This is a genomic window from Caballeronia grimmiae, from assembly GCF_022879615.1.
GTDB classification, from domain to species: Bacteria; Pseudomonadota; Gammaproteobacteria; order Burkholderiales; family Burkholderiaceae; genus Caballeronia; species Caballeronia grimmiae.
The window spans coordinates 2,657,399-2,770,565 of the sequence record NZ_CP084271.1 but is presented as its reverse complement, the minus strand read 5'-3'; the positions used below and the strand labels follow the sequence as shown (position 1 = coordinate 2,770,565).

The 113,167-nt window shown below is 64.4% G+C and carries 111 protein-coding genes and 1 riboswitch (2 of these 112 cut by a window edge); of the genes, 54 read left to right on the top strand and 57 right to left on the bottom strand.

All coding sequences use genetic code 11. From position 1 onward, the window contains the following. The 3 genes from LDZ21_RS13275 to LDZ21_RS13265 all read left to right on the top strand — a co-directional run. Positions 1-564, top strand: the 3' portion of a protein-coding gene (locus tag LDZ21_RS13275; RefSeq protein WP_244793677.1) for an ATP-binding protein. Its footprint begins 735 nt before the window's first position; the window shows 564 of its 1,299 coding nt (coding positions 736-1,299); its start codon lies off the left edge, out of view; the stop codon is at positions 562-564. An 80-nt stretch (positions 565-644) separates the two neighbouring features. Continuing rightward, positions 645-1,187 carry a response regulator transcription factor gene (locus LDZ21_RS13270; RefSeq protein WP_035967201.1) on the top strand — a complete coding sequence of 181 codons (543 nt, stop codon included), beginning with the start codon at positions 645-647 and terminating at the stop codon, positions 1,185-1,187. A gap of 372 nt (positions 1,188-1,559) precedes the next feature. Next, entirely contained in the window at positions 1,560-2,861 is a 1,302-nt protein-coding gene (locus tag LDZ21_RS13265; RefSeq protein ID WP_244793676.1) for a solute carrier family 23 protein, read from the top strand. A gap of 45 nt (positions 2,862-2,906) precedes the next feature. Here the strand turns inward: LDZ21_RS13265 and LDZ21_RS13260 are convergent, their stop codons facing one another. Next, positions 2,907-4,574 (bottom strand): Na+/H+ antiporter, encoded by a 1,668-nt coding sequence (locus tag LDZ21_RS13260; protein ID WP_035967196.1) that lies wholly within the window; start codon positions 4,572-4,574, stop codon positions 2,907-2,909. Positions 4,575-4,926: 352 nt separating this feature from the next. Between LDZ21_RS13260 and LDZ21_RS13255 the strand changes: the two genes are divergently transcribed. Then, a complete protein-coding gene (locus LDZ21_RS13255; protein ID WP_035967239.1) occupies positions 4,927-6,240 on the top strand; it encodes an EAL domain-containing protein in 1,314 nt (437 codons plus the stop codon). On the opposite strand, the gene LDZ21_RS13250 is transcribed toward LDZ21_RS13255, so the two are convergent. Beyond that, the gene (locus LDZ21_RS13250) at positions 6,241-9,819 is read right to left on the bottom strand and encodes an indolepyruvate ferredoxin oxidoreductase family protein (RefSeq protein ID WP_244793675.1); all 3,579 of its coding nucleotides are present in this window, start codon (positions 9,817-9,819) and stop codon (positions 6,241-6,243) included. It abuts the gene before it with no gap. Between the two features lie 242 nt (positions 9,820-10,061). Here LDZ21_RS13250 and LDZ21_RS13245 point away from each other — a divergent pair, with 242 nt between their 5' ends. Beyond that, positions 10,062-10,697, top strand: coding sequence for a glutathione S-transferase family protein (locus tag LDZ21_RS13245; RefSeq protein WP_035967194.1), 636 nt, complete (start codon positions 10,062-10,064; stop codon positions 10,695-10,697). On the opposite strand, the gene LDZ21_RS13240 is transcribed toward LDZ21_RS13245, so the two are convergent. The 8 genes from LDZ21_RS13240 to LDZ21_RS31160 all read right to left on the bottom strand — a co-directional run bounded on the left by LDZ21_RS13240 (position 10,694) and on the right by LDZ21_RS31160 (position 17,114). After that, positions 10,694-10,939 carry a hypothetical protein gene (locus LDZ21_RS13240; RefSeq protein WP_035967193.1) on the bottom strand — a complete coding sequence of 82 codons (246 nt, stop codon included), beginning with the start codon at positions 10,937-10,939 and terminating at the stop codon, positions 10,694-10,696. The genes LDZ21_RS13245 and LDZ21_RS13240 overlap by 4 nt on opposite strands. Positions 10,940-10,984: 45 nt before the next feature. Then, on the bottom strand, positions 10,985-11,206 hold the full coding sequence (locus LDZ21_RS13235; RefSeq protein ID WP_035967191.1) for a hypothetical protein: 222 nt from the start codon (positions 11,204-11,206) through the stop codon (positions 10,985-10,987). 84 nt (positions 11,207-11,290) lie between these two features. Then, positions 11,291-12,205 (bottom strand): carbohydrate kinase family protein, encoded by a 915-nt coding sequence (locus LDZ21_RS13230; RefSeq protein ID WP_244793674.1) that lies wholly within the window; start codon positions 12,203-12,205, stop codon positions 11,291-11,293. 5 nt (positions 12,206-12,210) lie between these two features. Further along, positions 12,211-13,470, bottom strand: coding sequence for an AGE family epimerase/isomerase (locus LDZ21_RS13225; RefSeq protein ID WP_244793673.1), 1,260 nt, complete (start codon positions 13,468-13,470; stop codon positions 12,211-12,213). Next, positions 13,467-14,486, bottom strand: coding sequence for a LacI family DNA-binding transcriptional regulator (locus LDZ21_RS13220; protein WP_244793672.1), 1,020 nt, complete (start codon positions 14,484-14,486; stop codon positions 13,467-13,469). Before LDZ21_RS13220 ends, LDZ21_RS13225 begins: the two co-directional genes overlap by 4 nt. Before the next feature lie 197 nt (positions 14,487-14,683). Then, positions 14,684-15,487, bottom strand: coding sequence for a PIG-L deacetylase family protein (locus LDZ21_RS13215; protein WP_244793671.1), 804 nt, complete (start codon positions 15,485-15,487; stop codon positions 14,684-14,686). Positions 15,488-15,953: 466 nt separating this feature from the next. Continuing rightward, entirely contained in the window at positions 15,954-16,973 is a 1,020-nt protein-coding gene (locus tag LDZ21_RS13210; RefSeq protein WP_035967182.1) for a bile acid:sodium symporter family protein, read from the bottom strand. Positions 16,974-16,982: 9 nt separating this feature from the next. Further along, a complete protein-coding gene (locus LDZ21_RS31160; RefSeq protein ID WP_280519410.1) occupies positions 16,983-17,114 on the bottom strand; it encodes a hypothetical protein in 132 nt (43 codons plus the stop codon). A gap of 350 nt (positions 17,115-17,464) precedes the next feature. On the opposite strand from LDZ21_RS31160, the gene LDZ21_RS13205 reads away from it, so the two are divergent. Continuing rightward, positions 17,465-17,833 (top strand): hypothetical protein, encoded by a 369-nt coding sequence (locus LDZ21_RS13205; RefSeq protein WP_035967181.1) that lies wholly within the window; start codon positions 17,465-17,467, stop codon positions 17,831-17,833. Positions 17,834-18,341: 508 nt separating this feature from the next. Then, positions 18,342-19,448, top strand: coding sequence for a porin (locus tag LDZ21_RS13200; RefSeq protein WP_035967179.1), 1,107 nt, complete (start codon positions 18,342-18,344; stop codon positions 19,446-19,448). A 69-nt stretch (positions 19,449-19,517) separates the two neighbouring features. On the opposite strand, the gene LDZ21_RS13195 is transcribed toward LDZ21_RS13200, so the two are convergent. Further along, positions 19,518-20,480, bottom strand: a complete 963-nt coding sequence (locus tag LDZ21_RS13195; RefSeq protein ID WP_244793670.1) for an NAD(P)H-dependent flavin oxidoreductase — start codon at positions 20,478-20,480, stop codon at positions 19,518-19,520. A gap of 224 nt (positions 20,481-20,704) precedes the next feature. Here LDZ21_RS13195 and LDZ21_RS13190 point away from each other — a divergent pair, with 224 nt between their 5' ends. Next, complete coding sequence (locus LDZ21_RS13190) at positions 20,705-21,601, top strand: alpha/beta fold hydrolase (protein ID WP_244793669.1); 897 nt, start codon at positions 20,705-20,707, stop codon at positions 21,599-21,601. A 174-nt stretch (positions 21,602-21,775) separates the two neighbouring features. Here the strand turns inward: LDZ21_RS13190 and LDZ21_RS13185 are convergent, their stop codons facing one another. From LDZ21_RS13185 to LDZ21_RS13160, 6 genes are read right to left on the bottom strand one after another with little or no spacing between them, the layout of a single operon-like run. Beyond that, positions 21,776-22,687, bottom strand: coding sequence for an MBL fold metallo-hydrolase (locus tag LDZ21_RS13185; RefSeq protein ID WP_244793668.1), 912 nt, complete (start codon positions 22,685-22,687; stop codon positions 21,776-21,778). Continuing rightward, the gene (locus LDZ21_RS13180; protein ID WP_244794853.1) at positions 22,684-23,229 is read right to left on the bottom strand and encodes a DUF1289 domain-containing protein; all 546 of its coding nucleotides are present in this window, start codon (positions 23,227-23,229) and stop codon (positions 22,684-22,686) included. Before LDZ21_RS13180 ends, LDZ21_RS13185 begins: the two co-directional genes overlap by 4 nt. A 35-nt stretch (positions 23,230-23,264) precedes the next feature. Then, positions 23,265-23,777, bottom strand: coding sequence for a YbaK/EbsC family protein (locus LDZ21_RS13175; protein WP_244793667.1), 513 nt, complete (start codon positions 23,775-23,777; stop codon positions 23,265-23,267). A 13-nt stretch (positions 23,778-23,790) separates the two neighbouring features. Beyond that, on the bottom strand, positions 23,791-24,711 hold the full coding sequence (locus LDZ21_RS13170) for a hydroxymethylglutaryl-CoA lyase (protein WP_035967168.1): 921 nt from the start codon (positions 24,709-24,711) through the stop codon (positions 23,791-23,793). A gap of 32 nt (positions 24,712-24,743) precedes the next feature. Next, positions 24,744-25,685, bottom strand: a complete 942-nt coding sequence (locus LDZ21_RS13165; protein ID WP_244793666.1) for a 2-hydroxyacid dehydrogenase — start codon at positions 25,683-25,685, stop codon at positions 24,744-24,746. Between the two features lie 5 nt (positions 25,686-25,690). After that, the gene (locus LDZ21_RS13160) at positions 25,691-26,173 is read right to left on the bottom strand and encodes a VOC family protein (RefSeq protein ID WP_244793665.1); all 483 of its coding nucleotides are present in this window, start codon (positions 26,171-26,173) and stop codon (positions 25,691-25,693) included. Between the two features lie 149 nt (positions 26,174-26,322). On the opposite strand from LDZ21_RS13160, the gene LDZ21_RS13155 reads away from it, so the two are divergent. Together LDZ21_RS13155 and LDZ21_RS13150 are read left to right on the top strand one after the other, a co-directional pair. After that, positions 26,323-26,925: an RBBP9/YdeN family alpha/beta hydrolase gene (locus LDZ21_RS13155; RefSeq protein WP_244793664.1), complete on the top strand. Its 603-nt coding sequence runs from the start codon at positions 26,323-26,325 to the stop codon at positions 26,923-26,925. Between the two features lie 88 nt (positions 26,926-27,013). Continuing rightward, entirely contained in the window at positions 27,014-28,021 is a 1,008-nt protein-coding gene (locus LDZ21_RS13150) for a sulfate ABC transporter substrate-binding protein (RefSeq protein ID WP_404980486.1), read from the top strand. 41 nt (positions 28,022-28,062) lie between these two features. Here LDZ21_RS13150 and bioB read toward each other — a convergent pair whose 3' ends face one another. From bioB to LDZ21_RS13090, 12 genes are all read right to left on the bottom strand, one after another. Then, positions 28,063-29,070 carry a biotin synthase BioB gene (gene bioB, locus LDZ21_RS13145; protein ID WP_244793663.1) on the bottom strand — a complete coding sequence of 336 codons (1,008 nt, stop codon included), beginning with the start codon at positions 29,068-29,070 and terminating at the stop codon, positions 28,063-28,065. Positions 29,071-29,076: 6 nt separating this feature from the next. Beyond that, on the bottom strand, positions 29,077-29,778 hold the full coding sequence (gene bioD / locus LDZ21_RS13140; protein ID WP_244793662.1) for a dethiobiotin synthase: 702 nt from the start codon (positions 29,776-29,778) through the stop codon (positions 29,077-29,079). Beyond that, a complete protein-coding gene (gene bioF / locus LDZ21_RS13135; RefSeq protein WP_244793661.1) occupies positions 29,775-30,965 on the bottom strand; it encodes an 8-amino-7-oxononanoate synthase in 1,191 nt (396 codons plus the stop codon). Before bioF ends, bioD begins: the two co-directional genes overlap by 4 nt. Continuing rightward, complete coding sequence (locus LDZ21_RS13130; protein WP_244793660.1) at positions 30,962-32,266, bottom strand: adenosylmethionine--8-amino-7-oxononanoate transaminase; 1,305 nt, start codon at positions 32,264-32,266, stop codon at positions 30,962-30,964. The genes bioF and LDZ21_RS13130 overlap by 4 nt, the downstream gene beginning before the upstream one ends. A gap of 293 nt (positions 32,267-32,559) precedes the next feature. Then, complete coding sequence (locus tag LDZ21_RS13125) at positions 32,560-33,804, bottom strand: dienelactone hydrolase family protein (RefSeq protein ID WP_244793659.1); 1,245 nt, start codon at positions 33,802-33,804, stop codon at positions 32,560-32,562. 338 nt (positions 33,805-34,142) lie between these two features. Continuing rightward, positions 34,143-34,562, bottom strand: a complete 420-nt coding sequence (locus LDZ21_RS13120; protein WP_244793658.1) for a YchJ family protein — start codon at positions 34,560-34,562, stop codon at positions 34,143-34,145. Continuing rightward, the gene (locus LDZ21_RS13115) at positions 34,559-35,167 is read right to left on the bottom strand and encodes a glutathione S-transferase family protein (protein ID WP_244793657.1); all 609 of its coding nucleotides are present in this window, start codon (positions 35,165-35,167) and stop codon (positions 34,559-34,561) included. Before LDZ21_RS13115 ends, LDZ21_RS13120 begins: the two co-directional genes overlap by 4 nt. 25 nt (positions 35,168-35,192) lie before the next feature. After that, positions 35,193-35,870, bottom strand: a complete 678-nt coding sequence (locus tag LDZ21_RS13110) for an SDR family oxidoreductase (protein ID WP_244793656.1) — start codon at positions 35,868-35,870, stop codon at positions 35,193-35,195. A gap of 19 nt (positions 35,871-35,889) precedes the next feature. After that, positions 35,890-37,083 carry an acetyl-CoA C-acetyltransferase gene (locus LDZ21_RS13105; protein ID WP_244793655.1) on the bottom strand — a complete coding sequence of 398 codons (1,194 nt, stop codon included), beginning with the start codon at positions 37,081-37,083 and terminating at the stop codon, positions 35,890-35,892. Then, positions 37,076-37,852, bottom strand: coding sequence for a carbonate dehydratase (gene can / locus LDZ21_RS13100; RefSeq protein WP_035967145.1), 777 nt, complete (start codon positions 37,850-37,852; stop codon positions 37,076-37,078). Before can ends, LDZ21_RS13105 begins: the two co-directional genes overlap by 8 nt. Before the next feature lie 48 nt (positions 37,853-37,900). Beyond that, on the bottom strand, positions 37,901-39,694 hold the full coding sequence (gene aceK / locus LDZ21_RS13095) for a bifunctional isocitrate dehydrogenase kinase/phosphatase (RefSeq protein WP_244793654.1): 1,794 nt from the start codon (positions 39,692-39,694) through the stop codon (positions 37,901-37,903). Positions 39,695-39,705: 11 nt separating this feature from the next. Then, complete coding sequence (locus tag LDZ21_RS13090; RefSeq protein ID WP_035967142.1) at positions 39,706-40,128, bottom strand: MerR family transcriptional regulator; 423 nt, start codon at positions 40,126-40,128, stop codon at positions 39,706-39,708. 105 nt (positions 40,129-40,233) lie between these two features. Here LDZ21_RS13090 and LDZ21_RS13085 point away from each other — a divergent pair, with 105 nt between their 5' ends. After that, complete coding sequence (locus tag LDZ21_RS13085; RefSeq protein ID WP_244793653.1) at positions 40,234-41,307, top strand: MBL fold metallo-hydrolase; 1,074 nt, start codon at positions 40,234-40,236, stop codon at positions 41,305-41,307. Between the two features lie 6 nt (positions 41,308-41,313). Here the strand turns inward: LDZ21_RS13085 and LDZ21_RS13080 are convergent, their stop codons facing one another. Beyond that, positions 41,314-42,921, bottom strand: coding sequence for an ABC transporter substrate-binding protein (locus tag LDZ21_RS13080; protein WP_404980487.1), 1,608 nt, complete (start codon positions 42,919-42,921; stop codon positions 41,314-41,316). A gap of 196 nt (positions 42,922-43,117) precedes the next feature. Continuing rightward, a riboswitch (yybP-ykoY riboswitch) is annotated at positions 43,118-43,291 on the top strand. Between the two features lie 104 nt (positions 43,292-43,395). Here LDZ21_RS13080 and LDZ21_RS13075 point away from each other — a divergent pair. Then, positions 43,396-44,406, top strand: a complete 1,011-nt coding sequence (locus LDZ21_RS13075) for a sodium:calcium antiporter (RefSeq protein ID WP_244793652.1) — start codon at positions 43,396-43,398, stop codon at positions 44,404-44,406. A gap of 115 nt (positions 44,407-44,521) precedes the next feature. Here LDZ21_RS13075 and fliT read toward each other — a convergent pair whose 3' ends face one another. The 5 genes from fliT to LDZ21_RS13050 all read right to left on the bottom strand — a co-directional run bounded on the left by fliT (position 44,522) and on the right by LDZ21_RS13050 (position 50,755). Continuing rightward, positions 44,522-44,821 carry a flagellar protein FliT gene (gene fliT / locus LDZ21_RS13070; protein ID WP_244793651.1) on the bottom strand — a complete coding sequence of 100 codons (300 nt, stop codon included), beginning with the start codon at positions 44,819-44,821 and terminating at the stop codon, positions 44,522-44,524. A 22-nt stretch (positions 44,822-44,843) separates the two neighbouring features. Next, positions 44,844-46,295 (bottom strand): flagellar filament capping protein FliD, encoded by a 1,452-nt coding sequence (gene fliD, locus LDZ21_RS13065; protein WP_244793650.1) that lies wholly within the window; start codon positions 46,293-46,295, stop codon positions 44,844-44,846. Between the two features lie 150 nt (positions 46,296-46,445). Further along, complete coding sequence (locus LDZ21_RS13060) at positions 46,446-47,270, bottom strand: flagellin domain-containing protein (protein WP_035967137.1); 825 nt, start codon at positions 47,268-47,270, stop codon at positions 46,446-46,448. Between the two features lie 224 nt (positions 47,271-47,494). Continuing rightward, complete coding sequence (locus tag LDZ21_RS13055; RefSeq protein WP_244793649.1) at positions 47,495-49,909, bottom strand: HAD family hydrolase; 2,415 nt, start codon at positions 49,907-49,909, stop codon at positions 47,495-47,497. Between the two features lie 48 nt (positions 49,910-49,957). Beyond that, complete coding sequence (locus tag LDZ21_RS13050; protein ID WP_244793648.1) at positions 49,958-50,755, bottom strand: class I SAM-dependent methyltransferase; 798 nt, start codon at positions 50,753-50,755, stop codon at positions 49,958-49,960. Between the two features lie 207 nt (positions 50,756-50,962). On the opposite strand from LDZ21_RS13050, the gene LDZ21_RS13045 reads away from it, so the two are divergent. Together LDZ21_RS13045 and rpsU are read left to right on the top strand one after the other, a co-directional pair. Then, positions 50,963-51,913, top strand: a complete 951-nt coding sequence (locus LDZ21_RS13045; RefSeq protein WP_244793647.1) for an aldo/keto reductase — start codon at positions 50,963-50,965, stop codon at positions 51,911-51,913. A gap of 356 nt (positions 51,914-52,269) precedes the next feature. After that, on the top strand, positions 52,270-52,482 hold the full coding sequence (rpsU, locus tag LDZ21_RS13040; RefSeq protein ID WP_035942296.1) for a 30S ribosomal protein S21: 213 nt from the start codon (positions 52,270-52,272) through the stop codon (positions 52,480-52,482). 117 nt (positions 52,483-52,599) lie between these two features. Here rpsU and LDZ21_RS13035 read toward each other — a convergent pair whose 3' ends face one another. The 3 genes from LDZ21_RS13035 to LDZ21_RS13025 all read right to left on the bottom strand — a co-directional run bounded on the left by LDZ21_RS13035 (position 52,600) and on the right by LDZ21_RS13025 (position 54,457). Continuing rightward, on the bottom strand, positions 52,600-52,959 hold the full coding sequence (locus tag LDZ21_RS13035) for a hypothetical protein (protein ID WP_244793646.1): 360 nt from the start codon (positions 52,957-52,959) through the stop codon (positions 52,600-52,602). 33 nt (positions 52,960-52,992) lie between these two features. Further along, positions 52,993-53,418 (bottom strand): hypothetical protein, encoded by a 426-nt coding sequence (locus tag LDZ21_RS13030; RefSeq protein ID WP_035967127.1) that lies wholly within the window; start codon positions 53,416-53,418, stop codon positions 52,993-52,995. 433 nt (positions 53,419-53,851) lie between these two features. Continuing rightward, entirely contained in the window at positions 53,852-54,457 is a 606-nt protein-coding gene (locus tag LDZ21_RS13025; RefSeq protein WP_244793645.1) for a DNA-3-methyladenine glycosylase I, read from the bottom strand. Positions 54,458-54,565: 108 nt separating this feature from the next. On the opposite strand from LDZ21_RS13025, the gene LDZ21_RS13020 reads away from it, so the two are divergent. Continuing rightward, on the top strand, positions 54,566-55,498 hold the full coding sequence (locus tag LDZ21_RS13020; protein WP_244793644.1) for a glucosamine kinase nucleotide-binding domain-containing protein: 933 nt from the start codon (positions 54,566-54,568) through the stop codon (positions 55,496-55,498). 27 nt (positions 55,499-55,525) lie between these two features. Then, entirely contained in the window at positions 55,526-56,353 is an 828-nt protein-coding gene (locus LDZ21_RS13015; RefSeq protein ID WP_244793643.1) for a Cof-type HAD-IIB family hydrolase, read from the top strand. 51 nt (positions 56,354-56,404) lie between these two features. On the opposite strand, the gene LDZ21_RS13010 is transcribed toward LDZ21_RS13015, so the two are convergent. The 3 genes from LDZ21_RS13010 to LDZ21_RS13000 form a co-directional block, all read right to left on the bottom strand. Further along, a complete protein-coding gene (locus tag LDZ21_RS13010; RefSeq protein ID WP_244793642.1) occupies positions 56,405-56,698 on the bottom strand; it encodes a hypothetical protein in 294 nt (97 codons plus the stop codon). 308 nt (positions 56,699-57,006) lie between these two features. Next, a complete protein-coding gene (aqpZ, locus tag LDZ21_RS13005) occupies positions 57,007-57,735 on the bottom strand; it encodes an aquaporin Z (RefSeq protein WP_244793641.1) in 729 nt (242 codons plus the stop codon). 210 nt (positions 57,736-57,945) lie between these two features. Further along, complete coding sequence (locus tag LDZ21_RS13000; protein WP_244793640.1) at positions 57,946-59,010, bottom strand: glycosyltransferase family 4 protein; 1,065 nt, start codon at positions 59,008-59,010, stop codon at positions 57,946-57,948. A 676-nt stretch (positions 59,011-59,686) separates the two neighbouring features. Between LDZ21_RS13000 and flhD the strand changes: the two genes are divergently transcribed. The 14 genes from flhD to LDZ21_RS12930 all read left to right on the top strand — a co-directional run bounded on the left by flhD (position 59,687) and on the right by LDZ21_RS12930 (position 73,457). Beyond that, positions 59,687-59,992 carry a flagellar transcriptional regulator FlhD gene (flhD, locus tag LDZ21_RS12995; protein WP_244793639.1) on the top strand — a complete coding sequence of 102 codons (306 nt, stop codon included), beginning with the start codon at positions 59,687-59,689 and terminating at the stop codon, positions 59,990-59,992. Positions 59,993-60,174: 182 nt separating this feature from the next. After that, positions 60,175-61,035 carry a flagellar motor stator protein MotA gene (motA, locus tag LDZ21_RS12990; protein ID WP_035967229.1) on the top strand — a complete coding sequence of 287 codons (861 nt, stop codon included), beginning with the start codon at positions 60,175-60,177 and terminating at the stop codon, positions 61,033-61,035. 4 nt (positions 61,036-61,039) lie between these two features. Continuing rightward, positions 61,040-61,996, top strand: a complete 957-nt coding sequence (gene motB / locus LDZ21_RS12985; RefSeq protein ID WP_244793638.1) for a flagellar motor protein MotB — start codon at positions 61,040-61,042, stop codon at positions 61,994-61,996. Positions 61,997-62,072: 76 nt separating this feature from the next. Next, entirely contained in the window at positions 62,073-62,459 is a 387-nt protein-coding gene (locus LDZ21_RS12980; RefSeq protein ID WP_035967116.1) for a response regulator, read from the top strand. A gap of 57 nt (positions 62,460-62,516) precedes the next feature. Then, a complete protein-coding gene (cheA, locus tag LDZ21_RS12975) occupies positions 62,517-64,763 on the top strand; it encodes a chemotaxis protein CheA (protein WP_244793637.1) in 2,247 nt (748 codons plus the stop codon). 26 nt (positions 64,764-64,789) lie between these two features. Further along, positions 64,790-65,305: a chemotaxis protein CheW gene (cheW, locus tag LDZ21_RS12970; RefSeq protein WP_035967113.1), complete on the top strand. Its 516-nt coding sequence runs from the start codon at positions 64,790-64,792 to the stop codon at positions 65,303-65,305. 39 nt (positions 65,306-65,344) lie between these two features. Continuing rightward, complete coding sequence (locus LDZ21_RS12965) at positions 65,345-67,234, top strand: methyl-accepting chemotaxis protein (protein ID WP_244793636.1); 1,890 nt, start codon at positions 65,345-65,347, stop codon at positions 67,232-67,234. Between the two features lie 117 nt (positions 67,235-67,351). Further along, complete coding sequence (locus LDZ21_RS12960) at positions 67,352-68,287, top strand: CheR family methyltransferase (protein ID WP_152562643.1); 936 nt, start codon at positions 67,352-67,354, stop codon at positions 68,285-68,287. Then, positions 68,284-69,072 carry a chemoreceptor glutamine deamidase CheD gene (gene cheD / locus LDZ21_RS12955; RefSeq protein ID WP_244793635.1) on the top strand — a complete coding sequence of 263 codons (789 nt, stop codon included), beginning with the start codon at positions 68,284-68,286 and terminating at the stop codon, positions 69,070-69,072. Before LDZ21_RS12960 ends, cheD begins: the two co-directional genes overlap by 4 nt. Continuing rightward, positions 69,069-70,166 carry a protein-glutamate methylesterase/protein-glutamine glutaminase gene (locus LDZ21_RS12950; protein WP_035967105.1) on the top strand — a complete coding sequence of 366 codons (1,098 nt, stop codon included), beginning with the start codon at positions 69,069-69,071 and terminating at the stop codon, positions 70,164-70,166. Before cheD ends, LDZ21_RS12950 begins: the two co-directional genes overlap by 4 nt. Positions 70,167-70,219: 53 nt before the next feature. Next, complete coding sequence (gene cheY, locus LDZ21_RS12945) at positions 70,220-70,615, top strand: chemotaxis response regulator CheY (protein ID WP_035967103.1); 396 nt, start codon at positions 70,220-70,222, stop codon at positions 70,613-70,615. 2 nt (positions 70,616-70,617) lie between these two features. Then, on the top strand, positions 70,618-71,322 hold the full coding sequence (gene cheZ, locus LDZ21_RS12940) for a protein phosphatase CheZ (protein WP_035967101.1): 705 nt from the start codon (positions 70,618-70,620) through the stop codon (positions 71,320-71,322). Positions 71,323-71,642: 320 nt separating this feature from the next. Next, positions 71,643-72,149, top strand: a complete 507-nt coding sequence (locus LDZ21_RS12935) for a DUF2844 domain-containing protein (RefSeq protein WP_404980488.1) — start codon at positions 71,643-71,645, stop codon at positions 72,147-72,149. A 93-nt stretch (positions 72,150-72,242) separates the two neighbouring features. Beyond that, positions 72,243-73,457 (top strand): DUF3443 domain-containing protein, encoded by a 1,215-nt coding sequence (locus tag LDZ21_RS12930; RefSeq protein WP_425306856.1) that lies wholly within the window; start codon positions 72,243-72,245, stop codon positions 73,455-73,457. Positions 73,458-73,559: 102 nt separating this feature from the next. Here the strand turns inward: LDZ21_RS12930 and LDZ21_RS12925 are convergent, their stop codons facing one another. The 4 genes from LDZ21_RS12925 to argS form a co-directional block, all read right to left on the bottom strand. Further along, the gene (locus tag LDZ21_RS12925) at positions 73,560-74,342 is read right to left on the bottom strand and encodes an SDR family oxidoreductase (protein WP_244793633.1); all 783 of its coding nucleotides are present in this window, start codon (positions 74,340-74,342) and stop codon (positions 73,560-73,562) included. Positions 74,343-74,358: 16 nt separating this feature from the next. Beyond that, positions 74,359-75,006: a thiol:disulfide interchange protein DsbA/DsbL gene (locus tag LDZ21_RS12920; protein WP_244793632.1), complete on the bottom strand. Its 648-nt coding sequence runs from the start codon at positions 75,004-75,006 to the stop codon at positions 74,359-74,361. A gap of 167 nt (positions 75,007-75,173) precedes the next feature. Further along, the gene (locus LDZ21_RS12915) at positions 75,174-75,947 is read right to left on the bottom strand and encodes an SPOR domain-containing protein (RefSeq protein WP_244793631.1); all 774 of its coding nucleotides are present in this window, start codon (positions 75,945-75,947) and stop codon (positions 75,174-75,176) included. Between the two features lie 140 nt (positions 75,948-76,087). Beyond that, entirely contained in the window at positions 76,088-77,872 is a 1,785-nt protein-coding gene (gene argS / locus LDZ21_RS12910; RefSeq protein WP_244793630.1) for an arginine--tRNA ligase, read from the bottom strand. A gap of 279 nt (positions 77,873-78,151) precedes the next feature. Between argS and LDZ21_RS12905 the strand changes: the two genes are divergently transcribed. Beyond that, the gene (locus LDZ21_RS12905) at positions 78,152-78,478 is read left to right on the top strand and encodes a DUF1840 domain-containing protein (RefSeq protein ID WP_035967092.1); all 327 of its coding nucleotides are present in this window, start codon (positions 78,152-78,154) and stop codon (positions 78,476-78,478) included. A gap of 86 nt (positions 78,479-78,564) precedes the next feature. Here the strand turns inward: LDZ21_RS12905 and LDZ21_RS12900 are convergent, their stop codons facing one another. The 7 genes from LDZ21_RS12900 to LDZ21_RS12870 form a co-directional block, all read right to left on the bottom strand. Then, entirely contained in the window at positions 78,565-78,768 is a 204-nt protein-coding gene (locus LDZ21_RS12900) for a hypothetical protein (RefSeq protein ID WP_052005886.1), read from the bottom strand. 142 nt (positions 78,769-78,910) lie between these two features. Further along, positions 78,911-81,628 carry a methionine synthase gene (metH, locus tag LDZ21_RS12895; RefSeq protein ID WP_244793629.1) on the bottom strand — a complete coding sequence of 906 codons (2,718 nt, stop codon included), beginning with the start codon at positions 81,626-81,628 and terminating at the stop codon, positions 78,911-78,913. An 18-nt stretch (positions 81,629-81,646) separates the two neighbouring features. After that, entirely contained in the window at positions 81,647-82,723 is a 1,077-nt protein-coding gene (locus tag LDZ21_RS12890; RefSeq protein ID WP_244793628.1) for a homocysteine S-methyltransferase family protein, read from the bottom strand. 231 nt (positions 82,724-82,954) lie between these two features. Further along, complete coding sequence (locus LDZ21_RS12885; RefSeq protein ID WP_035967089.1) at positions 82,955-83,212, bottom strand: BTH_I0359 family protein; 258 nt, start codon at positions 83,210-83,212, stop codon at positions 82,955-82,957. Positions 83,213-83,338: 126 nt separating this feature from the next. Then, entirely contained in the window at positions 83,339-84,127 is a 789-nt protein-coding gene (locus tag LDZ21_RS12880; RefSeq protein ID WP_244793627.1) for an alpha/beta fold hydrolase, read from the bottom strand. Between the two features lie 56 nt (positions 84,128-84,183). After that, complete coding sequence (locus LDZ21_RS12875; protein ID WP_244793626.1) at positions 84,184-85,452, bottom strand: DUF3108 domain-containing protein; 1,269 nt, start codon at positions 85,450-85,452, stop codon at positions 84,184-84,186. A gap of 79 nt (positions 85,453-85,531) precedes the next feature. Beyond that, positions 85,532-86,356 carry an IclR family transcriptional regulator gene (locus tag LDZ21_RS12870; RefSeq protein WP_244793625.1) on the bottom strand — a complete coding sequence of 275 codons (825 nt, stop codon included), beginning with the start codon at positions 86,354-86,356 and terminating at the stop codon, positions 85,532-85,534. Between the two features lie 89 nt (positions 86,357-86,445). Between LDZ21_RS12870 and LDZ21_RS12865 the strand changes: the two genes are divergently transcribed. The 7 genes from LDZ21_RS12865 to rfaE2 all read left to right on the top strand — a co-directional run bounded on the left by LDZ21_RS12865 (position 86,446) and on the right by rfaE2 (position 93,577). Beyond that, a complete protein-coding gene (locus tag LDZ21_RS12865) occupies positions 86,446-87,432 on the top strand; it encodes a fumarylacetoacetate hydrolase family protein (RefSeq protein ID WP_244793624.1) in 987 nt (328 codons plus the stop codon). A 150-nt stretch (positions 87,433-87,582) separates the two neighbouring features. Further along, the gene (locus LDZ21_RS12860; protein WP_244794849.1) at positions 87,583-88,722 is read left to right on the top strand and encodes an ABC transporter substrate-binding protein; all 1,140 of its coding nucleotides are present in this window, start codon (positions 87,583-87,585) and stop codon (positions 88,720-88,722) included. 27 nt (positions 88,723-88,749) lie between these two features. Next, complete coding sequence (locus tag LDZ21_RS12855) at positions 88,750-89,577, top strand: enoyl-CoA hydratase/isomerase family protein (RefSeq protein ID WP_035961885.1); 828 nt, start codon at positions 88,750-88,752, stop codon at positions 89,575-89,577. 46 nt (positions 89,578-89,623) lie between these two features. Then, positions 89,624-90,367, top strand: a complete 744-nt coding sequence (locus LDZ21_RS12850) for a PhaM family polyhydroxyalkanoate granule multifunctional regulatory protein (RefSeq protein WP_244793623.1) — start codon at positions 89,624-89,626, stop codon at positions 90,365-90,367. Positions 90,368-90,603: 236 nt separating this feature from the next. Beyond that, the gene (locus LDZ21_RS12845) at positions 90,604-91,656 is read left to right on the top strand and encodes a MerR family transcriptional regulator (RefSeq protein ID WP_244793622.1); all 1,053 of its coding nucleotides are present in this window, start codon (positions 90,604-90,606) and stop codon (positions 91,654-91,656) included. A 410-nt stretch (positions 91,657-92,066) separates the two neighbouring features. Beyond that, positions 92,067-92,945: a ferritin family protein gene (locus LDZ21_RS12840; protein WP_244793621.1), complete on the top strand. Its 879-nt coding sequence runs from the start codon at positions 92,067-92,069 to the stop codon at positions 92,943-92,945. Positions 92,946-93,094: 149 nt separating this feature from the next. Next, on the top strand, positions 93,095-93,577 hold the full coding sequence (gene rfaE2, locus LDZ21_RS12835; protein WP_244793620.1) for a D-glycero-beta-D-manno-heptose 1-phosphate adenylyltransferase: 483 nt from the start codon (positions 93,095-93,097) through the stop codon (positions 93,575-93,577). A 20-nt stretch (positions 93,578-93,597) separates the two neighbouring features. Here the strand turns inward: rfaE2 and LDZ21_RS12830 are convergent, their stop codons facing one another. From LDZ21_RS12830 to LDZ21_RS12820, 3 genes are read right to left on the bottom strand one after another with little or no spacing between them, the layout of a single operon-like run. Beyond that, complete coding sequence (locus tag LDZ21_RS12830) at positions 93,598-93,837, bottom strand: hypothetical protein (protein ID WP_244793619.1); 240 nt, start codon at positions 93,835-93,837, stop codon at positions 93,598-93,600. 26 nt (positions 93,838-93,863) lie between these two features. Beyond that, on the bottom strand, positions 93,864-94,685 hold the full coding sequence (locus LDZ21_RS12825; protein WP_244793618.1) for a type III pantothenate kinase: 822 nt from the start codon (positions 94,683-94,685) through the stop codon (positions 93,864-93,866). Next, positions 94,682-95,584 (bottom strand): biotin--[acetyl-CoA-carboxylase] ligase, encoded by a 903-nt coding sequence (locus tag LDZ21_RS12820; protein ID WP_244793617.1) that lies wholly within the window; start codon positions 95,582-95,584, stop codon positions 94,682-94,684. The genes LDZ21_RS12825 and LDZ21_RS12820 overlap by 4 nt, the downstream gene beginning before the upstream one ends. 203 nt (positions 95,585-95,787) lie before the next feature. On the opposite strand from LDZ21_RS12820, the gene LDZ21_RS12815 reads away from it, so the two are divergent. The 10 genes from LDZ21_RS12815 (at position 95,788) to LDZ21_RS12770 (ending at position 104,630) form a co-directional block, all read left to right on the top strand. Beyond that, positions 95,788-96,915, top strand: coding sequence for an MlaE family ABC transporter permease (locus LDZ21_RS12815; protein WP_244794848.1), 1,128 nt, complete (start codon positions 95,788-95,790; stop codon positions 96,913-96,915). Positions 96,916-96,921: 6 nt separating this feature from the next. Then, positions 96,922-97,797, top strand: a complete 876-nt coding sequence (locus tag LDZ21_RS12810; protein WP_244793616.1) for an ABC transporter ATP-binding protein — start codon at positions 96,922-96,924, stop codon at positions 97,795-97,797. Positions 97,798-97,832: 35 nt separating this feature from the next. After that, positions 97,833-98,792, top strand: coding sequence for an MlaD family protein (locus LDZ21_RS12805; RefSeq protein WP_244793615.1), 960 nt, complete (start codon positions 97,833-97,835; stop codon positions 98,790-98,792). A gap of 11 nt (positions 98,793-98,803) precedes the next feature. Then, entirely contained in the window at positions 98,804-99,412 is a 609-nt protein-coding gene (locus LDZ21_RS12800; RefSeq protein WP_244793614.1) for an ABC-type transport auxiliary lipoprotein family protein, read from the top strand. A 73-nt stretch (positions 99,413-99,485) separates the two neighbouring features. Further along, positions 99,486-100,667 (top strand): VanZ family protein, encoded by a 1,182-nt coding sequence (locus LDZ21_RS12795; protein ID WP_244794847.1) that lies wholly within the window; start codon positions 99,486-99,488, stop codon positions 100,665-100,667. Between the two features lie 65 nt (positions 100,668-100,732). Continuing rightward, positions 100,733-101,062: a (2Fe-2S) ferredoxin domain-containing protein gene (locus LDZ21_RS12790; protein WP_035961872.1), complete on the top strand. Its 330-nt coding sequence runs from the start codon at positions 100,733-100,735 to the stop codon at positions 101,060-101,062. Between the two features lie 15 nt (positions 101,063-101,077). Further along, entirely contained in the window at positions 101,078-101,704 is a 627-nt protein-coding gene (locus LDZ21_RS12785) for an alpha/beta hydrolase (protein ID WP_244793613.1), read from the top strand. Positions 101,705-102,150: 446 nt separating this feature from the next. Continuing rightward, the gene (locus tag LDZ21_RS12780; RefSeq protein WP_244793612.1) at positions 102,151-103,383 is read left to right on the top strand and encodes a D-alanyl-D-alanine carboxypeptidase family protein; all 1,233 of its coding nucleotides are present in this window, start codon (positions 102,151-102,153) and stop codon (positions 103,381-103,383) included. 31 nt (positions 103,384-103,414) lie between these two features. Next, complete coding sequence (locus LDZ21_RS12775) at positions 103,415-104,332, top strand: D-amino acid aminotransferase (RefSeq protein WP_244793611.1); 918 nt, start codon at positions 103,415-103,417, stop codon at positions 104,330-104,332. A gap of 10 nt (positions 104,333-104,342) precedes the next feature. Beyond that, on the top strand, positions 104,343-104,630 hold the full coding sequence (locus tag LDZ21_RS12770; protein ID WP_035961866.1) for a DUF493 family protein: 288 nt from the start codon (positions 104,343-104,345) through the stop codon (positions 104,628-104,630). Here LDZ21_RS12770 and LDZ21_RS12765 read toward each other — a convergent pair. Then, a complete protein-coding gene (locus tag LDZ21_RS12765; RefSeq protein WP_244793610.1) occupies positions 104,614-105,567 on the bottom strand; it encodes a transcriptional regulator GcvA in 954 nt (317 codons plus the stop codon). The two genes, LDZ21_RS12770 and LDZ21_RS12765, sit on opposite strands and share 17 nt — an antisense overlap. A 123-nt stretch (positions 105,568-105,690) precedes the next feature. Here LDZ21_RS12765 and LDZ21_RS12760 point away from each other — a divergent pair, with 123 nt between their 5' ends. From LDZ21_RS12760 to LDZ21_RS12735, 6 genes are all read left to right on the top strand, one after another. Continuing rightward, entirely contained in the window at positions 105,691-106,017 is a 327-nt protein-coding gene (locus LDZ21_RS12760) for a DUF2917 domain-containing protein (protein ID WP_244793609.1), read from the top strand. Between the two features lie 59 nt (positions 106,018-106,076). Beyond that, the gene (gene lipB, locus LDZ21_RS12755) at positions 106,077-106,877 is read left to right on the top strand and encodes a lipoyl(octanoyl) transferase LipB (RefSeq protein ID WP_244793608.1); all 801 of its coding nucleotides are present in this window, start codon (positions 106,077-106,079) and stop codon (positions 106,875-106,877) included. Further along, positions 106,874-107,881, top strand: a complete 1,008-nt coding sequence (gene lipA / locus LDZ21_RS12750) for a lipoyl synthase (protein WP_244793607.1) — start codon at positions 106,874-106,876, stop codon at positions 107,879-107,881. Before lipB ends, lipA begins: the two co-directional genes overlap by 4 nt. Before the next feature lie 415 nt (positions 107,882-108,296). Beyond that, a complete protein-coding gene (locus LDZ21_RS12745; RefSeq protein ID WP_244793606.1) occupies positions 108,297-109,577 on the top strand; it encodes a dicarboxylate/amino acid:cation symporter in 1,281 nt (426 codons plus the stop codon). Between the two features lie 21 nt (positions 109,578-109,598). Beyond that, positions 109,599-111,584, top strand: coding sequence for a sensor histidine kinase (locus LDZ21_RS12740; RefSeq protein WP_404980489.1), 1,986 nt, complete (start codon positions 109,599-109,601; stop codon positions 111,582-111,584). Between the two features lie 22 nt (positions 111,585-111,606). Beyond that, complete coding sequence (locus LDZ21_RS12735) at positions 111,607-112,947, top strand: sigma-54-dependent transcriptional regulator (protein ID WP_244793604.1); 1,341 nt, start codon at positions 111,607-111,609, stop codon at positions 112,945-112,947. Positions 112,948-113,004: 57 nt separating this feature from the next. Here the strand turns inward: LDZ21_RS12735 and LDZ21_RS12730 are convergent, their stop codons facing one another. After that, positions 113,005-113,167: the final stretch of a TlpA disulfide reductase family protein gene (locus tag LDZ21_RS12730; protein WP_035961858.1), read on the bottom strand. 377 nt of this gene lie beyond the right edge of the window; only the last 163 of its 540 coding nucleotides appear in the window; its start codon lies beyond the right edge, outside the window; the stop codon is at positions 113,005-113,007.

The following is a 113,167-nucleotide window of genomic DNA, read 5'->3' as shown; positions in this document are numbered from 1 at the left end:
CTGCTCGAGCAGCAGATGGGGCTGTGCACGTCGGCGCTCGCGCGTCTGCGCAGCCGCGCGAGCGGGCCATCGAGCCGGCAGGCGCTCGACGAATGGCTCGCGAGCTTCATCGAGCAATGGCGGCTGCGTCATCCGCACGTGAAGTTCAGACAGGTCGGCGAGACGCCAGCGGGCGTGTCGATCGACGATGCCGTCGCCGTCGGCCAGATTCTCACCATTCTTCTCGACAACGCCGCGCGTGCGAGCAACGAGTTCGTGTCGCTGCAAGCGGTGGCCGAGAAGGTCGACGGCGCGCGCGTCGTGCGCTTCGAAGTGTGCGATCGCGGTCCCGGCATTCCGGCCGCGCTGCGCGCTTCGCTGGGCGCGGGCCCCGTCGACAGCACGCAGGGCGGTCATGGCGTCGGACTCTATCTGGCGTTTGCGGCGGCGGCGCGGCTCGACGGGTCGATCGAACTGGTCGCGGACGAGCCACGCGGCACGCGCGCCGTGCTGCGGCTGCCGGATCGCGGGGCGGTCGCGGGATCGGGCCAGGCCGCGCGGACGGAATCCAGCGGCGCGACGTGAACCGCTTGCGGAAATTGAAACATTGCAAGGGACCGCACAAGCGCTGAAGCGCCGGTTGCGGTCAACAAGGAGAAACCAAAATGAGCGACACCAACTTCCTGATCATCGACGACGACGAGGTTTTCGCGGGCATCCTGGCGCGCGGTCTGACACGGCGCGGCTACACCCCGCATCAGGCGCACAACGCCGACGAAGCGGTGAAGCTCGCCAATCAGCACAAGTTCGGGCAGATCACCGTCGATCTTCATCTCGGCAACGATTCCGGCCTGCGGCTCGTCGCGCCGCTGCGCGACCTGCAACCGGACGCGCGCATTCTCGTGCTGACGGGATACGCGAGCATCGCGACAGCGGTTCAGGCGGTGAAGGACGGCGCCGACAATTACCTCGCGAAGCCGGCGAACGTCGAATCGATTCTGGCGGCGCTGCATGAAGAAGCGAGCGAGCAGACGGCCGAGGAAGCGATCGAGAATCCGACGCTGCTGTCGGTCGCGCGGCTGGAATGGGAGCACATTCAGCGGGCGCTCGCGGAGAACAACGGCAATATTTCAGCGACGGCACGCGCGCTCAACATGCATCGGCGGACGTTGCAGCGCAAGCTGGCCAAGAAGCCGGTGCGTCAGTAAGCGATTTTGCTGACGGGCGCCGCGCGAGAAAGCGCGGCGCAAAAAAAACCGCCCAAGCCGGGGAACGAGGGCGGTAATCGGAGAGTTGCAACGACTTCGTGCATATACATGGGGATACGCACACGGTCAGCATACGCGGCGCGCTCGAACCATTACATACGACTTTTCCTAAAACTAAGACGGTTCCTAACTGCCTGCTTCTAGTCAGCTAGATGGCGCGCCGGCTCGGAACGAGAGCACGCGCTCCCCGCCGAACCCACCTCAAAATCCCCGATCGTCCCGTAAGCGGCGCGTAATTTCGCTTCGCTTGCCACTGCCCGACCCACTCCGTACACTCGCGCCTGTCCAAGATCGCCGAGAAGGAGCGTTGCCATGTCCGATTCATATTTCCCGCGCTGGCCGGTCCAGCCGGATGCGCAAGGCGGCCGCGTCGTCGCGCCCGACGAACGGCTGCCCTGGCCGCAAATGATCGCGATGGGCGTGCAGCACGTCGTCGCGATGTTCGGCTCGACCGTCCTCGCGCCGCTGCTCATGGGCTTCGATCCGAATCTGTGCATCTTCATGTCGGGCATCGGCACGCTGCTGTTTTTCGTGCTCGTCGGCGGGCGCGTGCCGAGTTATCTCGGTTCGAGCTTTGCGTTCATCGGGCTGGTGATCGCGATTACCGGCTACGGCGGACACGGGCCGAACATGAATATCGCGGTCGCGCTCGGCGGGATCATCGCGTGCGGCGTGGCTTACGCGATCATCGGGCTGATCGTTGCGGCGGTCGGCACGAAATGGATCGAAACGCTGATGCCGCCGGTCGTCACCGGATCGATCGTCTGCGTGATCGGACTGAATCTCGCGCCGATCGCGGTCAAGGGCGTGAGCGGCAGCAACTTCGATTCGTGGATGGCGCTCGTCACCGTGCTGTGCGTGGGCGGCGTCGCGGTGTTCGCGCGGGGCATGGCGCAGCGGCTGCTGATTCTGATCGGCCTCGCGATTGCGTACATCGTCTATGCGGTGCTGACGAACGGCATGGGCATGGGCAAGCCGATCGACTTCTCGATCGTTTCCAACGCCGCCTGGTTCGGCCTGCCGCATTTCACGGCACCGGTTTTCGATGCCCAGGCGATGATCCTGCTCGCGCCCATCGCGATCATTCTGGTTGCGGAAAATCTCGGCCACATCAAGGCCGTCGGCGCGATGACCGGACGCAGCCTCGACAAGTACATCGGCCGCGCGTTCATCGGCGATGGCCTCGCGACCATCGTGTCCGGCTTCGCGGGCGGCACGGGCGTGACGACTTACGCGGAGAACATCGGCGTGATGGCGGTCACGAAGATCTATTCGACGCTCGTTTTCGTGATCGCGGCGCTGTTCGCCATCGTGCTCGGCTTCTCGCCGAAGTTCGGCGCGGTCATTCAGACCATCCCGGGGCCGGTGCTCGGCGGCGTGTCGATCGTCGTGTTCGGTCTGATCGCGGTGACGGGCGCGCGCATCTGGGTCGTCAACAAGGTGGATTTCTCGGATAACCGCAATCTGATAGTCGCGGCTGTCACGCTCGTGCTCGGCGCGGGCGACTTCACGCTCAAGCTGGGCGGCTTCGCGCTCGGCGGCATCGGGACGGCGACGTTCGGCGCGATCATCTTCTACGCGCTGTTGCGCCGTCGCGGCTCGGGCGTCGTTTAAGCCGATGACGACAAGGAAGCCCGAACCGCTCGGGCTTCCGGCGAATCACCCCGCCATTCCGCGTTTGCGGTTCACGATCGCCGTCTCGGACAGATCGAGCTCCCGCATCAGCTTGTTCAGCGTTTCGTCGTTGATCGCCTGTTCCGAGCGCAAACGCAGCAGCTCCGCACGCTCGGCACGCAGCGCCGCCATCTTCAGCCGCGTTTCCACCATTTCGCTTCGTTTCGCCGCCGCGCGCGGCGCTTCGTCGTCGCCGAGCGATGCGAGCCGGCGCCGGTATATGCTCATCACACGCGCGGTCGTATCGGCGCAACGGGCGGACGCCGCTTCGTCCATTTCTCCGATGAGCACGTCGTGCGTATTGTCGATGGCGCGGATCGCCGCTTGCGCCGCGCGCAGGCGCGCCATGCGTTCCTCGGCGGCGTGCGGATTGCGCTCTCGCTTCGTCCCGCGCAGCATGACCGGCAAGCCGACGACCGCCACGAGCAACGACACCAGAATCACCGACGACGCGATGAAAATCGCGAGATCGCGCCCGGCGAGCGGTGCGCCGTTATCGAGCGTGACGGGCAGGGACAGCACGCCCGCGAGCGTCACCGCGCCGCGCACGCCGCCGATGGTCGTCATCCCGAGCGTGCGGATGCCGGGCGCGGCGCTTTCGAGTCCCGACTTCGCCGCGCTGCGGCTCGCGAACCAGCGCAGGCAATACACCCACAGGAAGCGCAGCGCATAGAGCGCGATGACGGTCGCGAGCACGTAGCCGATCAGCAGCCCGACGCGTGCGTTGCCGTCGTGATGCGCCTCGACCAGCGCCTGTCCGATGATGTGCGGCAACTGCAGCCCGAGCAGCAGGAACACCATGCCGTTGAAAACGAATTCGATCATCGTCCACGTGCTCGTCATGCGCACGCGCACTGCGCTCGGAATGCTGGCGCGCAGACTCTGGATGTTCATCATCATGCCCGCCGATACCGCCGCGAGAATCCCCGAGCAGCCCGCGCGCTCGGCGATCACATAGGCGGCGAACGGGATCAGCACGGTGAGGATGACGCCGGCGGCGGGGTCGTCATCGTCGGAGAACTTGAGGATGCGCGCCGGGATTTCGGTGACGGCATAGCTGATCGCCGCGCCGATCACGAGCCCGCCCACCGCGATCAACACGAAGCTCACCGCCGCCTCGCGCAGCGAGAACATGCCGGTGAGCGCGGCGGCGATGGCGAACTTCAGCGCGACGAGACCCGATGCGTCGTTCATCAACGCTTCGCCTTCGAGGATATGCATCAGGTTCGCCGGAATGCGATTGCGCCCGGCGATGCCCGTCAGCGCAACCGCATCGGTTGGCGAGAGCACGGCTGCGAGCGCGAACGCGACGGGCAGCGGCATCTCCGGAATCATCCAGTGGAGGAAATAGCCGAGCGCGCCCACGGTGATGAACACGAGCCCGAGCGCGAGCATCAGGATCGCGCGGCGCTGCAGGTACAGCTCACGCTTCGGAATGCGCCAGCCGTCCGCGAACAGCAGCGGCGGAATGAACAGCAGCATGAACAGTTCGGGATCGAACGTGACGTGCAGCCCGAAGCCGGGCCACGCGAGCATCGCGCCGATGGCGATCTGAATCAGCGGAAGCGGCAGCTTGACGGGCAGCAGCGACAGGCCGACGCCCGACAGCGCGACGATCATCAGCAGGATGAGGACGGTAAAGACGATTTCCATGCAGGCGATGGGAAATGCCGGATGCGCGCGGCGTCCGGTTTCCTTTCTAAAGACAGGGTGACGCAAAAGTGTAGCCGTTCGCGCCGGCGACGGCATTTTGCGAGGCGCACCGGTGCGGTGCGTCGAAGTGCGGGATTCGCCTGCTGACGGTGCATGGGAAGCGAAAAACGCCGACAAATACGATGGCGTCGCGCGCATGGACATTGCTTTATCGACAGACCCCAAGACTCCGGGCTACTTAAGACTCCGGGCTTCATTACCGAGGGCTGTTCATGAAAGACACATCGAGCGGGACTGGCGCGGGGCCAGTGCGATGGATCGCGGTTGCGCGGGTTATGGCAGGGGCATCGACATGGTGATCGCCAACCCCGAAAAGACGACGATCTCCCCGCGCAGCTTCGAGCTGGGCGTGATGTCGGGACTCGACCGCTATTCCGTCGAGCACGGCGAGTGGACACTGTCGAGCGTGTTCCAGCCGGTCTTGAGCCTGTCGCACATGCGCGCGGTCGGCTATGAAGGGCTGCTGCGCGCGCACGATGCGCTGGATCGCCCGGTATCGCCCGTCGATGTCTTCGGACAGGCGGCGCGCGTCGGCGAAGCGTTGCAGATCGACCGGCTCGCGCAGGCGCTGCATCTCGAAAACTTCAAGATGCTCGGCGCGGAAACCGAATGGCTCTTTCTCAACGTGCATCCCGGCGCGCTGACCGAGCCGTATCACGCGGCGGCGCTGCTGGCTAACCTGAAGCGCCTGCATATCGAGCCGCGGCGCGTCGTGCTCGAAGTGCTGGAGCAGAGCGCCGAGGATATCGAGCGTCTCGCGCAGGCGGTGCAACAGTTCCGCGATCACGGCTTTCTCATCGCACTCGATGATTTCGGCGCGGGTCATACGAACATCGAACGCATCTGGCAGCTCGATCCGGATATCGTCAAGCTGGATCGCGTGATGCTCTCGCACGCCGGACACAACGTGCATGCGCCGCTTTCCAAACGCACGGTCAAGCAGCGGCGCAACATGGAGGCGGTGCTGTCGGGCATCGTCTCGCTGCTGCACGAAGCAGGCAAGCTCGTGCTGATCGAAGGTGTCGAAACCGAGCACGAAGCGCAGCTTGCGCTCGCGAGCGGCGCGGACTTCGTTCAGGGCTTCTTCTTCGCGCGGCCGCATCCCGGTCTCGCCGATGGCGCGCACGCGCAGACCATCATCAGCGATCTCACCGAGCGGTATCGGCTGCAAACCGAAGCGCGCGAGCGGCGCGACGCGACCCGGCTTCAGCCCTACGTCCGCGCATTCGAACGCGCGGCGGAGCGGCTTGCGGCGGGCGAGCCACTTGATGAAGTCTGCTGGAATTTTCTGGCGCTCGATAACGCCGCACGCTGCTTCCTGCTCGATCAAAACGGCCGGCAGTCGGGCCGCAACGTCGTGCTGCGCGCGGACCGCGCGGCGCACGAAGCGCGCTTTCTGCCGCTCGTCGACGCGCAGGGCGCGAACTGGCTGCGCCGTCCTTACTTTCGCGCGGCGCTCGGCGATCCCGAGCGCGTGCACGTGACGAAGCCGTATCTGTCGATCAACGAAGCGATGCCGTGCGTCACGCTTTCCGTCGAAACGCGCTCGGGCGGCAAGCGCTGCGTTCTGTGCGGCGACATAGACTGGCTGCCCGAGGACGACTGATCACTTCGCGACGACGACGGGAATCCCCTTCAGCGACGATGCGCCCTTCATCGTGTCGATGGCGGCGCGCACCGCATCGCCCGTCGCCGCTTCGATGCCGAGGCGCGCGACGATATCGCGCTCGCTGCGCTTGACCATCGCGAGATTCGCGAGCTTGACGTGACCGTAGCCGCGCACGCGCTCGAATAGTGCAGCAAGTGCCTGCACGTCTTTCGCGTCGTGGGCGTCGAGTGTCGCGAGCGCGCGTTGCATCGTGATTTCGTAGTCGTTCGCCAACTGCCGTTCCATGCGGCGTTCCAGCGTCTTGCCGAACGGATCGAGCGCCGTGCCGCGCAGCGCCCGCATCTTCGACAATCCGCCGAACACGGGCCACATCCACTGGCCGAAGGTTTTCTTCTTCGGCACGCCGCCCCGTGACAGAACCGGCGGCGCGAGGTTGAACTTCACCGTGTAGTCGTCGCCGGCCGTACCTTCGAATTGCGCAGCGAGCGCGGCGCGGAACGCCGGGTCCGCGTGCAGGCGCGCGACTTCGTACTCGTCCTTCACCGCGAGCAGCTTGTAGAACGTGATCGCGACGGCGCGCTGCACGTCTGCATTCGCGGATGCCTTGTCGACCAACGAACGATACCGCTTCACGTACTTCGCACCGCCATACGCCAGCAGCCGTTCCTCGCGATCGCGGATGAGGTCCGCGAGCGGCATCCGGTCCATCGCGACGCGCTTCGGCTGCGCGGACGCCGCCAGCGAATCGAGCGCGTTCATGTCCACTGCCGCGAGCCGGCCGATCGCGAACGCCAGCTTGTTCGCCGATACCGCGACGTTGTTCAGTTCCAGCGCGCGCATCAACGCGCCGTGCGACACCGGCACGAGTCCGAGCTGCCACGCGAAGCCGAGCATCAGAATGTTCGCGCCGATGGTATCGCCGAGAAAGCGCGCCGCGAGCGATTGCGCATCGCAGGTGCGCAGCGCGTCGGCGGCGTTGGGTCCGGCGGCGTGGCGCATCTTGTCGATGAGCGCATCGGCGTGAAGATTAGCGTCGGGGTTCTGCACGAAGGTCGCGTTCGGGATCGCGTGCGTGTTCACGACGATCTTCGTGCGGTCGTGCCGCACCGTCTGCAACGCTTCGGGGCTCGCGCCGACGACCATATCGCAGGCGAGCAGCAGGTCGGCCTGCTGCGTGTCGATGCGAACCTGATTCAGCAGCGCATCGGTCGCGGCGAAGCGCACGAACGACAGCACCGATCCGCCTTTCTGCGCGAAGCCCATGAAATCGAGCACGGACGCGCTCTTGCCCTCCAGATGCGCCGCCATGCTGATCAGCGCGCCGACGGTCACGACGCCCGTGCCGCCGACGCCCGTCACCAGAATATCGTAGGGCGCTTGATCGAGATGGGCGTGCGGCATCGGCAGCGCATCGACGCGGCGAGCCAGTTCGGCGGGATCGAACGCATGGCCTTCGGCCTTCTTCAGCCTGGCGCCTTCGAGCGTGACGAAGCTCGGGCAAAAGCCGTTCACGCACGAATAGTCCTTGTTGCAGGACGACTGATCGATGCGCCGCTTCCTGCCCAGTTCCGTTTCCACCGGTTCGACGGAAAGACAGTTCGATTGCACGCCGCAATCGCCGCAGCCTTCGCAGACGGCTTCGTTGATGAAGAGCCGCTTGTCCGGATCGGGAAACTCGCCTTTCTTGCGGCGGCGGCGCTTCTCGGCGGCGCAGGTTTGATCGTAGATGAGCACGGTCACGCCGGGCGTGTCGCGCAGACGGCGCTGGACGGCATCCAGTTCGCTGCGGTGATGGAACGTCGTGCCGTTCGGAAACTGATCGTGATGGCCGTCATACTTCTCGGGTTCGTCGCTGACCACGACGAGCAGCGCAATGCCTTCCGCTTCCACTTGCCGCGCGATCTGCGGCACGGAGATGCTGCCGTCGACCGGCTGGCCGCCCGTCATCGCGACGGCATCGTTATAAAGAATCTTGTACGTGATGTTCGCTTTCGCGGCCACGGCCTGACGGATCGCGAGAATGCCCGAATGGAAATAGGTGCCGTCGCCGAGGTTCTGGAAGACGTGCGGGGTCTTCGTGAACATCGCGTGCGACGCCCAGTCGACGCCTTCGCCGCCCATCTGAATGAGGCCGGTCGTGTCGCGCTCCATCCACGACGCCATGAAGTGACAGCCGATGCCCGCCTGCGCGACCGACCCTTCCGGCACTTTCGTCGACGTGTTGTGCGGGCAGCCCGAGCAGAAATAGGGCGTGCGCTTCACGGCATCGGCGATATTCGAGAGGATTTGCGGCGCGACGAGATCGACCACTTTTTCGCGGCGATCGAGCGCGGGCTTGTGGCGCGCGAGCCATTGCGCGAACACGGGCAGCACGCGCGACGGCCGCAACTCGCCGAGCGCGGAAAGCAGTGGCGCGCCGTCCTGCGTCGCCTTGCCGATGACGGCAGGCCGCGCGCCCGACGCGCGGTTGTAGAGGTGATCCTTGATCTGTTGCTCGATGACCGGGCCTTTCTCTTCGATCACGAGCACTTCCGAAAGCCCGTCGACGAACGCGTCGAGCCGCGTCGTTTCGAGCGGAAACGACAGCCCGACCTTGTAGATGCGCACGCCGGCGGCGTCGAGATCGTCGACGGTGAGTTCGAGGCGGCGCAGCGCTTCCATCAGATCCAGATGCGCCTTGCCGCACGTCACGATGCCGACGTTCGCACGTGGACTCGGCGCGATCCACTTGTCGATGCTGTTCGTTCGCGCGAAATGGCGCACCGCGTCGAGCTTGGCGTGCAGCCGCGCTTCGATGGTCAGGCTCGGCAGGTCGGGCCAGCGGTTATGCAGGCCGCCGGCGGGCGCGGCGAAATCGTCGGGCGCTTTCCAGACGGTCTGCACTGCGTCGAGATCGACCGTCGAGCCGGATTCGACCGTCTCGGAAATCGCCTTGAAGCCGACCCACGCGCCGGAGAAGCGCGACAGCGCCCAGCCGTAAAGCCCGAATTCAAGCATGTCCGCGATGTTCGACGGATTCACCACCGGCATGTGCCACGCGATCATCGCCTGATCGCTTTGATGCGGCATCGACGACGACACGCAGCCGTGGTCATCGCCCGCGACGACGAGCACGCCGCCATGCGGCGACGAGCCGTACGCGTTGCCGTGCTTCAGCGCATCGCCGGCGCGGTCGACGCCCGGCCCCTTGCCGTACCACATCGCGAAGACGCCATCGACCGTGCGTTCCGGATCGCTCTCCACGCGCTGCGTGCCGAGCACGGCGGTGCCGCCGAGTTCCTCGTTGATCGCGGGAAGGAAGCGCACGTCATGCGACGCGAGCAGTTTCTTCGCTTTCCACAACTGCTGATCGACCATGCCGAGCGGCGAGCCGCGATAGCCGCTAACGAAGCCCGCCGTGTTGAGATTCGCGGCGCGGTCGAGGGCGCGCTGCATCAGCACGAGGCGCACGAGCGCCTGCGTTCCCGTCAGAAAAATGCGCCCGCTCGTGGCGCTCAGGTTGTCGCTCAGTTGGTAGTCGGAAAGCGCGGGGACGTGAGGCGTGGAGAGAGCATCGGCGGGGACGCGTGCGGTCATGGGCGGGTCTCTTTTTTGGGATAGAGGCGATACGCCATTCTTGGCCGACGATATCGAAATGTTTTTGCGCACTCGCTTCAATCTCGCACGCATGGAAACGTAACGAGATGATTTTCGAGATAAGCGAGGAAATTCTTCTCGAAACGGCGGCGCTACATGTAAACCCGGAGCCGGTTCGTATGCGTGCCCGCACCGTTTGGGACTAACCTGACCGGCTCGACCGATGACGGAAAAGGACGGCGATGAAGCTCTTCTACTGGCCGAAGACGCGCGCCTTTCGCGCGCTGTGGATGCTCGAAGAAATGCGCGTGCCGTATGAACTCGTGCGCGTGAATATCCGTGCGGGCGCGCAGAACGACAGCGCGTTCTGCCGCGTCAACCCGATGGCGAAGCTGCCCGCGCTCGAAGACGGCGCCGTGCGCGTGGCGGAATCCGGCGCGGTGCTGCTGTATCTCGCGGACCGTTATCCGCAATCGCAGCTAGGCGTGCCGCTTGCCGATCCGGCGCGCGGCCGTTTCCTGCAATGGATGTTCTTCACCGGCTCATGCCTCGAACCCGCGATGGCCGAGCGCATGACCGGCGCACAGGGCAATACGGTGAGCTTCGGATGGGGCGATCTGGCGCGCGTCGAGCATGCGATCGAAAGTGCGCTCGAAGAAGGGGAATGGCTGCTCGGCGAGCAGTTCACGGCGGCGGACCTGCTTCTCGCGAGCACACTGCAGATCGGCTTTCTCGCGCGGATCATCGAGCCGCAGGGCGTGCTGTTCGATTACGTCGAACGGGCGATCGCCCGCGACGGCTACGAGCGCGCCGCGAAAATCGATCGGCTGGAGGCGGAGCGGCTCGGCCTCAAGCCGCACGCGAAAGCGGCGGATTAGGGAAACGCACGCGGCTTCGGGATGCCCGCGCCGGCTTCGATGTCGGCGATTGCGCGCTCGTGCGCCAGCTTGACGGCATCGGCGGGATTGAAGAGGCCATCGTCGCCGCCGACGGTCGTCCACGCCTTCACGGCGTGGTCCAGATGGCGAATCTCGTACTCGGCGTCCCATTTCGGGCCCTGCAGCTCGATGGGTCTCACGTGAATCGAATAGACGCCGTAAAGGAAGACCTGTTCCGCCATGATGCTCCTCCGATGCCTTCCGCCTGCAGCACTGACCGTGCAGTTCTACAGTTCGATTTCCCCGAGGATGCGATGCGCCAGCGCCCGCGCTTCGTCGAGCGCCTCGTGTTCGTTCTCCGATGCGGCTTCGACTTCGTAGAGCGTCGCGTCGGCCGCTTCGCCGTCGTCGCGGGCGAGCGAAACGAGGCCCTGAAACTTGCCGCCATCGATGGCGCGCACGCCGATCGTCGCCGTATAGATGCCCTTCGTGTACGTGGTGTCTTCCATGATCGATTCGCCTCGAGGCCGGAACGTCACTATCGAATTCATGCTAGCACGCAGTTATGCGAAGCGTATGACGGCCGCGTGGCGCTAGCGTTGCAGCAGTTCCTCGACTTCCGGAAGCGTCGGCGAATGCGCGCCCGAGTGACGGCACGCCGCCGCGCCCGCGGCGAGCGCGAATTTCAGGTGATCCGGCCAGCCGCCGTGGCGGGACATCAGGCTGTAAAGCAGACCGCCGATGGACGCATCGCCGGCGCCGACCGTGTCGGCAACTTCCACGGCGGGCGGCCGGGCGCTGTAGCTTTGATCGCCCGCATAGAGCGTCGCTTCCGACGAGCCGCGCGTGACGAGCACGGTCGCCTGCGGATTCATCGCGCGGATTCGGGCGAGCGCGTCGTTTTCGGACAGGCCGCGAAAAAGCATGTGCAGGTCTTCGTCGGATACCTTGATCAGATCGGCCAGCGCCGCCATCTCGCGCAGGATCGGCTCGTAGCCGTGCTCCATCAGGTTGCGGTAGTTCGGATCGAAACTGATCTTCACGCCGTGCTCGCGCAGTTGCGCGGCGAGCCTCGCGAGCGTGCGGCCGAGCGGCTGGCGCACCAGACTGATGCAGCCGAAATGCGCCCACTTCACGCGCTCCATCCAGCCTTGCGGCAGCTTCGAAGGATCGAAGGCGAGGTCCGCGCCGTTCTCGCCCATGAAGTAATAGGTCGGCGGCTGCGTCTTGTGGACGATGGCAAGGAGCGGCGGCCGTTCCACGCGCTGCATGAAGCGCATGTCGAGCCCGGCGGCGGCGCTCGCTTCCCACAGATCGTCGGAGAAGTTATCGACGCCCAGCGACCCGGCGCACGCCGTCGGCAGGCCGAGCCGCGCGACCGCGCGCGCGACGTTCCAGCCCGCGCCGCCCGGACGCGACAGCCAGCTCGATTCGCCCGTGCGGATCATGTCCGTGAGGATGTCGCCGGCGGAGACGAATTGCGGGAAAGAGGTTTGATCGGTCGGCATCGTTGTCACCGTGCGTTGTTCGGGGAGCCGAGCGCGTTCAGCACTTCGTAGCACGCGCCCATCGTGTGGTAGTCGGTCTTGCCGGCGGGACTTTTCTCGTCGCTGTACTTGCGGTTGTCGCACGTGAGGATGCGATACCACGCGCCGTACCGATGATCGACGAAGTGCGCCCAGCTATAGCGCCACAGTTCGTCGTAACAGTCCCAGAAGCGTTCGCTGCCGGTGCGCGCGCCGAGCAGCGCGGCGGCCGCGAAACTTTCGGCCTGCACCCAGAAGTACTTGTCGTGATCGCAGATGCTGTCGTCGGGGCCGAAGCCGTAGTAAAGGCCGCCGTGACGGTCGTCCCACGCGCGCGAAAAACCCGCATCGAACAGTTCGATGGCGCGCGGCGCGAGCCACGGCAGCGCACGATGCCGCTCGAGGATCAGCAGCAGCTTCGCCCACTCCGTTTGGTGCCCCGGCTGAAAACCCCACGGACGAAAGATGTTCGAACTGTCCGATTCGTTGTAATGCCAGTCCACGGACCAGTCGCGATGGAAGTGCTCCCACACGAGCCCGTTAGACAGCCGCGCCTGCCGCAGCGTGATGTTGCCCGCGATTTTCTCCGCGCGATCCAGATAGAGCACGTGACCGGTCGCTTCGAAAGCGGCGAGCAGCGCTTCGGTTGCGTGCATGTTCGCGTTCTGGCCGCGATAGTCCGAAAGCTGCCAGTCAGGCGTGGCTTCGTCGGCGTAGAGGCCCGCGCTCGCGTCCCAGAAGCGGCGCTCCATCAGCGCGAAAGCTTCGTCGATCATCGGCCTGGCTTCGTCGATGCCCGCCATCGCCGCATGCGCGCACGCGAGCAGCACGAAGGCCAGGCCGTAGCAATGGCGCGTGCCGTCGAGCGTGCGCTTCTGGCCGTCGCGCCACTCGATCTCCCAGTCGTAGCCTTCGCGTTCGGCGTCCCAGTGCGCGTCGCGCAGGAAGCGCAAGGCGTGGCGCGCGTCGTCCAGATAACCGGCGTCGCCGAAATGCCGGTACGCCATCGCGTAGTTAAAGACGAAGCGCGTGCTGCTGACGAGGTGGCGCGTCGTGCGGTCGTAGACCGTGCCGTCGTCCTTGAAGAAGTGAAAGAAGCCGCCGGACGGATCGCGGGCGACGGGCGCGTAGAACGCGAGCGTGTCGCGCACGTGCGAGAGCAGGAAGTCGCGGCTGCGGAAGTCGATGCGCTGATCGGCTGCCGGCTCGCTTGCAGCGGTGATGGCGGGAGAGGCGGTCAAATTCATGGCGTGCGGATGTCCTCTTTCTGGCGCGAACTGGCGCGAGCGATGAATTCGACGCTCATCAGCGAATCGGTCTGGGCCAGCGGGTTCGGATGATCTTCGAGCAGCAACTCCACGCCCCGTCGCCCGAGCGCCTCCTTGTCGACGGCCACCGTCGAGAGCGGCGGCGTGCTGTGCGCGGCGGCGGGAATGTCGTCGAAACCGACGAACGCGATGTCTTCCGGCACGCGCAGACCGCGCGCGAGACAGACGCGCATCGCGGCGAGGGCCGCTGCATCGTTATAGGCGAAAACAGCGTCGGGCAACGGATTCGATCGCGCGCGCGCGTCGGCGATGAGGCGCTCCATCGCGTCGGCGGCGGCGAGATCGGCGGGCAGCCCGGCTTGCGCGTTGATTTCGAGCGTCGGGTCGAATAGAAGGCCGGCATCGAAATACGCCTTGCGATAGCCGAGCGCCCGCTGCGCGATGCTGTGATGGGCGAGCGATCCGCCGATGAACGCGATGCGCCTGCGGCCCGTCGCGAAGAGATGCGCCATCGCCAGCGACGCGCCGTTCGCGTTGTCGATGTTCACCGAGCGGAAGCCCGGCGCGCACAGGTCGATCAGCACGATGGGCCGCGCAAGCGTCTGCAAATGCCCGAGCAGTTCAGGCTCGACAAAGCCCGCCACCGCGATGGCGTCCGGTGCGTGCAGCCGCATTTGCTGCGCGAGATCCTGCGTCGGACCGGCCGTAAGCACGGACGGCACGAGGCGACGCTCGCGGCACGCCTCCTCAAAGCCGTGCAGCACTTGCGAGAAGAACGGGCTGACCGCGAAGTTATTGTGCTGACGATGCAGCAGAAACATGACGCGCCGAATGCGAGTGCGCAGTTGCGCGGAGTCGTAACCGAGCCGCTGCGCCACTTCGACGACGCGCACGCGCGTGGCCTCCGACAAGCCCGGCTGATTTTTGAGCGCGCGCGAAACCGTCCCGATCGAAACGCTTGCCGCGCGGGCGACGTCGCGGATGGTAGTGGCCATCGTGGTGTTCTCTGTCCTGGAGCCGAAGCGCGCTGTTTATCGCACGCGAAGGGTTCGCTTGATTCGCCGGATTGTATAGTAAAAGATCGCGAAAACGCGCAATCCGTGGACTAGAGAAAACCAGTAAACGCCCGTCCTGAATGGGTTTGAAAGAATCTGTCTTGTTTAGTAAAACCGGGGAAACAGCGCCGTGCGGTCTAGATAAGCACGACTTCGAACGGCCGCGTCAGGCGCGCCAATGTATGCGCTTCGAGTACCGGCGCGCGCCCCGCCGTCGCGTCGGGTTCCAGCTGGCTCCTGAATGCCTGCACCGCCAGCAGCTTGCGGGCGTGCGTCGCATCGTCCAGCACGATACGGCGGGCGCGGCTCCACGGCACGCGCGCGTCGTCGGGCGACGCCCAGTGCCATGCGCACAGCGGCACTTCGACGAACGGCAGGCCGAGCGCATCCGCCGCGAGACAGGCCGCGCGCCCAGCCGCTTCGTGGTCGGGATGGCCGTCGCAGCGCCAGGGCGCGAACACGATGTCATCGGACTGAAGACACTTCGAGAGACCGCCTAGCAACCCCGGCTCGATTTGTTCCGCGGCGCCGTCTTGCAGGCCGAGCCGCGCGACCTGAACCTGCCGCAGCTTGAGCCGCTGCAGCGCCTCCCGCGTTTCGAGTGGACGCGCGGCTGCGAGCCTTTCCGGCGACCATTGAGTGGAATGCGGATGACTCGCGGTGCCGTCCGTGACCGCGACGATCAGCACGCTTCGGCTGAGTTTCGACAGCAGTGCAAGCAGTCCGCCGATACCGAGCACTTCGTAATCCGGATGCGGTGCGATGACGACGGCTCGTCCTCCGGACGGCACCAGTTCCGCAGGCGCGACTTCGGGCAGCGCGGCAAGACGCGGCCAGCCTTGCCACGTCGCTTCGGGCGTGCCGCTGCCGGACAGGACGCGCTCCGTCGCGCTATCGTCCGCGCGGCGCGCGATCGAATGGCGTGTCGTTACACGTGGCATGGCGCGCTCCCGACTGCGGTGGCGGAACGCGCGGGGACGGGCAGATCCAGGCGGGATGCCGCAATGAGCGTCGAGTACGATCGATCGCCCGCGTTTCTGCCGGGATGACGCCGGTCGGGGCGATCGCAGGCAAAGGCGCGCCGCGCGAATGATGTCGCGCGATGTTCGGTCGACGAGGCAATCGGCATGATGCGAGGCACCCTCCAGAGCTATGTTCGATTGAGCGCGGTCGTCCGCGTGGATGAAGTCAAGTGTGGCAAGGGTTGTTCCCGAGCGACATTCGGCCGGAAGACATAAGCCAAAGCGTCGGACGGCGTCAGGCGATCGCGCAGAACGCTGCCGATAAGCAGGTTTTTTTGCCTATGCCGTTTGGCCGAATCGACGGCGCAATACCGAAGCGCTCAAATGAGAAAAGGCCGCACACGGCGGCCTCGTTGGAGCGGAGGAAAGGGAAATGCTGCCTGGTTCAGCGGCGCGCGGGCGCGCCGACTTGCTTGCTGTTGCGCCCCGGTTCGGCCATCGTCTTACGCGAGCCCCAGCGTTGCGCGAGCACCGCGCAGACCATCAGCTGAATTTGATGGAACAGCATCAGCGGCAGGACCACGGCGCCGACCGCGTGCGTGGCGAAGATGACCTTCGCCATCGGAATGCCCGAGGCAAGGCTCTTTTTCGAGCCGCAGAAGATGATGGTGATCTGATCGGCGCGGCTGAAGCCCAGGCGCTTCGCCGCGAACGCGGTGATCAGCAGCGCGACCGCGAGCAGCACGATGTTCACCACGACGAGACCGCCCAGCGCCGACAACGGGATCGAATGCCAGATGCCTTCGTTCACCGCTTCGCTGAACGCGACATAGACGACGAGCAGAATCGATCCCTGATCGACGAACTTGAGCATGGCCTTGTTGCGGTCCACCCATTTGCCGATGGCCGGGCGCAGCAATTGACCGGCAACGAACGGCACCAGCAGTTGCAGCACGATATTGCCCACCGTGTGCCACGGCGAACCGGTTGCCCCGCCGTGATCGGTCACCAGCAGGCCGACCAGCGCGGGCGTGATGAAGATGCCGAGCAGGCTCGACGCCGATGCGCTGCACACGGCGGCGGGCACGTTGCCCTTGGCCATCGACGTGAAAGCGATCGACGACTGCACCGTCGAAGGCAAAGTGCACAGGAACAGGATGCCGCCATACAGCGCGGGCGTGACGAGCGGACTCAGCACGGGCCGCAGCGCAAGGCCGAGCAGCGGGAACATGACGAAGGTGCTGAGCAGCACGATCAGGTGAAGCCGCCAATGCATCGCGCCGGCGACGATGGCTTCACGCGACAGCTTCGCGCCATGCAGGAAAAACAGTAGCCCGATGGCGACGTTCGTAATCCAGTTGAACGCGACGGCGGCGCTGCCGCGGCACGGCAGCAGGCTTGCGATCGTGACGGTGCCGATCAGCGCCAGCGTGAAATTGTCAGGAAGATATTTTGGCCGTGCCATCAGGAATTCTCACACTCGGGCGATCGCCGGGCGGCGCATGCAGCCGTAACCCGCGTCGCGTCCGGGAAAACCATGATTTTGGCCCGCAGTCGATTGAATTGGCAAATTCATTTCATCGATCGATTGATTCTGTTTTCGCATGAAACTCCTGGACGTAGATTCAGTGCGAACGGTCCCCAGCAACATTCGGGCCGTCGCGGTGCGCGGATGTCGTGTCGTATCATCCTAAGAAAGGAGCAAAGCGTTCAGTACGGCGAAGTGAAAAAACTCTGACGTAACATGGTGTTACAACCATCGAGACGGCCTAACACTTTTTGGCTCGACGGCTACGACCGGGCGAAATAAATTGTGGATACTCCGGTCGACGAGACCGTGCATCGCTCGATGCGTGTCTCGCGTGCTCCAACGGCGGCCGGCGTCCCGCGTGATCGGATCGTGCTTTATGGCCGATGCGCGGTCGAAGACTCGTGTTGGATGCAGGCAGTTTCGACATGGCGCTCACTGGCATTCGCAAAACCACTCGGCTTCTGGCTTCCTCCGCGCTCGCTGCGCTGGCGGTTGCGGGTTCGTTCGCGCTCGCCGGTCCGCGCGTCGAGTGGGTGTCGCCGGCCACCTATGCGGATACGCCCGCCAACCGTCAGTCGCTTCGCTACACGCCGGTGTCCGCAAAGGACGGGCTCACGCCAGTCAGCGCCGAAGTGCGCCCGGTTCCTCAAGCCGAGCAGGCCGCGCCGTTCCGTGCCGCAGGGTCGATACGCGCGGACATCACGCGCTACAACCAGGAGCGCAGCGTGCCGCGCTCGCAAGGCCGCCCATCCGACGATGGCCGTGCCCCGGCCACTTCCAACTTCCGTAACTGATCACGGCGGCACAGGCGGCGATGGCCGCCATGCGTCGATTACGGCTCAAGCGCAGTTATCCAAAAATTATTGGCGCGTCCAGCGCGCGTGTCACGGTGACGTAATCTCGCCACAGTGACGCGTCACAATTCCTCCCAGACATTCCCCTCCTTTTTGCGCGCACGGACAATGCGGCCTGCGGCTGATTGCGTGCATCCAGTAGTTTCCAAACTCCTTTCATCGCGTTCTCAGGCCCGCCGGTTCAATGCTCCGGTGCGGCAAAACACGTCGCTGTAACGCGTGACTGTGAATGCGAGCCGGCGGCGCCATCGACGAATGCGCCACGGAGTAACGAAACCGCTATACCCGCGATAACCAGAAACATTTTTGACCGGATAAATGGTCCGTAAAGATGGTGCCGCTCCCCACGCGACGCCCTCGCTCAGAAGCCCATCACGCCGGTCAGACGATGGCGATTAACGTCCCTCGCTCGCCACGCTTTTAATTTTTGACAAAGACAGGAGAGTTCATGAAGCCAACCGTCAACCGTGCGACGCAGAAAACGGTAAAAGCAACGGTCAAGGCGACCGTCGTCGCAGCGATGATCGGCTTTTTCGCGGCAGGCGCCGCTCACGCGCAATCGAGCGTATCGCTCTACGGCCAGGTCGACGAATGGGTCGGCGCAACGAAGTTTCCGGGCAGCGACCGCGCCTGGAACGTGAGCGGCGGCGGCATGTCGACGTCCTACTGGGGCATGAAGGGTGCGGAAGACCTGGGCGGCGGCTACAAGGCGATCTTCACCCTCGAGAGCTTCTTCCGCGCGCAGAACGGCCGTTATGGCCGCTTCGACGGCGACACGTTCTTCGCCCGCAACTCGTACGTCGGCATTCAAGGTCCGATCGGCACGTTCACCGCGGGCCGCCTGACTACGCAGCTCTTCGTCTCGACGATTCTCTTCAACCCGTTCGTCGACTCGTACGTCTTCTCGCCGATGGTGTCGCACGTGTTCCTCGGCCAGGGCACGTTCCCGACCTACACGACGGATCAGGGCGTGACGGGCGATTCCGGCTGGAACAACGCCGTCCAGTACACGACGCCGGACTTCAACGGCCTGTCGGGCAGCGCGATGTACGCGTTCGGCAACAACGCGGGCGATGGCCGCTCGAAGAAGTGGAGCGCACAGTTCCTGTACTTCCACGGCCCGTTTGCGGCGACCGGCGTGTATCAGTACGTCAACTTCAATGCGACGCCGGGCGACCTGCCCACGTCAAATGCGTTCGTCACGCCGGGCTTCAAGAGCCAGAGCGTCGCGCAACTGGGCGCGTCGTACGACATGAAGTACGTCAAGTTCTTCGCCCAGTACATGTACACGAAGAACGACATCGAGCCGACTTCGTTCCACGTCAACACGGGGCAGGGCGGTGTGACGGTGCCGGTCGGCCCGGGCACGGTGATGGCGTCGTACGCGTACTCGCGCAGCAACGGCGGCCTCGACCAGACGCACAAGAGCTGGGCCGTCGGTTACGACTATCCGCTCTCGAAGCGCACCGATGTCTATGCGGCCTACCTGAACGACAAATACTCGGGCATCTCGTCGGGCGATACCTTCGGCGTCGGCGTCCGCGCGAAGTTCTGAAGCACGCCGGGCACAAACGAAAACACCGCGTCGAGTACGCGGTGTTTTTTTGTCCGGACGACGAACGCGTCAGCGAATCGCGAGGCGCGCTTTCGTGTCGTCGTATTCGCGCTTGAGCCGCGCGACCAGTTCGGCCACGCTCGGCACATCGTTCATCAGGCCGACGCCCTGGCCCGCGCCCCAGATGTCCTTCCACGCTTTTGTCTTGCTCGAACCGTCGCCGAAGTTCATCGCGGTCTTATCGGACTCGGGGAGCGCGTCCGGGTCCAGCCCCGCATTCACGATGCTCTGGCGGATGTAATTGCCGTGCACGCCCGTGAACAGGTTCGTATAGACGATATCGGACGCGTTCGCATCGACGATCGCCTGCTTGTAGCTTTCGAGTGCGTGCGCCTCGCGGGTCGCGATGAAGCGCGTGCCCATGTAGGCGAGGTCCGCGCCCATCGCCTGAGCCGCGAGAATCGATCCGCCATTGGCGATGGAACCCGACAGCACGATCGGCCCGTCGAACATGCGCCGCACTTCGCCGACGAGCGCAAACGGCGAAGTCGTGCCCGCGTGCCCGCCCGCGCCCGCCGCGACGAGAATCAGTCCGTCGACGCCGGCTTCCAGCGCCTTCTGTGCGTGACGCAGATTGATGACGTCGTGCAGCACGATTCCGCCGTAGGAATGCACCGAGTCGATCATCTCCTTGACGGGCGCACGCAGGCTCGTGATGAAGATCGGCACCTTATGCTCGACGCACACGCGCATGTCGTGTTCGAGCCGCGCGTTCGACTGATGCACGATCTGATTCACCGCGACCGGCCCGATGACGGCATCGGGATTCGCCGCCCGGTATTCCGCGAGCGACGCCTGAATTTGCGTGAGCCATTCGTCGAGCAATTCGGCCGGCCGCGCATTCAACGCGGGAAACGATCCGACGATGCCCGCCTTGCATTGCGCGAGCACGAGTTCGGGATAACTGACGATGAACATCGGCGAGCCGATGACCGGCAACGCGAGGTTCTGCAGGACGGCTGGAAGTGCCATGCGCGAGTCTCCAGATTGGTGTTCTTGCGGCCCTCGAAGCGGCGCTTATAAGCATGCACCGGGACGCCGCCTGAGAACGATCGTTCGATTATAGGCACGACGCGTCTCCGAGCGATCCGCAAATTCCGAGGACTTCTTCGGTTTCGGGGCAAAGGCGGCCATCGACGTGAAGCAGTTCTGACGCCACGCCTACAATGAGTCGAACCTCACAACAAGAACACACCATGTCTTTCGCCGATTACGAGCCGTTCCGGATCGAAGGCGCCGATGCGGGCGTCGCCATTGCAGGCATGAAGGGCGGCGACGGTCCGCCGCTTCTGCTGCTGCACGGCCATCCGCAAACGCACGAGATCTGGCACAAGTGCGCCGATGTTCTCGCGCGCCACTTCACCGTCATCGCGACGGATCTGCGCGGTTATGGCGCATCGGGCAAGCCCGAGAGCGACGAGCATCACACGCCGTATTCGAAGCGCGCAATGGCCGCCGATCAGATCGCGGTGATGCGTCACTTCGGCTTCGAGCGATTCCTCGTCTGTGCGCACGATCGCGGCGCAAGAGTCGCGCATCGCATGGCGATGGACTTTCCCGACGCCGTCGATCGCCTGATGCTGCTCGACATCGCGCCGACGCTCGCCATGTACGAAGCGACCGACCGTGAGTTCGCAACCGCCTACTTTCACTGGTTCTTGCTGATCCAGCCGTCGCCGCTGCCGGAGTTGCTGATCGGCGGCAATCCGAATGCGTATATCGATCGCGTGATGGGCAATCGTCACGCCGGCCTCGCCCCGTTCGCACCGCATGCGTTGCAGGCGTATCGCGATGCCCTGGCGCAGCCCGGCGCCATCTACGCGATGTGCGAGGACTATCGCGCGTCGGCGAGCATCGACCTGGAGCACGATCGCGCCGACCTCGAACGCGGCGCGAGGGTCGCGTGTCCGCTGCGCGTTTTGTGGGGCAAGGAAGGCGTGATCGAACGATGCTTCGACGCGCTCGAAGAATGGCGGCGCGTCGCCCGCGATGTGAGCGGCCAGGCGTTGCCGTGCGGCCATTACATCCCCGAGGAACAGCCCAACATGCTGATCGACGAGATGCTTGCGTTCTTCAAAGCGGACGCGTCGTGAGGTGAAACCGGTAAAGAAGACGGGCAGTCATCCGGTCTTTAGCTGACCGTTAAACTTCTGTAGGGAAAGCACCGATGCACGCGTAATAGCGTCGGGTTAGCATGGTCTCGACGTTGATCACGTCTATGTTCGCCGCTTGCCGTAGCTGACAAGCGGCTTTCTTTTTTTTGTGCTTCAACTCGCCGATACGATACCGGCGCTGACCGTCACCGCGCCCGCCTTCGCCAGTTCCCCGACGACTTTCTCGATCAACGCACGCCGCTCGCCGGGCGCGGCGAGCGCATCCGCGGCGGCGCGCATGACGCGGGCGTTCGAGGTCATCGCGAGAAGCGCGTCGAAGCTCATCGCGCGCACTTCCATCAGCTTGAAGACGAGCAGCACCTTCAGCGCGTTCTTTGCGTTGCGCGCGGGATCGGCTTGCAGGTAGTCGAGCCGCGACGACGCGACATCGAGCGCACGCGCGACATCGCTGAACGGGGCGCCGTGGCCGGGAATCACGATGTCGATATCGAGCCGCGCGATCAGATCGAGCACCGCACGTTCTTGCGCGAAGCCGCTCTCGCCCTCCAGTTCCGGAAAAATCACGCCAAAGCCGTTTTCCCACAATGCGTCGGCGCTGATGAGCACGCGCGCATCGGCGCAGTAGAGCATCAGTGAATGCGGGTCGTGGCCGGGCGCGCCGAGCACGGACCACGGCAGGCCGCCGAGCACAAGCGTCGCGCCGTTTTCGATGACGCCCGTGAAGCCGAAGCGCTCGCAGTTCTGCCCCGTCGCGTCGAAAGTCAGCGCGTCGCGGTTCCAGTCGCGAACCGCTTCGGCTTCGCCCGATGGAATCAGCGTGCCGCAGCCGTAGGCCGCCTGAAGCAGCGCGTTGCCGCCGCAGTGATCCGAATGCAGATGCGTGTTCACGATCAGACCGAGCTTGCGCGCGCCCAGCTTCCGTTGCACCAGCGCGAGTGTTTGCGGCGCGTGCGAGCCGTAGCCCGTATCGACGAGCGCGGTGCTGTCGTCGCTCGTGAACAGCACGTTGTTCGACGAGAGCCAGCCGCGCTCGAATACGGTCATCGAGTCGGGCAGCGTCTTCATGCCGGCATCACGACGATGGTCGCCGTCGCCTTCATCACTGTGTCGCCCGCCTGATTCAGCGCACCGCCCGCGAGTTTAACGAGATCGCCGCGCAAGCTCGCTTTCCACTTCGCTTCGATGACCTGCCAGCGCATCGTGATGACATCGTTCGCTTTCACCGCGCGCGTCAGCCTGATGCCGAATTCTAGCCCCAGCGGCTGCGCGTATCGGGAGAAATGCGTGGCGATCATCGCCATCAGATGCGCGGTCGGCTGCGTGCCTGACGCGATCAGCGCGCCGAAGCGGCTCGCCCGCGCGTAGGCTTCGTCGTGATGCAGCGGATTGCGATCGTCGACGAGCGTCGCGAAATGGCGGATCGAATCGGGCGGCAGCGAAAGCGTCGCTTCGAACGATTCGCCGATCATCACGACACGCGCACCCTGCCGGCGGCTTTCGACGCGATCGAGCACGGCGTGCTTTGCGTCGTCGTCATACGCGGACCACGCGGCGATCTCGTCGATGGTGCGAAAGCAGCCATCGCAAAAGCCGGTCTCCGCGTTCATGCGGCAGACATCGACGCAAGGCGACGCCACGCCGTTCATGACGACGCCGTCTCGCGCAATGCGACATCGACGACCGGCGCGCCCGTCAGTTCGACCAGCTCGCGCGGCGACAGATTGAACACCGCATGCGGATGGCCGGCCGCGGCCCACAGACTTTCGAGCGCGAGAAGGTCTTCGTCGATCAGCGTGACCGGCTCGACCGCGTGACCGATCGGGCAGACGCCGCCGATCGCATAACCCGTTTTCTCGCGCACGAACTTCGCGTCCGCGCGGGCCAGTGCGCCCACGCGCGCGGCGACCTTCTTCTCATCCACACGATTCGCGCCGCTCGCGATCACCAGCACGGGCGCGTCGTCTTCGCGGCGTCGGAAGAGAATGGACTTGGCGATCTGTGCGATGGCGCAGCCGAGGCCGGCCGCCGCTTCCGCCGATGTCTTGCCGGTCTCGGGCAGCATGACGACCGGATGCGGATGGCCGCGTTCCTTCAGCAGCAGCGCCACGCGGCGCGCGGAATCGGGCAGGGCGTCGAGTTCTGTCGGTTCGATCATCGTTGTTGTCCTTTCACGCACATGCTTCCACGCCGCCCTTCTTCGCGAGCAGCGCCTTGCCCGCACGCGATGCGCTCGGCTTGCCGATCGCTCGCGAAATGAAGTCGCCGATGTCCACGAGTTCGTCCAGATTCACGCCGGTTTCGATCCCGAGTCCGTTCATCAGATACACGACGTCCTCGGTCGCGACGTTGCCGGTCGCGCCTTTTGCATACGGACAGCCGCCGAGCCCCGCGACCGACGCATGAAAAATCTCGATGCCTTCCAGCAGCGCCGCATAGATGTTGCCGATGGCCTGGCCGTAGGTATCGTGAAAATGCCCGGAGAGCCGTTCGCGCGGAAACACCTTCGACGCCGCCGCGATCACTTCGCGCGTGCGCGTGGGCGTGGCGACGCCGATGGTATCGGCGATGTCGATTTCATCGCAGCCGAGCGCCTTCATGCGCTCGACGACATCGACCACGGATTCGACGCTCACTTCGCCCTGATACGGGCAGCCGAGCGCGCACGAAATGCTGGCGCGCAGACGCATGCCCGCGTCTTTCGCCGCTTTGGCGACCGGCTCGAATCGCGCGATGCTTTCCGCGATGCTGCAATTGATGTTCTTCTGCGAGAACGCTTCGCTCGCCGCGCCGAAGATCACGATCTCGTCGGCCTTCGCTTCGAGCGCGCCTTCGAAGCCCCGCATGTTCGGCGTGAGCACGGAGTAGATCGTGCCCGGCCTGCGCTCGATGCCGGCGAGCAGCGCGGCGGCGTCGGCCATTTGCGGCACCCATTTCGGCGATACGAACGAGGTCGATTCCACGTTGACGATGCCCGCGCGCGCGAGGCGGTTCACCAGCTCGATTTTCGTTTCCGTGGGCACGAACGTCTTCTCGTTTTGCAGGCCATCGCGCGGCCCGACTTCGACGATCTTTACTCTGGATGGAATCATGCTTGTCTCCTTCGAATGTTTCTGGCTTGCGCTCAATAGCCGCGCTTGAAATCCACCACGCCGCTTATCGTCTCGCCGCGTGCCAGGGCTCGAATCTTCGCGGCGATCTGCACGATGCTCTCTTCGCGCAGCGTTTCCGCCGCTATGTGCGGCGTCACGCCGATGCGCGGATGCCGCCAGAACGGATGCTCCTTCGGCAGCGGTTCGACATGGAACACATCGAGCATCGCGCCGGCGAGCTGGCCGCTGTCGAGTGCATCGATGAGATCGGCATCGACGAGATGCGGGCCGCGCGCCACGTTCACCAGATAGGCGCCGCGCGCGAGCTTGCCGAACGCGCGCGCGTTCAGGATTCCTTCCGTGTCCGGCGTATGCGGCAGCAGATTGATGATGACGCGCGTGCCGTCGAGAAACGCGTCGAGCTGATCGCGGCCCGCGTACACCGCGACGCCTTCGATGTCCTTCGCCGTGCGGCTATAGCCTCGCACGGACACGCCTAGCCGCCGTAGACCCTGCGCCACTTCCGCGCCGAGCACGCCGAGGCCCAGCACGCCGACCGTGAAATCCTTGCGCGCGTGTTGCGTGAGCTTTTCCCAGCGGCCTTCGCGTTGCAGCGCTTCGTATTCGTCGAAGCGGCGCATGTAGCGCAGCACCGTATAGGTCGCGTATTCGACCATCTGTTGCGCCATTCCGGTGTCTTCCAGACGCACGAGCGTCGCGTTGGGCGGCAGCGTGCCGGGTTCCTTGCGCTCGACATCGAGGATGGCGTCGACGCCCGCGCCGAGATTGAACACGGCCTTGAGATCCGGCCGGTTCGCGAACAACTCGCGCGGCGCGCGCCAGACGATCGCGTAGTCGGCGGGCGCGGTATCGCCCGGTTCCCATGCGCGAAGGTCGGCGTCGGGCAACTCGCGGGCGAAGCCGCGCAGCCAGGCGTCGATGTCAGTGTTCTGTTCGTAGAAGATGATTTTCATGCGGCTCATTTGGCAAAGAGCTGGCCGATGTCGTTGAACGCCTTGAACTCCAGCGCGTTGCCGCACGGGTCGAGGAAGAACATGGTCGCCTGCTCGCCGGGTTGGCCCTTGAAGCGGACATGCGGCTCGATGATGAACTTCGTCCCGACGCCCTTCAGACGCTCGGCGAGCGCGTGCCAGTCGCTCATCGCGAGCACGACGCCGAAATGGCGCACGGGAACGTCGTCGCCATCGACGGCGTTCCGCGCGGCCGGCCGCGCCTCGTCCGGCGAAAGTTGCGCGACCAGTTGATGACCGAAGAAATCGAAGTCGACCCAGTCGGGCGAGCTGCGGCCTTCCGGGCAGCCGAGCAGTTCGCCGTAGAACGCGCGCGCGTTATCGAGGCTCGTGACGGGAAAGGCGAGATGGAACGGTTGCAGCGTGCGCTGCGTTCTCGAATGATCCGCGTGCTCGAAGCGGTCGGCGGATTCGTCGGGCAGATCGGACATACGGCCTCCGTGTGATGTTTTGGGACATTCTACGTGCGGATACAGGCGGCGTTCGCATCGCGCATATGGAAATGACGATTGAATCGTTCGCGCATGAGATGCATCACGGGACAATGGCGCATGGACAGAACGCTGCGGGCGGAACAGGCATGAACACGATCGACGAACCCTTCAGGCGGCCGATGCTCGTCACCGTGCCGGGGCTGCATGGCAGCGAGGGCGCGCATTGGCAGAGCTGGCTGGAGCGGCAGTACGTGGAGGCGGCGCGCGTCGAGCAGGCGGATTGGGATGCGCCGCATCTCGACACGTGGGCGAGCGCGGTGGAAATGCGGCTCGATGAAATGCGCCGGCCTGTCGTGCTGGCCGCGCACAGCTTCGGCTGTCTCGCGACGGCGCATGCGCTGCTGCGTGGAAGCCTGGGGACGAAGGTCGTCGGCGTGCTGTTCGTCGCGCCCGCGAGTCCGGCGAAGTTCCGCCTCGCCGGCCGCTTCGAGCCGATGCGGCTTGCGGTGCCGTCGATCCTCGTCGGCAGCGAAACCGATCCGTGGATGCCGCTCGACGACGCACGCGATCTCGCCCGTCAACTGGGCAGCGCGTTCGTCAATCTGGGCGATGCCGGGCACATCAACACGTCGGCGGGCTATGGGCCGTGGCCGCACGCGAAGTATCTCGTCGATACGCTCGCGCACTGGGCGCCGCCTGCGGAATTCGGCGCGGAAGATCAGTTCCTGCGCGAACACGCGTATGGATGACGTGCGCCGCCCACCGTCCGATACACTCGATGGCCGCCTTCGCGCGGCCTTTCGCGTCTTTATTGCAACCGTTCTTTCGGGGAGTCACATGGCGGCATTCAGGAAGCTCGCGCTCGCGGCGGGCGCGGTGTGGTGCATGGCGGCGGGCATCGCGCACGCGGAGACCACCTTGCTCAACGTGTCCTACGACGTGACGCGCGAACTGTACAAGGATATCGACGCGGCCTTCGTCGCCGATTACAGGAAGCGCACGGGCGAGACGGTGTCGGTGCGGCAGTCGCATGGGGCATCGAGCGCGCAGGCGTTATCGGTGATGCAGGGTCTTCAGGCCGATGTCGTCACGATGAACCAGCCGAACGATATCGATCTGCTCGCCGAGCGCGGCCAGCTCGTGCCCGCGAACTGGCGCACGCGTCTGCCGAACGGCAGTTCGCCCTACACGACGACGATGGTCTTCCTCGTGCGCAAGGGCAACCCGAAGAACATCAAGGACTGGAGCGATCTGGCGCGGCCCGGCGTGCAGGCGATCATCGCGAATCCGAAGACCTCGGGCAATGGCCGCTATACGTATCTCGCCGCGTGGGGATACAAGAAGCGGCAGGGCGCGACCGATGCACAGGCGCAGGACTTCGAGAAAGCCATTTTCAGGAACGTGCCCGTGCTCGATACCGGAGGACGCGGCGCGACGACGACGTTCACGCAGCGCGGCATCGGCGACGTGCTGGTGACGTTCGAGAACGAAGTCGGCCTGATTGAGAGCGGCGCGGGCGCGAAGGATTTCGATGCGGTGTATCCGTCGGCGAGCTTGCTGGCGGAGCCGCCGGTATCCATCGTCGACAAGGTGGTGGACAAGCGCGGCACGCGCAAGGAGGCGCAGGCATATCTCGACTTCCTCTATACGCCGCAGGCTCAGGAGATCATCGCGCGGCATCACTTGCGTCCGCGTAACGCGGAAGTGCTCGCGAAGCATGCGAGCGAGTTCAAGCCGCTGAAAACCTTTACCGTCGATGAGATGTTCGGGAGCTGGCAGAGGGCGCAGCAGACGCATTTCGCCGATGGCGGGACGTTCGATCAGGTGGTGGTGGACCGGAAGTGATCCTTGCGGGGCTCGCATATTGGATGCAAGCCCCGCACCACTTATCCGGCGCTCACGTTCCCCGCCGCCTCTGCCCGCATCCCCAGACGCTCGATCAGCTTCCTGTCCGCTTCCGCCTGCGGATTGCTCGTCGTGAGCAACTGATCGCCATAGAAAATCGAATTCGCGCCCGCCGCAAAACACAGCGCCTGCAACGCCTCATCCATCTGCTCGCGCCCTGCGGACAGCCGCACCATCGCCTTCGGCATTGTGATACGCGCGACCGCGATCGTCCGCACGAATTCGAACGGGTCGAGCGCCTCCGTGCCGGTCAGCGGCGTGCCCGCCACCTGCACGAGATTGTTGATCGGCACCGACTCCGGATACGGCTCCATGTTCGCCAGTTGCGAGATCAGCCCCGCGCGCTCGCGACGCGATTCGCCCATCCCGACGATCCCCCCGCAACACACGTTGATGCCCGCATCGCGCACATGCTCGAGCGTATCGAGCCGGTCCTGATACGTGCGCGTCGAGATGATCTGGCCGTAAAACTCCGGCGACGTATCGAGGTTGTGGTTGTAGTAGTCCAGCCCCGCATCGCGCAGGCTGTGCGCCTGATGCGCTTCCAGCATGCCGAGCGTCACGCACGTTTCCATGCCCATCGCCTTGACGCCGCGAATCATTTGCTTGATCGGCTCGAGATGCCGATCCTTCGGATTGCGCCACGCCGCGCCCATGCAAAAGCGCGTCGCGCCGTTGGCCTTCGCGGTCTCGGCGGCCTTCAGCACCGCATCGACTTCCATCAGCTTGTCGGCCTTCACGCCCGTTTCGTGATGCACCGACTGCGGACAGTACGCGCAATCCTCCTCGCAGCCGCCCGTCTTGATCGACAACAACGTGGACAACTGCACCGCGTTCGGATCGAAATGCTCGCGATGCACCGTCTGCGCGCGATACACCAAATCGTTGAACGGCAAGTCGTAGAGCGCGACGACATCCGCGACGCGCCAGCGCGCGGGCGTCGGCACGTTGACAGGCGTTGCGGCTTCGGCAGTAATGGTCTGCGTCATATGAGTTCAGTCCTTGAGTTGGAGCCGGTCGAGCAGAAGGCGCGCGTCGAGATGATCGGCGGCGCGCGACGCATCGGCCGGTGCGAGATGAGGAATGACGCCGATGAGCGGCGCATCGATGAGTTGTTCAAGCGTCCGAATGTTTTCGTCGGGATACAGCATGTCCGGATCGACGCGGTTCGCGACCCAGCCCGCGAGCGTCAGCCCGCGCGATGCAATCGCTTCCACGGTCAGCAGCGCATGGCTGATGCAGCCGAGCCGCATGCCGACGACGAGCACGACCGGCACGTTCAGCGCGACGGCGAGATCGGCGGTGTCGTGCGTATCGTCGAGCGGCACGCGAAAGCCGCCGACGCCTTCCACCACGACGATATCCGCCTGCGTCACCGCGAAGCGATGCGCCTCCACGATGCGCCCGATATCCAGCGCGATACCTTCACGCGCCGCCGCGATGTGCGGCGCAATCGGCTCGCGCATCATGAACGGCGTGCGAATCCCGGGCGGCAGCGCGACGTTGGCGGCGGCGTCGAGCTGATCGGCGTCGTCGTTATGCAGCACGCCATCGCGTTCGGCCGCGCCCGAGGCGATCGGCTTCATCGCGGCGGCGCGCAGGCCCGCACGAGCAAAGCCGTGCAACAGCGCGGCAGAAACGAAGGTCTTGCCGATCTCCGTATCGGTTCCGGCAACGAATAAGGATAAAGCGGTCATAGCGTAGTCAGAGCGTGATCGAGGCGTGCGAGGTCATCATCGGAATGCGCGGCCGAGAGCGAAATGCGCAGACGCGACGTGCCCGAAGGCACCGTCGGCGGACGGATCGCCGGCACCCACAGCCCTTGCGCATCGAGCGCGGCGGCGAGCGCGACGGTTTCATCGTTGCCGCCGATGACGAGCGGCTGCACCGCAGTCCGCGATTCGACCGGCAGCCAGCGCGTACGTTTCAGCATCGCGCGCGTCGTTTCGATGAGCGAAGCCAGATGCGCGCGCCGCTGATCGCCTTCGTCGCTGGCAATGATCCTGACGCTCGCCGATACCGCATGCGCGACCGCCGGCGGCGACGCCGTCGTGAAAATATAGGGCCGCGCGCGCTGCACGAGCCATTCGATCACGGTCGCGTCCGCGCACACGAACGCGCCCGCGACTCCCGCCGCCTTGCCGAGCGTGCCGACATAGACGAGGTGCGGCGAGCGCAGCGCACAAGCGCTAAGCGCGCCGCGTCCTTGCGGTCCGAGCACGCCGAAGCCGTGCGCGTCGTCGACGACGAGCCACGCGCCATACTTCTCCGCCACGTCGACGAGGCGCGCGAGCGGCGCGATATCGCCGTCCATGCTGAACACCGAATCGGTGACGATCAGCTTGGTCGCGGTTTCATCGCGCGACGCGTCGAGCATGGCGTCGAGCGCGTCGATGTCCGCATGCGGATAAATCTGCGTCTGCGCGCGGGAAAGCCTCACGCCGTCGATCAGCGACGCGTGGTTCAGCGCATCCGAGAAGACGAGCGTGCCGCGACCGGCGAGCGTCGTCAGCACGGCAAGGTTCGCCATGTAGCCGGTGCTGAAGTAGAGCGCGCGCGGATCGTCGACGAAGCCGCCCGAGAACGCGGCCAGATCGTCTTCGAGCTGCGCGTGCGCGCGGGAATGGCCGCCGAGCAGATGCGATCCGCCGCTGCCCGCGCCATACCGCGACGCGCCTTCCGCCAGCGCCGCGCGGATCGCTTCGTGGGCGGCGAGGCCGAGATAGTCGTTGCTTGCGAAGCCGATCATCGCGCGGCCATCGACGGTCATGTGCGCGGAATTCGCTCCGTCGATGGTGCGGCGGCGACGGCGCAGGCCGCGTGCGTCGATATCGGCGAGACCTTGTTTCAGCGCATCGAAGAGCGCGTCGGACGAGCGCGTCATGCGGCCTCCCCGAGTGTCGCGTCGAGCGTTTCGCGCGTGCGTGCGGCAAGCAGCGCGAGTTCGTCGTCCGTCAGGATGTACGGCGGCATCATGTACACGGTCTTGCCGATCGGGCGCATCAGCAGTTCGCGCTGCAACGCGTTGGCGAAGAAGCGGCGCGAGAACGTCTTGTCGTCGATATCGACATCGAACGCGAAAATCGTCCCGCGCTCGCGCAGATTGCGCACGCGATCATGCTTCGCAAGCGGCTGCAGGGCTTCGCCCAGCAACGCGGATTTGCGCCGGTTCTCCGCAAGCACGTTCGCGCTGTCGAACAGATCGAGCGTCGCCAGCGCCGCGCGGCATGCGAGCGGGTTGCCCGTGTACGAATGCGAATGCAGGAAGCCGCGCGTCACGTCGTCGTCGTAAAAGGCGGCGTAGATGTCGTCGCGCGTGAGGACGATCGAAAGCGGCAAGTAACCGCCGCTGATGCCCTTCGACAGGCACACGAAGTCCGGCCACACGGCCGCCTGCTCGCACGCGAAGAACGTGCCCGTGCGCCCGCAGCCGACCGCGATTTCATCGGCGATCAGGTGCACGCGGTATTCGTCGCAGAGCGCGCGCAGGCGTGTGAGATACGACGCGTCGTACATCGCCATGCCCGCCGCGCATTGCACGAGCGGCTCGACGATCACGGCGGCAAGCTGCGCCGCCCGTGCTTCGAAGAGCGCGCGCATCGCAGCGATGGCTTCGTCGACGCCCGCCGCAGCCGGCGATGCGACCACATGCGCGTGACGGATCAGCGGATCGTAGGCGTCCTTGAAAAGCGCGACATCCGTCACGCCGAGCGCGCCGATGGTCTCGCCGTGATAGCTGTTCGCGAGACACGCGAACTCGCGCTTCTCGCTTTGCCCGCGATTGCGCCAATAGTGAAAGCTCATCTTCAGCGCGATTTCTACCGCCGACGCGCCGTCGGACGCGAAGAACGCGTGGCCGAGCGTGTGCTGCGTGAGCGCGGAAAGACGCTCAGAGAGTTCGACGGCAGGCGCATGCGTGCAGCCCGCGAGCATCGCGTGCTCGAGCGTGTCGAGCTGATCCTTCAGCGCGCGGTTGATATCGCCGTTCGCGTGGCCGAAGAGGTTGACCCACCACGAACTAATGGCGTCGAGGTAGCGGTTGCCCTCGTGGTCGTAGAGCCACGCGCCCTTGCCGCGCGCGATCGGCACGAGCGGCACGCGCTCGTGGTGCTTCATCTGGGTACACGGATGCCACACCGCGGCGAGCGAGCGCGCGACCCAGTCTTGATTCGCTTCTGTGTTCAAAAACGGCTCCCAGGCCCGCGCGTGACGCGAGCCGGTACATCGGTCAGGCCGTAGGGCCTGCGCATTTCGAGGAAACGCGCGAGACATCGCGCGCTCCAATTATCCCGAAAATGAGCGCGCGCTTCCCTTTTCGACGGACATTTGCGGCGAGCGGACGTGCCCATCAAATGAGCGGCAACGCGTTATCGCGCGCATCTTCGCCGATCCTGATGCGTACGCGAAAGATCGCGGCGCAAGATGCAAAAACGCCGGCGCGCGGGCCGGCGTCTGTTTGAAGCCTGAGTGCCGAGCGTTCAGCGCGATGCGGTCTGCGTTTCCGCTCCGGCACCCTTCCACACGACGGCGTCATCGACCGCGTAGAGCCTGCACGGATCGGCGCTTTGCTTCTGGCATCCCGCGATGGCGACGGACATCGGATCGTCGCCGCCTTCGGCCCACGACCACGCGCCCGAATCGGATACGGCGAACGCGCGGCTCGAATACTGGTTCAGGAAATTGCGATACCCGGCGCGCCCGTTCTCGTCGACGAACGGCACGGACTGCACCGCATCGAGATTCGCATAGCCGGAAGCCTGCGGCGCACGCGGCTCGGCAACCTGATACTGCACCGACGTCGGCATGCCGATTTGGGCGAGGAACGCCTTCACGCGCGGCCACCAGACCAGCACGCCATCGCGATCGCCGACGAGCCGGTGGGCGTCGCTCTTGTAGGAACCGAAGTCCAGCATGTCGGCATGCGCGCCGTGCGCGACGAACGCGCTGTACATCTGCGCGGAGAGGTCGCCTTGCCAGACCGAGTCGTTGTCGCCATAGAGCCACAGCGACGGCAGGCGCACGTGTTCGCCGTAGGCGCCGAAGGCACTGACGAGATTTTTCTGCCAGCCCGCGCATTCGTCCTGACGCAGCCCGCCCGAGAAGTTGATGAGGCCGCGCACGCCCGGCGCGGCGATGGCATCGCGTGCGCCGTAGGCCATCGTGGTCAGGCCGCCGTGCGACGTGCCGGCCACGACGATATGCGTCTTGTCCACGTACGGCTGCTGGCTCATGTAGGCGACGGTCGCGGCGACGTCGCGCGCCTGCCCGAAGCCGTTTGCCTCGACGTTGCAGCCGTGGCCCGTGTAGTCGCCGCCCGAACCCGCGAAGCCGCGACGATTCGGCACGACGACGACATAGCCGTGACGCACGAACTCACGCGCGAGCGCGATGGGGCGATTGCGCGGCTGCGCGTGCGCGTTGCCGGGGAGCTTGCCGTGATTGAAGACGATCATCGGGAACGGGCCCGCGCCGTCCGGTTTGAAGACAGTGGTTTCGAGCGCGATGTCGTCTTCCGGCACGCCGATGACAGTCTCGTTCAGACCGTTGGCGACGACAGGCAGGCTGGGATCGAGCGCATCGGGAATCTTGCCGAAGACCGGGGCCGACAGCCCCTCGGACTGACGCACGCCGCCGATCGGTTCGGCGCGGGCGGCGGACGTGACGAACGCCGTCGCCAGCGAGCACACCATGCTGCATCCGACCAACCAGTTTGTGATCGCCATCCGTGAACTCCGACTGCATCCCATCGATGTTGATGCGGCGTGGCCCGGACACTGCGCTGATCGAAGTCACAAACCTGTCGCGCTGCTCGCGGGGAGCAGTATCGATTACTGGTTTCGGGAGTCCTGCCTCGGCGAGGCACGACGAATGGCTTCGAATAGGCGTTGAAACGGGGCGCCGCTCTCTGCCAAGCGCGGAACTGACAATGCGCTGGCGCAAAGAGAGATTACCCGTTCAAAATTGCACTGCACAATAAAGGAAACCCCGTAACAGCTTAATCTGGAAGGGATTTTTAAGGAAATTAATACCGTCTTTATCGGCGGTTGTATTAAGAAAGCATTTACTTTTCTTTTTGTTCACCGTCGATATAAATCCAGCGGCCGCTAGCATCTCGCCTGAACCGGCTCGCCTCGTGCAGCCGATGCGCGCGCCCGTCCACCTTGTAGCGCGCCACGAACTCGACCTCCTCGTGATCCGCGTCGATCAGCGAATGGCGTTTGATCTGCAAGCCAAGCCAGCGCGTGCTGGTGCCGGAGGCATCGAGATCGGGCGGGCAGGTGGTGTCGTCCCATGTGGCGCGCAGATAGGACGTGTCGCCGAGCACGTAGGCGGTGTAGCGTGAGCGCATCAGTTCCATCGCGTTGGCGGGCGCCGCCTGACCGTCGATGAAACGCCCGCAGCACTCGGCATAACGCGGCGCGCGCGCATTCGGCTTCGCCGCCGGCGATGCCCCGCCGCAAGGACACTCCACCGGCTTCAAGCGTCGACTCCCGGCATCGCGACGTGCCCCGGCTGGGCGCGCACGCGATCGAGCCACGCGCGGATGCCCGGATAGCGCGACAGGTCGAGACCGGCTTCGTCGGCGACATGCGTGTACGCGAAAAGCGCGATATCCGCGACCGTATAACGCTCGCCGACGAGAAAAGTGCGCGTCGCGAGATGCTGCTCCATCACGTCGAGCGCGCGATACGAACCGGCGGTCTTCTCGGGCAGACGCGGATCGTCGGGCTGCTTCAGGAACTGGCGGATGAAGCGCGCGACCGCCACATACGGCTCGTGGCTGTACTGCTCGAAGAACATCCATTGCAGCACTTGCGCGCGTTGCAGGCGATCGTCCGGCATGAGCGATGTGCCGTCGGCGAGATAGCAGAGAATGGCGTCGGATTCGGAGAGCGTCGTCGTCTCGTCGATGCACAGCACCGGCACCTTGCCGTTCGGATTCAGCTTGCGGAACGCATCCGTGCGGGTTGCGCCGTGCATCATGTCGACTTCATGCCAGACGTACGGCAGCTTCAGTTGTTCGAGCGCGAGACGCACCTTGTAGCAGTTGCCGGATGCCGAGACGCCATGCACGTGATAGGTCATTCTTTGCGTTCCCTTTCGAGTCGGATTACCAGTCGAGTTGCGTGCCGTCGTACTGAATGAAGCGGCCGTTGAAGTCGTCGCGCAACGCACGCGCTGCCGCGATCACGGCGCGCATGCCGGTGACGCTGCGCGCCACGTCGATTGCCGCCGACGGTCCGCCCATCTCCGTGCGCACCCAGCCGGGATGCAGCGCGATGCACGCTGAATGCCGCGATTCGATCGACGCCACCTTGATCGCGGAATTGAGCGCCGCCTTGCTCGCGCGATACAGCCAGCCGGTCGCGCCGTTCGTCTCGCTGACGCTGCCCATCTTGCTCGACACGACCGCGAGCACGCCATGCGCGGCATCGGTGAGCGGCAGCAACAGCGGGATGAGCTGCATCGGTCCGCGCACGTTGGTGTGCATCACATCGTCGAAGTCCTCGTTGCTCGGCGCTTCGACGCCTTCCGTGCGCGGGCCGTACACGCCCGACACGATGATCGCGACGTCGAGCCGCTCCTCTTCGAGTTGCCACCCGAGCGCGGCGATCTGCTCCGGCTGCGTGACATCGAGCGAGAAGGTCTGCGCGCCGAGCGCGTCGAGTGACGACAGCGCGGCTTTGTCGCGGGCGGTGGCGAGCACGCGCCAGCCGTCGCGGCAGTACTCGCGCGCGAACTCGTGGCCGATGCCGCGCGATGCGCCGATGATCAGAGCGGTTCTCATGTCGTCGTTCCTGTTGGCTTCAGATGAGTTCGACGCCCATTGCCGTCGCTTCCCCGCCGCCGATGCACAAAGAGGCGACGCCGCGCTTCAACCCGCGCGAGCGCAACGCGCCGATCAGCGTGACGAGAATGCGCGCGCCCGAAGCGCCGATCGGATGCCCCAGCGCGCACGCGCCGCCGTTCACGTTCACCTTGTCGTGAGGCAGGTCGTGTTCGCGCATGGCGGCCATCGTCACGACGGCGAATGCCTCGTTGATTTCGTACAGGTCGACATCGCCCGCGCGCCAGCCGTTCTTGTCGAAGAGTCGGGCGATTGCGCCGACGGGCGCGGTCGTGAACAGCGCCGGCTGCTGCGCGAACGTACTGTGCCCGGCGACGCGCGCAATCGGCGTCACGCCGAGGCGTTCCGCGGTCGATTCGCGCATCATCACCAGCGCCGCCGCGCCATCCGATATCGACGACGAATTCGCCGCCGTCACGGTGCCGTCCTTCGCGAACGCCGGCTTCAGCGACGCAATCTTCTCGATGTTCGCCTTGAACGGCTGTTCGTCGCGCGCAATTCGCGATTCGCCTTTTTTGTCCTGCACGGTGACCGGCGCGATTTCCCATTCGAACGATCCATCCTCGTTCGCGCGTTTCGCGCGGCGCAGCGATTCCACCGCGAACGCATCCTGCGATTCGCGCGAGAACGCATACGACGACGCGCACTGTTCCGCGAACGTGCCCATCAGACGGCCCTTTTCGTAGGCGTCTTCGAGGCCGTCGAGGAACATGTGATCCATCACCTGGCCGTGCCCCATGCGCATGCCGCCGCGCGCTTTCGGCAGCAGATAGGGCGCGTTCGTCATGCTTTCCATGCCGCCCGCGACGATGACTTCCGCCGAGCCTGCAAGCAGCATGTCGTGCGCGAACATCGCGGCGCGCATGCCGGAGCCGCACATCTTGTTGATCGTCGTGCAGCCGGTGGACAGCGGCAAGCCCGCGCCGAGCGCCGCCTGACGCGCGGGCGCCTGGCCCTGGCCTGCAGGCAGCACGCAGCCCATGATCGCTTCGTCGATCCGCTCCGGCGTCAGGCCCGCGCGTTCGACCGCCGCGCGGATCGCCGCCGCGCCGAGTTGCGGCGCGGTCAATGCGGCGAAATCGCCCTGAAACGCGGCCATCGGCGTGCGCGCAGCCGAGACGATGACGACCGCATCGCGTTGTGTCTCACTCATGTTTTAGCTCCTTGATGACGCCCTGAATGACGGCGGGAACATCGCCGAGCCGCGCCGCATCGGACGCGATCACGTCGTTCTCCGCTGCGTGTGCGCCGTCGCGCGTCAACGCGGCGAGGCACGATTGATACGTCGCGTCCACGGCTTCCTGCGAACTGATCATCATGCCCATGTTGCGCAGACGGCCATCGTGAACGCCGTAGGTCCAGCCGTGAATCGTCAGTTCCTGACCGCGCGCCCAGGCATCGCCGACGACGGTCGTGCGGCACACGTTCAGCGTCTGCTCGATCGTGTTCAGTTCCACGAGCCGGCGATGCCGCGCTTCGCCCATCGGCCATTCGTCGAGCAGCGCGGCGTGCTTCTCGCGCACGTCCTCGACGTGACGCAGCCAGTTGTCCGCGAGACCGACGCGCCGTCCGACGAGCGCCGCGCCCACGCCCGAGCAGCCGTAATGGCCGACGACCATGATGTGCTTCACCTTCAGCAGATCGACGGCGAACTGGATCACCGACAGCGCGTTGAGGTCCGAGTGCACGACCACGTTCGCGATATTCCGATGCACGAACACTTCGCCCGGCGGCAAGCCGATGATCTGGTTCGCCGGCACGCGCGAATCGGAGCAGCCGATCCACAGATATTCCGGCGCCTGCTGATGCGCGAGCCGCTCGAAGAAATCCGCGTCCTCGGCGAGCTTGCGCGTGACCCAGCTCTGGTTGTTGTCGAAGAGATGGGCGAGGGGATGAGCGGCTTCGTTGTTTCGGTCAGTCATGTTCGTTTGCTGTGTTGCATGTTTCAAGAATGCGCCGCACCTTGCACTTCAGGCGGCGCGCGCGGAGGCCTTCTCGAACCGGTCCGGATAACGGACGCAGAATCGGATGGCTCCGTCGTAGGGGAAAAAATCGGCGAGTTCGCCTTGCAGCAATTGCTCCTTGTGACGCTGCCAGAGCGCCGGGTCGAAGAAATCCGCGTGATGGCGCATGAAGGCTTCACGCACGCGCGGATCGCCGAGCAGGAACGTGCCGTACGTTTCGGGAAAGATGTCGTGCGGCCCGACGGTATACCACGGCTCGCCCGACAGTTCCTCTTCCTCGTTGCGCGGCGGCGGCACGCGGCGCACGTTGCAATCGGTCAGGTACTCGATCTCGTCGTAATCGTAAAACACGACGCGACCGTGCCGCGTCACGCCGAAGTTCTTGTACAGCATATCGCCGGGAAAAATGTTCGCCTGAATCAACTGCTTGATCGCATCGCCGAATTCCTTGATGCCGTGATCGATGTCATCCGCATTGCCGTTCTGCAGAAAGAGATTCAACGGGACCATGCGACGCTCGATATAGACGTGGCGAATGACCAGCTTGTCGCCTTCGTATTCGATCATCGATGGCGCTTCGTTCTCCAGTTCGCGGATCAGCGAATGATCCAGCCGCGCGAGCGGCAGCGCGACGCTCGAATACTCGAGCGTATCGGCCATGCGGCCCAGCCGGTCGTGGCGCTTCACGAGCAGGTACTTGTCCTCGATTTTCGCGCGCGTGGTGTCCTTGGGCGGCGGGAACGCATCCTTGATGAGCTTGAACACGTAGGGAAACGACGGCAGCGTGAACACGATCATCACGAGCCCCTTGATGCCCGGCGCGATGATGAACTGATCGCTCGAATGTTTCAGGTGATGCAGCAAGTCGCGATAGAACAGGTTCTTGCCCTGCTTCTGCAGACCGAGCGATGTGTAGATTTCCGCGTTCGGCTTCGCCGGCATGATGCTGCCCAGAAACTGCACGTACGCCGACGGCACTTCCATGTCGACGAGAAAATACGAATGCGAGAAGCTGAAGATGATGAGCAATTGCTGACGCTCGAGCAGCACGGTGTCGAGCGCGAGCAGGCCGGGCTTCGTGTGGCGGACGGCGATGGCGAAGGGCAGCAGCGAATCGCCATGAATGATGCGGCCGATGATATATGCCGCCTTGTTGCGAAAGAATAGCGACGACAGTACGTGAATCTGGAAATTCGGCGCGGGCGCGAAGTCGCCGAAAGCGTCTTTCAACGATTGCATCACGCATTGCACGTCGCGCGTGAGGTCTTCGAATGGCGGCTGCAACTGGAAGTTCGTGACGATGCGTTCGAGCGTGGCTGCGAGCCCGTCCTTGTCCGGGTAATACGCGCGATACGTCGGCTTGGCGGCGGGCTCGTCGTTCTCGATGTATTCGGTCGAGATCGCTGGCCGCACGAAGATGAAATCGTTGTTGAAGTACGAGCGATGCAGAATTTTGCAGCACACCGAGTTGAAGAAAGTCTCGGCGCACTCCGGCTGACGATGCGTCGTCAACAAGCCGATGTAATGCAGCTTGATTTGCTGCCATACCTCGTCGTCGATGTTCTCGGCATCGTATTCGTCTTCAAGACGCATCACGCATTCGTCGACACGCTCGTCATACGACGTGATGCGCTCGCGCGCAAGCTGCGAGAGGGCATGCCAGTCGCCTTGCTCGAACAGCGTCTTCGCCTTGACGGCGGCTTCGCGAAAAACGCGGTAATGCCGGTCGAAACCTTCGAGCAGCGTCTGCGCGACATCGAAGCCGATTTGCGACGAGAGCAGCTTGGGAAAGTGGTTCATGTCGGCTCGCATCAGGCGGCTTTCGACCGCCGCGCCCGCTTGTCGATGCCGGCCGCGAGCAGCGCGCGGCCTTGCTCTTCATAAGCGGTGAGTTCGGACAGCGTGGTGTTCAGGTCTTCGAGCTGACGCTGCAGCATTTCACGATGCGCGGCGATGGTGTCGATGAACGCGCGCAGTTGCGCGGTCGTGCCGGTCGGCGAATCGTAGAGATCGAGCAGCGTGCGAATCTCCGACAGCGTGAAGCCGAGCCGCTTGCCGCGCAGCGTGAGTTTCAGGCGCGTGCGGTCGCGCGGCGAATACACGCGGCGCAGGCCGTTCGCGCCTTCGCGTCGCGGCGCGAGCAGGCCCTGATCTTCGTAGAAGCGAATGGCGCGCGGCGTGACGTCGAACTCGCGCGCCAGTTCAGTGATCGTGTAATGCGTGGGCTGAGTCATCTGGAAAGCGCGACGCGCGAACGGGCGTCCGACGATAGAATGACGTTTACGTTATCGTCAACTTCGCCGGATTGCAATGCGGCGCAAACCCCAGAGGCATCGCCGATGAACGCACTCGAACATCAGCTCGATTATGTATTCGCCGAAGAATTGCCCGAGCCGGGCGGCGTGAAGGAAGTGGCCCCCGGCGTCTACTGGCTGCGCATGCCGCTGCCGTTCGCGCTCGATCACATCAATCTGTGGCTGTTGCGCGATGAGATCGACGGCGTGCAAGGCTGGACGGTGGTGGATTGCGGCATTGCGAACGACGGCGTCCGCGCGAACTGGGAGCGTGTCTTCGATACCGTGCTCGACGGCCTGCCCGTGCTGCGCGTGATCGTCACGCATTGCCATCCCGATCACCTCGGCCTCGCCGACTGGGTCTGCAATGGCGGCGACAAGCAACGCTGGAACGTGCGGCTGTGGATGTCGCTCGGCGAATACGCGATGGGCCGCGTGATGGCCGCGGGCGATGGCTCCAACGCGGGCGGCGAACGCGCGGCGCGGCATTTCGCGACGCACGGACTGACCGATGAAGCATCGCTCGATGCGTTGAGAAAGCGCGACAGCTATTACCCGACGCTCGTGCCTTCGATGCCGGGCGAGTTTCGCCGTATCCGCGATGGCGATCGCTTGCGCATTGGCGCGCGTGAATGGGAAGTGGTGACGGGCTATGGTCATTCGCCCGAACATAGCGCGTTGTATTGCGCGTCGGACAAGCTGCTCATCTCCGGCGACATGGTGTTGCCCCGCATCTCGACGAACGTGTCCGTGTTCGCGATCGAGCCGGAAAGCAACCCGCTCGCACTGTATCTCGAGTCGCTCGAACGCTATGAATCCATGCCCGCCGATGTCCTCGCGCTGCCCTCGCACGGCAAGCCGTTTCGCGGCGTGCAGACGCGCATCGGGCAACTGAGGGAGCATCATCGTGCGCGGCTGGCTGAAGTGCGCGAGGCGTGCGCCGAGAAACCCTGCAGCGCCGCCGACATCGTGCCGGTCATGTTCAAGCGCCCGCTCGATATTCACCAGATGACGTTCGCGCTCGGTGAAGCGCTTGCGCACCTGAATCTGCTTTGGCTCGAAGGCGCGTTGAAACGTCAGGCCGGCGAGGATGGCGTGCTGCGGTTCACGCCGGCCTGAGACCGGTTACTGCACGGCAACTGCCCCGAAGTTCTGTCGTCCGAACGGGCTCACGTTATACCCGCTGACATTCGCGCGGGTAAGCGCCGCCGCCGTCGGATAAACGAGCGGAATCCACAGCGCCTGATCGTGGATGATCTTCTGCGCGTCGATATACGACTTCGTGCGTTTCGCGACATCGGGCGTCGCCTTGCCATCCGCGATCAGCTTGTCGAGTTGAGCATCGCAGAAGCGCGCGAAGTTGATGCCCGACTTCACCGCATTGCAACTAAAGAGCGGCGACAGGAAGTTATCCGGGTCGCCGTTGTCGCCGGCCCAGCCCATGAAGAGCATGTCGTGCTGGCCCTGCTTCGCTTCCTTGATCAGCTCTCCCCATTCGATCACCTTCACCTGCGCCTTCACGCCGATCTTCGCGAGGTCGGCCTGCAGGAGCTCCGCGCCCGCCTTCGGATTCGGATTCAGCACGCTGCCATTCGGACGCACCCAGATCGTCGTCTCGAAGCCGTTCGGCAAGCCCGCATCGGCGAGCAGCTTCTTCGCACGATCCGCCGAGTACGGATACGCCTGCACGCTCTTGTCATAGCTCCACGTGTTCGGCGGATACGGATTCACCGCCGGCGATGCGGTGTTGTCGAACACGGTCTTCATGTACGTCGTGCGGTCGAACGCCATGTTCAGCGCCTGACGCACCTTCGGGTTGTCGAGCGGCTTCTTCTGCGTATTCAGCGCGACGAAAGCGGTCATGAACGCGGGCGTCTCGCTGACCTTGAGGGCCTTGTCCTTCTTCGCATCGAGCACGTCCTGCGGCTTCGGCGATAGCGCGATCTGGCATTCGCCCGCCTTGATCTTCTGCGCACGCACCGAGGCATCGGGCGTGATTGCATAGATGAGCCGATCGACCTTCGGCTTCGGTCCCCAGTACGACGGGTTCACGTCGTAGCGGATCACCGCGTCCTTCGTATAGCTCTTGAGCACGAACGGGCCGGTGCCGATGGGCTTGCTGTTGATGTCCAGCTGCTTGTCCGCCTTCAGCAACTGGCCGGCGTACTCGGCCGAATAGATCGAAGCGAAGCCCATCGTGAGAATCGGCACGAACGTCGCGTTCGGCTCGTTCAGCTCGAACTTCACGGTCTGATCGTCGACCTTCGTCACGGCCTTGATGAGCTTCACGAGGCCCATCGACTGCGCGTGCGGAAAGCCGCTTGCGCCCGCCACCTTGTGCCACGGGTTGCTGTCCGACAGCATGCGCTCGAACGTGAAGACGACGTCATCCGCATTGAGCGTGCGCGTCGGCTTGAAGTAGTCGGTTGTCTGGAACTGGACGTTCGGCCGCAGATGGAACGTGTACGTGAGGCCGTCGCTCGATACGTCCCACTTCTGCGCAAGCGATGGCGCGACTTTTTTCGCGGCCTCGTCGTACGAGACCAGCGTATTGAAGACGACGTCCGCCGATGCGTTCGTCGTCACGAGCGAATTGAACTGGACGACATCGAAGCCATCGGGGCTCGATTCCGTGCAGACGGTGAGCGGCTTCGACATCGCGAGCATCGGCGCGGCCATGAGGACGGCGGCGAGCGCGGCGGTGGAGCGGACTTTGAAGCGGTTGAGGCGCATGGATTCTCCCGTGACTCTCGGTCACACATCGGTTTTCTTGTTGCTCGGATCATGCCGGGCCGTCGACGCGTGCAAGCGGCGCGCCCGCGCGACAGCTTATCCAACGGCGCGATCGCCTACAACGAAGCATTGCGCATACCGTTATGCCTCGCGTGGAGCGGGTCGGCTTGCCGAACCGTGTGCATCACGCTAAACTGCCCCCGTCTTTGGGGAGTAGCCTTCCTTCGTCCTTCGAAGGAGAACGCGTCAACATCCTCGGCTCTGCTGCCGTGGCGCGTTCGACCGGTCCGGTTTGGCGAGACCATTGATGCGCTATGTCGTTCCTGGTCGGACGGGCGTGGCGCATCATGGTTCGCTGACGTCCGGCCGTGGAATCATCGTCGTGTCCCCACAATCACAATATTCGTCTCCCTCTCGCGCTGCCATTCGCGTTGGCGCGGCGTCCGCTCTTTATCGTTCGATGCGGGGTGCCGCATGACGATGCTCTTCATCGAACTCGCGCTCATGCTGGCGATCATCCTGATCGCATCCGAGTTGTTCACCAACGCGCTCGAGCATCTCGGCGAGCGGCTCGGCATCTCCGAAGGCGTCACCGGATCGCTGTTCGCGGCGGTCGGCACGGCATTGCCGGAAACGACTGTGCCGATCATCGCGCTTCTCGGCGGCACCGCCAGCCGCACGGTCAACGAAGAGATCGGCGTCGGCGCGATCCTCGGTGCGCCGCTGATGCTCGCGACGCTTTCCACCTGCCTGATGACGCTCGCCATCCTGAAGTCGCGCGGCTTGCGCGGAGTCATCATGCCGGAGCGCAGCGGCTTCACGCGTGACCTCAATTTCTTTCTCGTGGCGTTTTTGATCGCGGCAGGCGCGATGTTCGTGCCGCATCATGCGTGGCAAGTGCGCGCGCTGTTCGCGGGCGGGCTCGTCGTGTTGTACATCATCTACGTGATCGCGACGTTCCGGGCATCCGGCAATCTCGTCGAAAGCGGGCACGGCACCGAAGCGCCCGAGACGCTCTTCATCTCGCGTCTGGGCCTCAAGACGAACATCGGCTCGATCATGCTGCAGTTTCTCGCCGGCATCGTGCTGCTCGTCGGCGGCGCGAAGGGCTTCATTCACGGCGTCGAGGGCGTGTCTCAGGCGCTGGGGATATCGGCGCTGCTGCTGTCGCTCATCATCATTCCGATCGCGACGGAGCTGCCGGAAAAGGTGAACAGCATTCTGTGGGCACGACGCGGGAAGGACACGCTCGCGTTCGGCAACATCACCGGCGCGATGGTGTTTCAGGGCACGTTGCTGCCGGGTATTGGCATCATGCTGACGCCGTGGGAGCCGCGAGTCGAAGTGTTGACCGGCGTGCTGATCACGCTCGCGGCGGCGGCGTGGCTGCGCTTTCATGCGCGCGGCAATGGCGTCGCGCTGTGGGCGCTGCTGGGCAATGGCGTGCTGTATGCCGCCTATCTGACGTTGACGCTCGGACGCTGACGCCCGGCCAAAGAAAAATGCCCGCGCGAGGCGGGCATCGATGTTCATGCAGCGCGTCGGACATCGGCGCGTTGTTCTTGTTGTTGTTTGTTTAACGGCGTTGAGCGGGGAAACTTTAGAGGCGCGCGGCCTGTTGATAACGGCTTGCCGCGTCGATGCGCGCGGAGGCTTCGCTGAAGCCCTTGCCCAGCGAGACGCGCGCGGCGTCCGCCGTCTGCATCAACGAGGCGTCGAGCGCCTGGATGTCGCGGGCCGCCTGAAGCGTTGCAGGCTCGTGATCGTTCTGCAACTGCATGATGATCGGCGAGCGCAGTTCGGCCACGCGCGCCGCTTCCATCCAGTCGCCAGCGGCAGCGGCCGCGCCCATCGCGCGCGTGAGCGCCACTGCGTTCGTCAGCAATTCGTGTTGGCTCACATCCGTCTCCGTGCGTCGCCTGTTACTTGTTCGTTGCCAGCGCGCCCGCGCTGTTCGTGCCGCCGAAAAGCTGCGTCAGATACGCCGTGTTGTTCTGCATCGTCGCCATCAGCGTGTTGAGCGCCGTGAACTGCGAGTTGTATTGCGTGGTCAGGCTATCGGCGTAGGTCTGGAGCTTGGCCGTCTGATCGGTCAGGCTCTTCAGGTCCGCGTTGAGCGCCGTCGTGCGCGTGTCGATGATGCCGCCCGTCTGCAGGAACGTCGTGATCTTCGAGCTGAGTTGCTTGCCGATGCCGTTCGTCTGGCTGAACAACTGCTGCACGCGAGTCGGGCTGTTCGACAGCGCGGTCGAGAGCTTCGAATCGTCGATGGACAGCGTGCCGTCGTCCTGAAGGTCGATGCCGATCGAAGCCAGGTTCGTCGTGACCGACGTCGATCCGGAGGTGGACGCGACGCCGCTCGTGACGATATTCGCGAGCGTGCTCCGGATCGTCTGCAGCATCGAATCGCCGAGCAGGACGCCGCCTTGCGAGCCAGCCGCTTTCGTCGAGTCGAAGGTGGACAGCGCGGCTGCCTGGCTCACGAACGAGTTGTAGGCATCGACGAACGACTTGATCGTGCTCTTTTCCTTGGTCGTGTCGGAAGCCACGGTCAGCGTTTGCGTGCTGCCGGCCGCAGCGGAGGCGAGATTGAGCGTCACGCCGCCGATGGCCGTCGTGAGCGTGTTCGTCGAACTCGTGACGGCGGTGCCGTCGACCGTCAGCGATGCGTCCTTTGCCTGCGACGTTTCCGTGTAGTTGCTGCTGCCCGCGCTGTACGAAAGCGATGAATCGACGCCCGCGCCCGCGGTCACCGAGATCGTGTTCGATGCGCCCGTGGTCTTCGAGGCGAGCACGAGGTGCTGGCCGTCGGTGCCGGTCACGATGGTCGCGCTGATGCCAGGGTTGTCGTTGGCCGAGTTGATCGACGATGCGATGCTCGCCAGCGTGTTCGTGCCGTCGAGCGCGACGTTCATCGAAGTCGATCCGAGACTGAGCGTGAGCGTGCCGGTGCCGAACGTGTCGGTGGCCGCGTGCGCCGTCGACGAGATCTTTTGCGCGCTCGCCACGTTGTTGACCTTGATCTCGTACGAACCGGCGACCGCGCTCGTGCCGGCGGTGGCGGTCAGTCCGCTGCCGCTTGCCGTCGCCGTGTACGCCGCGAGCGCCGTGCCGTCGGACAGACCGGAAAGCGACGATTGCAGCGAGGACAGCGCGGACTTGATCTGCGAGACGGCGGACAACAGCGTGTTGTCGCTCGATGTCTTGTTCGCGATCTGAGTGGCCTGCGCCGTCGTTTTGGCGGTGACGAGCGAGCCGACGAGCGTGGAGACATCCAGCGACGAATTTGTCGCGCCGCTGATGATGGACTGCGCGGCAGCAGCGAGCGTGGCGCTGATGTTGGACGAACTCGTGGACGAGGTGGTGGTGGTCATCGGATGCTCCGGACGGACTGCCTATCAGGTTGCGAGCTTTCGTGAGCGGCGCGGCGAACATCTCCGTGCGCCGCTAACGAAAGCTGGGAGGCAAGCCTCCCAGTCGAGCACTGAACCCCGCCAAACCGCGGCGGGGTGAGTGAGTGCGCCTTAGCCGAGGAGCTTCAGCACTTGCTGCGGCATCGAGTTCGCTTGCGCCAGAACCGAGATACCGGCTTGCTGCAGCACTTGAGCCTTCGACAGGTTCGCCGTTTCTTGCGCGAAGTCCGCGTCGGTGATGGCCGACTGTGCCGCGGTCAGGTTGGTCGACTGCGATTGGAGGCTGGTGACAGCCGACGTGAAGCGGTTCTGCTCAGCGCCCAGCGTCGATTGCAGCGTGTTGACCGTGTCGAGCGCGGTGTCGACATAGCCGATCACGTCTTGAGCGCCGCTTGCCGTCGAGATGTCGACGCTCACCGAACCGAACAGGCCGGTCGAGCCCATCGAGACGCTGCCGAAGTCGACGCTCAGCGTCTGGTTCGCCACTGCGCCGATCTGGAACGACACCGACGAAACCGAGCCCGACAGCATGGCCTGGCCGTTGAACGTCGTCTGGTTCGCAACGCGATCCAGTTCGCCGAGACGCTGGGTCACTTCCGTCTGGAGGTAGCCGCGCTGCGTGTCGGAGAGCGAGCCGTCAGCAGCCTGAACTGCCAGCTGGCGGACACGTTGCAAGTTGTCCGTCGTGGAGCTGAGGCCGCCCGACGCCGTCTGGATCATCGAGATTGCGTTGTTTGCGTTCGACACGCCTTGGTTCAGCGCGTTGACGTACGACGTCATGTTCGTCGAAATCGCGAGACCTGCTGCATCGTCAGCTGCGCTGTTGATGCGCTTGCCCGACGAAAGGCGGTTGATTGCCGACGACAGGGCGCTTTGCGAACCGGCCAGGTTCTTTTGCGTAGCTTGCGACAGCGTGTTGGTATTGATGTTCAACATGGCTTGTTTTCCCTCTTTAAAGTATGGCGACTTTAGCGCCTACATCAGTTACGGCGTCGCGCTGTTTTAGAACTTACGCTGACCGCCTTACCTAGGTTATCGGGCTGCCCGAAAAAAACTTTAGGGCTTATGCACCCGGTGTTTTCGATCGGCCGGAAAGCCTTGCGGGATGGGCCTTTCGGCCTTCCTGCTGGGCTTTACCGGATCTGATCGGCAAATAAAAACTACAAGGCGTGCGCCATTTGCGCGACGGCGGCTTTAGCGAGCGGACGGAAAATCAGCCGTACCACTTGCTGAGATTGTTCCTTTGCCGCCGGCAAATAAATCAGTCCGTTCGGTGAAACCTGATAAATGCCGGGTTCACGTTCTTCCATGCCGTCGAGAATGATCTCGCTGCCTGCTTCGAGCGCGCGCTGGCGATCGAATTCGGCGCTCGAATCCAGAAACTCTGCTGAGAAAGTCGTCGCCGATTCAAGCTGCATCCAGCTCAGTTCACGCCCGATCATCAACGCGGTATCGAACTGGGAACGCGGCAGCACGACGGAATAGAAACCGTCGTAAGTCGCACGCGCCGAGACGTTCTGAGTTGCGCTCTCATTGCCCCGCACGAAGAGCGCGGGTACATCGAGCCGCCGGTAGGACGTATCGTCGACGGTGAAGTTGAGCCGGTGACGGCGAATCGACATCAAAAAGATCGCCTGGTCGATGCCCGCATAGCGCATCTCCGACGGATAGCCGGTGCGGAAACCCTTGCCGATGCTGCGCATATAGAACGGTCCGCGCTGGCGCAGCCCCTTGATGCCGGCGTCGACGTTGGCCACGTCGAACGCGATATCCGTGCCGACGTTCAGTTCGAAAAGCGACTTGGCGCTGCGCGCGATTTCGTCGTGCTCGGGCAGATAGACGAGCCGCGCGAGTTCGATCGCCGCGGTCACGCGCAGCCGCTCGCGCGTGAGCTTCGGCAGATGGATGGCGGGCGTCGCCTCCACGTCGCGGATGAACTGCAAGCACGCTTGCTGGATCGTGTGCGTCGTGTCGAGCTGCATGTTGCCCTTCTTGAGGCCGGCGAGAATCGGCGTGCCGTCCTCCTCGTAGGCGATCACGCTGCCGGAGTTGATGGCGCACATCTGCTCGAAATCGCCGATATGCGCGATCAGCGTTTCGACGACGTTCTCATCGGTCCAGCTCGAATCGATCAGCGCCTTGCGGTCGAGATGCGATCCCGGCGAATCGAGCGAGGCGAAGTATCGGCCGATCACGTCCACGTCGAAATGCCGCTTGAAGACGTCGCGGATGGCGTGCTGAATGGTCCCGTAATAGCCGAGGTCCGCGAGCACGAGCGTATCGCCGCGCTCGAGGCCGACGGTCTGCTGAAGATGGCGGAACAGCCGCAGGCGCAGCGCGTTCGACTGGCTCACGATGGTCTTTTCCGTCGCGCGCTCGGCCAGCAGCTTGCGGAACTCCTGCGCCGGGGCCTTCGCCTTGGTCGCGCGTGCGAGCACTTTCTTCTTGAGCGCGGGCGGCATCAACATCTGGTCGCAGATGACGTGCAGCGGGTGCGAGCTTGCGTGCTTGCCCGCATAGCGCTGGATGCTCTCGCCGCTATCGAACGAGACGGCCACGGCGGTGAAGCGGCTCAGATAGACCGGATCGCTCATTTCCTCGTTCGACATGACCCGGCACGCGAGCCTCAGCAGATGGCCGTCGCGCATGAGGAACGCGAACTTGTGCGGCTTGCCGGTCGCGTTCAGCTCGCGGCGCTCATCGAGAATGAAGCGCGCGAAGCTGTAGAGGATCGGACCCAGCGCCCAGTAACCGACGCGTTCGTCCGGTTCCTGCGTGCGCGTGAGTTGCTGCGCCTTGAGGCCGTGATAGAGGCTCGGGGCCGCTTGCGTCGCGCGGATCGCGGGAAACAGCAGGCGCGCCGCCATGAGCCGCTGGCGTTCGGCCTTCACGGTTTCTTCGTCGCGCTGCAGAAAATGCACGCAGCCGATTCCAAGCGACATCGGCGCGGCGTAGTCGGCCACCGGGTTGTCGCCGGTATGCAAAATCTCCGATGCGCTCACGCCCAGCTTGGCCATGAGCCTGGGCCACAGGCCGCTCGACTTGCCGAAACCGAATTCGGACGAGCAGAAGACGTGATCGAGCAGCGTTTCGAGCTCGGGCGCGGTCGCGAACAGGATGCGGCGCAGTTGCGCCTCGCTGTAGTAAGTATCGCTGACGATAGCCACGGCCAGGCCGCGCGCCTTCGCTTCGCGCATTAGCGCGAGAACCGGCTCGAAAGCGAAGCCGATCTCGATCTCCTTCTGCACTTCGCGTTCGGCCAGTTCGCGCACGATGGATTCATCGGCCTGCGGCGCGCATACCGCATAGATTTCTTCGAGCGAGGCTTCGATCGTGCCGTTCTTGAACGAGCGGTTGGTGCGCGCGGTGGCTTCGGCCTGCGAGCGCACCCGAGCGCCAATGCGATGGGCGACGAACAACGGATCCTCGGCGAGCGCGTAATAGACGTCGCTCGGTTCGGCCACGCCGCGCCAGAAGATCGTGTCGAAACAGTCGAAGGTGGCGATCTTGCGACCGTCGAGCTTTGCGGACCAGGCCGCCATCAGGTCTGCGGCCGGTATGTTGCGGTCGGTCATGTTCAGGATGCTCCTCTTGCGCTTGCGGGCGTCGGAATGTTGGACGGATCAGCGCGCGTGTGCGGCGATCACGGTGAGATAGTTCGCGAGGCGGTTCTCTTCGACGCGCGCCAGCAGCGGGTTGTTGTGATACGGAGCGAGGATTTGCGCGATCGCCTCGATGCACGGATGCGTGCGCTCGATCAGCACGGCGAGGCCGAACACGAGCGGAATCACCGCGTACACATAGCCGGTGTCGGACTGCTCGATGAAATCTTCCAGCGCGGTCATCACGCCATTGCGCGGGCCGCCTTCCTGATCGGCATAGGCGAACGAGCCTTCCGGCGAGCCGAAGCCGCCGCGCACCTTGCCCGGATTGCCGAGCGTCACGCCGTTGCCGTAGCTGTACGGCTGACGAAACTGCTCGGGAATCGCGTGCGGGTTGTAGTACTGATCGCGGCGGCCGGCGGGCCAGCAGACGTCGTGCATGAAGGCGAGCACCGGCTTGCCGTCGGCGTGCGAGCGTTCTTCGATCAGCCGCAGTTCGTTGAAGACGGTGTACCAGTTGTGATCGCCGTCGATGAACCATGCGTCGACATCCGCGATGAGCGGGATGGCGTCATGGCTTATCCCGCGCTGCAATTCGATATGCGCCGTGCTTTCGATCCACGCGGTCGCTTCGGGGCGCGGCATAGGATCGATGCAGGTCAGGGTGGCGCCGTGGGCTTGCGCCCAGTCGGACAAAATGCGGGTGTTGCCGCCGAATTCCAGCCCGATCTCCGCGATCTTGCGGGGTGCGCAGATATCGAGAATGGGAAGGGTGACCGGCGCGAACTCGGCCATCGAGTAGATCAGCAAATTGCTCATGTTCAGGGCCCAGTGGGCTTCAAAAGACTTTTTCGGACTGAAGCGATGTTAGGTGAAGCCCCGCAAACGAAAGTCTCGAAAAGGGGGCGCTTTTCCCCTCAGTTTTCCTTTTAGTTTTACGTTTGCCGGCTGAGGGCGCGCGCCTGCAGGCGGCGAGGGCCGCATGTATCATCGGCTGACGCATTTTTTCCAACGGAGAGTGGACCCATGCAAACCCGCAGCATCGGCACATCGGATCTCAAGGTCGCGCCGCTCGTGTTCGGCGGCAACGTGTTCGGCTGGACGGCCGACGAGCGCACGTCGTTCTCCATCCTCGACGCCTTCGTCGATCACGGCCTCAACTTCGTCGACACGGCAGACGTGTATTCCGCATGGGTGGACGGGCATCAGGGCGGCGAGTCCGAAGCGATCATCGGCAAGTGGTTCAAGGAAAGCGGCAAGCGCCACAAGATCGTGCTCGCGACCAAGGTCGGCATGCTCGGTACGCGCGCCGGGCTGTCGGCGGCGAACATCGCGGCTGCCGTCGACGATTCGCTGCGCCGCCTGAAAACCGATTACATCGACGTCTACTTTTCCCATCTCGACGACGACAAGACGCCGCTCGACGAGACGCTCGACGCATATCAGAAGCTCATCGCGGCGGGGAAGGTGCGGGTGATCGGCGCGTCGAACTACAAGGGCGAGCGGCTGGAAGAAGCGCTGCGGGTCTCGAAGGAATCGGGATTGCCGGCGTACCAGATTCTTCAGCCGGAGTACAACCTCTATGACCGCGAAGGCTATGAGACCGATCTCGAGCCCGTCGTGGAGAAGCACAAGATTGCGGTCGTCACGTATTTCAGCCTGGCGAGCGGCTTTCTGTCGGGCAAGTACCGCTCGAAAGACGACACGACGCAGGCGGCGCGCGGCTCGCGCGTCGAGAAGTATCTGAACGATCGCGGGCTGAATATCGTCGATGCGCTCGTCGAAGTGGCGACGCGCAACAGCACGACGCCCGCGACGGTCGCGCTGGCGTGGGTCATCGCGCGGCCGAGCGTGACCGCGCCGATCGCCAGCGCGACATCGGTGAAGCAACTCGAAAGCCTTGCCGCCGCGACGCAACTCCAGCTTTCCGCCGAAGACCTGAAAATCCTCGACGAAGCCAGCGCCTGGCAGAAATAGATCTGTTGCATCAAAGGCTTGGCGTGTCTTGAAGAGTTGGCAGGGGCGCGATGTTCTGGTAACATCGCGCCCGAATCGAGAAATGTGCCCGGTTTCTTGCCTTCGCCGCTAAATATGACAACGTCAAAAGCTGGCGGCGAACGGCTCAGAATTGCGCGTTCAGGTTTCTCTCGCGAACACGCATGCCGCTCTCGCGGTCGAATCTCAACTCTCTCTTTTCCGGCCTCCGTGGCCGCTTTGCTCGTGTCCGCCCGTCGCACCTTCAAGGTGCGTCATGCCCGGCGGACGATCGGAGTGCCGGCGCGCGGCGGATTTCCGTTGCGCACTTGAAAATACGTTTAGCAAACAGGATTTACATGACCACTATCGTCCTCAAAGAAAACGAGCCGTTCGATGTCGCGATTCGTCGCTTCCGCCGCACGATCGAAAAGAACGGCCTGATCGCAGAACTGCGTGAGCGCCAGTCCTACGAAAAGCCGACCACCGCGCGCAAGCGCAAAAAGGCTGCGGCTGTTTCGCGTCTGCGCAAGCGCCTGCGTAGCCAGATGCTGCCGAAGAAGATGCACTAAAGCGTCATCGCCTGGGCCGGAGCGTGTAGCCTGGCCCCGGAAGGCAAAACGGCGGTGCGACCCGAGAGGGCGCACCGCCGTTTCGTTTGTGCGGCGTCTTGCGCTTGATTCAGCGCGTTAGACGAACGCGTGCCGCTTGCCCAGCGTGGCGAGAAGATGCGGCCATTCTTCGACGCTCGCGTCGTCGTGAATCTGCTCAAGTTCAATCAGCAGATCGATGACGTTCGGATCGTACGCATTCACATTCGATGCATACAGCGCGCGCAGCAGCTCGCCGTCCTGCGCGTGCCGATAGTACGAGATGCCGACGCCTTCGAGGCCGGCCTCGTAGACTTCGTCGCGGACGAGCGAGCCGATCGCGCACTTGTGACCCTGCGGGCTGCGCAGGCGGCAAGAGCCGTTGTCATCTTCCGATACCGCCCGCTGCGCGAGCAAATGCGCGGCGACGCGTTCGTAGATGTCTTGCGGACTCAGCATTCTGATTGGGCTCAACATACGGCACCCGTACGCTTATGCAGCGGTTTTCAGAAGCTCGGCCGACAGACCGAATTGCCGCGCGATCGACGCGAGGCGCTCGCGCCATTCCCATTTGCCGAACACGTCGTGCACGTTCTGCAGGCAGGAAAGAAGTTCGACGGTATTGGGATCGAAGACGTTGATGCGCGCGCGCAGCAGCGCACGCTTGAGCGCCACGATGCCGACGTCCATGTAGGCCGGCACCGCTTCCGGCGGCTTGGCGAGGTAGCGGATGGGAACGCCTTCCATTGCCGTGACGTAGTCGCGCGGCTTGATGTAGGTGCCGACCGGGCAGCCGCCGCAGTATCCGCGGTAAGCGCCGCCGCCGTGGGGCAGCAAAGCTGCCTGCCCCTGCGCGAAAAGATGCTCTACCGCGTTGTTGAAAATCTCCTGATGCGTCAGGAAGTTCAAGCTTTTCATGATCTTTCTCCCCTGCGCCCCTGCGCAGCGGCCATGCGTTGAGTTACGAGCAACCTGCACTTGCGGCGTCCGGCGGCGGAATTCGCCGTCCGGCTACTGCTTCGAGCAGGATGGTTTTCCCGGCCTATGGACACTGACGACTGACAGCGTCCTGTACTCGCGGCGGATCTCTCCACTCAGTGAACGATCCGCACACCGTCAGTTATAACGGTTCGGCTCGGTAAAAAGGTGCGGCAGCGCACGCGAGAACGCCATTTTTACACGGCACGCACGATCGTGCAGCGCCGCAGAAGAAGGCAGACCGCTTGATTGCAAGCGGCTTGCGCCGTGCTTCAGTGCAATAAATCCCCGGGTATCGGGACTTTCCCGCATCAGCACGGTTACGCGGCTTGCATGTTGCCAAAAAGCAAAAATCTATGGCATCGGAGGCTGCTTAAACTCCCGCTTTCGCTGCCGCTTTGCGTTTCGTCTTGGGGGTGGCGCGGGATACGCAGTCGGCGGCGTGATCGTTGACCATGCCGGTCGCCTGCATGAAGGCGTAGCAAATGGTGGTGCCGACGAACTTGCAGCCATATGCCTTGAGCGCGCGGCTCAGGGCGTCGGATTCGGGCGTGGATGCCGGCGTCGGATTATTCGCATCGCGCGGGGTGTCGATCGTTTGGCCGTTGACGAACGACCAGACGAACGCAGCGAACGAGCCGTGCTCGGCCTGAATGCGCTGCACGGCGCGCGCATTGAGGACGGCGGACTGGATCTTCGCGCGATTGCGAACGATCCGCGCGTCGCCGACGATCCGCTCGACATTGGCCTCGGTGAAGTGCGCGACCTTGCCGATGTCGAAGCCCGCGAAAAGCGTGCGGTAGCCGTCCCGTTTGTTGAGGATGGTCGACCAGGAAAGGCCGGCCTGCGCACCTTCCAGCACGAGCATTTCGAAGAGGTGACGGTCGTCGCGCGACGGGACGCCCCATTCGGTGTCGTGGTAGTGCGCCATCGCCGGCGTCGTGGCCCAGGCGCAGCGGATCGGTTCGGTGTCGGTCATTGGGAATCCTCGATTTCGAATGCGCCAGCATAGCGGAACGCCGCCGTCGTCCACCCTCTGCCATTCGGCTAATTGGCGTGCCGCGTTTGCGCCGTTATCCTTGCGGCCATGAACACTTTCACGACTTCGAATTTCAACGGCTTTCTGCTCGGCATCGACGGCGGCGGAAGCGGCACGCGCGTGATTCTCGCCCATGCGAACGGCGTCGAACTGGCCCGCGCGAGCGGCGGCCCGTCGGGGCTGGGGCTCGGTGTCGAGCGGGCGTGGCAAGCCATCGGCGATGCGTGCGAACGCGCGTTCCAGGCCGCCGCGCTGCCCTTCGACTGGCGGGCGTGCGCGCTCGGCTGCGGGCTCGCGGGCGTCAACAACGCGGAATGGCTTGCGGCGTTCCTCGACATGGCGCCGCCGATTCAGGCGCTGAGCGTCGAAAGCGACGCGTACACGACCGTCATCGGAGCGCACGGGGGCGAGCCGGGTGTCGTCGTCGCGCTGGGGACGGGCAGCATCGCGGCGTCGCTGGACGCGGATGGTGTGTGCCGCATCGCCGGGGGCTACGGCTTTCCGAGCGGCGACGAAGCCAGCGGCGCATGGCTCGGCCTGCGCGCGGTCGTCCACTTGCAGCGCGTCCTGGACGGCCGCGCGCCCGCCGACGCATGGTCTCGCGCGCTGCTCGCGCTGACGGGCGCAACGGACCGCGACAGCCTCGTCGTCTGGCTATGCGCGTCGAATCAGACGGCGTATGCGACGCTCGCGCCGAGCGTCTTCCAAAATAGCGGTCATCCGGCTGCCGCTGCATTGCTGGAACAGGCGGGGCGCGAGATCGAACTGCTCGTCGCCGCGCTCGATCCGGCGGGCGTGCTGCCGGTTGCGCTATGCGGCGGACTGGCCGCGCCGTACGAACCCTTCGTGCCGGCGTCCGTGCGCGAACGTCTGCGCGAGCCACGCGCCGATTCCGCCGCCGGAGCGCTGGAACTGGCGCGGCGCGCGTCGGCGTCGCCGGGCGCGGTTACGCGGACAGGCGACCGCGCCGCGATAAAATAGGCAGCTTCGCGCTCAAACAGGGCAGCCATGTATTCGGTCATCGCAACTGATCTCGACGGTACGCTCCTCAACAGCGACCACCAGCTCGATCCCTTCACCGCCCACACGCTGCGCACGCTCGCGTCGCGCGGCGTACCGATCATTATCGCGACGGGGCGGCATTATCGCGATGTCGCCGGCATTCGCGACCTGCTCGGCGTCGACGCGTACCTGATTACGTCGAACGGGGCGCGCGTGCACGCCCCCGGCGACGAAGATATCTACTCGCGCGATCTCGCACCGGCGTTCGTGCGCCGTCTGGTGCAGCCGGACGTCGTGGGCGAGCACGGACGCGTGATCGTCAACCTGTTCGCCGACGACGCCTGGCTTATCGACCGCCACGCGCCGGAACTGCTCGTCTTCCATCAGGACTCGGGCTTCAAGTACGAAGTGATGGATCTCTGCGAGCACGACGGCGAGAACATCGCGAAAGTGCTCTATATCGGCGAACCGGCGGATCTCGCGTACACGGCTGAAAACCTGAAGCGGGAATTCGGCGATTCGCTGTACGTCACGTACTCGCTGCCGGACTGCCTGGAAGTGATGACGTCGGATGTATCGAAAGGCCGCGCGCTGCGCTACGTGCTCGAGCGGCTGGATATCGATCCCGCGCATTGCGTCGCGTTCGGCGACAACATGAACGACATCGACCTGCTGGAAACGGCCGGGCATCCGTTCATGATGAACAACGCCAACCCGGACCTCATCACGCGCTTGCCGAACGTGCCGCGCATCGGCAACAACTTCGAGGCGGGCGTCGCGCATCAACTGCGCAAGCTGTTCGATATTCGCGACGAAATCGCTTCGCCGCGCTGATATTGCGGGAGGCGGGCGGCATCGCGCCGCCTCGCTTCCGGCCTCGCGCGATTAGCCGCGATGCCCCCAGTTGTCCGAGCGGCCATGATCCCAGCGCGCGCGGTTCCAGCGTCCGTTGTCGTGGCCATAGCGGCCGTAGTTACCGCGCCAGCGCGGCTCCTCATGCCGCCACGCCGGCGAGCGATACACCGGCGCAGCAGGACGCACATAGACCGAGGCCGGGGCCGCATAAACCGGCGAGCCGAGCGAAACGCCGACGTGCAGATCGGTATGAGCCTGAGCCGCTCCGATGGCGCCTGCCACAAGGCCGGTCGCGACAAGCGTTTGAATGACGATGCGCTTCATGGTGTTTCTCCTGGAAGGCGACGTGTGTCGCATGAGTCCAATGTAAGCGCCCGCTGTCTTACACGCTTCGACGACTTGTTACGGGGTGCAAGCCGCGCGTAAGGGCGATGCTGTCGGTGGTGAAGCCCGGAAAGCCTTATATGGCGGGCGTTTTGCGGAGAAGCGCGATCCGTGCAGTGACGTTATTAAGCGGATTGCGTAATGCGCCATTACATCTGTCGCGCGTTTTTAATGCACGCCGCGCGCACGCGGCGCGAAAAACAAAACGGGCGCACCAGGCGCCCGTTTCTTTTGCTGCGTAAAGCCGCTTACTGTGCGACGGCAGCGACCTTGCGCGCTTCCGATTCGGAAGTCAGCAGCGGATAAACGATGCCCGCGATGGCCGCGCCAACGATCGGCGCAATCCAGAACAGCCAGAGCTGATCAAGCGCCCAGCCGCCGACGAAGAACGCCTGGCCCGTCGAGCGCGCCGGGTTCACCGACGTGTTCGTGACCGGAATCGAGATCAGGTGGATGAGCGTCAGGCACAGGCCGATGGCGATCGGTGCAAAGCCTTTCGGCGCACGGTCATCGGTGGCGCCGAGGATCACGAACAGGAAGAAGAACGTCATCACGACTTCGCAGACGAGCGCCGCGATCATCGTGTAATGGCCCGGCGAGTGCTCGCCGAAACCGTTCGCGGCAAAGCCGCTTGCGAAAAGGTCGAAGCCCGGCGCGCCGGTTGCGATCAGCTTGAGCACGAAGGCGCCGAGCGTCGCGCCGACCACCTGCGCGATGATGTACGGTGCGAGATCGCGCACCGGAAAGCGTCCCGCGACCGTGAGCCCGATGCTCACCGCCGGGTTCAGGTGACAGCCGGACACGTGGCCGATGGCATAGGCCATCGTCAGCACGGTGAGACCGAAGGCGAGCGAAACGCCGACAAACCCGATGCCCAGCCCGGGATATCCGGCGGCCAGAACCGCGCTGCCACAACCGCCCAGCACGAGCCAGAAGGTACCGAAAACTTCAGCGCCGAGACGCTTCGACAATTGCATGATCCAGCCCCGAGAAAAGATGAAGATCGTTGATTTGACGCAAGAAAGCCGTTTGCTTCTGCGGAGCGCAGTTTAAGCGCGGCTCATTTCCTGAACTGTCAAAAATGGTCGATCGTTGCGCGTTTCACGGGGCGCGCAGCTTTGGCGACACAAAAAGAAAATGCCGCCCGATTGGGCGGCATTCCAAAGCGGCAGCGAGAAGGGAAGGTATTAGCCCACTGCAACCTGACGCAGCACCGGGCGCTTCGCGGCCTGGAGCATCGACGTGTAGGTGTCGACATAGTTTTGCGCCATCGTCTTTGCGCTGAACCGGCGTTCGAATTGCGCGCGGATTTCGGTGCGCGACAGTTCGTCGATCCGATGCAGTGCGCCCACCGCGCCCTGAACGTCTTCGCAGATGAAGCCGGTCACGCCATGATCGATCACTTCCGGCACCGATCCGCGATTGAACGCGATGACCGGCGTGCCGCACGCCATCGATTCGATCATCACGAGGCCGAAAGGCTCGTTCCAGTCGATCGGGAATAGCAGCGCCTTTGCGCCCGAAAGGAACTCCGGCTTCTGCGCCTCGTTGATTTCGCCGACGAATTCGACGTGCGCCTGCGACAGCAGCGGCTCGATCGTCGACTTGAAGTAGTCCTGGTCGGCCTTGTCGACCTTCGCCGCGATTTTCAGCGGAAGACCGCTTTGCGCCGCAATCTTGATGGCGAGATCCGCGCGCTTTTCCGGGCAGATGCGGCCGAGGAACGCGAGATATTCCGGCTTCTTCTGCGGCTGCGGCGTGAGCAGATCGTCGGGCAGCCCGTGGTAGACCGTGTTCAGCCAGTTCGCCTGCGGCAGCGGGCCACGCTGGTTATTCGAAATCGAGATGACGTTCGCGTCGGTGAACGTGTTGAACATCGGTTGCAGTTCGGGCAGATCGAGACGGCCGTGCAGCGTCGTGACGAACGGCGTATCCATTTGCGAAAACAGCGGGAACGGCATGTAGTCGAGGTGGAAGTGCAGCACGTCGAACTCATGCGCGCGGCGGCGAACCGTTTCCAGCAGCAGCATGTGCGGGGCGAGCGGATCGCGGATGGTCGGATCGAGCCGCAGCGCGCGCGGCCAGGCCGCTTCGAGAGTCGCACGGGTTTGCGAATCGCCGCTTGCAAACAAGGTTACATCGTGGCCGAGATCGACGAGTGCATCCGTCAGGTAAGACACCACGCGCTCAGTGCCGCCGTAAAACTTCGGAGGAACTGCTTCGTGCAACGGTGCAATTTGTGCGATTCGCATAACGTGGTTCTCCAGTGTGGTCCGCGAGTGGCGGTTCGACGCCTGTGCGGTCCTTGCAATTCAGCGGCGGAGCGGCGTTTCTGGCGTGACTCCGGCCCTGTGCAAAGCATTCGTGTGAACATGCGGTGAAGCCGGTTGAACGATCGACGCATGCCATTCGGACGGGCAGCGCGCGTGCAGCGAGTTCGTCGCTCAGGCCGCCCAAGGTCGGTTCCGGCTGTCGACCGGGTTATCCCTTACGTTCATTATCGGGATCGAGAGCCGCATTACACGTCAATTTTCAATCGCTTAACGTTGTTACAGCGCGAAACAACGGCTGTTACGAAGTGAGAAATTGCACCGGGGCGAAAACGGTCGGAATCGTCCGACGCGCATTCAGCGCGGTGAATCGTTTTAAAGCAAAAATTGTTCCTTCGGCATCGCTCCTAAAGTCGCGCCGCTTTCAGCCGATAAAGCCTCTGCCGACCAGCAGGCATCACGCGCGTGTACGACTTTTTCCTACACGATCGCGGGCGAATTTCCGTCGGCGAGTCGGTGCGTTCATCCGATAGGCACGCATACCGCACCGGGCGACAATCAGCCGACATATGCGGGGCCGAATGCGCCGTTTTTTTGGCGCATTCGAGCAAACGTTTCCCGCTTGGCCTGACCAGCCACGAATCGACTCGGGGGAAAGATGACGGCCACGATTACAGGCGTGCTCGCGGAAATCCGCGAGGTGAATCTGTCGTACCTGCTTCTCGCGCAGCGCTTGCTGCAAGAAGACCGCGTTGCGGCGATGTTCCGCCTCGGACTGTCCGAGCGCGTCGCGGAGGTCGTGTCTGCGCTGACGCCGACGCAGGCGCTGAGGGTGGCTTCATCGAGCCATCTGCTGTGCCGCTTCCGGTTCGACGATCACACGATTCTTTCCTCGCTCGCGGACAAGGGCACGTCGGCGGCCATCACGCAGGCCGCCGACGTCCCGGTCGCGCAGATCGTCTGAACGCTTCGCCGCGTCGACCGCAAGACGACGCGCGCTAGCAAGCGATTGCGCTATTAAGCCATTGCGCCATTGCGCCGCAAGCCCCTCGCGGCGCCCGCCTAAAAGTTTTCTCCCCGCATGCCGTAAACATCCTTAACCGCGCGCTCACGCCGGTCATCCGCAATAAACCCGAGGACTTGCCCGTGCTGATCTTTGTTGGAACGCTCGTGACCTTGCTGTCCGTTTTCGGCGGTTACGCGCTCGAAGGCGGCCACCTTGGCGCGCTCGTGCAGCCGGTCGAAATATTGATGATCGGGGGCGCGGGCATCGGCGCGTTCATCCTCGGCAACGGAATCAAGACGATCAAGGCGACGCTGCTCGTCATCCCCACGCTTTTCAAGGGCTCCAAGTACAACAAGGACGTGTACATGGAACTGATGGGCCTGCTCTACGTGCTGCTCGCCAAGGCGCGCAAGGAAGGTACGCTGACGCTCGAAGCCGACATCGACGATCCCAACAAGAGCCCGATTTTCAGCCAGTACCCGAAGATTCTCGCGGACCATCACATCGTCGAATTCATGACGGACTATCTGCGCCTGATGGTCGGCGGCAACATGAACGCGTTCGAGATCGAAAGCCTCATGGACGAGGAGATCGAAACGCATCACGCCGAAGGCGAAGCGCCCGCGCAGGCGCTTTCGAAAGTGGGCGATGCGATGCCCGCGTTCGGCATCGTCGCCGCGGTGATGGGCGTCGTGCACACGATGGCGTCCGCGGACCAGCCGCCCGCGGTGCTCGGCGAGATGATCGCGCAGGCGCTCGTCGGCACGTTCCTCGGCATTCTGCTTTCGTACGGCTTCATCGCGCCGCTCGCGAACATCGCGGAGCAGCGTGTCGCCGAGCAGACGAAGATGTTCCAGTGCATCAAGGTGACGATCCTCGCGAGCCTCAACGGTTATGCGCCCGCGATCGCGGTCGAGTTCGGCCGCAAGGTGCTGTTCTCGACCGAGCGCCCGTCGTTCTCGGAACTCGAAGAACACGTGCGCCGCGTGAAGGCGAAGTGACGACATGAGCAGCGAAAAGGATCGGCCGATCTTCATCAAGCGTGTCGTCGGCAAGGGCGCTAAAGGGCATCACGGCGGCGCGTGGAAGCTCGCGTATGCCGACTTCATGACCGCGATGATGGCGTTCTTCCTGCTGATGTGGCTGCTGTCGTCCACCTCGCCGGTGCAGCGCCGCGGCATCGCCGAATACTTCAACATGCCGCTGAAAGCCGCGATGGTCGGCGGGAAAACGGTCGGCATGGATTCCAGCATCATCACCGGCGGCGGACGCGACATTTCGAGCCCCGACCCCGGCACCACCCGCATGACCGACGCGCGCACCCCGCGCAACGAAGTCGACGAGGAAGCGCTCAGGCAAGCGACAACCGAACTCGAGCGGCGCGAGCAAGTGCGCCTGCACGACCTGCAAGTCAAGCTGATGGCGGCGATCGAAGCGAATCCCACGCTGCAGCAGTTCAAGCAGCAGATTCGCATCGAGTCGACGCAACAGGGTTTGCGCATCGAAATCGTCGATACGCAGAAGCGCCCGATGTTCGCCCTCTCCAGCGATACGGTGCAGCCCTACATGCGCGACATCCTGCGCGAGATAGGCCGCACGCTCAACGACGTGCCGAACCGGATCGTCGTGCAGGGGCACACCGACGCCGTGAAGTACGCCGGCGGCGAGAAGGGCTATAGCAACTGGGAACTGTCGGCGGACCGCGCGAACGCGTCGCGGCGCGAGTTGATCGCGGGCGGCATGGACGAAGCGAAAGTGCTGCGCGTGCTCGGCCTCGCGTCGACGCAGAACCTCAACAAACAGAATCCACTCGATCCCGAGAACCGGCGCATCAGCGTGATCGTGCTCAATCAGCGATCCGAAGCAGCAATGCTGCGCGAGGACGGCACGCGCGGCGCGGTGTTCGACAACGCCCCCGCGAGAGCGGACGCCGCGCCGCTTTTCAACAGGCTCGCAAATTAAGCGGCATCGCGTCAAAAAAACGCTCAAGACTGCACACGTTTTGGCCGACATCAGGGCAAGACCGCGAGACACACACATGATCAAGAACATTCTGGCAATCGACGATTCCGCCGCCATGCGGCAAATCCTCTCGGCCACGCTGACGACAGCGGGCTACGAGGTGACCGTGGCGTCGGACGGTAACGAAGGACTCGAATGGGCGCTCGCCGAGCGCTTCGATCTGGTGCTCACGGACCATCACATGCCCAGCAAGAGCGGGCTCGACCTGATCGTCGAATTGCGGGCGAATCCGGCCTACAAGGCCACGCCGATCCTCGTCCTCACGACCGAAGACGGCGAGCCGTTCAAGGACGCGGCGCGGGCGGCGGGCGCGACCGGCTGGATCGAAAAGCCGCTCGATCCGGACCTGCTGACCGAAGTGGTCGCGGCGATCGCGGACTCGCAAGAGCAGGCGCAGCACTGACGCACGGACGCGGCGACGCATTACGGAACACAACAGCATTCTCGCGGTGATACAAGCATGACACTCGACATTACCCAGTTCTATCAAACCTTCTTCGACGAAGCCGATGAACTGCTCGCGCAGATGGAGCAACTGCTGCTCGTTCTGGATATCGCGAATCCCGATCCCGAAGACCTCGCGGCGATCTTCCGTGCGGCGCATTCGATTAAGGGCGGCGCGGCGACCTTCGGCTTCACGGCGCTGACGGAAACGACGCACATCCTCGAATCGCTGCTGGATCGCGCACGCAACAACGAGCTGGTCCTGCGCCCCGACATGATCGACACGTTCCTCGCGACGAAGGACGTCCTTTCCGATCAGCTCGCCGCGTATCGCGCGAGCGAGGAACCGGATGCAGCCGCCGCCGCAGCCATCTGCGCGAAGCTCGAACGGCTCAAGAACGAAGACGCGGCCCAGCAGGCCGTCGCGGTCGCGGAGCCGGCGACGCCGGCGGTGATCAAGCCAGCCGCAGCCGCAGCGGCGCCGGCCTACGAAGGCCCGAACGCGCCGCCTGTGCACGTGCTCTCGCAGGCCGCCGAAGCCATCGAAGACGACGGCAACTGGGATGGCGCATTTGAAATCGCCGACGGTGCGACTGAAGCAAAGAACGCAGGAACCGCAGCCGATGCGTCGGCTGCGGAAGCAGGACCCCACCTGAAAATTACGCTACGGGGGGTGGGCGAGAAGGACCTGGCGACCTTAACCGAGGAGCTGGGGAACCTGGGCAGCATCGTCGGAGAGAAAAAGACGGACGCCGAACTCGTGCTTTGGCTCGATTCGGACGTCTCCGCCGACGATATCGTGGCTGTTTGCTGCTTCGTGATCGATGAATCGCAGATCACGATCGGCCGGGGCAAGGCGCAACAAGGCGCGGCTCCGGCGCCGGAGCAACAGACGCCGCAGGCTAAGCCGGTTGTATCGCAGGCGCAGGACGCGCCCGCATCCGCGGCTCGGCAGAAGGACGAGGACACGGCGAAGGCGGCGGTGAACGTGGCCGCCGCCATCCCGTCATCGAATGAAAAACAGAAGACCGCAACGGGCGACGCCGAGAAAAAGGCGCGCCCGGCCGCGGCGGCATCGGCGGAAGGCAGCTCGATTCGCGTCGGCGTGGAAAAGGTCGATCAGCTCATCAATCTGGTGGGCGAGCTCGTCATCACGCAGGCAATGCTCGCGGAAACCACGAGCGCATTCGATCCCGCCTTGCACGACCGTCTTTTCAACGGCATGGCGCAGCTCGAGCGCAACGCGCGCGATCTGCAAGAGGCCGTCATGTCCATCCGCATGATGCCGATGGACTACGTATTCAGCCGCTTCCCGCGCCTCGTGCGCGATATCGCGGGCAAGCTCGGCAAGGACGTCGAACTCGTCACGTTCGGTCAGGCGACCGAACTGGACAAGAGCCTGATCGAGCGCATCATCGATCCGCTCACGCACCTCGTGCGCAATTCGCTCGATCACGGCATCGAGACCGTGGAAGCGCGCCGCGCGGCGGGCAAGCCCGCGACCGGGCAGCTCGTGCTGTCGGCGGCGCATCACGGCGGCAACATCGTCATTGAAGTCAGCGACGACGGCGCCGGCCTGCGCCGCGACAAGATTCTCGCGAAGGCGCAGAAGCAGGGCATGCAGGTCAGCGAATCGATGAGCGACGAAGAAGTGTGGCAGCTCATCTTCATGCCGGGCTTTTCGACGGCGGAGCAAGTCACCGATATTTCCGGCCGCGGCGTCGGCATGGACGTGGTGAAGCGCAACATCCAGTCGATGGGCGGCCACGTCGAAATCATGTCGCGTCAGGGCGCGGGCACCACCACGAAGATCGTGCTGCCGCTCACGCTCGCGATTCTCGACGGCATGTCGGTGAAGGTCGGCAACGAGATCTTCATTCTGCCGCTGAACTTCGTGATGGAGTCGCTGCAGCCCGTCGCCGAGGACATCTACACGGTCGCCAACGGTGAACGCGTGGTGCGCGTGCGCGGTGAATACCTGCCGCTCGTCGCGCTGCATTCCGTGTTCGACGTCGAAGGCGCGCGCACCGAGCCGACGCAGGGCATCGTCACGATCCTGCAAACCGAAGGGCGGCGCATGGCCATGCTGATCGACGAACTCGTCGGCCAGCAGCAAGTCGTCGTGAAGAACCTCGAAACGAATTACCGCAAGGTGCACGGCATTTCCGCCGCAACCATTCTGGGCGATGGCAGCGTCGCGCTGATCGTCGACGTAGCCGCGCTCAATCGCGAATCGCGGGCGCAGCACTCGCATACCCACTAAACCAACGACCGACTTTGGGGATTCCCATGGCAGACATCCAATCGACTCAAGCCGCGCTTTCGCGCCGCGATGCGCAGCACGCCGAAGCAGCAGGGCAGGAATTCCTCGTCTTCACGCTGGGCGCGGAGGAATACGGCATCGACATCCTGAAGGTGCAGGAGATTCGCGGCTACGACAGCGTCACGCGCATCGCGAATGCGCCGGCGTTCATCAAGGGCGTGATCAACCTGCGCGGCATCATCGTGCCGATCGTTGACATGCGCATCAAGTTCAACCTGGGCCGCGTCGAGTACGACAACCAGACCGTCGTCATCATCCTGAACGTCGCGCATCGCGTGGTCGGCATGGTGGTCGATGGCGTGTCCGACGTGCTCACGCTTACGCAGGAGCAAGTGATGCCCGCCCCGGAATTCGGCGCGACGCTCACTTCGGAATATCTCACCGGCCTCGGCACGGTGGACGGCCGCATGCTGATCCTGATGGATATCGAAAAGCTCATGACCAGCCGCGAAATGGAGTTGATCGACTCCGTCGCCGCCTAAGAAAGCGCCCGCACGCGTCGCCGGCCAAGGAAGGAATCCATGCTCAAGAAGTTGTCGATCCGCACGACGCTCACGCTCGTCGGTCTGTTGTTCGTCGGTTGCGCGGCCGTCATCGGCGCGCTGTCGCTCGTCGGCCTGAGTTCCGCGAGCGCCTCGCTCGCGTCGCTCGCGCATGAGGACATGGTTGCGATGCGCGCGTTGTCGGAAACGTCGTCGTATCTGCTGCGCGCGCGCATCACGCTGGACCGCGTGCGTTCGCTCACCGAAGCGGGCAACGAAGCCGAAGCGAAGAAGGCGCTGGACCGCGGCCAGTATCTGCTCGATAAGAGCGATGAGAACTGGAAGCTCTACCTGAACACGAACAAGCCGATGCTGCCGAAAGAGACGCTCGATGCGCTCGTCGCGCAGCACGACACGCTGGTGAAGAGCGGCGTCGAACCGGAGTTTGCCGCGATCCGCGCGAACGACATGGCCGCGTATCACGCGATCGCCGACACGAAGATCAGCCCGATGTTCGTCGCGTTCGATCAGGCGGTGACAGCCGCGGTGCTGTTCCAGCAGAAGCATGCGGAGCAGTCGCAGTCGAGCGCGTCGGCGCAGAACTCGACGCTGATCGGCGTCATCGGCGGGCTGCTCGGCCTGTCGGTGCTGATCCTCTTCGGCACGCGCTACGCGCTGGGCGGACTCATCGTGCGGCCGATCAACGAAGCCGTCGAGCATTTCGAGCGCATGTCGCGCGGCGATCTGACGAAGCCCGCGCATTCGGACAGCCAGAACGAAATCGGCCGTCTGTTCGCGGGCATCGAGCACATGCGCGCGAACCTGACGACCATGGTCGGCGCGGTGCATCGCGGCGCGGAATCCATCGATGTCGGCGCGCATGAAATCGCCAGCGGCAACACGGATTTGTCGCAGCGCACGGAAGAGCAGGCCGCGTCGCTGCAGGAAACCGCGTCGAGCATGGAAGAGCTCACGAGCACGGTGAAGCAGAACGCGGACAACGCGCGTCAGGCGAGCCAGCTTGCGGTGAACGCATCGGATATCGCGTCGCGCGGCGGCCAGGTCGTCGAACAGGTCGTCGATACGATGAACGCGATCGCCTCCAGTTCGAACAAGGTCGTGGACATCATCGGCGTGATCGAGGGCATCGCGTTCCAGACCAACATCCTCGCGTTGAACGCGGCGGTGGAAGCGGCGCGGGCCGGAGAGGAAGGACGCGGATTCGCGGTCGTCGCGGGAGAAGTGCGTTCGCTCGCGCAACGCAGCGCGGCGGCAGCGAAGGAAATCAAGGCGCTCATCGGCGATTCGGCCGACAAGGTGCAAAGCGGATCGGAACTGGTCACGCGCGCCGGCGAGACGATGGGCGAGATCGTGCAGGCCGTGCGCCGCGTGACCGACATCATGGGCGAGATCAGCGCGGCGTCGGAGGAGCAGTCCGACGGCATCGAGCAGGTCAATCGCGCGGTCACGCAGATGGATAGCGTGACGCAGCAGAACGCGGCGCTGGTCGAACAGGCGGCGGCTGCGGCGGCATCGCTCGAAGAGCAGACGCGGCAGCTGAAAGGCGTCGTCGGGCAATGGCGCATCGACGGCGCGGCGGCGCCGGCGCCGGCGCGTCCGAGCGCATCGGTGGCGGCGTCGCGGCTGGCATCGGCTGCCATCAAGGGCACGAAGGAAACGCGCGTGGAGCCGGTGTCGGCGGCGTCCGCGCCCGTCGTGGCCGCAAAGCCGGTGAAAGCGCCGGTCGCCGCAAAAGTTTCAGCAGAGCCTAACGTCGCGCCGGATACGGCCGTTATCAAGGATAAGAGCCGCGAAGCAAGCAAGCCCGCGAGCGTCGCGAAAGCCGCGCCGCGGGCAAGCGCACCGGCTGCAATCGCGCCGCGCGCGAAGGCCACCACCGCCGATGACGGCGACTGGGAAACCTTCTAAGGCATCAACGCTGGACAGCCAGCAAGCGAATGACCCCGGCGCGCGGTAAAGAGGCGAGCGTCGAGCAAGCCTCAAGCAAGCGTCAATGACGACGCCAGTAAAGCACGAGACATCATCATGGCAACGCCGAACGCACACAAGGCACGCGTCGAACTCGCCGGGGGCATACGCGGTCCGGAAGTCGAGCGCGACTTCGAATTCACGGTAACGGACTTCGCCCGCATCCGCGAGCTGATTCACCGCCGCGCGGGCATCTCCCTGTCGGATCACAAGCGCGACATGGCCTACAGCCGGCTCGCGCGACGCCTGCGCGCATGCGGCCTGGATACCTTCAAGGAATATCTGGACCGCCTCGAATCGAATGACGACAGCGCCGAGTGGGAAGCCTTCGTCAACGCGCTGACGACCAACCTGACCGCGTTTTTCCGCGAGTCGCATCACTTCCCGATTCTCGCGGACTTCGTCAAGCGCCGTCAGCAGCCGGTGTCGGTATGGTGCTCGGCGGCATCGACGGGCGAGGAGCCGTATTCGATCGCGATGACGCTCGTCGAAGCGCTCGGCGAACAGGCCGCGCGCCACTGCACGGTGTACGCGAGCGATATCGACAGCCAGGTGCTCGCCAAGGCCGACGCGGGCGTGTACTCGCTCGATCAGGTCAAGGGGATGCCGGTGGAGCGCCTCAAGCGCTTCTTCCTGAAGGGCAAGGGCGCGCAAGCGGGCCTCGTCAAGGTGCGCCCCGAATTGCGCGCAATGGTGCAGTTCGGCCGCGTCAACCTGACCGACGCGCGCTACGACGTGAAAGGCCCGTTCGACGCGATCTTCTGCCGCAACGTGATGATCTATTTCGACAAGCCGACGCAGGGCCAGGTGCTCTCGCGCTTCGAGCCGCTGATGAAATCGGGCGGGCTGCTGTTCGCCGGACATTCGGAGAACTTCACGTATGTGTCGCAGGCGTTCAGGCTGCGCGGACAGACCGTCTACGAACTGACGCGCGACATGAAGCCGGCCGGCGCGGCGAAGTCCGCTCGCGCGCTCGCGGGAGAGCCGGCATGAGCGGACTGCCGATCGCGTCGAATCTCTATTTCGACAATCATTTCAAGAAGCCGGGCGTGAAGCTGCTGCCGAACGAGTTCTACATGACGAGCGAAGACATGGTGCTCGTGACCGTGCTCGGCTCGTGCGTGGCGGCGTGCATCAACGATCGCACGGCGGGTATCGGCGGGATGAATCACTTCATGCTGCCCGACGACGGCTCGGACCCGTCGCATGCTTCTTCGGATTCGATGCGCTACGGCGCGTACGCGATGGAAGTGCTCATCAACGAGCTCATCAAGCGCGGCGGACGCCGTGAGCGTTTCGAAGCGAAAGTGTTCGGCGGCGGCGCGGTGCTCGCGGGCATGACGACGATCAACATCGGCGATCGCAATTCGGAATTCGTGCGCCGCTATCTCGCGCTGGAGAAAATCCGCATCGTCGCGGAAGACTTGCAGGGCATGTATCCGCGCAAGGTCGCATTCATGCCGCGCACCGGACAGGTGATGGTCAAGAAGCTGAAGACGCAGCACGATCCGGTCGTCGTCGAACGCGAGCAGGCGCTCGTCACGCGCACGCCGGAAGAGCGCGCCGACCGGCTCGCGCGGGCGCGGGCGCGTGTCGAACTGTTCAATGTCGATCGTGCGAAGGCGGCGGCTCCGGCCCCGGCGAACGCGAAGCCGCGTGTCGAGCTGTTTGGCGCCGGCGCAGCAGGTGCGGCGAGCGCCACGCTGCGCAAGCCGCGCGTGGAACTGTTCGGCGCGCCGGGCGCGCTGCGCGGCATCAAGACGACGGAGGAAGCATGAGCAGCACGCCGAACACCCCAAAAATCAAGGTGCTGTGCGTCGACGATTCGGCGCTCGTGCGCAGCCTGATGACCGAGATCATCAACGCGCAGCCGGACATGCACGTCTGCGCGACCGCACCCGATCCGCTCGTCGCGCGTGAACTGATCAAGCTGCACAACCCCGATGTGCTGACGCTCGACGTCGAAATGCCGCGCATGGACGGCCTCGACTTCCTCGAAAAGCTGATGCGCCTGCGGCCGATGCCGGTCGTGATGGTGTCGTCGCTGACGGAGCGCGGCAATGAAATCACGCTGCGCGCGCTGGAACTCGGCGCGGTCGATTTCGTGACCAAGCCGAAGGTCGGCATCCGCGACGGCATGCTCGACTACGCCGAAAAGCTTGCCGACAAGGTGCGCACGGCGTCCCGCGCGCGCGTGCGGCAGATGACGCACGTGGCCGCCGCATCGGCGCATGCCGCGCCGAAGGTAACGCCGCATCTGAACAATCCGCTCGTTTCGACGGAAAAGCTCGTGATCGTCGGCGCATCGACGGGTGGCACCGAGGCGATTCGCGAAGTGCTCGTGCCGCTGCCGCCCGATGCGCCCGCCGTGATGATCGCGCAGCACATGCCGCCGGGATTCACGAAGTCGTTCGCGCAGCGCCTGAACGGGCTGTGCCGCATCACGGTGAAGGAAGCGGAGCACGGCGAGCGGGTGTTGCCGGGCCATGCGTATATCGCGCCGGGCCACGCGCATCTGGTGCTCGCGCGAAGCGGGGCGAACTACGTCGCGCATCTTTCGGATGCAGCGCCGGTGAACCGCCATCGGCCGTCGGTGGATGTGCTGTTCCGCTCGGCGGCGCAGCACGCGGGCAAGAACGCGATCGGCGTGATCCTGACCGGCATGGGCCGCGACGGCGCGGCGGGCTTGCTGGAGATGCAGCAGGCGGGCGCGTACACGCTCGCACAGGACGAAGCGAGTTGCGTGGTGTTCGGCATGCCGCGCGAAGCAATTGCAATGGGCGGTGCGAGCGATATCGCGCCGCTTTCTGAAATGAGCCGCCGCGTGATGGCGCGGCTGGCATCGATGGGCGACCGCGTACAGCGCGTCTGATTTTTCGATTGAATGTGCGGCGTCGCCGCGTTGAAGAACACAAGGGAGTAGTGATGGACAAGAACATGAAGATCCTCGTCGTCGATGACTTTCCGACGATGCGCCGTATCGTGCGCAATCTGCTGAAAGAACTCGGCTATTCGAACGTCGACGAAGCGGAAGACGGCGCAGCGGGCCTCGCGCGTCTGCGCGGCGGCGGTTTCGACTTCGTGATCTCCGACTGGAACATGCCGAACCTCGACGGCCTCTCGATGCTGCAGCAGATTCGCGCCGACGCGGCGCTGTCGCATCTGCCGGTGCTGATGGTCACGGCGGAATCGAAGAAGGAGAACATCATCGCGGCGGCGCAGGCGGGCGCGAATGGTTATGTGGTGAAGCCGTTCACGGCGGCCACGCTCGACGAGAAGCTCAGCAAGATTCTCGAGAAGATGGCCAAAACGGGGAGCTGATCGTGAACGATCTGACCACTGAATTCGCTGCGGCGAGTGTCGAGAGTGACGGCGATCAGTCGAGCGACCGCATTCTCGCGCGCATCGGCCAGTTGACGCGCACGCTGCGCGACTCGATGCGCGAGCTTGGGCTCGACAAGCAGCTCGAAGCGGCGGCGGAAGCCGTGCCGGACGCCCGCGATCGCCTGAAGTACGTCGCGACGATGACCGAGCAGGCGGCGGACCGCGCGCTGAATGCGATCGAACTCGCCAAGCCGATGCAGGAGGCGATGCAGGCCGAAGCGCAGGCGCTCGATGCGCGCTGGGCGCAATGGTACGGCGCGCCGCTCGCGCAGGGCGAGGCGGCCGAGCTGCTCGCGCAGACGCGCAGTTTTCTGCAAGGCGTGCCGGAAAAGACTCAGGCCACCAACGCGCAACTGCTGGAGATCATGCTCGCGCAGGATTTCCAGGATTTGACGGGACAGGTCATCAAGAAGATCACGGATGTCGTGCATCTGATCGAGCAGCAATTGCTCGGCGTTCTGCTGGAAAACATCGCGCCGGAGCGCCGGGAGCAGTTCGCGGCATCGGCGGCGGCGCTGGTGTCGGCGAGCGCCGGCAACCCGGAATCGCTGCTGAACGGCCCGCAAATCAATCCGCAGGGACGCAGCGACGTCGTGCAGGATCAGTCGCAAGTCGACGATCTGCTCGCCAGCCTCGGCTTCTGAGACTTCCTGCCGGCTGTAGCCGGAGCCAAGCGGAGCGCATCGTTCGATGCGTTCCGCTTTGTCGCGTCTGCTCGTTCCGTCGATGGTTGCTTTTCGCAAACGATCGATCGACACGGAACTTTTCCTGGCCTTACGATTCCACTCTGAGCCGCCGTTCTACACCCGCCCGGAAGCCAGTCTCGCGGGTTTGGCATACTGATGGCTACAGCGTCCATCACCGGTGCGCAGAAAAGCGGCGGAAACGTCGCCGAAACGTCATGGCCGCGCCGCCCCGAGGGGCCGCGCGAGGCACACATTCACAGGAACAGACAGGAGGCCCAGTGAAGGCACTGAAGCAGGCTCGTCATGGGCATCTCAAGGCGTCGTTGGCCTTGATCGCGGGGGTAGTCGGCGTATGCGCCGTCGTGCCCGCGCACGCGGGACTCGGCGGCGACCCGCTGAGCGCGCCGCAAGGCGCGACCACCGCGAAGGCGGTCGTTCATGCCGCCGCATCGGGCGCATCGGCCGCATCCGATTACACCGTCCGCACGACCACGCTCGCGAGCGGAACGGTCGTCAACGAATACGTGTCGTCGGCGGGCGCGGTGTTCGGCATCGCCTGGCGCGGGCCGCGCATGCCCGACCTCGCGACGCTGCTCGGCAGCTACTTCCCGCAGTATCAGCAGGGCCTGCTCGCGCAGCGCACTGCACGCGGCGGACGTGGCCCGGTGAGCGTCCAGGACTCCGGTCTCGTCGTGAACTCCGGCGGCCATATGGGTGCGTTCGTGGGAAGCGCGTACCTCCCGCAGTCTTTGCCCGCCGGCGTGTCCGCCAGCGACATTCAGTAAGCGACCGGAGAATCCGACATGCGTAGAACGACACTCGGCCCCGGCGCGGCTTCCTCCTTGCGCACCGGCAATGCAGTCCGCTGGTTCAGCGCGCTGTTTCTCGCGCTGACGCTTGCCGCATGCGGCGGCGGCGGTGACGATCATTCCAGCTCGAGCGGCGGCTCGTCGGGCGGTTCGGGCGGCGGCTCGTCCAGCACGGCGAACGCACAGCCCACCGCCGCGAACGGCACGAACGCGGTGCCGATCACGGTCGACGCGGGCGTTGCCAAGTTCGTCAACATCCCGAACGTCTCCGTGACGGTGTGCGCGCCCGGCACCAATGTTTGCCAGACCATTGACCACATCCAGCTCGATACGGCCTCGTTCGGCCTGCGCATCCTGAACTCGGCGGCGCAGTCGGTCATCGGCAGCCTGCCGAAGATCAACGCGGCGAACGGCGGGCAACTGGCCGAATGCGCCGGTTTCGCCGACGGCTATACGTGGGGCACGGTGCGTCAGGCCGACGTGCGCATGGGCACAGAGTTGGCGAGCGCGGTGCCGGTGCAGATCATCGGCGATCTCGATGCATCGGCGGCGCCGACGGGCTTGAACGGCTGTCCGTCCGGCAACGACGAGAACTCCACTGCCGATATCGGCGCGAACGGCATTCTGGGCATCGGGCCGGCAACCTACGATTGCGGCACGAACTGCGCAACCACCGCCCAGAACAGCATGTATTTCTCGTGCGCGAACGGCACGAACTGCACGGGCACGACAGTTCCGGTGGTGCAGCAAGTCACCAATCCGGTCACGAAGTTTCCCGTCGACAACAACGGCGTGATTCTCCAGTTGCCGCCGGTGCCGGATACCGGTGCGGCGAGCGCGACCGGCACGCTGGTCTTCGGTATCGGCACGCAGAGCAACAACGCGCTGACCGGCGTGACGAAGCTCGGCACCGATACGTTCGGCGACCTCACCGGCACGTACAAGGGCGCGACGCTGCAGACGTTCTTCGATTCGGGATCGAACGGCCTGTTCTTCCAGGACAACTTCCCGCTGTGTTCCAGTTCGAGCGTGTTCTATTGCCCGAGTTCGGAGCAGTCGCTTTCGGCGACGGTGAAGGGAAGCGAAGGCAACACGGCGACGGTGCCGTTCAGCGTCGTGAGCGCGCGCACCCTGACTTCGGGCGGCGGCAAGTATGCGTTCAACAGCCTCGCGGGTCATCTCGGAATGACCGGATACTTCGACTTCGGCTTGCCGTTCTTCTTCGGGCGACACGTCTACGTCGGATACGACCTGCCGAACAGTCCGCCATACGTGGCGTTCTGAGCCTCCGCGCGGGCGGTGTCGAATTAGCCCGCCCCGTGCAGCGGACGAAAAAAATCCGGCCGTCAGGCCGGATTTTTTTCGCCCGGTCGAGCATTGAACCGGTTACTGAGCCGACTGATTCCCGCGCGGTTTGCGGGGCGCGCGCTCGAAAACCGCGTCGTAAAGCCAGCGCGGCAGCACATGCAGCAGCATGCCGACGATGCGCATCTGCCACGGAAACGTCGCGTAACGCACCTTGCGGGCGATCGCATCGGCGGTTTTCGCGGCGAAGCGATCGGCGTCCATCAGAAACGGCATCGAATACGGGTTGCGCGCCGTCATCTCCGTGCGCACGTAGCCCGGCGCGATGGTGACGACCGCAACGCCCTGCGGCCTCAGTTCCACGCGCAACGATTCCAGATACTTCGCCGCCGCCGATTTCGACGCGCTATAAGCGCCCGAGCCCGGCAGCCCGCGCACGCCGGCGACGCTCGCAATGCCGACGAGCGTGCCGCGCCGCGCCGCCGTCATCGACGCGACGAACGGCTCGAACGTCGCGACCATCCCGAAGTAGTTCACGTCCATCACCGCGCGAAACGTCTCGAGTTCGCCGTGTCCGGTCAGCGCGCCCTGGCTGATGCCCGCGTTCGCGATCACGATATCCGGCGTGCCGTGCTCCGCGATGAAGCGGCGCGCGGCATCGGCGATCGCTTCCGGATCGCGGACATCGGCGGGGTAGAGGGAGAGGGATGCTGCGGGATGGCGCGCGGCGAATGCCGCAAGTGCGTCTGCGCGCCGGGCGACGAGGCCGATCACGGCCCCGCGTTTCACGTATTCTTCGGCCAGCGCCTGGCCGATTCCACTCGACGCGCCGGTAATGAAAACCTTCAAGGAACCTGCGTTCATACCGGCTTCTGCGTAGTTACATTTTCTTGGCGCGGACTTGCTGGACGAGGAAGTCCATCACCTGCGTCGTGCCTTCCAGGCTGTTCGTCTGCGCCGGGCCCGTGACGTACTTGCCCTGCACGATGACCGTCGGCACGCCGTCGATCTTGTAGTCCTGCTGCAGCTTGGCGTCGCGCTTGATGTCGCTTTGCGTCGAGAACGAGTTGTACGCATCCATGTACTTCTTCTTGTCGACGCCTTGCGTCGCGAGGAAGTCGGCCTGCGCCTGCGGCGTCAGCAGGTAGTTCTTCTTCACGTGAATTTCATTGAAGACGGCCGGCGTGACCTTCTCCGCGACACCGAGCGCCACGAGCGCGTGATACATCTTCGAATGCGGAATGAAGTCGTCACGGAACGCCACCGGCACGCGCTTGAACACGACATCCGGACCCTGCTTCTTTTCCCACGCTTCGAGATACGGCTCGAATTCGTTGCAGTGCGGGCAGCCGTACCAGAAGAACTCGATAACTTCGATCTTGCCCGCTTCGGCGCCAGCCGGCTGCGGCGCCTGCAACACCGTGTAGTCCTTGCCTGCGGCAGGAGCGGCGGATGCCACGTCCGCGACGCTCAACGACGCGGCGGCGATGCCGAGGGAAAGGGCGAGGGCGCTGAACAGTTTTTTCATGATCGGAAAGAGAGCGAAGGAGCAGGTGATGGCAACGTAGCAGCCGCGTAAAAGGCCCATAAGTGGGACATACGACGCTTAAACCAGGCTTAAGGCTGCACGCCGCTCTTGGTCTCGCCCGCGCAGCTTTCGTGCGGCTGCGCGGGCGAGGTCATGCATGTACGAGCTTATTGCTTCGAGAAGCGGATCACGGCGGTATCGACGCCCGCATCGGACAGGCGCTGACGCGCCGTGTTCATGTCCTCGAACTTCGCGAACGGACCAATACGCACGCGATAGTACGTCACACCGCCCGCATCACGCTGCGTCACCTTCGATTCGAAGCCCTGGAAGCCGAGACGCGCACGCTGCTGTTCGGCATCGGATTGCGTCTTGTATGCGCCGACTTGCAGGAAGTAGCCGGTGTTCACATCGCCGGGAGCGGGCGGCGTGGTCTTCGCGGTGGCGGGCGGGGCGCTGCCGGCCTTCGGCGGCGTGGCGGCCGTCGGCAAACTCGTCGAACCGTTCGTGCCCGGCGCCGCTTCGGGCTTTTTCGCGATGGCCGCGCTGCCGCTCTTCGGCGCGGAAGCCGTCGAGCCGATGGTCGGCGGGACTTCGACGATCTGCGGTTCGTCGAGCATGCCCGACGACTGCGTCTGATTGTTGCTCTGGCCGGGCGCGGTGTTCGGCGGCGTCGGTTGCGCGGCTTGCGGCACCGGCTGGCCGGGCGTCTTGCCTTGCAGCGGACGGTTCGGGTCGTACGGCTGCGCAGCGGGCGCGGACGAGGTTTCCGAGGCCGGCGGCGCGACCTTCGCCACGAACGGCGTCGGCGCGCGAGTGATGTACAGCGCGACGATCACGGCGATCGCGAGTCCGACGATCAGACCCAGCACGATCCCGAGAAAGGTTCCCCCCGTTTGCTTCGATTGCGACTGCTTCGACGTGCGGCGTGGTGTTGCCATCGTATGAATAACCTGCAAAAAAGTCTTCGAGTTGGCCGACGATTATAGCGGTCGCGTCACGCGCGCCCGCGCCATGCTCGCGTCCGCGCACGCCCTGTAGTCACAAAGTTACAGGGCGCGCGACAGGAGCGGAGATGCGCTTACATCTTCTGCGGTGCGGACACGCCGATGGTCGCGAGACCGTTTTCGAGCACCTGGCGCGTGGCCGCGAGCAGCGCGATGCGGGCCGTGCGCTCTTTCTCTTCGTCGACCAGCACGCGCTCGGCATTGTAGAACGAGTGAAATTCGCCAGCGAGATCGCGCAGATAGAACGCGACGGCGTGCGGCGCGAGTTCGTCGGCGGCGTGCGCGAGCATCTCGGGATACTCGGCGAGCTTGTTGAGCAGCGCCATCGCGCGATCGCTCGCGAGCGGCGACAGGTCCGCCTTCGCCGCTTGCGCGATGTCGCCGGCGTAGCGGTCCTTCCAGTCGCTCAGAATCGTGCAGATGCGCGCGTGCGCGTATTGCACGTAGTACACCGGGTTCTCGTCGTTCTGCTTCAGCGCGAGATCGATGTCGAACACGAATTCGGTGTCCGCCTTGCGCGAGATCAGGAAGAAGCGCACGGCGTCGCGGCCGCGGCGGATCGTGTCTTCGTCGAGTTGATCGGGCGCGGCTTCGCTGCCCGGCGTCATGCCGCCCGACCATTCGATCAGATCGCGCACGGTGACATAACTGCCCGCGCGCTTCGAGATCTTCACTTCCTGCCCGTCGCGCATGACGGTCACCATCTTGTGCAGCACGTAATCGGGATAACCCTTCGGGATGCCGATGCCGAGTCCCTGCAAGCCGGCGCGCACGCGAGCGATCGTACCGTGATGGTCCGAGCCCTGAATGTTGATCACCTTGGTGAAGCCGCGCCGCCACTTCGTGACGTGATACGCGACGTCCGGCACGAAGTAGGTGTACGTGCCGTCGGACTTGCGCATGACGCGGTCCTTGTCGTCGCCGTCGTCGGTGGTGCGCAGCCACAGCGCGCCGTCCTGCTCGTAGGTCTTGCCGGCATCGATCAGCGCCTGCACCGTCTCTTCGACGCGGCCCTCCTTGTACAGCGACGACTCCAGATAGAACTGATCGAACTTCACGCCGAAAGCGGTCAGGTCCATGTCCTGTTCGTGACGCAGATAAGCGACCGCGAACGTGCGGATGGCTTCGAGATCGTCGACGTCGCCTCGGCCCTTGACCGGCTCGCCGTCCTTCGCTGCGACCGTTGCGCCCGCCATGTAGTCACGCGCGATGTCGGCGATGTATTCGCCGTTGTACGCTGCTTCGGGCCACTCGGCGTCGCCGGGCTTGAAGCCGCGCGCGCGCGCCTGCGTCGAAATCGCGAGGTTGCCGATCTGCACGCCGGCGTCGTTGTAGTAGAACTCGCGATGCACGTCGTAGCCTTGCGTCGCGAGCAGGTTCGACAGCGCGTCGCCGAGCGCGGCCTGACGGCCGTGGCCGACGTGCAGCGGTCCGGTCGGATTCGCCGACACGAATTCGACGAGCACGTGCCTGCCCGCGTCGCGCGTCGAGCGGCCGAAGGCGGCGGCATCGTTGAGCACCGCCGGGATCACGTCTTGCTTCGCCCTCGCGGCGAGACGCAGATTGATGAAGCCCGGACCCGCGACTTCGGCACTCTCGACCAGCCCCTTCGCGTCCGGATGCGCGAGCAGGGCATCGACGATCTGCTGCGCGAGTTGACGCGGATTCGCGCGCAGCGGCTTCGCGAGTTGCATCGCGACATTCGACGCCACGTCGCCATGCGCGGCAACCTTTGGCCTTTCGAGGACGATCGCAGGTGCGATGAAGGCGGCTTCAGTCGCGCCTTGCGTGGATTGCGCGACCTGCTTGACCGCGTCGGAGATGAGCGTTTCCAGGATTTCTTTGTGTGCGGGCAGCATGCTGAATGTGATCCGGTGAAGCGGGTGCGGATGCGAAGGATGAAGGCGAAGCGAGACGCCATGCGACGCGGCTTCGGAGCCAACCGCCTGGTGAAGAACCACGCGAAACGACGCGAAACCACGCGCGATTCGGGCGTGAGACATTGCTAAACCGGGAGTTTAGCAAATGCTAAACTGTCTAAAGAGGGTGGCTGTCAGCGAAGAACAGGCTCGTCGGCGCTTGCAACAGGATTTGCATAGAAAGCCGGCTGTCATCCAACAAAAGGAAAGGACCTTCCCATGCTGATTACATTCAAGACCATGGCTGCACCCGATGTCATGATGCTCGATAACCTCGCGGAGTATTTGCTTGGCATCATCGGCAAGCCTCTGTCGGAGCGGGGCGTCATTACGCCGGCCGAACTGCCCGTCGCCATTCAGAAGCTCGAAGTGGCCATCGTGACCGACAAGCGAGAGCGCGCCGAACACGACGGGCATTTCCATGAAGGCGAGGCGGGCCACGATCCGCATGAGATTCCCATCGGACTCGCGCAGCGCGCGTATCCGTTTCTGGACATGCTTCGGCTTGCGCAGAAAGAGAACAAGGACATTCTCTGGGGCGTGTGACGCCTGACTCGCATCGTCAGCAGCGCGAAAAAAACCCGCATCGGCAACGAACGATGCGGGTTTTTTTTCTGCTATGAAGCGTGCGCTTACTGCGACTGGCCGCCTTCTGCCGGCGCCGGCTTGGCCGTCGTGGGCTTCTTCGGCTTCTTGGGCTTCTTCTTGTGCTCCGTTTGCGGCGGCGAGTAGGACGAAGCCTCGGTGCTGCTTGCCTGTGCAAAGGCAGCCGAACCCGACGCAGCGAACACAGCCGCAGCGATCGAAACGGCTACGGCGGACGTCATCTTCTTCATGCGACTTTCTCCGTGACGAAAGAATGCGTGGCCGTCGTCGTGACGGCCTATCGCGGCTACCAGTCTACGGAAATCAAAATGTTCCCGCCGAAAGCCTGCCTGTTTCCGGCTATCACGCGGGGAATATGTTGCGTGGGCGCAATCAACGAAGCGGAGCGAGCGCCCGTTCCGCATCCGACGACGATATCGCCATGCGCTCGGCGAAACTCTGCACCTGATCGTCACCGATCTTGCCGACCGAGAAGTACGTGCTGTCCGGATGCGCGAGGTAGAAGCCCGACACGCTGGCGGCCGGCAACATCGCCAGCGATTCGGTGACGCTCATGCCGAGTTCATCCGCCTGAAGCACTTCGAACATATCGCGCTTGACGAGGTGATCCGGGCACGCCGGATAACCCGGCGCGGGCCGGATGCCGACGTACTTCTCCGCGATCAGCGCTTCGTTGTCCAGCGTTTCGTCCGAGGCATAGCCCCACAGTTCGCGACGCACGCGCGCATGCAGCGCTTCGGCGAATGCTTCCGCGAAACGGTCGGCGAGGGCTTTCAGCATGATCGCGCTGTAGTCGTCGTGATCGGCTTCAAACTGCTGTTCCTTCTTGTCGACGCCGAGCCCGGCCGTGACCGCGAACAGGCCAATGTAATCCTTCACGCCCGAATCCTTCGGCGCGATGAAGTCGGCCAGCGAGCGATTCGGACGCATCACGCCATCGACGACCGGACGCACGCTTTGCTGCCGCAGATTGCGCCACGTCATCGCCACTTGCGAGCGCGATTCGTCCGTGTAGATTTCGATGTCGTCGTCGTTGACGGTGTTGGCCGGCAGCAGCATGACGACGCCGTTCGCCGTCAGCCAGCGGCCCTGGATGATGCGCGAGAGCATCGACTTGCCGTCCGAGAACACGCGCCGCGCCGATTCGCCGACGATCTCGTCGTTGAGAATCGCGGGATACGGGCCGGCCAGATCCCACGTCTGGAAGAACGGCGCCCAGTCGATGTACTTCGCCAATTCCGCGAGGTCGTAATTGCGAAACACGCGCCGCCCGATGAAGCTCGGCTTCTTAGGCGTGTACGCGGTCCAGTCGATCTTCGTCTTGTTCGCACGCGCCTCGGCGTAGGTGACCATCGGCTGCGCCTTCTTGTTCGCGTGCTGATAGCGGATGCGTTCGTAGTCGCTCTTGAGTTCGTCGAGATAGCGCGCAGCCCCCTCGTCCGACAACAGGCTCGACGCGACCGACACCGAACGCGACGCATCCGGCACATAGACCACCGGCCCCTCGTAGTGCGGCGCGATCTTGACGGCGGTATGCACGCGCGAGGTCGTCGCTCCGCCGATCAGAAGCGGCGTCTGCTTGCCGCGGAAGTATTCGTCGCGCTGCATCTCGGACGCGACGTAGGCCATCTCTTCGAGGCTCGGCGTGATGAGCCCCGACAGGCCGATGATGTCCGCGCCTTCCTCCTTCGCCTTTTGCAGGATGGTCGCGCAGGGCACCATCACGCCCATGTTGACCACTTCGAAGTTATTGCACTGGAGCACCACCGACACGATGTTCTTGCCGATGTCGTGCACATCGCCCTTGACGGTCGCGATGACGATCTTTCCCTTCGAGCGCACGTCCGCGCCGGCATCTGCCATGCGCTTCTTCTCTTCTTCGATGAACGGGATCAGGTGCGCTACCGCCTGCTTCATCACGCGCGCCGACTTCACGACTTGCGGCAGGAACATCTTGCCCGCGCCGAACAGGTCGCCGACGATGTTCATGCCGTCCATCAGCGGACCTTCGATCACGTTGATCGGGCGGCCGCCAGCCTGCTCGATCTTCGCGCGCACTTCCTCGGTATCTTCGACGATGAAATTCGTGATGCCGTGCACGAGCGCATGCGAGAGACGCTGCTCGACCGGCTGATTGCGCCATTCGAGGTTCTCTTCCTTCTTCGCCGCGCCGGTCTTGAACTTGTCGGCGATCTCGAGCAGACGATCGGTCGCGTCTTCGCGGCGGTTGAGCACGACGTCTTCGACCCGCTCGCGCAGTTCGGCGTCCAGATCGGCATACACGCCGAGCTGTCCGGCGTTGACGATGCCCATGTCCATGCCGGCCTGGATCGCGTGATACAGGAACACCGTATGGATGGCTTCGCGCACCGGATCGTTGCCGCGAAACGAGAACGACACGTTCGATACGCCGCCGCTGACCTTCGCGTACGGCAGGTTCTGCTTGATCCAGCGCGTCGCGTTAATGAAATCGACCGCGTAGTTGTTGTGCTCTTCGATGCCCGTCGCGATGGCGAAGATGTTCGGATCGAAGATGATGTCTTCGGGCGCGAAGCCGACTTCGTTCACGAGAATCTCGTAGCAGCGCTTGCAGATTTGCGTCTTGCGCTCGAAGGTATCGGCCTGGCCTTGCTCGTCGAAGGCCATTACGACGGCGGCCGCGCCGTAGCGGCGGATCAGATTCGCGTGATGGCGGAACGCGTCTTCGCCTTCCTTCAGCGAGATGGAATTGACGATGGCCTTGCCTTGCACGCACTTGAGGCCCGCTTCGATCACCTCGAACTTCGACGAGTCGATCATGATCGGCACGCGGGCGATGTCAGGCTCCGATGCGATGAGATTCAGAAAGCGCACCATGGCGGCTTTCGAATCGAGCATGGCCTCGTCCATGTTGACGTCGATAACCTGCGCGCCGTTCTCGACCTGCTGGCGCGCGACGGCAAGGGCTTCGTCGAACTGGCCGTTCAGGATCATGCGCGCGAACGCCTTCGAGCCTGTCACGTTCGTGCGCTCGCCGACGTTGATGAAAAGCGAACCGTCGGTGACGTTGAACGGCTCGAGGCCGGAAAGACGCATCGTGTGATCGGTCATTGTCTTGTCTCTTTGATGTCAGGCGGCGTCGCGGTACTGGGCGGGAAAGGGGCGCGGCTTCACGTCCGCCAGCGCCTTCGCAATCTCCGCGATATGCTCCGGCGTCGTCCCGCAGCACCCGCCCGCCAGATTCACCAGACCGGCTTCGGCGAATTCCTTCAGCAATCCCGACGTCACGTCCGGCGTCTCGTCGAAGCCGGTATCGCTCATCGGGTTCGGCAGGCCCGCATTCGGATAGCACGACACGAAGGTGTCGCACAGCTTCGCCAGTTCCGCGATGTACGGACGCATCAGCGCCGCGCCCAAAGCGCAGTTCAGCCCGAACGTGAGCGGCTTCGCATGACGCAGCGAGTTCCAGAACGCCTCGACCGTTTGCCCCGAAAGAATGCGCCCCGATGCATCCGTGACGGTGCCTGAAATCATGATCGGCACGAGTTCGCCGGTGTCCTCGAACAGTTCATCGAGTGCGAAGAGCGCGGCCTTGGCGTTCAGCGTGTCGAAAATGGTTTCCACGAGGAACAGATCGCAGCCCGCATCGAGCAGCGCCTTGGCCTGCTCGTAATAGGTATTGCGCAGCTCGTCGAAGGTGACGTTGCGCGCGCCCGGATCGTTGACGTCCGGAGAAATGCTCGCGGTCTTCGGCGTCGGTCCGATCGCGCCGGCGACGAAGCGCGGCTTGTCGGGCGTCGAGAAGGCATCGCAGGCTTCGCGGCCGAGCTTCGCCGATGCGAGGTTCATTTCGGCCGCGAGTTCTTCCATGCCGTAATCGGCCTGCGCCACGCGCGTCGCGCCGAAGGTGTTCGTCTCGATGATGTCCGCGCCCGCAGCGAGATACTTGTCGTGAATCTCGCGGATGATCTGCGGCTGCGTGATCGACAGCAACTCGTTGTTGCCTTTGATATCGCGGTCGTAATCCTTGAAGCGCTCGCCGCGATAAGCGGCTTCATCGAGCTTGTAGCGCTGGATCATGGTGCCCATCGCGCCATCGAGAATGAGGATGCGCCGTTGCAAAAGCGCGGGCAGCGCGGCGCCGCGCGTGTATTCGCGCTTGGGCGATTTCACGCCCGACGGACTCGGATTGGCGTTCTGGTTCATGACGGACAGGCCCTGTACCGGATGATGAAATAGTCCGTCATTGTAGCCGCAGCGAAGGGCAGTCGCTCTGCGCGGGACGTCCGGCGGCGCGTGCACGACGCACGAAAAAAGAACCCCGCCGATGAGGGACGGGGTCTTTCTGGCGTGTCGCTTGTTTGCCTTGCTGCATGGCTTGCCCGATCGCCGGCAAGCAGTGGCGGCGCCCGGCGCACGAAGCGCCTGGGCGGCGGATCAGTGGAGCACGACTGGTTGCGTCATCAAGATGTCGAACTGGCCGAGAAATTCATCGACATCCTCGAGCGATGGTTCTTCCTCGATCAGCTTTTGCACGTGCTCGCGAAACTTTTCGGCGAGCGCACCGTCGATGAAGATCTCCCGTTGCGTGTTCTTGTCGACGATTTCGTAACCGCCCGACATCATCGCAAGATGGTTGTCCTGCGGCGGAAATTCGACGACGCAATAGTTAGGGCTGTTGTAGATCATTTGCATGGCGACACTCCTTATTCCTTTTGCTCCTGGCAAACCTGCATCCTAAGTGGAGCGACGGGGTGGGAATTCAAGGGGTGGCCTCGACGTGATGCCGGTTTTATCGAGGCTATTTCTTGTGATACAAGCTCAGGCGGGTCCGCGCAAGAACGCATCCAGCAATGCGCAAAAACGCTGTGACACCTCGACCGGAGACAGATGTGCCGCATTCAGTAACTCGAATTGCGCGCCCGGCACAGTGTCGGCGATCACTCGGGATTCAGCATGCGGCGTGCCATTGTCCTGGTCACCGGCCACGACGAGCGTGCGTTTCGCTATGGACGCAAGCTCGGCGCGCGCATCGAAACGGCTCAGCGCCTCGGCTGCACGCGCAAAACCCTCAGCGGGCGTGTTGGTTATCGTCTCCGCAATCTGCTCGATGACTTCCGGATGCGCCTTGCGGAACTCCGCAGTGAACCAGCGCTCGAGCGTTGGTTCCACGATACCGGCTATTCCGCTTTCGCGCACGGACGCCGCGCGTTGCAGGAACGTCGGCCGCGCTTCCTCACGAATGTAGGCGGGCGCGCCGACGACCGTCAGCGAATCCACTTTGTCCGCATGGTTGATTGCGAACTTCTGCGCGACCATTCCGCCAATCGACAAGCCGACGACATGCGTCGACGGCGCGCCGAGCCGGTCGAGCAGTTCGGAGAGATCGTCGGCAAGATCGTCGATGGTGAATGCACCCGGCGACACCGCCGTGTACCCGTGGCCGCGCAGGTCGTAACGCAACACGGTGTAACTGTCGCGGAAATAACCGGCCATCTGGTCCCAGACCGACAAATCGCCCGCGAGCTGGTGGATGAACGTTAGCCAGGGGCCGCCGCCTTCGTTGTCGAGTACGTACCGCGTGTCGATGCCATTGATGTTCAACTGCATATCGGCTCCGGTGAAAGTGCTTGTCCGCGTGTGGATGCGTGCTTCGACGCGCCGCCTCAGGGCCGGATTTCGGGATTCGGGGCGGGCGCGGTTTCCTCAGATGCATCCGGCGTGCCCGGAGCCTCCGGCTCGACGGCAGCGGTCGGCGTCTGGAGCTTGCCGGCCCACAGCATTTCGACCTCCAAGCCGTTCGGCTCCGTTTGCAGAATCCGCACGGGCAGCCAGCCAAGGGCGGGAGCGAGCCATACATCGAGCTTGCGGCGGTCGCCTTCGCGGCGCGGCAGGCGCATGAAATGCCGCGCGGTCACGTATCCGTCGCGCGCTTGCACCGTTTCGTCGCCGACGGTTTCCATCGGCCAGATTTCGCTGCTGTCGTTATCCGCGACGTTGAACTGGCGGGTGACGCCGGGCTTGTACACGTCGGGTGCGCCGCGCACGAGACTCGTCAACTGCATGACGACGCTGAAGCGGTCCTGCGCGCCGTCGGCGAGCGGCTGGCTGTTCGGCGTGCGCGTGTAGACGATCTGCTTGGTATCGCGGTTGAAGATGGCGATATCGGCGGCGCGGCGGCCGCGTTGCTCCGAATACTGTTCCGGGGCGATGCCGAACGCATCGATATGGCCCTTGCTCGAATACACGAACGGCCCGACGAACGGCAGCGGAATCGAGACGACCATCTCGTAGCGCTGGCCGTCGTTGGTCCAGTGGATCGTGCCGGTCTGATTCATCACGCCGTTGACGAGCGTGTCGTAGCGCAATTCTCCGGTTGGCGGGACGTTGATCTTGTCGCCCGATGCGGCTGCGGGCGCTTGCGACGCGGATGCCGACGCCGATGCCGATGCCGATGCCGACGCCGATGCCGACGCCGACGCCGACGCCGACGCCGACGCCGACGCCGACGCCGACGCGCTTGCCGCCTCGGCGCTCGAAGCCGTGACTTCCGGCGATGCAGCGGCCAGCGCGCCAGGCTCGGGCGTCGCGGCGCTCACAGCGGGCGCAGGCGCCGGATGCGGTCGCGGCGCAGGATGTGCGGCCTTCGGCGGCGGGGCAAGCGGCTTCGCGGGCGTGGCTGGCGTGGCAGGCGCAGGCGGCGCGACGGGCTTCGGCGTCAGCAATTCCACTTGCATGGGCGGCCTCTCCGTCGGCGGCGGATTGGCCGGCTGCTTCGCGCGCTCCAGCCAGCGTAACCCGCCGGCATGCAAGCCGGCGACGACGAGCGCGGCCAGCACCCATCGCGGCCAGCGGCGGGGCGCGGCGGTCGGAGAGGCGGCAGAAGACTGCCCGCCCGGCGCGGGACGAGGACGGCGAAAGTCAGGCAAGGGCATCGAAACGGGGAGAGAAAGGCGAGCGCGCGTGGCAGAACGGGAGAATGGGTTATGACAAGCGCCGCTGATTCGATGTTCCTCAGTGCGCCGGGGCGTCGCTGGCGCGATACCCCAGTTCATACGACAGGCCGCGCGCGCATTCGCGGAGCGCGGCATCGATTTCGCCGCCCCAGCGCGTATCGAACGCGCCTTCGTGACCGAGCGCAATCAGCCCGAGCGCGAGATCGCCGGTCGAATCGAAGACCGGCGTGCAAAACGCGTGGATGGTCGGCAGCAGCATGCCTTCGACACGCGCCGCGCCGTGCTCGCGGACATCGGCGAGAAGCGGCTCGATATCGGCGATTGTCTGCTTGCTGGCAGCGAGTTCGCGGTCGAGCATCGCCTGCGTCTTGCTGCGCGGCAGATAGGCGGCGAACAGCAGGCCGGTCGCGGATGAGAGGAGCGGCATGACATCGCCCAGTTTCAGCGATGCCTTCGCCGGATAGCTCGATTCCATCCAGTGCACGACGGTCGGCCCCTGATTGCCCCACACGGCGATGCCCACCGTCTGATCCAGCCGGTCGCGAAGCTCGGCCAGTGCGATGCGCGCGAGCCTCACGCCATCCACGCGAGCAAGGCGCGCCAGTCCCATCTGCAGCGCGAAGCCGCCGAGTTCATAACGTCCCGACACCGGATCCTGCGATACGACGCCGAGCCGCACGAAGCTCACGAGATAGCGATGCGCCTTCGCCGGGCTCATGCCCGCGCGCTGTGCGAGGTCGCGCAACATCATCGCGCGTGGCTCGCGGGTTAGCACGTCGAGCAGGCGGAAGCCGACTTCGATCGACTGAATGCCCGAACGCGCTTTCTCTTCGGAAGCGTCGATGTCGTCGTCGTCGGTGGTGGCGGAAAGGGTCGAAGGCATGGAAAGCGTCGAAATCGGCCGGATGGCTGGCGATTCACCATCGTAAAATAGATTTCCCTTAACGTCATCTCACGCACCGACTCCGCTTTATGAAACTCGCCACGCTGAAGGACGGCACGCGCGACGGCCAGCTCGTCGTCGTTTCGCGCGATTTGCGCACGGCAGTCATCCCCGACGGGATCGTCACGACGCTGCAACGCGCACTCGACGACTGGACCTTTTACGCGCCGCAACTGATCGAGCTATACGACACGCTGAACCAGGGCCGCGCCCGTCATTCTTTTTCGTTCGATCCGAAGTCGTGCATGGCGCCGTTGCCGCGCGCCTTCCAGTGGGCCGATGGCTCGTCGTACGTGAACCACGTCGAGCTCGTGCGGCGCGCGCGGGGCGCGGAGATGCCGCCCGAGTTCTGGACCGATCCATTGATGTATCAGGGCGGCAGCGACGATTTTCTCGGGGCGACCGACGATATCGTGTGCGCGTCCGAGTCCTATGGGATCGACTTCGAGGCGGAAGTGGCCGTGATCACCTCGGATGTCGGAATGGCCCCCACGCCCGACGAAGCCTTGCGAAGCGTGCGTCTGCTGATGCTCGTCAACGATGTATCGCTGCGCAATCTCATCCCTGCGGAACTGGCGAAGGGCTTCGGCTTCTTCCAGAGCAAGCCCGCGACCGCGTTTTCGCCGGTGGCCGTGACGCCCGACGAACTTGGCGACGCATGGCGCGAAGGCCGCGTGCATCGCCCGATGATCGTGCACTGGAACGGCAAGAAGGTCGGCCAGCCGGAATGCGGCGTCGACATGGTGTTTCACTTCGGCCAGCTGATCGCGCATGCAGCAAAGACGCGCAATCTGCGCGCGGGGTCGATCGTCGGCTCGGGCACCATCTCGAACAAGGACGCGACGCGCGGCTACTGCTGCATCGCCGAGAAGCGGTGTCTCGAAACCATCGAGCACGGCGCGGCGCAGACCGGCTTCATGCAGTTCGGCGACAGCGTGCGTATCGAAATCTTCGACGAGGCCGGCAAGTCGGTCTTCGGCGCGATCGATCAGGCCGTCGTGCAACTGGAGCACTGAGCGCGCACTGAGCTAGCACGAGGGCGCAACGGGTTTCGCCCGATGCGTCGACGGCGCGCGTCACCGTACACTTGCCGGGCGTTGCGGCGCCCGTGCCGCACGACGACAACAACACGTACAAAGGAGATGTCGATGCGCGGTGGAAAGTGGATGGCGGCGGCAGTATCGTTGGTTCTGGCGACAGCATCGTTCGCGCAGACGCCGCATGTGAAGATCGGCCTCGTGCTGTCGCTGACGGGGCCGGCCGCGTCGCTCGGCATTCCCGCCCGCGATACGGTGGCGCTCCTGCCGAAGGAAATGGGCGGCAGGCCCGTCGACTATATCGTGCTCGACGACGCCTCCGACACCACGCAAGCCGTCCAGACGACGAAGAAGCTCATCACCGAAGATCAGGTCGATGCGATCATCGGCTCGTCGATCACGCCGAACTCGCTCGCGATGATCGATGTCGTCGCGCAAGGACAGACGCCGATGATCTCGCTGGCGTCGTCATCGAAGATCATCGAACCGGTGGACGACAAGCGCCGCTGGGTCTTCAAGACGCCGCAGACCGACGCGATGATGGCGTCCGCGATCGCCGAGCACGCGAGCAATCACGGCGTGAAGACGCTGGCGTACATCGGCCAGGCCGACGCCCTCGGCGAAACCTTCTACGCGGAAGTCGCGAAGTTCGCACAGCTTCACAAGATCAACGTGGTGGCGAACGAGCGCTTCAACCGCACGGACCCGAGCGTGACCGGGCAAATCCTCAAGATTCTTGCCGCGAAGCCGGATGCGGTGGTGGTCGGCGCGGCCGGCACGCCTGCCGCGCTGCCGCCGAAGACGCTCGCGCAACGCGGCTACAAGGGCCTCGTCTATCACAATCACGGCGTAGGCAACCGCGACTTCCTGCGCGTGTGTGGCGCGGATTGCAACGGCACCTTCCTGCCGACGAGCCCGGTGCTGGTCGCCGCGCAGTTGCCCGACGATCATCCGGCCAAACGGCTCGCGCTGAGCTATATCAAACTGTATGAGGCGAAGCAGGGCGCGGGAACGGTGTCGGCGTTCGGCTCCTACACGTGGGATGCGGGGATGCTGCTCGAACGCGCCGCGCCCATCGCGCTGAAAGCGGGCGTACCCGGCACGCCGGCGTTCCGCAACGCACTGCGCGATGCGCTCGAAGGCACGAAGAACTTCGCGGATACCAATGGCGTCGTCAACATGACGCCCAACGATCACATCGGCCTCGATCAGCGCGCCCGCGTGATGGTCGAGATACGCGACAGCAAGTGGGTGTATCAGCCGCGCTAACGCCACCTGCACTTGAAACCCATCGACATGAGCGATCTTTCCCTGTACTCCGCCTATACGTCGCTGCAATTGCGCCGTCACGCGCACGGCGTGCTCGAAGTGGTGATGCCCGGCGCGGGCGCGAACAAGAGCGGCCTCTCCACCGCCGACGCCAACATGCACCGCGAACTGGCGGATATCTGGCGCGACATCGATCGCGATCCCGAGACGCGCGTCGCGCTGATTCGCGGCGAAGGCAAGGGTTTCTCGGCGGGCGGCGATCTCGCGCTCGTCGAGGAGATGGCGAACGACTTCGAGGTGCGCGCGCGGGTCTGGCGCGAGGCGCGCGATCTCGTCTACAACGTCATCAACTGCAACAAGCCGATCGTCTCCGCGATGCACGGCCCGGCGGTCGGCGCGGGGCTCGTCGCGGGGCTGCTCGCGGATATCTCGATTGCGTCGAAGTCGGCGCGCATCATCGACGGACACACGCGGCTCGGCGTCGCCGCCGGCGATCATGCGGCGATCGTGTGGCCGCTGCTGTGCGGGATGGCGAAGGCCAAGTACTATCTGCTTCTATGCGAGCCGGTGAGCGGCGAGGAGGCGGAGCGCATCGGGCTGGTATCGCTCGCGGTGGAAGAAAGCGAACTGATGCCGAAGGCAATCGAAGTCGCGAACCGGCTCGCGCAAGGATCGCAGACCGCGATACGCTGGACCAAGTACGCATTGAACAACTGGCTGCGCATGGCGGGGCCGACCTTCGATACATCGCTCGCGCTCGAATTCATGGGTTTCGCCGGGCCGGACGTGCACGAAGGCATGCGTTCGCTGCGCGAGCGCCGCGCGCCGGATTTTCCCGGCGGCGCGCCGTTTTAATGACCTCGCGCAATTGCGTAAATCAACCAATCATGGAGAGAGTCGAATGACCGATAACACTGGCGGCACCCCGCCGTTTTCGATTCCCGGTTTCCCCGGATTCGGCCAGGCCGACATGATGGGCAAGATGTGGGAAATGATGCGGCTCAACCCGTTCGCCGCCGCGATGCCGGGCGGCGGCCAGGGCGTAGGACCGTCGCTGTCGATGATGTCCGACATGCTCGCGCCGCTCACCAACATCGAGGAACTCGACAAGCGCGTGACCGACATGCGCGCGGTCGAGCAATGGCTCAAGCTCAATCTCAACATGCTGCAATCGGCGATTCAGGCGCTCGAAGTGCAGCGCGCCACGCTCGCCACGCTGCGCTCGTTCGGCGCGTTCGCGCAGACGTCGATGGAAAGCGCGAAGAACGCGGCGGCGGACACGCAGAAAGCGGCGGGCCGCTGGCCGATGGGCGGCGCGGCGAAGCCCGAGGAGCCGAAGCAGGAAAGCAGTCCGCAGCCGTCCGCCACCGACGACGCGGCGCAGCCGGCTGGCAGCGTGCCGCCGGGCTTCGATCCCAGCGGCTGGTGGAACGTGCTGCAATCGCAGTTCAATCAGCTCGCCCATCTCGCGATGCTTCAGCCCGGCATGACAGGCGCGGCGGGCCAGCAGGACGCGTCGGCGGAAACGACGGCGCAGAGTCCCGCATCCGGCGATGCGGCCGATGCCGGCGAACCCAAGTCCGATGCCGCCGCAGCCAAAAAGGCGGCTGCAAAAAAAGCGCCGCCGCGAAAGAAAGGCGAGTGAGATGCGGCTGTCCGCCTGACCGGGCCGGCTGGGAAATGAATCGGCGTGACGCCCGGCGGCTGAAAGGTCACCGGGCGTTTTCTTTGCGTGCGGTCAGGCAGAGCCGGAATCGAGCGCAGTGCGAACGGTCACTTTCTGTCCATCATTAAGTGGCCGCTTACTCGCGCTTTGTCCACCCCGCATATCAGGCACGCTGCGTGCATAGCGGATATGTGTGATCCATGTTCACTCTGTCCATGACAAACCCATCTAACGAAGACCCCGTTTCCGGCGAGGATGCCGGCGACACCGCCCAGAACGACGCTCTATCGGGATCGCTGCAATCGCACGGTTTCGAAAGCGGGCTGACGGGCATCGGCATTGGCGCCATCGCGCAGGAAATCGGGCTGACCAAGGACACGCTGCGCGTGTGGGAGCGCCGCTACGGATTCCCGCAACCGCTGCGCTCGCCGGGCGGCGAACGGCTGTACCCGCAGGAGCAGGTGTCGAAGCTGCGGCTTGTGAAGCGCCTGCTCGACGCGGGGCATCGGCCGAGCAAGGTGCTCGCGCAGCCGGTCGAGCAACTGCAACAACTCGCGCAAGCATCCGGGATCGGCCAGGACGCGCCGGATGTGGAGCTGGACCAGATGGTCGCGTTGCTGCGCAACGGTGCTTACGAGGACTTTCGCTTCGGATTGCTCAAGCGCGCGACGCGCGACGGCCTCGAGCGCTTCGTTCTCGACGTGGCCGCGCCGCTTTCGGCGCGCGTCGGCAATGCGTGGGCCGCGGGGACGTTGCAGGTCTATCACGAGCATCTCTTCAGCGAGGCGCTGCAGGTTACGCTGCGCAGCCTCATGCGTCCGCTTTCCGACGCGATGCGCTCACGCGGAGGCCGTCCGCGCGTGCTGCTGACGACGCTCTCCGGAGAAGGTCACGGTCTCGGCATCCTGATGGCCGAGGCGATGCTGACGCTGTCGGAATGCACGTGCATTCAGCTTGGGCTACAGACGCCCCTGCACGATATCGCCAGCGCGGTGACCGCGCACGATATCGATATCGTCGCGCTGTCGTTCACGTCGGTGCTGCCGGCGCAGGTCATCGGCAATGTGCTGACGGAGCTGCGCAGCATGCTGCCGTCGCACGTGCGGATCTGGGTAGGAGGCAGCAGTCCGGCGCTGCGCCGCAAGATTCACGAGGGCATCGATCAGTTGCCCGGCCTGACCGCAATCGCCGAATCCGTGGCGGCCTGGCGCTCGACGGCCGTGCTATCATCGACCGGCTTGCCGGAGCAGCCGCAGACGGCGAACTGACACGGGCTTGCAAACAGACGGCATCGGCGAGAACGGCATCGGCGGCGCGTTAGCCACGGCCGGCGCGAACCGGCGCAACATGCCGCTGTCACAAGCGTAGGCCACGCTGGAAACTGCGCGGCACGGCGGCGCCACGAAGGCCGGTCCTACCTCAGGCACAGGTTTCGCTCATCACCCACGGTAGACAAAGACGCATACAGCGCGCATCAGCACATGACGCGTGAAGCTCATGCGCGGCTTATTGCGTTGCCGCCGCGCTAAATATGGCGCTTTGTTGTCGGTTTTCGTCTGTGAGCGCTCGAATCCCGCGTAAAATTGAAAGCTTGGTTGCTCGCGCGCAATGTTTAGGTGCGCGCCCGGGCCGAGAGTCATATAGATATAACGTCGCATAAGTGGCATCAGGGGTGACTATGAACACCATGCTTTATCCGGAACTTTATAAGTCGCTCGAATCCGTCCGTTGGGATATGGAGAAGGACATTCCATGGGACAAATTCGATGCGTCGCTGCTCTCCGACGAGCAGGCCAAGACCATCAAGATGAACGCGATCACCGAATGGTCCGCGCTTCCTGCAACGGAAATGTTCTTGCGTGACAACCATCACGACAGCGACTTCTCCGCTTTCATGAGCGTGTGGTTTTTCGAAGAGCAGAAGCATTCGCTGGTGTTGATGGAGTACCTGCGCCGCTTCAAGCCCGAAATGGTGCCGACGGAAGAAGAACTGCACGCCGTGCGTTTCGAATTCGATCCGGCGCCGCCGCTCGAAACCCTGATGCTGCATTTCTGCGGCGAGATTCGCCTGAACCACTGGTATCGCCGGGCAGCGGAATGGCATACCGAGCCGGTCATCAAGCACATTTACGAAACGATCTCGCGCGACGAAGCCCGTCATGGCGGCGCGTATCTGCGCTACATGAAGAAGGCGCTCGCCAATGCGGGCGATTCGGCGCGCGCCGCGTTCGCGAAAATCGGCGTGCTGATGGCGTCCGCGCGCCGCACGGAAAAGCCGCTGCATCCGACGAACCTGCACGTGAATCAGGCGCTTTTCCCGCGCGATACCGTGCAATCGCGCCTGCCCGATCCGGAATGGCTCGAGCGCTGGCTCGACGACCAGATCCGCTTCGACGATAGCTGGGAGAAGAAGGTCGTCGAACGCATTCTGCACAACCTGTCGATCCTCTTCGAGCGCTCGTTCGTCACCGCGCAGGAGTTGAACCGCTATCGCAAGGAAGTGGTGCAGCGTCTGCAAGCGGCGTCAGGCGGCGCGGCCGCGCAGCAGCCGGCCTGATCGCCGGAACAAGTTTTTGAGCAAGCGGCCCGTCAGGCTCCAACTGACGGGCCGCTTTTTTTGCATCCCGAAGGTTCAGCGCAGCGCCCGGAAGCCTCGAGCCGCCGTGGCACAATGCGCGCTCTTGAACCACTGCATCGAGCATCGCCATGCCCGCCATTTTCGAACGCAAGATCACCACGCGCGACGCGCTCGCCGCGCTCCGTCCGACGCTCGCCGGGCCGGTCGTATTCACCAATGGCGTGTTCGATATCCTGCATCGCGGACACGTGACCTATCTCGCCGATGCGAAGGCGCTCGGCGCGACGCTGATCGTCGGCGTCAACAGCGATGCCTCCGTGCGGATGCTCGGCAAGGGCGAAGATCGCCCGATCAATCGCGAAGACGATCGCATGGCGCTGCTGGCGGCGCTTGAAAGCGTGGACTGGGTGGTGAAATTTGAAGAGCCGACGCCGCTGCAACTCATCGGCGCCGTGCATCCCGATGTGCTCGTGAAAGGCGGCGATTACGACATGGACAAGCTCGCGGAATCGGCGCTGGTGCGCGGGTGGGGCGGCAAGGCGATGGCGATCGCTTTCGAGCATGACCGCTCGACGACCGCGCTGCTCAAGAAAGTGCGCGCGCAGTCCTGACGCGATGCCGCTCTGCCGGTCTACTGGCTGAGCGGCGCAGTTTGCACTTTGACAGAGGGCGCGGGACCGCCGACTTGCGGCTGATCGGCAGCTTCTTCGGGATGGAGCGGATGCATGGTTAGCGTTTCAGGCCGGACCTGCTGCATCAGGTGTTGCGGCTCGCGCGCGCCGGCCGCCGGCAGCGGGCCGAAGGTGCCGTGTACGAGCGCAAACATTACAAGGTTGGCCAGGGTCAGGATGGCGATGAGCCAGCGCAGCATTCTTGGGCTCCGTTAGTCGATTAGAATCAGGATGAGTGAAGCGCCGCCGTTTCCCGCGCGATGAGCGCGAGTCCCGACAGCACCAGGGAATCATGGCGAGTGTAGGGCGCGTCGAGCGCGCCCGCGATTTCATCGGCGGCGCCGCCGCTCAGCACGAGACGGACGTCCGCCTGCCAGTCGTTGCGCAGATCGCGCCATGCTCGCTCGATCAAACTCGCTTGCGCCAGCAGGCAACCGGACGATAACGCGGCGGCCGTATCGATCGCGAAGAGGGCGTGCGGCTTTTCGACGGCGGCGTTCAGCGCGCGTTTTGCGCCCGCCGCGTCGAGCGTCGGCAATTGCGCGGTGCGGCTGCCGAGCGACTGCATCATCAGCGACCAGCCCGGCGCGATCAGTCCGCCCGTGAAGACGCCGTCGGCGCGCAAGGCTTCGAGCGTCGTCGCGGTGCCGAACGTGGCAATCAGTACGTTCTCCCCCGGATAGGCCGCGCGCGCGCCGATCAGGCCGGCCCAGCGATCGCTGCCGAGCTTTTCCGGCTCCGCATAGCCGTTGGTCACGCCGCATTGACGCGGCTTCGCCCGGACGACGGTGCGCGGCAACGCGGGCCAGCGCGCGTCAATAAGACGTTCGATCCGGTCCTGCACCGATGCGCCCGCCACGTTCGAAATCCACGCGTTAGCGGGATCGGGTAGCGATGACCACGCGGCAAGCGCCGGGTCGTCGGATTGCGATGCTTCCCGCTCGTGCTCCAACGCGCCGCTCGCGATGGGCGCGCCGGTTTCATCGGCGAGCGACCACTTGATGCGGCTGTTGCCCGCGTCGATCAGCAGTATCCGCGCGTCGCTCACGGACGTTCCTTCGCGAGGCGCAAGCTCAGTTCCCCCGTGGCGACGGCGCGCGGTCCTTCGGGTGCGTCGATCAGCAAGTGGCCGCTGTCGTCCACGCCCGATGCCACGCCGCGCGTGATTTCCTGCCCTTGATCGAGCAGTACGACTTCGCGGCCGGCGTAGGCGTGCGCGTCTGTCCAGCGCTGGCGGAACGGCTTGAAGCCTTCGGCTTCGAAGCGCGGCAGGGCGGCATCTAGCGCGTTGAGCAGCGCGGCGAGCGTGTCGGTGAGATTCGCGCCCGGCCACGCGCGGGCGAGCGAGGCGGGCGCCGTGCCGGGAACGGCGGACGCGGCCTGGCGATTCGCGTCATCGACCTGAGCGGCGAGGTGCTCCGCGCCATGCAGATTGATGCCGATGCCGATCACCACGGCCGTCGCGCCCGGCCCCGTCCATGCGGTTTCGATGAGGATGCCGGCGAGCTTGCCATCGTCGAGCAGCACGTCGTTCGGCCACTTGAGGGCGGGCCGCGCGGACGGCGAGAGCGGTAGGCGCGCGAGCGCATCGAGCACCGCGACGCCGATCGCCAGACTCAGCCCCGATAGCCCTTCGATAGGCCGCCGCAGCACATAGCCGACCGACATCAGCAGCGCGTTGCCCGGCTCCGCGAGCCAGGCGCGGCCCCGCCGGCCCCGGCCGGACGTCTGCGAATATGCGACGCGGACGACGGGCGCGGGCGGATCGGCCGGCGCGTTGTCGCGGGGCTGGGCGCGCAGGCGTTCGATGAGATCGGCGTTCGTGGAGCCGGTTTCATCGACGATTTCGATGTCCCAGTCATGCGCGGGACGCGGGGCGAGCGTCGCGAGCCGGCTGCGATCGATGCGCCACGGGGCGTCGGGGGCGAAGGAAGCGGAGGGGTTCATGCAGGGTATTGTAGCGGGGCGGTATGCCGATGCCCTTCCTCGCCGGGGTCGCGCGAACGCGAGACGAAGCGTCTTTTGCGCAGCGTGGCGGCCGATGGCCAAAGCCTTCGCTCGTCAGCGATGCGCCGAGGCGTGCTGCGGCGGACCGCCCCAGGACAACCTTCGTTACAATGTCCTCTCCCTCCCATCCCGCCCCAACACCCTTGAACTTCGACACGCCGCCCCGCCTTCGAGTGGAAGCCGGTCAGCAAGGCAAGGTGGTCCGGCTCTCGGGCCAATGGACCGCGCTCGCGCTTGCGCGTGATCGAGCCAAAAGCGGCGTCACGCGGCGGCTGCGCGCCATCGGGCGGGAAGCCATCGGCCAGTGGGACCTGCTCTCCGTCGAGCGCCTCGATCACGTCGGCGGTCAGGCGCTATGGCGCATCTGGGGCCGCAAGATGCCCGCCACCATCGCGCTGTCGGACACCCAGCGCGAAATCTTCGAGCGCGTCGCACTGCTCGACGCCGAACGCGAGGAACCCGAACCCGTCGACCGCACCGGCCCCGTGACACGGCTCGGACAACTGATCTTCGGCTTCCTCGATCACGTGTACGGCGGCCTGGCGATGTTCGGCACCTTTCTCATCGATCTCTTCGCCATCGTGCGGCGTCCAAATCGCACGCCGTGGACGGAGATCTCCGCGAACATCTATAGCGCCGGCGCGCAGGCGCTCGCCATCACGGCGCTCGTCGCGTTCCTGATCGGCATCGTTCTCAGTTATCTGTCGGCGCAGCAGTTGCGCATGTTCGGCGCGAATCAGTACATCGTGAACATCCTTGGCCTGTCGGTGATACGCGAACTCGGGCCGGTGCTCTCCGCGATTCTCGTCGCCGGGCGCTCCGGCTCCGCGATCACCGCGCAGATCGGCGTGATGCGCGTCACCGAGGAACTCGACGCGATGCAGGTCATGGGCATCCCGCACGGTCTGCGGCTCGTCCTGCCGCGCGTGCTCGCGCTCGGCATCGCCATGCCGCTGCTCGTCATGTGGACGAACATCATCGCGCTCGTCGGCGGCGCGCTCGCGGCCAAGCTCGTGCTGTCCATCGACATATCGTTCTTCGTCCGCTCGCTGCCGTCCGTCGTGCCGATCGCGAATCTGTGGATCGGGCTCGGCAAGGGCGTCGTGTTCGGCATGCTGATCGCGCTCGCCGCCTGTCACTTCGGCTTTCGCATCAAGGCGAATTCGCAAAGTCTCGGCGAAGGCACGACGACTTCCGTGGTCACGTCGATCACCGTGGTCATTCTCGCGGACGCCGTGTTCGCGATCCTCTTCCAGAACGTGGGGCTATAAACGCACATGTCGACGACGCTCGCCACCGCTGTGCGCCATCAGCCGCCGCCCGTCATCGCGGAGCCGGTCATCGAAGTGCGCGATGTCACGAAACGCTACGGCAGGACCGTGATTCACGAGCACCTGAATCTCGACGTGCGGCGCGGCGAGATCGTGGCGCTGCTCGGCGGCTCGGGTTCCGGCAAGACCACGCTCGTCCGGCAGATTCTGGGACTCGAATCGCCGACATCGGGCACCATTCGCGTGCTCGGCGAAGAGTGGGCGCGCATGGACGAAGAGACCGCCAAGATGCTGCGCACGCGCTCCGGCATGCTGTTTCAGCAAGGCGCGCTGTTCTCGTCGCTGACGGTGTACGACAACATCGCGCAGCCGTTTCGCGAACTCGGCAAGATTCCCGAAGATCTGATCCGCGAGTTCGTGATGCTCAAGCTCGAAATGGTCGGGCTGTCGTGCAAGCACGCGAGCAAGATGCCGTCGGCGCTGTCGGGCGGCATGGTGAAGCGCGTCGGCATCGCGCGGGCGATTGCGCTGGAACCCGAACTGCTGTTCCTCGACGAGCCGACCGCGGGCCTCGACCCGAAGGCATCGGACGAATTCGTCGATCTCATCGCAACGCTGCACCGCGCGCTCGGCCTCACGGTCGTGATGGTCACGCACGATCTCGATACGATGGTCGCGCTGTCCACGCGCGTCGCCGTGCTGGCCGACCGGCGCGTGCTCGTCGCGGCGCCCGTCGAAGAGGCGGTGGCGGTGGATCATCCGTTCATCCGCGAGTATTTTCTGGGGCGGCGCGGACGCCGCGCGCTTGCCGCACTGCCGCCCGAGCGCCGCGCGAAGCTGCCCGCCGTCGCGCTCGACGACGCCTCGACCATCGTCAGATAGCCGACGCCACGCCCACAGAAAGAAGGAACCCGCCGATGGAAAACAAATCACACGCGTTCTGGACCGGGCTGTTCACCATCGTGCTCGTGCTGGCGATCGCGTTCGCGGCGTTCTTCTTCAACGTCGATCGCACCGTGCGCGTGCCGTACGACCTGATCGCGCGGACCAACGTGACGGGTCTTTTCACCGATGCCTCCGTGCGTTATCGCGGTCTCGGCGTCGGCAAGGTAGAGTCGATCCGCTTCGACAAGTCGCATCCGGGGCAAATTCGCATCCGCATTCTCGTCGACCAGAACGCGCCGATGACGCATTCCACCTTCGCGACGCTCGGCTTTCAGGGCGTGACGGGCATCGCGTTCGTGCAACTCGACGACACCGGCAAGGACACGAGAGCGCTCGCTTCGTCGCCGCAGCACGTCGCCGAAGTGCCGATGCGCCCCGGCCTCTTCGAGCAGTTGCAGGAACGCGGCGAAGTGATTTTGCGCCGCTTCGAGCGCCTGTCCGACGATGCGGATAAATTCCTCTCCGACGACGTGCGCAATCAGCTCATGGACACCGCGAAGAGTCTGCAGGGCGCGGCGGATGGCATTGCCTCGCTGGCGAATCAGGCCGGGCCCGCCACGGCGCGCCTGCCGCAGACGCTGCAACAGCTCGACCGCACGCTGGCATCGACGAATGCGTTCGTCCAGAATCTGAGCCGCGAAAACGGCCCGTTCGTGACGAATCTGAACAAGGCGGGCAACGCGGCGCAACAGGCGGCGACGTCGCTCGCCGACATGAACGAATCGCTGCGCGAGATGACGGCGCGCGTGGGCTTCGAGGCGCTGCCGCGGCTCTATTCGTTCACCGAGGATCTGGGCAGCGCCGCGCGTTCCGTCGACCGCGCCGCCGATACGTTCAGCGCGAGCCCGCGCAGCGTATTGTTCGGTGCGCCGTCGATGCCGCCGGGGCCGGGCGAGCCGGGCTTCGTCTGGCCGGCGAATCCGGCGCGTTGAAAAGGAATCTCATGGGACATACACAGTTGAACCGAACGTCGCTCGCGCTCGTGTTCATGGCGATGCTGGCGGGCTGCGCGTCGAACGCGACGGTCGCGCCCGACGCGCGCTATGACCTCGGCGCACCGCCAACATCGACGGAAACGAAAGCGCTGCCGCCCGTCAAGGTGCTCGCCGTCGGCGCGCCGCGCAGCCTGGAAACCGACGCGTTCGTCTACCGGATGAGCTATGCCGACGCGCAACGCACAGGCACCTATGCCAACAGCCATTGGACGATGCCGCCCGCGCAACTCCTGACGCAGCGCGTGCGCGCGGCGCTGGCGGCGCGCGGCCCGGTGCTGACGGGCGCCGATACGGTGCGCGCGGCGCTGCTGGAAGTCGAACTGACCGGCTTCGAGCAGGTCTTTGATGCGCCTGAGCGGAGCCACGGCGCGGTGTCGGTGCGCGCGACGCTCACGCAGCAGGGCCGCGTGGTCGCGCAGCGGGCGTTCGCCGCGAGCGCGCCCGCGCCGACTGCGGACGCACCCGGCGGGGCGCGGGCGCTCGCGGCGGCATCGGACGATCTGATCGCACAACTGAGCGCGTGGCTCGATGCGCAGCCGCTCGCCGCGTCACGATGACATCGACACATCGCGCAACTTCGCCCGCACGCTCGCACGCAACGTCGCTCGAACGGAGGCGCTCGGGCGGCTCATGACGATCAAGCAATGGCAGCGCCGCCCGTCGGCGTTTTCGCGGCAGGCGCTCATCGCGTATGCGGCGCTCGTCGTGTACGGCTCGCTCTATCCGTTTTCTGGCTGGCGATCGCTCGGCATCGGGCCGCTCGCGTTTCTCACCGATCCGCTGCCGCAATATGTGACCGCGTTCGACGTCGTCACGAACGTGCTGGGCTACATGCCGCTCGGCGCGCTGATCGTGCTCGCGCTGTATCCGCGCTGGCGGGGGGCGGCGGCGGTGTGCGCGGCGTTTATCGGCGGCGGCTTGCTGTCGGGTGTGATGGAGTCCATCCAGACCTATCTGCCGACGCGCGTGTCGTCGAATCTCGATCTCGCCGCGAATGCGCTCGGCGCGCTCGTGGGCGGCGTGCTCGTTGCGCCCGCGACCAGCGCGCTGCTCGATCGGGGCTTGCTGAGGCGGATCCGCTTCACGTGGTTCGAGCGGCATGGCGCGTATGTCATCGGGCTGTCGGCGTTGTGGCCGTTCGCGGCGATGTTCCCCGCGCCGTATCTCTTCGGCGGCGGCGACCTGCCGCGCGTGCTGTGGGAGAACCTCGATCCGGCGATGCAGGACGCGATCCTCGCCTGGACGCCCGCGTCATGGGACATCGAAAGCTGGCCGGACCGGCTCGGCGGGCTGCTGCCCGACGATTCATGGGAAGCGCTCATCACGTCGTCGAATCTCTTTGCGGCGCTCGTGCTCGTGACGCTGCTCACGCGCGAACGCGCGCCGCGCATCCGGCTGATGCTCGGCCTGATCGTCGCGACGCTGTTCGCGAAAGCGGGCGCGTCGTTCCTGCAATCGCACGCGGGCCTGACATTCGACTGGGCCACCGATGGCGCGCTCGAAGGCATCGGCATCGGCGCGGCGGCGGGCGTGCTGTCGGTCGCGCTGCCGCGTGCGCTGCGGGCGGCGCTGGCAGGCGGGGCGCTCGTCGTCGGGCTCGCGCTCGTCAATGTGCTGCCGGTGAATCCGTACTTCGACATCGTGCTCGCCGACTGGCGGCAGGGGCGGTATCTGCACTTCAACGGGCTGCTGCACTGGCTCGCGTGGGTGTGGCCGTATGCGGCGCTCGGCTGGCTCGCGTCGGCGGCGGAACGGGCGTGGTTCACGCGGCGGCGCGTGGCCAACGCGGGCGGCGCGGGCAACGAGCGCTGACGGCAGGCCGCAACATCGCTCGCTATAATCGACCGACACTCATTCGCCCGGCGCGCCCGATACTCATGGACTCTTTCTACAAGTACCACGTGTTCTTCTGCCTCAATCAGCGCGACGCCGACGCCACGCGGCCGAGCTGCGCGAATTGCAACGCGCAGGAGATGCAGGAGCACGCGAAAAAGCGCGTGAAGAAGCTCGGGCTCGCGGGGGAGGGCAAGGTGCGGATCAACAAGGCGGGCTGCCTCGACCGCTGCGAGCTGGGACCGGTCGTGGTCGTGTATCCGGAGGGCACGTGGTACACGTATGTCGATGAAACGGACATCGACGAAATCGTCGATTCGCATCTCGCCAACGGGAAGATCGTCGAGCGTCTTCTCATCGACCAACCGGTTTAACGAACGCCTCGCCGCATGAACGCGCAAACAGAAAAATTCCTGATCGACGGGCCGGCCGGCAAGATCGAGGTCGCGCTCGACCGGACCGACGCCGCGCCGCGAGGCATTGCGCTCGTCGCGCATCCCCATCCGCTCTTCGGCGGCACGATGGACAACAAGGTGGCGCAGACGCTCGCGCGGACCTTCGTTCAGCTCGGGTACACGACCTATCGCTCCAATTTCCGCGGCGTCGGGCAGACGGAAGGCGAGCACGACAACGGCATCGGCGAGCGCGAAGACCTGCTGACGGTCATCGCTCACATGCGCGCGCAGCCCGGGCAAAGCGATGTGCCTATCGTGCTCGCGGGCTTTTCGTTCGGCACCTTCGTGCTGTCGCATGTCGCCAAACGCATGATGGACGAAGGGCAGGCGATCGAGCGCATGGTGTTTGTCGGCACGGCGGCGAGCCGCTGGGAGGTGGCTCCGGCGCCCGAGAACACGCTCGTGATTCACGGCGAAGTGGACGACACCGTGCCGATCGCATCCGTCTACGACTGGGCGCGTCCGCAGGAATTGCCGGTCGTCGTGATTCCCGGCGGCGAACACTTCTTTCACCGCAAGCTGCATATCCTGAAGCGCGTGATCGTCGACGCATGGCGGTAACGCCTCGCGTGAATCGACCTTGGAAACGTGCATAGGCATCGCCTGAAAAGCGCAAATTCGGGCGAATCACGGGCAGATTGGCCGCAAAGGCGCTCTGAGCCGCGCGTATAATGGCGCAGAATTTTTTCGCCGCCCGTTCGCGTTCAGCTTGCGTTTTGCTTGCCGCAAAGCGAGAGCGAATCGGTTCCGGCGAAAAGCCCGACGCCTGAGCTCCGGCTCCCATGCCGGCCAACGCGACGTTTCGAAAACAAACGTTTGAGAACCGATGGCGCGGCTGTCTGTCGAATGAGCGCTCTTCGCTGCGGCACCGCAAGTGCCGGTTGTCCGGCCCCCGGACAATCAGGCGAAGCGCCGACCGGCATCGACGGTCTGCCTGTTCAACCCGCGCTTCGCCGCCCTGGATCATTCCAGGCGAAGCGCCGACGCACTTTCTGCCGACCGATCCTATGCGCTTTTTCCCTTCCGGCTTTTCTGTCCCGTCCGTTTCTGTTTCCGCTCCTGCTGCTTCTGTAAGGCTTCGCGCACTGAAGGCCGCCATCGTGTTGCCGGCGGTGTTCGCCGCCGCGAGCGCATTTGCGCAAGTGCCGCCGCCCGCGGTGACGGCCCGCTCGTGGGTGCTCGTCGACGCCACCAGCAATCAGGTGCTTGCATCGGGCAATCCCGACGAGCGCGTCGAACCGGCATCGCTGACCAAGCTGATGACCGCTTATCTCGTCTTCGACGCGCTGAAAGCGAAGAAGATCAACATGGATCAGACCGTGATGCCGAGCGAGGCCGTGCGCCGCGTGCGGACGGACGAGTCGCGCATGTTCATCGAGGCGAACAAGCCCGTCACGGTGCATGACCTCGTGTACGGCATGATCATCCAGTCGGGCAATGACGCGGCCATCGCGCTGGCGGAACTGGTCGGCGGCAGCGAGGCTAACTTCGTCAATCTGATGAACGGCGCCGCGCAGCGCATCGGCATGAAGCACACGCACTATGCCGACGTGAACGGCATGCCCGATCCGCAGCACTACACCACGGCAGGCGATCTCGCCGTGCTGTCGACGCGCCTGATCCGCGACTTCCCCGAGTACTACAGCATCTTCTCGGAGCGGGAGTTCACGTATAACAAGATCAAGCAGCCGAACCGCAACCGCCTGTTGTGGCTCGACTCCAGCGTCGACGGCCTGAAGACCGGCCACACGAAAGCCGCTGGCTACTGCCTGATCGCGACGGCCAAGCGCCCGCTCGTCGGCACGCCGGACGCGAGCCGCCGCCTCGTCGCCGTGATGATGGGCGAGCCGAAGGAATCGGCGCGCGTGCAGGACAGCCTGAAGATGCTGAGCTACGGCTACACCGCGTATGACGCGCTGCGTCTCTTCAAGGCGAATCAGGTGGTCGAATCGCCGCGCGTGTACAAGGGCGCGGCGGACAACGTGCAGGCGGGGGTATCGACGGATCAGTACATCACCGTGCCGAAGGGTCTCGGCGACAAGGTGAAGCCGACGATCACGCGCAACGATGTGATCATCGCGCCGGTGAAGAAGGGCCAGCAGGTCGGCACCGTCCGGATGATGGCCGATGGCAAGGAAGTCGCGCAGTTCCCGCTCGTCGCGCTGCAGGAAGTGCCGGAAGCGGGCCTCTTTGGCCGCCTGTGGGATTCCGCGCTGCTGATGTGGCAGAAGCGGAAGTAATACGCGTTTGTTTCCGAACGGAGCGGCAACGATGAATCCGAACCACGCCGATGTATTCGACCCGACGGTCTATCTGAACGGCGAATGGGGGCCGCTTTCCGAAGCGCGCATTCCGGTGCTGGATCGCGGGTTCATCTTCGGCGACGGCGTCTATGAAGTCGTGCCGCTCTACGCGCAGGCCGGCGGTGCGCGTCTGCCGTTCCGGCTCGCGCAGCATCTTGCGCGCTTGAATCGCAGTCTCGGCAAGATTCGCATCGACAATCCTTTCGACGATGCCGGCTGGCGCGCGCTGATTCATCGCGCGATCGAGGCGAACGCCGGCCCCGGCGATGCGCTCGTCTATATTCAGGTCACGCGCGGCGTTGCGGCGAAGCGCGGGCACGCCTTTCCGGCGGGCATCACGCCGACCGTGTTCGTGATGCTGAGTCAGGTCGCCTATCCGAGCGACGCGAGCCGCGCGCAAGGCGCGGTGGCCGTGACCGCCGAGGACAAACGCTGGCTGCATTGCGACATCAAATCGATATCGCTGCTCGGCAACGTGCTGATGGCGCAACACGCGGCGGAACACGACGCGCTCGAAACCATCCAGTTGCGCGACGGCTTGCTTACGGAAGGATCATCCTCAAATGTGTGGATTGTTGCAGGCGGCACGCTGCTGGGCGCGCCGCGCGGACCGCGCATTCTCGAAGGCATTCGCTACGGGCTGATCGAGGAACTGGCGGCCGAGGCGGGCATTCCGTTCGAGGAACGCGACGTCACCGAGGCCGAGCTGCGCGCCGCCGATGAAGTCATGATCAGTTCGGCGACGAAGGAAGTGATGCCGATTACGACGCTCGATGGAAAGCGCGTCGGCGACGGCCGTCCCGGCCCGGTCTATGCTGCGCTATACGATGCCTACCAGCGGGCGAAGGCGCGGGAATTCGCGAATCAGGCGAGCCGCGCAGGTTAAGGAGAAAGCCATGTCCGATTCCACCAAACAACCTTCCAGCACCGACGACCTCTTCAATTTTCCGTGCGATTTCCCGATCAAGGTGATGGGCAAGTCGCACCCTGAATTTCAGGACACCATCGTCACGGTTATCCGCGAGTTCGACGGCGAGTTCGACGTGACGCGCGTCGAAACACGGCCGTCGTCGGGCGGCAATTACACCGGGCTCACGTGCACCGTGCGCGCGCAGAATCGCGCGCATCTGGACGACATCTATCGCGCGCTCACCGGTCATCCGATGGTCAAGGTAGTGCTCTGAGATTGCCTGCGGGCGCATCGCACACGGCGGGGGTGCGCTCGTAGAGCAGGCGGAACTGTTCCGCTTCCGCGAAAATCCATTCACGAAACGCCTGAACGCGGGCCGTAGTCAGCAACTCGGGCAGGCAGACGAAGAAATAGGTCCACGGGCTCGGACCATCGACGTTGAAAAGCCGCACCAGCCTTCCCGCGATGATTTCCTGCATCGCGAGCGAGCGCCGCACGAGCGCAATCCCCTGGCCATCGATGGCCGCCTGCAGCAAATTCGACGAATCCTCGTATAAGACGCCGCGCTTCGGCTCGGGCACGTCGGGGAGACCGGCTGCGTCGAACCACGGGCGCCAGAGTTCGTCGCTCGAACGAAGGAGCTGGAAATTCGGCAAATCTGCGGGTGCGCGAGGCAACTGGCCGCCGTTGAAACGCGGCGAGCAGGCCGGGAAGAACACTTCGTCGAGCAAGGGTTCGGCGTGCACGCCGGCGTATTTGCCGAAACCGAAGCGGATGGCCAGATCGACGTCGTCGCGGTTGAAATCGGTGAGCGAACTGGTCGACAGCAATTCGAGATCGAATTCCGGATGCCTCTCGATGAACCCGCCCACGCGCGACGTGAGCCAGCGCGCGGAGAATGACGGAATCGTCGATACGACCAGCCGCCGGTCGCGATCGCCCGCGCGGATGCGTCGCGTCGATTCGGCCATCGCGACGAGGGCCGCGCGCACATCCGCCGCGTACTGGCGGCCACGGTCGGTCAGCCGCACGCGCTTGCCGTCGCGGGCAAACAGCGTGACGGCCAGTTCCGCTTCCAGCGCGCGAATCTGATGGCTGACCGCGCCGTGCGTGACGAAAAGTTCGTCGGCGGCGCGCGAGAAGCTCTCGTGACGCGCGGCGGCTTCGAAGGCGCGCAGCGCGTTCAACGCGGGCAACTGGCGCAGGTCCATGTGGATCGATGTCGAGGGGTTTGTCAATTCGGCTCACATAGCGGTGAAAATTGATCGTTTTGTCGGATGCCTTGCTACGCCTAGGATTGTAGTCATCGAAACGTTCCCTTGGCGGAGTGGATCATGCGAGAAATATCGACAAGCATCACCTTTGAAATCAAGCCGGGCGAAACGGTGCCGATGCGCATCGCGCGCAGCACGCGGCTCACCGTTCATGGCGCCCGGGTCTGGGCGACGCGCAGCGACGACATCGAGGATTACTGGCTCGCGCCCGGCGATCGCCTCAAGCTGCGCAGCCGCGAACGCTTGTGGCTATCGGTGGAGGGCGACAAGCCGGCGTGCATCGTCTTCACGATGATGCCGCGCCGCGACGAACGCGCGATCCGTTGGCTGTCGAGCGCGATCGAGCGCCTCACGCAGCGTGCGCGCGCCGGCTGGCGCACCGTCTGAGCGCGCGTTTCCTTCCAGCACGGGCGGGCATGGAGCGATTTCGGTAAACTACCGGAACCATGTCCGCCACGCCGCTTGCCCTCTCCCCCGAGCCTTCCCCAGATACCGCCGGCGTCCTGCACGACGTCAGGCTGCGCTGGCGCGGCGTCGAGCCGTACGGCGAAAGTTTCGACGCTATGCGCGCGTTCACCGACGCCCGCACGCCGGACACGCCCGATGAAATCTGGCTCGTCGAACATCCTCAAGTGTTCACGCTCGGCCTCGCGGGCGATCCCGCGCACCTCTTGCTGGCCGACAGCGGCATTCCGCTCGTCAAGGTGGATCGCGGCGGGCAGATCACCTATCACGGGCCGGGGCAGATCGTCGCTTACCTGCTGTTCGATTTGCGCCGCCGCAAGCTGATGGTGCGCGAGCTGGTGCGGCGCATCGAAGAGGCCGTCATCGAAACGCTCGCGACGTATAATCTCGCGACCGACCGCAAGGCTAGCGCGCCCGGCATTTACGTCGCGACGCCGTCGCCGGAGCAGGCGCGGCAAGGCGCGAACGTTCGTCTGCATCAAGCGCATGAGGGCGCGAAGATCGCCGCGCTCGGGCTCAAGATCCGCAATGGCTGCAGCTATCACGGCGTCAGCCTGAACGTAAAGATGGATCTGCGACCGTTCCTCGCGATCAACCCGTGCGGCTACGCGGGACTCGAAACGGTCGACATGGCGACGCTCGGCGTCACCGCCGACTGGCACGACGTGGCACTCACGCTTGCCGAAAGACTGGCGCTTCAGATAGACGGCTCACAGGGCGCCGCCGCTCAACCGCAAGACGGCGCGAGCCGTTTCGCTGCATCTACCGGACCAACCGAATGACTGACGCAACCGCAAACCTGGCCGGCGACACCGCTTCATCGGCGCCTGTTTCCACCACCGCTGATTACGACGCAACCGCGAAGCAGAAGGCGCAGGCGAAGACATCGCGCATTCCGATCAAGGTCGTGCCGATCGAGAAGCTCAAGAAGCCGGACTGGATTCGCGTGCGCACGGCGACGGGCAATTCGCGGTTTTACGAGATCAAGCAGATTCTGCGCGAGCACAACCTGCATACGGTGTGCGAAGAGGCGAGCTGCCCGAACATCGGCGAATGTTTCGGCAAGGGCACGGCCACGTTCATGATCATGGGCGACAAGTGCACGCGCCGCTGCCCGTTCTGCGATGTCGGTCACGGCCGCCCCGATCCGCTCGATGCCGAAGAGCCGATCAACCTCGCGCGCACCATCGGCGCGCTGAAGCTGAAATACGTGGTGATTACGAGCGTCGACCGTGACGATCTGCGCGATGGCGGCGCGGCGCATTTCGTCGAGTGCATCCGGCAGGTGCGCGAGCATTCGCCGGAAACGCGCATCGAGATTCTGACGCCGGATTTCCGCGGCCGTCTGGATCGCGCGATCAACATTCTGACCGCCGCTCCGCCCGACGTGATGAATCACAACCTCGAAACGGTGCCGCGTCTCTATAAGGAAGCGCGTCCGGGCTCGGATTATCACCACTCGCTGAAGCTGCTGAAGGATTTCAAGGCGCTGCATCCCGAAGTCGCGACGAAGTCGGGCCTGATGGTCGGTCTCGGCGAAACCGAGGAAGAGATTCTTCAGGTGATGCGCGATCTGCGGGCGCACGACGTCGATATGCTGACGATCGGCCAGTACTTGCAGCCGTCCGAGCACCATTTGCCGGTGCGGGCTTACGTGCATCCGGACACGTTCAAGATGTACGAGGAAGAAGCGTACAAGATGGGCTTCACGCACGCGGCGGTCGGCGCGATGGTGCGGTCGAGCTATCACGCGGACGTTCAGGCGCACGGCGCTGGAGTCGTTTAAAGAGAGCGTGTGCTTCGGGCAGCAAAGAAAACCCACGGTGACGTGGGTTTTTTTTCGGGCGTTCGAATTGTCCAGAGCCTCGGACGCCCGCGTTCCGGATTTCCGGAAACCGGGACTGTCTGCGCATGCTCCTTGCAAAAAACCTCGGCGCGACAAGCACTTAGGCGAAAAACGAAGCTGGCATCGCCCTTGCAATGAGAAAGGCACGGCCCGCCAAGCCGCTCATAAAAGTCAAGGAGACACGCCGATGACCCCTTTCGCATCCAGCCGTCCATAAATCCGTCGACGTAGCGGCTCTCGCTTACGCGACGCGATCCGGCGTGCGCGGCTTCCCCGCGCAACGACGCTTTGCCCGCTCTTCGCGGCTCGCCGCTGGCGCTCTTTTGCCAACTGCCTGATCTTGTCTGGAACCATCGTGAAGAAACCTTTCTATAAAGTCTTGTACGTGCAGGTGCTCGCTGCCATCGCCATCGGCATCTTGCTCGGGCATTTCTATCCCTCGCTCGCCACCGACATGAAACCGCTCGGTGACGCCTTCATCAAGCTCATCAAGATGGTCATCGGACCGATCATCTTCTGCACCGTCGTCACCGGCATCGCCGGGATGGAGGACATGAAGAAAGTCGGGCGCGTGGGCGGCAAGGCGCTGCTGTACTTCGAGGTCGTGTCGACGTTCGCGCTGGTTCTCGGCCTGATCGCCACGCACGTGCTGAAACCGGGTGTCGGCTTCAACGTCGATCCGGCCACGCTCGACCACAAGGCGATCGATACCTACGCCGCGAAGGCGCACGGCCAGACCACGGTCGACTTCTTCATGCACCTCATTCCGGACACGCTCGTGTCGGCGTTCTCGCAAGGCGAAATCCTGCAGATCCTGCTGATCGCGCTGCTGTTCGGCTCAGTGCTCGCGCATCTCGGCGAGCGCGGCAAGGTGGTCACGACGTTCATCGAAGGTCTGTCGGGCGTGCTGTTCGGCATGGTCGGCATCATCACGAAGCTCGCGCCGATCGGTGCGTTCGGCGCGATGGCGTTCACCATCGGCAAGTACGGCATCGGCTCGCTCGTGCCGATGCTCAAGCTCATCGGCACGTTCTATCTGACGTCGATCGTGTTCGTCATCGTGGTGCTGGGCACCATCGCGCGGATGGTCGGGTTCTCGGTGCTGCGCTTCATCGCGTACATCAAGGAAGAGATGCTGATCGTGCTCGGCACGAGTTCGTCCGAAGCCGCGCTGCCGCAACTGATGCTCAAGCTCGAAAAGCTCGGCTGCTCGCGTTCGGTCGTGGGTCTCGTGGTGCCGACCGGCTATTCGTTCAACCTCGACGGCACCAACATCTACATGACGATGGCCGTGCTGTTCATCGCGCAGGCGACGAATACGGACCTGTCCTGGGGCCAGCAGTTGACGCTTCTCGCGGTCACGATGCTGACCTCGAAGGGCGCAAGCGGCGTGACGGGCGCGGGCTTTATCACGCTGGCGGCGACGCTGGCCGTGGTGCCGACCATTCCGCTGTCCGGCATGGTGCTGATTCTCGGCATCGACCGCTTCATGAGCGAATGCCGCGCGCTGACCAATATCGTCGGCAATGGCGTGGCGACGGTCGTGGTGTCGGCGTGGGAGCGCGAGCTCGACCGCAACAAGCTGCGCGCCGCGCTGAGTCGCGGCGGCGACGACACCGAAGCGGAAACCGTCTAAGCGATCCGCGCCGGTAAAGCCATGCAACGCGCGGCGAAGCATCGATCGGCGAATGCTTCGCCGCACGCGTCAGGCCCGGCGTACCCCGAAAACGCGTATGCCACAATGACGGATTCTCACTCGCGGGAATCTGTTCAAGTGACGCGCCGCATCCTCGTGTTCTTCGCGCTGCTTGCGCTGCTCACGGCGTGCTGCGCGCTCACGTGGCATATCGCATGGCAGCGCGGTATCGACGAGTTGCGGCGCAATGCGGCCGCCCGCGTCGACCGCACGACGAGCACGCTCAAGAGCACGCTCGACCGCTACGAATACCTTCCGTATCTTCTTTCACGCCACCCGTTCGTGCAGGACGTGCTGGCCGCGCCCGATGCGCGCAACGTCGATCGGGCGAACCGCTATCTCGAAGACCTCAATCGCCGCTCGCACGCGACCGCGACCTATCTGATCCGCGCCGATGGCTTTTGCGTCGCAGCGAGCAACTGGCGCGGGCCCGACAGCTTCGTCGGCGTGGAATATCACTTCCGGCCGTATTTCGTCGATGCCATGAAAGGCGGCGTCGGACGTTTCTTCGGACTCGGCACGATTTCGCTGGAGCCGGGCTATTACATCTCGCAGCCGGTGTATCGGGAAGGCTCGCACGAACTGATCGGCGTGGCCGTCGTCAAGCTGAACCTCGAATGGCTGCAGGGCGCGGATGCGTCGGAACCGCTGCTCGTCACCGACGATCACGGCGTGATCTTTCTGTCGTCGGTGCCGTCTTGGAAATATCACACGGTGCGGCCGCTGCCGCAGAGCGTCGAGGCGTCGGTCTATTCGACGCGCCAGTACGCGCAGCAGCCGATCACGCCGCTGCCGATGTCCGTCGTCGAGACGCTCGAAGGCGGCGCGCAGATCGTGCGCGTCGGCGGCGGGCTGAACGCGCCGAGCTTCCTCGCGACGCGACGCTCCATCGGCGAACCGGACTGGCAATTGATCACGATGGCGCCGCTCGATCCCATCGAAAGCGCCGCGCAGACGGCGGTTGTCGTGACCGCGCTCGTGTTTCTGTCGCTGTGCTTGCTGGCGTTCTACTGGCGCATGCGCCGCGCGCGCGTGCGCGAGATGATCCGCAGCCGCGAGATGCTGCAGACGGCGTATGCGGAATTGAATCAGCGCGTCGCGGAGCGCACCGCGGATTTGTCGCAGGCGAACGCGCAACTGACGAAGGAAGTGAACGAGCGCACGCGCGCCGAACAGGATCTGCGCGCCGCTCACGACGAACTGATTCAGGCCAGCAAGCTCGCCGCGCTCGGACAGATGGCCGCCGGCATCACGCATGAACTCAATCAGCCGCTCGCGGCGCTGCGCAGTTTTTCCGACAATACGCGCGTGCTGATCGATCGCGGCGATCAGGCGGCGGCGCGCGAAAACCTCGAAGCGATTGCCTCGCTGACCGAGCGCATGGGCAAGATCACGAATCAGTTGAAGCTGTTCGTCGCGAAGGCGCGCCCGAAGAACGCGCGCACGGACGTGGCCCGCGCGCTGCGCAATGTCTTCGCGATGCTCGGTCCGCGTCTGAAGAACGTCACGCTGGACGTCGCGCCCGAACTCGAAGGCGAGGGCGCGGCCATTCACGTGCGCTGCGAGGATTTGCGGCTGGAGCAGGTGCTCATCAACCTGATCGGCAATGCGCTCGACGCCGTCGCTTCCTGCGATGCCCCGCGCATCGTCATCGAACTGGACGCGCGGCCGGACGCGGTCGAGATCATCGTGCGCGACAACGGTCCCGGCATTCCCGCCGATGCGTTGCCGCATCTGTTCGAACCGTTCTTCACGACGAAGGAGACGGGTCACGGACTCGGCCTCGGGCTCGCGATTTCATCGGCGATCGCGCGGGATTACGGCGGCACGCTCGTCGCGCGCAACGTCGTCGCGCCGATCGTCGCGGATGGCCCGGAAGGCGGCACGCAGGCCGACGCCGATCGCTCGCACGGCGCAGAATTCGTGTTGACGCTGCGTCGTGCATAGAAAACTGAATCGAGGCCAGACCATGACCACCGGCTTGCAGGTGATCTTCATCGAAGACGACGAACTCGTGCGGCGCGCGAGCGTCCAGAGCTTGCAACTCGCGGGCTTCGACGTGACGGGCCACGGGAGCGTCGAATCGGCCGCGCGCGCCATCGACGCGAATTTTCCCGGCGTGATCGTCAGCGATATCCGGCTGCCCGGCGCAAGCGGTCTCGATCTGCTCGCGCAGTGCCGCGAGCGCGCGCCGGAGGTGCCCGTGCTGCTCGTGACCGGTCACGGCGATATTTCGATGGCCGTCCAGGCGATGCGCGACGGCGCGTACGACTTCATCGAGAAGCCGTTCGCGTCCGAGCGGCTCGTGGAAGCGGTGCGGCGCGCGCTGGAGCGCCGCAAGCTCGTGCTCGAAAATCAGGCGTTGCGCCGCGAACTGGCGGAGCAGAGCAGCGTGGCGCCGCGCATCATCGGACGCAGCCCGGCGATCGAGCAGGTGCGCCGGCTGATCGCGAACGTCGCGCCGACGGATGCGTCCGTGCTCATCAACGGCGATACGGGCGCGGGCAAGGAACTGATCGCGCGCAGCCTGCACGATTTGTCGCCGCGTCGCGACAAGCCTTTTATCGCAGTGAATTGCGGCGCGCTGCCGGAGCCGATGTTCGAATCCGAGATGTTCGGCTTCGAAGCGGGCGCCTTCACCGGCGCGCAGAAGCGGCGCATCGGCAAGCTGGAGCACGCGTCGGGCGGCACGCTGTTTCTCGATGAAATCGAAAGCATGCCGCTTTCGCTACAGGTGAAACTGCTGCGCGTGTTGCAGGACGGCGTGCTCGAACGGCTCGGCTCGAATCAGCCGGTGCGGGCGAATCTGCGCGTCGTGGCGGCGGCGAAGGGCGACATGAACGAACACGTCGCCCAGGGCTCGTTCCGGCGCGATCTGCTGTATCGGCTCAATGTCGTGACGATCACGCTGCCGCCGCTCAACGAGCGCCGCGAAGACATCGTGCCGCTTTTCGAACACTTTCTGCTCGATGCCGCCGTGCGCTACGAGCGGCCCGCGCCGCTCATCACCGACCGCCAGCGCGCCGAACTGATGCAGCGCGACTGGCCCGGCAACGTGCGCGAACTGCGCAACGCGGCGGACCGGATGGTGCTCGGCGTGATCGACGATATCGGCGCATCGGCGGATTCGACGACGCAATCGCTCAAGGAGCGCACCGAGCAGTTCGAACGCGCGGTCATCGGGGAAACGCTGGAACAGTGCGGCGGCGCGGTCGCGGTGGCGGCGGATCGCTTGCAGGTCGGCAAGGCGACGCTTTACGAGAAGATCAAGCGGTACGGTCTCGCGGCAAAGGGCGATTCCGACCGCTAGACGCCATACAAACGACAACGCCCGCCGAAGCGGGCGTTGTTCATCGTGCGATGAGGCTCAGGCTGCCGAGCCGAGCGCCTTGTCCAGCAGCGCGTCGAGTTCCGCGAACGTCGGTTCGCCGACATAGCGCTTCAGGATCTTGCCGTTCTTGTCGATGACGAAGGTCGTCGGCGTGAGCTGCACGTTGCCGAACTGCTTGGCGGCGCTGCCGTCGTCCATG

Coding starts and splice junctions, on each gene's coding strand:
- LDZ21_RS12870 (WP_244793625.1), bottom strand. CDS start 86,356: ATGCCTTCGACCCTTTCCGCCACCACCGACGACGACGACATCGACGCT.
- flhD (WP_244793639.1), top strand. CDS start 59,687: ATGACGGCCACGATTACAGGCGTGCTCGCGGAAATCCGCGAGGTGAAT.
- LDZ21_RS12805 (WP_244793615.1), top strand. CDS start 97,833: ATGGAAAACAAATCACACGCGTTCTGGACCGGGCTGTTCACCATCGTG.
- cheA (WP_244793637.1), top strand. CDS start 62,517: ATGACACTCGACATTACCCAGTTCTATCAAACCTTCTTCGACGAAGCC.
- LDZ21_RS13235 (WP_035967191.1), bottom strand. CDS start 11,206: ATGGAAGACACCACGTACACGAAGGGCATCTATACGGCGACGATCGGC.
- aqpZ (WP_244793641.1), bottom strand. CDS start 57,735: ATGCAATTGTCGAAGCGTCTCGGCGCTGAAGTTTTCGGTACCTTCTGG.
- LDZ21_RS12860 (WP_244794849.1), top strand. CDS start 87,583: ATGGCGGCGGCAGTATCGTTGGTTCTGGCGACAGCATCGTTCGCGCAG.
- bioF (WP_244793661.1), bottom strand. CDS start 30,965: ATGACGCGCTCGTCCGACGCGCTCTTCGATGCGCTGAAACAAGGTCTC.
- LDZ21_RS12980 (WP_035967116.1), top strand. CDS start 62,073: ATGATCAAGAACATTCTGGCAATCGACGATTCCGCCGCCATGCGGCAA.
- LDZ21_RS13250 (WP_244793675.1), bottom strand. CDS start 9,819: ATGACCGCACGCGTCCCCGCCGATGCTCTCTCCACGCCTCACGTCCCC.
- LDZ21_RS12960 (WP_152562643.1), top strand. CDS start 67,352: ATGGCAACGCCGAACGCACACAAGGCACGCGTCGAACTCGCCGGGGGC.
- LDZ21_RS12830 (WP_244793619.1), bottom strand. CDS start 93,837: ATGCTGCGCTGGCTCATCGCCATCCTGACCCTGGCCAACCTTGTAATG.
- LDZ21_RS13225 (WP_244793673.1), bottom strand. CDS start 13,470: ATGAATTTGACCGCCTCTCCCGCCATCACCGCTGCAAGCGAGCCGGCA.
- LDZ21_RS31160 (WP_280519410.1), bottom strand. CDS start 17,114: ATGCGAAAACAGAATCAATCGATCGATGAAATGAATTTGCCAATTCAA.
- LDZ21_RS13205 (WP_035967181.1), top strand. CDS start 17,465: ATGGCGCTCACTGGCATTCGCAAAACCACTCGGCTTCTGGCTTCCTCC.
- LDZ21_RS13025 (WP_244793645.1), bottom strand. CDS start 54,457: ATGACCGACACCGAACCGATCCGCTGCGCCTGGGCCACGACGCCGGCG.
- LDZ21_RS12740 (WP_404980489.1), top strand. CDS start 109,599: ATGCAACGCGCGGCGAAGCATCGATCGGCGAATGCTTCGCCGCACGCG.
- LDZ21_RS13115 (WP_244793657.1), bottom strand. CDS start 35,167: ATGACCTATCACGTGCATGGCGTCTCGGCATCCGGCAACTGCTACAAG.
- LDZ21_RS12820 (WP_244793617.1), bottom strand. CDS start 95,584: ATGAACCCCTCCGCTTCCTTCGCCCCCGACGCCCCGTGGCGCATCGAT.
- LDZ21_RS13105 (WP_244793655.1), bottom strand. CDS start 37,083: ATGAGTGAGACACAACGCGATGCGGTCGTCATCGTCTCGGCTGCGCGC.
- LDZ21_RS12840 (WP_244793621.1), top strand. CDS start 92,067: ATGAACACCATGCTTTATCCGGAACTTTATAAGTCGCTCGAATCCGTC.
- bioB (WP_244793663.1), bottom strand. CDS start 29,070: ATGACGCAGACCATTACTGCCGAAGCCGCAACGCCTGTCAACGTGCCG.
- LDZ21_RS13045 (WP_244793647.1), top strand. CDS start 50,963: ATGCAAACCCGCAGCATCGGCACATCGGATCTCAAGGTCGCGCCGCTC.
- LDZ21_RS12890 (WP_244793628.1), bottom strand. CDS start 82,723: ATGAACCAGAACGCCAATCCGAGTCCGTCGGGCGTGAAATCGCCCAAG.
- LDZ21_RS13210 (WP_035967182.1), bottom strand. CDS start 16,973: ATGGCACGGCCAAAATATCTTCCTGACAATTTCACGCTGGCGCTGATC.
- LDZ21_RS12765 (WP_244793610.1), bottom strand. CDS start 105,567: ATGGACCTGCGCCAGTTGCCCGCGTTGAACGCGCTGCGCGCCTTCGAA.
- LDZ21_RS13190 (WP_244793669.1), top strand. CDS start 20,705: ATGTCTTTCGCCGATTACGAGCCGTTCCGGATCGAAGGCGCCGATGCG.
- LDZ21_RS13240 (WP_035967193.1), bottom strand. CDS start 10,939: ATGGCGGAACAGGTCTTCCTTTACGGCGTCTATTCGATTCACGTGAGA.
- LDZ21_RS13155 (WP_244793664.1), top strand. CDS start 26,323: ATGAACACGATCGACGAACCCTTCAGGCGGCCGATGCTCGTCACCGTG.
- LDZ21_RS13035 (WP_244793646.1), bottom strand. CDS start 52,959: ATGCTGAGTCCGCAAGACATCTACGAACGCGTCGCCGCGCATTTGCTC.
- LDZ21_RS12885 (WP_035967089.1), bottom strand. CDS start 83,212: ATGCAAATGATCTACAACAGCCCTAACTATTGCGTCGTCGAATTTCCG.
- LDZ21_RS13090 (WP_035967142.1), bottom strand. CDS start 40,128: ATGACTCAGCCCACGCATTACACGATCACTGAACTGGCGCGCGAGTTC.
- fliD (WP_244793650.1), bottom strand. CDS start 46,295: ATGACCACCACCACCTCGTCCACGAGTTCGTCCAACATCAGCGCCACG.
- LDZ21_RS12785 (WP_244793613.1), top strand. CDS start 101,078: ATGAACGCGCAAACAGAAAAATTCCTGATCGACGGGCCGGCCGGCAAG.
- rpsU (WP_035942296.1), top strand. CDS start 52,270: ATGACCACTATCGTCCTCAAAGAAAACGAGCCGTTCGATGTCGCGATT.
- cheW (WP_035967113.1), top strand. CDS start 64,790: ATGGCAGACATCCAATCGACTCAAGCCGCGCTTTCGCGCCGCGATGCG.
- bioD (WP_244793662.1), bottom strand. CDS start 29,778: ATGACCGCTTTATCCTTATTCGTTGCCGGAACCGATACGGAGATCGGC.
- LDZ21_RS12925 (WP_244793633.1), bottom strand. CDS start 74,342: ATGAACGCAGGTTCCTTGAAGGTTTTCATTACCGGCGCGTCGAGTGGA.
- LDZ21_RS12920 (WP_244793632.1), bottom strand. CDS start 75,006: ATGAAAAAACTGTTCAGCGCCCTCGCCCTTTCCCTCGGCATCGCCGCC.
- LDZ21_RS12855 (WP_035961885.1), top strand. CDS start 88,750: ATGAGCGATCTTTCCCTGTACTCCGCCTATACGTCGCTGCAATTGCGC.
- LDZ21_RS12800 (WP_244793614.1), top strand. CDS start 98,804: ATGGGACATACACAGTTGAACCGAACGTCGCTCGCGCTCGTGTTCATG.
- motB (WP_244793638.1), top strand. CDS start 61,040: ATGAGCAGCGAAAAGGATCGGCCGATCTTCATCAAGCGTGTCGTCGGC.
- LDZ21_RS13215 (WP_244793671.1), bottom strand. CDS start 15,487: ATGCCACGTGTAACGACACGCCATTCGATCGCGCGCCGCGCGGACGAT.
- LDZ21_RS13230 (WP_244793674.1), bottom strand. CDS start 12,205: ATGCCGACCGATCAAACCTCTTTCCCGCAATTCGTCTCCGCCGGCGAC.
- LDZ21_RS12775 (WP_244793611.1), top strand. CDS start 103,415: ATGAATCCGAACCACGCCGATGTATTCGACCCGACGGTCTATCTGAAC.
- LDZ21_RS13260 (WP_035967196.1), bottom strand. CDS start 4,574: ATGGAAATCGTCTTTACCGTCCTCATCCTGCTGATGATCGTCGCGCTG.
- LDZ21_RS13175 (WP_244793667.1), bottom strand. CDS start 23,777: ATGATCGAACCGACAGAACTCGACGCCCTGCCCGATTCCGCGCGCCGC.
- LDZ21_RS12810 (WP_244793616.1), top strand. CDS start 96,922: ATGTCGACGACGCTCGCCACCGCTGTGCGCCATCAGCCGCCGCCCGTC.
- LDZ21_RS13165 (WP_244793666.1), bottom strand. CDS start 25,685: ATGAAAATCATCTTCTACGAACAGAACACTGACATCGACGCCTGGCTG.
- cheY (WP_035967103.1), top strand. CDS start 70,220: ATGGACAAGAACATGAAGATCCTCGTCGTCGATGACTTTCCGACGATG.
- LDZ21_RS13170 (WP_035967168.1), bottom strand. CDS start 24,711: ATGATTCCATCCAGAGTAAAGATCGTCGAAGTCGGGCCGCGCGATGGC.
- LDZ21_RS13220 (WP_244793672.1), bottom strand. CDS start 14,486: ATGGCCACTACCATCCGCGACGTCGCCCGCGCGGCAAGCGTTTCGATC.
- LDZ21_RS13085 (WP_244793653.1), top strand. CDS start 40,234: ATGAACGCACTCGAACATCAGCTCGATTATGTATTCGCCGAAGAATTG.
- LDZ21_RS13265 (WP_244793676.1), top strand. CDS start 1,560: ATGTCCGATTCATATTTCCCGCGCTGGCCGGTCCAGCCGGATGCGCAA.
- LDZ21_RS12965 (WP_244793636.1), top strand. CDS start 65,345: ATGCTCAAGAAGTTGTCGATCCGCACGACGCTCACGCTCGTCGGTCTG.
- LDZ21_RS12780 (WP_244793612.1), top strand. CDS start 102,151: ATGCGCTTTTTCCCTTCCGGCTTTTCTGTCCCGTCCGTTTCTGTTTCC.
- LDZ21_RS13125 (WP_244793659.1), bottom strand. CDS start 33,804: ATGGCGATCACAAACTGGTTGGTCGGATGCAGCATGGTGTGCTCGCTG.
- argS (WP_244793630.1), bottom strand. CDS start 77,872: ATGCTGCCCGCACACAAAGAAATCCTGGAAACGCTCATCTCCGACGCG.
- LDZ21_RS13010 (WP_244793642.1), bottom strand. CDS start 56,698: ATGAAGCGCATCGTCATTCAAACGCTTGTCGCGACCGGCCTTGTGGCA.
- LDZ21_RS12900 (WP_052005886.1), bottom strand. CDS start 78,768: ATGAAGAAGATGACGTCCGCCGTAGCCGTTTCGATCGCTGCGGCTGTG.
- LDZ21_RS12880 (WP_244793627.1), bottom strand. CDS start 84,127: ATGCAGTTGAACATCAATGGCATCGACACGCGGTACGTACTCGACAAC.
- LDZ21_RS12915 (WP_244793631.1), bottom strand. CDS start 75,947: ATGGCAACACCACGCCGCACGTCGAAGCAGTCGCAATCGAAGCAAACG.
- LDZ21_RS13020 (WP_244793644.1), top strand. CDS start 54,566: ATGAACACTTTCACGACTTCGAATTTCAACGGCTTTCTGCTCGGCATC.
- LDZ21_RS13245 (WP_035967194.1), top strand. CDS start 10,062: ATGAAGCTCTTCTACTGGCCGAAGACGCGCGCCTTTCGCGCGCTGTGG.
- cheD (WP_244793635.1), top strand. CDS start 68,284: ATGAGCGGACTGCCGATCGCGTCGAATCTCTATTTCGACAATCATTTC.
- LDZ21_RS12735 (WP_244793604.1), top strand. CDS start 111,607: ATGACCACCGGCTTGCAGGTGATCTTCATCGAAGACGACGAACTCGTG.
- rfaE2 (WP_244793620.1), top strand. CDS start 93,095: ATGCCCGCCATTTTCGAACGCAAGATCACCACGCGCGACGCGCTCGCC.
- LDZ21_RS12760 (WP_244793609.1), top strand. CDS start 105,691: ATGCGAGAAATATCGACAAGCATCACCTTTGAAATCAAGCCGGGCGAA.
- LDZ21_RS12905 (WP_035967092.1), top strand. CDS start 78,152: ATGCTGATTACATTCAAGACCATGGCTGCACCCGATGTCATGATGCTC.
- LDZ21_RS12770 (WP_035961866.1), top strand. CDS start 104,343: ATGTCCGATTCCACCAAACAACCTTCCAGCACCGACGACCTCTTCAAT.
- LDZ21_RS12850 (WP_244793623.1), top strand. CDS start 89,624: ATGACCGATAACACTGGCGGCACCCCGCCGTTTTCGATTCCCGGTTTC.
- LDZ21_RS13150 (WP_404980486.1), top strand. CDS start 27,014: ATGGCGGCATTCAGGAAGCTCGCGCTCGCGGCGGGCGCGGTGTGGTGC.
- LDZ21_RS13060 (WP_035967137.1), bottom strand. CDS start 47,270: ATGTTGAACATCAATACCAACACGCTGTCGCAAGCTACGCAAAAGAAC.
- can (WP_035967145.1), bottom strand. CDS start 37,852: ATGACTGACCGAAACAACGAAGCCGCTCATCCCCTCGCCCATCTCTTC.
- LDZ21_RS12875 (WP_244793626.1), bottom strand. CDS start 85,452: ATGCCCTTGCCTGACTTTCGCCGTCCTCGTCCCGCGCCGGGCGGGCAG.
- LDZ21_RS12865 (WP_244793624.1), top strand. CDS start 86,446: ATGAAACTCGCCACGCTGAAGGACGGCACGCGCGACGGCCAGCTCGTC.
- LDZ21_RS13195 (WP_244793670.1), bottom strand. CDS start 20,480: ATGGCACTTCCAGCCGTCCTGCAGAACCTCGCGTTGCCGGTCATCGGC.
- LDZ21_RS13080 (WP_404980487.1), bottom strand. CDS start 42,921: ATGCGCCTCAACCGCTTCAAAGTCCGCTCCACCGCCGCGCTCGCCGCC.
- LDZ21_RS12950 (WP_035967105.1), top strand. CDS start 69,069: ATGAGCAGCACGCCGAACACCCCAAAAATCAAGGTGCTGTGCGTCGAC.
- LDZ21_RS13255 (WP_035967239.1), top strand. CDS start 4,927: ATGGTGATCGCCAACCCCGAAAAGACGACGATCTCCCCGCGCAGCTTC.
- LDZ21_RS13055 (WP_244793649.1), bottom strand. CDS start 49,909: ATGACCGACCGCAACATACCGGCCGCAGACCTGATGGCGGCCTGGTCC.
- lipB (WP_244793608.1), top strand. CDS start 106,077: ATGTCCGCCACGCCGCTTGCCCTCTCCCCCGAGCCTTCCCCAGATACC.
- aceK (WP_244793654.1), bottom strand. CDS start 39,694: ATGAACCACTTTCCCAAGCTGCTCTCGTCGCAAATCGGCTTCGATGTC.
- metH (WP_244793629.1), bottom strand. CDS start 81,628: ATGACCGATCACACGATGCGTCTTTCCGGCCTCGAGCCGTTCAACGTC.
- LDZ21_RS13185 (WP_244793668.1), bottom strand. CDS start 22,687: ATGAAGACGCTGCCCGACTCGATGACCGTATTCGAGCGCGGCTGGCTC.
- LDZ21_RS13200 (WP_035967179.1), top strand. CDS start 18,342: ATGAAGCCAACCGTCAACCGTGCGACGCAGAAAACGGTAAAAGCAACG.
- LDZ21_RS13110 (WP_244793656.1), bottom strand. CDS start 35,870: ATGAGAACCGCTCTGATCATCGGCGCATCGCGCGGCATCGGCCACGAG.
- LDZ21_RS13000 (WP_244793640.1), bottom strand. CDS start 59,010: ATGCGAATCGCACAAATTGCACCGTTGCACGAAGCAGTTCCTCCGAAG.
- LDZ21_RS13270 (WP_035967201.1), top strand. CDS start 645: ATGAGCGACACCAACTTCCTGATCATCGACGACGACGAGGTTTTCGCG.
- LDZ21_RS13030 (WP_035967127.1), bottom strand. CDS start 53,418: ATGAAAAGCTTGAACTTCCTGACGCATCAGGAGATTTTCAACAACGCG.
- LDZ21_RS13050 (WP_244793648.1), bottom strand. CDS start 50,755: ATGAGCAATTTGCTGATCTACTCGATGGCCGAGTTCGCGCCGGTCACC.
- LDZ21_RS13015 (WP_244793643.1), top strand. CDS start 55,526: ATGTATTCGGTCATCGCAACTGATCTCGACGGTACGCTCCTCAACAGC.
- LDZ21_RS12790 (WP_035961872.1), top strand. CDS start 100,733: ATGGACTCTTTCTACAAGTACCACGTGTTCTTCTGCCTCAATCAGCGC.
- LDZ21_RS13180 (WP_244794853.1), bottom strand. CDS start 23,229: ATGAACGCGGAGACCGGCTTTTGCGATGGCTGCTTTCGCACCATCGAC.
- lipA (WP_244793607.1), top strand. CDS start 106,874: ATGACTGACGCAACCGCAAACCTGGCCGGCGACACCGCTTCATCGGCG.
- LDZ21_RS12795 (WP_244794847.1), top strand. CDS start 99,486: ATGACGATCAAGCAATGGCAGCGCCGCCCGTCGGCGTTTTCGCGGCAG.
- LDZ21_RS12845 (WP_244793622.1), top strand. CDS start 90,604: ATGACAAACCCATCTAACGAAGACCCCGTTTCCGGCGAGGATGCCGGC.
- LDZ21_RS13160 (WP_244793665.1), bottom strand. CDS start 26,173: ATGTCCGATCTGCCCGACGAATCCGCCGACCGCTTCGAGCACGCGGAT.
- LDZ21_RS13075 (WP_244793652.1), top strand. CDS start 43,396: ATGACGATGCTCTTCATCGAACTCGCGCTCATGCTGGCGATCATCCTG.